General features: G+C 61.1%; 97 protein-coding genes and 11 pseudogenes (2 of these 108 only partly in view). 79 read left to right on the top strand and 29 right to left on the bottom strand.

The features are described from left to right. The 4 genes and pseudogenes from hydA to IG197_RS34095 all read left to right on the top strand — a co-directional run. Positions 1-1,292, top strand: partial view of a dihydropyrimidinase gene (hydA, locus tag IG197_RS34110; protein ID WP_192321827.1) — the 3' portion only. 166 nt of this gene lie to the left of the window's left edge; 1,292 of the gene's 1,458 nt are visible here — the last part of the coding sequence; its start codon lies off the left edge, out of view; it ends in the stop codon at positions 1,290-1,292. Between the two features lie 81 nt (positions 1,293-1,373). Continuing rightward, positions 1,374-2,810: an amidohydrolase family protein gene (locus IG197_RS34105; RefSeq protein ID WP_192321825.1), complete on the top strand. Its 1,437-nt coding sequence runs from the start codon at positions 1,374-1,376 to the stop codon at positions 2,808-2,810. 97 nt (positions 2,811-2,907) lie between these two features. After that, positions 2,908-3,242, top strand: a pseudogene (locus IG197_RS34100) (IS5 family transposase); the annotation flags it as partial. A 226-nt stretch (positions 3,243-3,468) separates the two neighbouring features. Continuing rightward, positions 3,469-4,491, top strand: coding sequence for an IS110 family transposase (locus tag IG197_RS34095; RefSeq protein WP_192321175.1), 1,023 nt, complete (start codon positions 3,469-3,471; stop codon positions 4,489-4,491). Positions 4,492-4,745: 254 nt separating this feature from the next. Here the strand turns inward: IG197_RS34095 and IG197_RS34090 are convergent. Beyond that, positions 4,746-5,024 (bottom strand): annotated as a pseudogene (locus IG197_RS34090) (Tn3 family transposase); the annotation flags it as partial. A 28-nt stretch (positions 5,025-5,052) separates the two neighbouring features. Continuing rightward, positions 5,053-5,844 (bottom strand): annotated as a pseudogene (locus IG197_RS34085) (IS66 family transposase); the annotation flags it as partial. Positions 5,845-6,076: 232 nt separating this feature from the next. On the opposite strand from IG197_RS34085, the gene IG197_RS34080 reads away from it, so the two are divergent. Then, entirely contained in the window at positions 6,077-7,099 is a 1,023-nt protein-coding gene (locus IG197_RS34080) for an IS110 family transposase (protein ID WP_192321175.1), read from the top strand. A gap of 227 nt (positions 7,100-7,326) precedes the next feature. Here IG197_RS34080 and IG197_RS34075 read toward each other — a convergent pair. Continuing rightward, positions 7,327-10,232 (bottom strand): annotated as a pseudogene (locus IG197_RS34075) (Tn3 family transposase). 303 nt (positions 10,233-10,535) lie between these two features. Here IG197_RS34075 and IG197_RS34070 point away from each other — a divergent pair. Then, complete coding sequence (locus IG197_RS34070; RefSeq protein ID WP_192321821.1) at positions 10,536-11,855, top strand: type II toxin-antitoxin system HipA family toxin; 1,320 nt, start codon at positions 10,536-10,538, stop codon at positions 11,853-11,855. A 2-nt stretch (positions 11,856-11,857) separates the two neighbouring features. Then, positions 11,858-12,172, top strand: coding sequence for a helix-turn-helix transcriptional regulator (locus IG197_RS34065; protein ID WP_192321819.1), 315 nt, complete (start codon positions 11,858-11,860; stop codon positions 12,170-12,172). Positions 12,173-12,221: 49 nt separating this feature from the next. Here IG197_RS34065 and IG197_RS34060 read toward each other — a convergent pair. Then, positions 12,222-12,566, bottom strand: a pseudogene (locus IG197_RS34060) (DDE-type integrase/transposase/recombinase); the annotation flags it as partial. Between the two features lie 428 nt (positions 12,567-12,994). Here IG197_RS34060 and metC point away from each other — a divergent pair. From metC to IG197_RS33955, 21 genes are all read left to right on the top strand, one after another. After that, a complete protein-coding gene (metC, locus tag IG197_RS34055; protein ID WP_192321817.1) occupies positions 12,995-14,203 on the top strand; it encodes a cystathionine beta-lyase in 1,209 nt (402 codons plus the stop codon). Further along, positions 14,193-14,768, top strand: a complete 576-nt coding sequence (locus IG197_RS34050) for a cysteine dioxygenase family protein (RefSeq protein ID WP_192321815.1) — start codon at positions 14,193-14,195, stop codon at positions 14,766-14,768. The genes metC and IG197_RS34050 overlap by 11 nt, the downstream gene beginning before the upstream one ends. A gap of 2 nt (positions 14,769-14,770) precedes the next feature. Then, positions 14,771-16,348 (top strand): rhodanese-like domain-containing protein, encoded by a 1,578-nt coding sequence (locus IG197_RS34045; RefSeq protein ID WP_246765546.1) that lies wholly within the window; start codon positions 14,771-14,773, stop codon positions 16,346-16,348. Then, entirely contained in the window at positions 16,345-17,580 is a 1,236-nt protein-coding gene (locus IG197_RS34040; protein ID WP_192321813.1) for an ABC transporter substrate-binding protein, read from the top strand. The genes IG197_RS34045 and IG197_RS34040 overlap by 4 nt, the downstream gene beginning before the upstream one ends. Positions 17,581-17,605: 25 nt before the next feature. Continuing rightward, positions 17,606-18,472, top strand: a complete 867-nt coding sequence (locus tag IG197_RS34035) for a branched-chain amino acid ABC transporter permease (protein WP_192321812.1) — start codon at positions 17,606-17,608, stop codon at positions 18,470-18,472. Further along, a complete protein-coding gene (locus IG197_RS34030; protein WP_192321810.1) occupies positions 18,469-19,467 on the top strand; it encodes a branched-chain amino acid ABC transporter permease in 999 nt (332 codons plus the stop codon). The genes IG197_RS34035 and IG197_RS34030 overlap by 4 nt, the downstream gene beginning before the upstream one ends. Next, positions 19,464-20,273, top strand: coding sequence for an ABC transporter ATP-binding protein (locus IG197_RS34025; protein ID WP_192321808.1), 810 nt, complete (start codon positions 19,464-19,466; stop codon positions 20,271-20,273). Before IG197_RS34030 ends, IG197_RS34025 begins: the two co-directional genes overlap by 4 nt. After that, positions 20,266-21,021, top strand: coding sequence for an ABC transporter ATP-binding protein (locus IG197_RS34020; protein ID WP_192321806.1), 756 nt, complete (start codon positions 20,266-20,268; stop codon positions 21,019-21,021). The genes IG197_RS34025 and IG197_RS34020 overlap by 8 nt, the downstream gene beginning before the upstream one ends. Beyond that, positions 21,018-21,644 carry a DUF1989 domain-containing protein gene (locus tag IG197_RS34015; protein WP_192321804.1) on the top strand — a complete coding sequence of 209 codons (627 nt, stop codon included), beginning with the start codon at positions 21,018-21,020 and terminating at the stop codon, positions 21,642-21,644. The genes IG197_RS34020 and IG197_RS34015 overlap by 4 nt, the downstream gene beginning before the upstream one ends. A 33-nt stretch (positions 21,645-21,677) precedes the next feature. Continuing rightward, positions 21,678-22,466: an IclR family transcriptional regulator gene (locus IG197_RS34010; protein WP_192321802.1), complete on the top strand. Its 789-nt coding sequence runs from the start codon at positions 21,678-21,680 to the stop codon at positions 22,464-22,466. 79 nt (positions 22,467-22,545) lie between these two features. Further along, positions 22,546-23,583, top strand: a complete 1,038-nt coding sequence (locus IG197_RS34005) for a M14 family metallopeptidase (protein ID WP_192321800.1) — start codon at positions 22,546-22,548, stop codon at positions 23,581-23,583. Then, on the top strand, positions 23,576-24,427 hold the full coding sequence (locus tag IG197_RS34000) for a nitrilase-related carbon-nitrogen hydrolase (RefSeq protein ID WP_192321798.1): 852 nt from the start codon (positions 23,576-23,578) through the stop codon (positions 24,425-24,427). The genes IG197_RS34005 and IG197_RS34000 overlap by 8 nt, the downstream gene beginning before the upstream one ends. Before the next feature lie 14 nt (positions 24,428-24,441). After that, positions 24,442-26,775: a molybdopterin-dependent oxidoreductase gene (locus IG197_RS33995; RefSeq protein WP_192321797.1), complete on the top strand. Its 2,334-nt coding sequence runs from the start codon at positions 24,442-24,444 to the stop codon at positions 26,773-26,775. A gap of 102 nt (positions 26,776-26,877) precedes the next feature. After that, positions 26,878-28,389: an ABC transporter ATP-binding protein gene (locus tag IG197_RS33990; RefSeq protein WP_192321795.1), complete on the top strand. Its 1,512-nt coding sequence runs from the start codon at positions 26,878-26,880 to the stop codon at positions 28,387-28,389. Further along, positions 28,389-29,495, top strand: a complete 1,107-nt coding sequence (locus IG197_RS33985) for an ABC transporter permease (RefSeq protein ID WP_192321793.1) — start codon at positions 28,389-28,391, stop codon at positions 29,493-29,495. Before IG197_RS33990 ends, IG197_RS33985 begins: the two co-directional genes overlap by 1 nt. Before the next feature lies 1 nt (position 29,496). Continuing rightward, positions 29,497-30,438 (top strand): ABC transporter permease, encoded by a 942-nt coding sequence (locus IG197_RS33980; protein WP_192321791.1) that lies wholly within the window; start codon positions 29,497-29,499, stop codon positions 30,436-30,438. A gap of 133 nt (positions 30,439-30,571) precedes the next feature. Then, positions 30,572-31,543: a BMP family protein gene (locus IG197_RS33975; RefSeq protein WP_192321790.1), complete on the top strand. Its 972-nt coding sequence runs from the start codon at positions 30,572-30,574 to the stop codon at positions 31,541-31,543. A 148-nt stretch (positions 31,544-31,691) separates the two neighbouring features. Continuing rightward, positions 31,692-32,381 (top strand): FMN-dependent NADH-azoreductase, encoded by a 690-nt coding sequence (locus tag IG197_RS33970; protein WP_192321788.1) that lies wholly within the window; start codon positions 31,692-31,694, stop codon positions 32,379-32,381. Further along, complete coding sequence (locus IG197_RS33965; RefSeq protein ID WP_192321786.1) at positions 32,374-33,753, top strand: amidase family protein; 1,380 nt, start codon at positions 32,374-32,376, stop codon at positions 33,751-33,753. The genes IG197_RS33970 and IG197_RS33965 overlap by 8 nt, the downstream gene beginning before the upstream one ends. A 51-nt stretch (positions 33,754-33,804) precedes the next feature. Next, the gene (locus tag IG197_RS33960; protein WP_192321785.1) at positions 33,805-34,512 is read left to right on the top strand and encodes a DUF1989 domain-containing protein; all 708 of its coding nucleotides are present in this window, start codon (positions 33,805-33,807) and stop codon (positions 34,510-34,512) included. Continuing rightward, positions 34,509-35,399 (top strand): polysaccharide deacetylase, encoded by an 891-nt coding sequence (locus tag IG197_RS33955; protein WP_192321783.1) that lies wholly within the window; start codon positions 34,509-34,511, stop codon positions 35,397-35,399. The genes IG197_RS33960 and IG197_RS33955 overlap by 4 nt, the downstream gene beginning before the upstream one ends. On the opposite strand, the gene IG197_RS33950 is transcribed toward IG197_RS33955, so the two are convergent. Together IG197_RS33950 and IG197_RS33945 are read right to left on the bottom strand one after the other, a co-directional pair. Further along, positions 35,388-36,314, bottom strand: coding sequence for a LysR family transcriptional regulator (locus IG197_RS33950; protein WP_192321781.1), 927 nt, complete (start codon positions 36,312-36,314; stop codon positions 35,388-35,390). The two genes, IG197_RS33955 and IG197_RS33950, sit on opposite strands and share 12 nt — an antisense overlap. A 17-nt stretch (positions 36,315-36,331) precedes the next feature. After that, positions 36,332-37,441, bottom strand: a complete 1,110-nt coding sequence (locus IG197_RS33945) for a GntR family transcriptional regulator (protein WP_192321779.1) — start codon at positions 37,439-37,441, stop codon at positions 36,332-36,334. Here IG197_RS33945 and IG197_RS33940 point away from each other — a divergent pair. The 6 genes and pseudogenes from IG197_RS33940 to IG197_RS33915 all read left to right on the top strand — a co-directional run bounded on the left by IG197_RS33940 (position 37,432) and on the right by IG197_RS33915 (position 46,417). After that, complete coding sequence (locus IG197_RS33940; protein ID WP_192321777.1) at positions 37,432-38,649, top strand: PotD/PotF family extracellular solute-binding protein; 1,218 nt, start codon at positions 37,432-37,434, stop codon at positions 38,647-38,649. The genes IG197_RS33945 and IG197_RS33940 overlap by 10 nt on opposite strands. A gap of 540 nt (positions 38,650-39,189) precedes the next feature. Continuing rightward, positions 39,190-39,610 (top strand): annotated as a pseudogene (locus tag IG197_RS37035) (mobile mystery protein B); the annotation flags it as partial. A gap of 274 nt (positions 39,611-39,884) precedes the next feature. Next, positions 39,885-40,139 (top strand): helix-turn-helix domain-containing protein, encoded by a 255-nt coding sequence (locus IG197_RS33930; RefSeq protein WP_192321776.1) that lies wholly within the window; start codon positions 39,885-39,887, stop codon positions 40,137-40,139. Beyond that, a complete protein-coding gene (locus IG197_RS33925; RefSeq protein ID WP_192321774.1) occupies positions 40,139-41,467 on the top strand; it encodes a type II toxin-antitoxin system HipA family toxin in 1,329 nt (442 codons plus the stop codon). Before IG197_RS33930 ends, IG197_RS33925 begins: the two co-directional genes overlap by 1 nt. 220 nt (positions 41,468-41,687) lie before the next feature. After that, positions 41,688-42,947, top strand: a complete 1,260-nt coding sequence (locus tag IG197_RS33920) for a DNA repair exonuclease (RefSeq protein ID WP_192321772.1) — start codon at positions 41,688-41,690, stop codon at positions 42,945-42,947. Continuing rightward, positions 42,944-46,417 carry an AAA family ATPase gene (locus tag IG197_RS33915; protein WP_192321770.1) on the top strand — a complete coding sequence of 1,158 codons (3,474 nt, stop codon included), beginning with the start codon at positions 42,944-42,946 and terminating at the stop codon, positions 46,415-46,417. The genes IG197_RS33920 and IG197_RS33915 overlap by 4 nt, the downstream gene beginning before the upstream one ends. A gap of 422 nt (positions 46,418-46,839) precedes the next feature. On the opposite strand, the gene IG197_RS33910 is transcribed toward IG197_RS33915, so the two are convergent. Continuing rightward, a complete protein-coding gene (locus IG197_RS33910) occupies positions 46,840-47,184 on the bottom strand; it encodes an NIPSNAP family protein (RefSeq protein ID WP_192321768.1) in 345 nt (114 codons plus the stop codon). Between the two features lie 28 nt (positions 47,185-47,212). Further along, on the bottom strand, positions 47,213-48,157 hold the full coding sequence (locus IG197_RS33905) for a LysR substrate-binding domain-containing protein (RefSeq protein WP_192321766.1): 945 nt from the start codon (positions 48,155-48,157) through the stop codon (positions 47,213-47,215). Positions 48,158-48,483: 326 nt separating this feature from the next. Between IG197_RS33905 and IG197_RS33900 the strand changes: the two genes are divergently transcribed. The 8 genes from IG197_RS33900 (at position 48,484) to IG197_RS33865 (ending at position 56,818) form a co-directional block, all read left to right on the top strand. Continuing rightward, positions 48,484-49,047 carry a hypothetical protein gene (locus IG197_RS33900; protein ID WP_131922388.1) on the top strand — a complete coding sequence of 188 codons (564 nt, stop codon included), beginning with the start codon at positions 48,484-48,486 and terminating at the stop codon, positions 49,045-49,047. Further along, positions 49,044-50,123 (top strand): fumarylacetoacetate hydrolase family protein, encoded by a 1,080-nt coding sequence (locus tag IG197_RS33895; RefSeq protein WP_115734050.1) that lies wholly within the window; start codon positions 49,044-49,046, stop codon positions 50,121-50,123. Before IG197_RS33900 ends, IG197_RS33895 begins: the two co-directional genes overlap by 4 nt. A gap of 19 nt (positions 50,124-50,142) precedes the next feature. Next, a complete protein-coding gene (locus IG197_RS33890; protein WP_109578780.1) occupies positions 50,143-50,568 on the top strand; it encodes a RidA family protein in 426 nt (141 codons plus the stop codon). Between the two features lie 65 nt (positions 50,569-50,633). Then, positions 50,634-52,181 carry a sugar ABC transporter ATP-binding protein gene (locus IG197_RS33885; RefSeq protein ID WP_192321764.1) on the top strand — a complete coding sequence of 516 codons (1,548 nt, stop codon included), beginning with the start codon at positions 50,634-50,636 and terminating at the stop codon, positions 52,179-52,181. A gap of 29 nt (positions 52,182-52,210) precedes the next feature. Then, positions 52,211-53,215: an ABC transporter permease gene (locus IG197_RS33880; RefSeq protein WP_192321762.1), complete on the top strand. Its 1,005-nt coding sequence runs from the start codon at positions 52,211-52,213 to the stop codon at positions 53,213-53,215. A gap of 49 nt (positions 53,216-53,264) precedes the next feature. Further along, positions 53,265-54,239, top strand: a complete 975-nt coding sequence (locus IG197_RS33875) for a substrate-binding domain-containing protein (protein WP_192321760.1) — start codon at positions 53,265-53,267, stop codon at positions 54,237-54,239. A gap of 155 nt (positions 54,240-54,394) precedes the next feature. Continuing rightward, positions 54,395-55,069 (top strand): cupin domain-containing protein, encoded by a 675-nt coding sequence (locus IG197_RS33870; RefSeq protein ID WP_246765552.1) that lies wholly within the window; start codon positions 54,395-54,397, stop codon positions 55,067-55,069. A 246-nt stretch (positions 55,070-55,315) separates the two neighbouring features. After that, positions 55,316-56,818, top strand: coding sequence for an amidohydrolase family protein (locus IG197_RS33865; RefSeq protein WP_246765544.1), 1,503 nt, complete (start codon positions 55,316-55,318; stop codon positions 56,816-56,818). A 236-nt stretch (positions 56,819-57,054) separates the two neighbouring features. Here the strand turns inward: IG197_RS33865 and IG197_RS33860 are convergent, their stop codons facing one another. Continuing rightward, positions 57,055-57,543 carry an Lrp/AsnC family transcriptional regulator gene (locus IG197_RS33860; protein ID WP_192321756.1) on the bottom strand — a complete coding sequence of 163 codons (489 nt, stop codon included), beginning with the start codon at positions 57,541-57,543 and terminating at the stop codon, positions 57,055-57,057. Between the two features lie 145 nt (positions 57,544-57,688). Here IG197_RS33860 and mdeB point away from each other — a divergent pair, with 145 nt between their 5' ends. From mdeB to IG197_RS33815, 9 genes and pseudogenes are all read left to right on the top strand, one after another. Then, on the top strand, positions 57,689-60,382 hold the full coding sequence (mdeB, locus tag IG197_RS33855) for an alpha-ketoglutarate dehydrogenase (protein ID WP_192321755.1): 2,694 nt from the start codon (positions 57,689-57,691) through the stop codon (positions 60,380-60,382). A 31-nt stretch (positions 60,383-60,413) separates the two neighbouring features. Next, complete coding sequence (locus tag IG197_RS33850) at positions 60,414-61,715, top strand: 2-oxo acid dehydrogenase subunit E2 (RefSeq protein WP_192321753.1); 1,302 nt, start codon at positions 60,414-60,416, stop codon at positions 61,713-61,715. A gap of 7 nt (positions 61,716-61,722) precedes the next feature. After that, positions 61,723-63,471, top strand: coding sequence for a dihydrolipoyl dehydrogenase (gene lpdA, locus IG197_RS33845; RefSeq protein ID WP_192321751.1), 1,749 nt, complete (start codon positions 61,723-61,725; stop codon positions 63,469-63,471). A gap of 204 nt (positions 63,472-63,675) precedes the next feature. Next, entirely contained in the window at positions 63,676-64,869 is a 1,194-nt protein-coding gene (locus IG197_RS33840) for a DUF932 domain-containing protein (protein ID WP_192321749.1), read from the top strand. A gap of 173 nt (positions 64,870-65,042) precedes the next feature. Beyond that, positions 65,043-67,190 carry a ParB/RepB/Spo0J family partition protein gene (locus IG197_RS33835; RefSeq protein WP_192321747.1) on the top strand — a complete coding sequence of 716 codons (2,148 nt, stop codon included), beginning with the start codon at positions 65,043-65,045 and terminating at the stop codon, positions 67,188-67,190. Between the two features lie 374 nt (positions 67,191-67,564). Continuing rightward, positions 67,565-71,914, top strand: coding sequence for a strawberry notch family protein (locus IG197_RS33830; protein WP_192321745.1), 4,350 nt, complete (start codon positions 67,565-67,567; stop codon positions 71,912-71,914). Beyond that, positions 71,914-72,952 (top strand): annotated as a pseudogene (locus tag IG197_RS33825) (toprim domain-containing protein). The gene IG197_RS33830 and the pseudogene IG197_RS33825 overlap by 1 nt, the downstream one beginning before the upstream one ends. A gap of 309 nt (positions 72,953-73,261) precedes the next feature. Next, positions 73,262-74,185 carry a DUF2493 domain-containing protein gene (locus IG197_RS33820; RefSeq protein ID WP_192321743.1) on the top strand — a complete coding sequence of 308 codons (924 nt, stop codon included), beginning with the start codon at positions 73,262-73,264 and terminating at the stop codon, positions 74,183-74,185. 852 nt (positions 74,186-75,037) lie between these two features. Then, entirely contained in the window at positions 75,038-75,364 is a 327-nt protein-coding gene (locus IG197_RS33815) for a DUF736 domain-containing protein (RefSeq protein ID WP_192321741.1), read from the top strand. A 100-nt stretch (positions 75,365-75,464) separates the two neighbouring features. Here the strand turns inward: IG197_RS33815 and IG197_RS33810 are convergent, their stop codons facing one another. The 4 genes from IG197_RS33810 to traC all read right to left on the bottom strand — a co-directional run bounded on the left by IG197_RS33810 (position 75,465) and on the right by traC (position 78,386). Further along, positions 75,465-75,686 carry a WGR domain-containing protein gene (locus tag IG197_RS33810; protein ID WP_312883710.1) on the bottom strand — a complete coding sequence of 74 codons (222 nt, stop codon included), beginning with the start codon at positions 75,684-75,686 and terminating at the stop codon, positions 75,465-75,467. 271 nt (positions 75,687-75,957) lie between these two features. Then, on the bottom strand, positions 75,958-77,883 hold the full coding sequence (gene traG / locus IG197_RS33805; protein WP_192321737.1) for a Ti-type conjugative transfer system protein TraG: 1,926 nt from the start codon (positions 77,881-77,883) through the stop codon (positions 75,958-75,960). Beyond that, positions 77,870-78,085 (bottom strand): type IV conjugative transfer system coupling protein TraD, encoded by a 216-nt coding sequence (traD, locus tag IG197_RS33800; RefSeq protein WP_067968880.1) that lies wholly within the window; start codon positions 78,083-78,085, stop codon positions 77,870-77,872. Before traD ends, traG begins: the two co-directional genes overlap by 14 nt. Positions 78,086-78,089: 4 nt before the next feature. Next, positions 78,090-78,386, bottom strand: coding sequence for a conjugal transfer protein TraC (gene traC, locus IG197_RS33795; RefSeq protein ID WP_067968883.1), 297 nt, complete (start codon positions 78,384-78,386; stop codon positions 78,090-78,092). Positions 78,387-78,640: 254 nt separating this feature from the next. Here traC and traA point away from each other — a divergent pair, with 254 nt between their 5' ends. The 3 genes from traA to IG197_RS33780 are packed head-to-tail and all read left to right on the top strand — an operon-like array spanning position 78,641 to position 83,626. Further along, entirely contained in the window at positions 78,641-81,943 is a 3,303-nt protein-coding gene (gene traA / locus IG197_RS33790; protein WP_192321735.1) for a Ti-type conjugative transfer relaxase TraA, read from the top strand. Continuing rightward, positions 81,940-82,470, top strand: coding sequence for a conjugative transfer signal peptidase TraF (gene traF / locus IG197_RS33785; RefSeq protein ID WP_192321734.1), 531 nt, complete (start codon positions 81,940-81,942; stop codon positions 82,468-82,470). The genes traA and traF overlap by 4 nt, the downstream gene beginning before the upstream one ends. Beyond that, the gene (locus tag IG197_RS33780) at positions 82,391-83,626 is read left to right on the top strand and encodes a conjugal transfer protein TraB (RefSeq protein ID WP_192321732.1); all 1,236 of its coding nucleotides are present in this window, start codon (positions 82,391-82,393) and stop codon (positions 83,624-83,626) included. Before traF ends, IG197_RS33780 begins: the two co-directional genes overlap by 80 nt. 198 nt (positions 83,627-83,824) lie before the next feature. Here IG197_RS33780 and IG197_RS33775 read toward each other — a convergent pair whose 3' ends face one another. Continuing rightward, the gene (locus IG197_RS33775) at positions 83,825-83,968 is read right to left on the bottom strand and encodes a type II toxin-antitoxin system prevent-host-death family antitoxin (protein ID WP_246765543.1); all 144 of its coding nucleotides are present in this window, start codon (positions 83,966-83,968) and stop codon (positions 83,825-83,827) included. Further along, entirely contained in the window at positions 83,969-84,061 is a 93-nt protein-coding gene (locus IG197_RS33770) for a hypothetical protein (protein ID WP_246765551.1), read from the bottom strand. 445 nt (positions 84,062-84,506) lie between these two features. Here IG197_RS33770 and IG197_RS33765 point away from each other — a divergent pair, with 445 nt between their 5' ends. After that, positions 84,507-84,926, top strand: coding sequence for a nuclear transport factor 2 family protein (locus IG197_RS33765; RefSeq protein WP_210346939.1), 420 nt, complete (start codon positions 84,507-84,509; stop codon positions 84,924-84,926). A 259-nt stretch (positions 84,927-85,185) separates the two neighbouring features. Here the strand turns inward: IG197_RS33765 and IG197_RS33760 are convergent. The 5 genes and pseudogenes from IG197_RS33760 to IG197_RS33740 form a co-directional block, all read right to left on the bottom strand. Next, positions 85,186-85,503, bottom strand: a pseudogene (locus tag IG197_RS33760) (M24 family metallopeptidase); the annotation flags it as partial. A 211-nt stretch (positions 85,504-85,714) separates the two neighbouring features. After that, entirely contained in the window at positions 85,715-87,088 is a 1,374-nt protein-coding gene (locus tag IG197_RS33755) for an ISNCY family transposase (protein ID WP_192321726.1), read from the bottom strand. Positions 87,089-87,208: 120 nt separating this feature from the next. Then, entirely contained in the window at positions 87,209-88,219 is a 1,011-nt protein-coding gene (locus IG197_RS33750) for an IS30 family transposase (protein ID WP_192320093.1), read from the bottom strand. Between the two features lie 779 nt (positions 88,220-88,998). Then, positions 88,999-89,430: an Rrf2 family transcriptional regulator gene (locus tag IG197_RS33745; RefSeq protein WP_192321724.1), complete on the bottom strand. Its 432-nt coding sequence runs from the start codon at positions 89,428-89,430 to the stop codon at positions 88,999-89,001. A 92-nt stretch (positions 89,431-89,522) separates the two neighbouring features. Beyond that, a complete protein-coding gene (locus IG197_RS33740; protein WP_371746627.1) occupies positions 89,523-89,951 on the bottom strand; it encodes a group III truncated hemoglobin in 429 nt (142 codons plus the stop codon). A gap of 141 nt (positions 89,952-90,092) precedes the next feature. Here IG197_RS33740 and IG197_RS37030 point away from each other — a divergent pair, with 141 nt between their 5' ends. From IG197_RS37030 to IG197_RS33695, 11 genes and pseudogenes are all read left to right on the top strand, one after another. Further along, positions 90,093-90,443 (top strand): DUF6522 family protein, encoded by a 351-nt coding sequence (locus tag IG197_RS37030; RefSeq protein ID WP_371746626.1) that lies wholly within the window; start codon positions 90,093-90,095, stop codon positions 90,441-90,443. A 1,984-nt stretch (positions 90,444-92,427) separates the two neighbouring features. Continuing rightward, positions 92,428-94,062: a cytochrome-c oxidase, cbb3-type subunit I gene (gene ccoN / locus IG197_RS33735; protein ID WP_192321861.1), complete on the top strand. Its 1,635-nt coding sequence runs from the start codon at positions 92,428-92,430 to the stop codon at positions 94,060-94,062. Between the two features lie 3 nt (positions 94,063-94,065). After that, entirely contained in the window at positions 94,066-94,818 is a 753-nt protein-coding gene (ccoO, locus tag IG197_RS33730; RefSeq protein WP_192321722.1) for a cytochrome-c oxidase, cbb3-type subunit II, read from the top strand. Between the two features lie 16 nt (positions 94,819-94,834). Beyond that, positions 94,835-95,005 carry a cbb3-type cytochrome c oxidase subunit 3 gene (locus IG197_RS33725; RefSeq protein WP_192321720.1) on the top strand — a complete coding sequence of 57 codons (171 nt, stop codon included), beginning with the start codon at positions 94,835-94,837 and terminating at the stop codon, positions 95,003-95,005. Continuing rightward, entirely contained in the window at positions 94,996-95,877 is an 882-nt protein-coding gene (ccoP, locus tag IG197_RS33720) for a cytochrome-c oxidase, cbb3-type subunit III (RefSeq protein WP_192321718.1), read from the top strand. Before IG197_RS33725 ends, ccoP begins: the two co-directional genes overlap by 10 nt. Further along, positions 95,874-96,062: a hypothetical protein gene (locus IG197_RS33715; protein ID WP_192321717.1), complete on the top strand. Its 189-nt coding sequence runs from the start codon at positions 95,874-95,876 to the stop codon at positions 96,060-96,062. Before ccoP ends, IG197_RS33715 begins: the two co-directional genes overlap by 4 nt. A 10-nt stretch (positions 96,063-96,072) precedes the next feature. Continuing rightward, entirely contained in the window at positions 96,073-96,891 is an 819-nt protein-coding gene (locus IG197_RS33710) for a DUF2189 domain-containing protein (protein WP_192321715.1), read from the top strand. After that, a complete protein-coding gene (locus IG197_RS33705; protein ID WP_192321713.1) occupies positions 96,845-99,139 on the top strand; it encodes a heavy metal translocating P-type ATPase in 2,295 nt (764 codons plus the stop codon). Before IG197_RS33710 ends, IG197_RS33705 begins: the two co-directional genes overlap by 47 nt. Then, positions 99,136-99,291 (top strand): annotated as a pseudogene (gene ccoS / locus IG197_RS36500) (cbb3-type cytochrome oxidase assembly protein CcoS); the annotation flags it as partial. The gene IG197_RS33705 and the pseudogene ccoS, both read left to right, overlap by 4 nt. Before the next feature lie 97 nt (positions 99,292-99,388). Continuing rightward, on the top strand, positions 99,389-99,520 hold the full coding sequence (locus tag IG197_RS36720) for a hypothetical protein (RefSeq protein ID WP_256441294.1): 132 nt from the start codon (positions 99,389-99,391) through the stop codon (positions 99,518-99,520). 31 nt (positions 99,521-99,551) lie between these two features. Beyond that, a complete protein-coding gene (locus tag IG197_RS33695; RefSeq protein ID WP_192321709.1) occupies positions 99,552-99,797 on the top strand; it encodes a hypothetical protein in 246 nt (81 codons plus the stop codon). 14 nt (positions 99,798-99,811) lie between these two features. Here IG197_RS33695 and IG197_RS33690 read toward each other — a convergent pair whose 3' ends face one another. Continuing rightward, entirely contained in the window at positions 99,812-100,081 is a 270-nt protein-coding gene (locus tag IG197_RS33690) for a DUF6522 family protein (protein ID WP_067964903.1), read from the bottom strand. A 173-nt stretch (positions 100,082-100,254) separates the two neighbouring features. Here IG197_RS33690 and IG197_RS33685 point away from each other — a divergent pair, with 173 nt between their 5' ends. Continuing rightward, positions 100,255-100,494 (top strand): DUF1858 domain-containing protein, encoded by a 240-nt coding sequence (locus IG197_RS33685; protein ID WP_371746624.1) that lies wholly within the window; start codon positions 100,255-100,257, stop codon positions 100,492-100,494. Here IG197_RS33685 and IG197_RS33680 read toward each other — a convergent pair. After that, positions 100,491-101,195 carry a Crp/Fnr family transcriptional regulator gene (locus IG197_RS33680; RefSeq protein ID WP_192321707.1) on the bottom strand — a complete coding sequence of 235 codons (705 nt, stop codon included), beginning with the start codon at positions 101,193-101,195 and terminating at the stop codon, positions 100,491-100,493. The genes IG197_RS33685 and IG197_RS33680 overlap by 4 nt on opposite strands. Before the next feature lie 252 nt (positions 101,196-101,447). On the opposite strand from IG197_RS33680, the gene IG197_RS33675 reads away from it, so the two are divergent. The 3 genes from IG197_RS33675 to IG197_RS33665 are packed head-to-tail and all read left to right on the top strand — an operon-like array spanning position 101,448 to position 102,694. Continuing rightward, the gene (locus IG197_RS33675) at positions 101,448-101,885 is read left to right on the top strand and encodes a DUF6746 family protein (protein WP_192321705.1); all 438 of its coding nucleotides are present in this window, start codon (positions 101,448-101,450) and stop codon (positions 101,883-101,885) included. 33 nt (positions 101,886-101,918) lie between these two features. Further along, positions 101,919-102,311 (top strand): hypothetical protein, encoded by a 393-nt coding sequence (locus IG197_RS33670; protein ID WP_192321703.1) that lies wholly within the window; start codon positions 101,919-101,921, stop codon positions 102,309-102,311. Then, on the top strand, positions 102,308-102,694 hold the full coding sequence (locus tag IG197_RS33665; protein ID WP_192321701.1) for a YbaN family protein: 387 nt from the start codon (positions 102,308-102,310) through the stop codon (positions 102,692-102,694). Before IG197_RS33670 ends, IG197_RS33665 begins: the two co-directional genes overlap by 4 nt. A 48-nt stretch (positions 102,695-102,742) precedes the next feature. On the opposite strand, the gene IG197_RS33660 is transcribed toward IG197_RS33665, so the two are convergent. After that, positions 102,743-103,348: a UbiX family flavin prenyltransferase gene (locus IG197_RS33660; RefSeq protein WP_192321699.1), complete on the bottom strand. Its 606-nt coding sequence runs from the start codon at positions 103,346-103,348 to the stop codon at positions 102,743-102,745. 4 nt (positions 103,349-103,352) lie between these two features. Then, positions 103,353-104,846, bottom strand: a complete 1,494-nt coding sequence (locus IG197_RS33655) for a UbiD family decarboxylase (RefSeq protein WP_192321698.1) — start codon at positions 104,844-104,846, stop codon at positions 103,353-103,355. A 613-nt stretch (positions 104,847-105,459) separates the two neighbouring features. On the opposite strand from IG197_RS33655, the gene IG197_RS33650 reads away from it, so the two are divergent. The 4 genes and pseudogenes from IG197_RS33650 to mog all read left to right on the top strand — a co-directional run. Continuing rightward, positions 105,460-106,002 (top strand): SCP2 sterol-binding domain-containing protein, encoded by a 543-nt coding sequence (locus IG197_RS33650; protein ID WP_192321696.1) that lies wholly within the window; start codon positions 105,460-105,462, stop codon positions 106,000-106,002. A 2-nt stretch (positions 106,003-106,004) separates the two neighbouring features. Beyond that, the gene (locus tag IG197_RS33645) at positions 106,005-107,003 is read left to right on the top strand and encodes a peptidase U32 family protein (protein WP_192321694.1); all 999 of its coding nucleotides are present in this window, start codon (positions 106,005-106,007) and stop codon (positions 107,001-107,003) included. A gap of 5 nt (positions 107,004-107,008) precedes the next feature. Continuing rightward, entirely contained in the window at positions 107,009-107,914 is a 906-nt protein-coding gene (locus IG197_RS33640) for a U32 family peptidase (RefSeq protein ID WP_192321857.1), read from the top strand. Next, positions 107,911-108,384, top strand: a pseudogene (gene mog, locus IG197_RS33635) (molybdopterin adenylyltransferase); the annotation flags it as partial. The gene IG197_RS33640 and the pseudogene mog, both read left to right, overlap by 4 nt. Here the strand turns inward: mog and IG197_RS37025 are convergent. Next, the gene (locus tag IG197_RS37025; protein WP_192321690.1) at positions 108,356-109,201 is read right to left on the bottom strand and encodes a BRCT domain-containing protein; all 846 of its coding nucleotides are present in this window, start codon (positions 109,199-109,201) and stop codon (positions 108,356-108,358) included. The pseudogene mog and the gene IG197_RS37025 overlap by 29 nt on opposite strands. 123 nt (positions 109,202-109,324) lie before the next feature. Beyond that, on the bottom strand, positions 109,325-110,167 hold the full coding sequence (locus tag IG197_RS33625; protein WP_192321688.1) for a GntR family transcriptional regulator: 843 nt from the start codon (positions 110,165-110,167) through the stop codon (positions 109,325-109,327). A 206-nt stretch (positions 110,168-110,373) separates the two neighbouring features. Between IG197_RS33625 and IG197_RS33620 the strand changes: the two genes are divergently transcribed. From IG197_RS33620 to IG197_RS33605, 5 genes and pseudogenes are all read left to right on the top strand, one after another. After that, positions 110,374-110,988 (top strand): YitT family protein, encoded by a 615-nt coding sequence (locus IG197_RS33620; RefSeq protein WP_192321686.1) that lies wholly within the window; start codon positions 110,374-110,376, stop codon positions 110,986-110,988. A 608-nt stretch (positions 110,989-111,596) separates the two neighbouring features. Next, positions 111,597-111,887 carry a hypothetical protein gene (locus IG197_RS33615; RefSeq protein WP_192321684.1) on the top strand — a complete coding sequence of 97 codons (291 nt, stop codon included), beginning with the start codon at positions 111,597-111,599 and terminating at the stop codon, positions 111,885-111,887. A gap of 159 nt (positions 111,888-112,046) precedes the next feature. Next, on the top strand, positions 112,047-112,577 hold the full coding sequence (locus IG197_RS33610) for a YcnI family protein (protein ID WP_192321682.1): 531 nt from the start codon (positions 112,047-112,049) through the stop codon (positions 112,575-112,577). Further along, positions 112,577-112,954, top strand: a pseudogene (locus IG197_RS37020) (copper resistance protein CopC); the annotation flags it as partial. The gene IG197_RS33610 and the pseudogene IG197_RS37020, both read left to right, overlap by 1 nt. Positions 112,955-113,035: 81 nt before the next feature. Next, positions 113,036-114,223: a copper resistance D family protein gene (locus IG197_RS33605; protein WP_246765548.1), complete on the top strand. Its 1,188-nt coding sequence runs from the start codon at positions 113,036-113,038 to the stop codon at positions 114,221-114,223. Between the two features lie 13 nt (positions 114,224-114,236). Here IG197_RS33605 and IG197_RS33600 read toward each other — a convergent pair whose 3' ends face one another. The 3 genes in view from IG197_RS33600 to IG197_RS33590 are tightly spaced (at most 16 nt apart) and all read right to left on the bottom strand, a layout consistent with a single transcriptional unit that may run on beyond the window. Further along, positions 114,237-114,560, bottom strand: a complete 324-nt coding sequence (locus IG197_RS33600) for a metal-sulfur cluster assembly factor (protein WP_192321679.1) — start codon at positions 114,558-114,560, stop codon at positions 114,237-114,239. After that, positions 114,557-115,078 carry a DUF2249 domain-containing protein gene (locus tag IG197_RS33595; RefSeq protein ID WP_192321677.1) on the bottom strand — a complete coding sequence of 174 codons (522 nt, stop codon included), beginning with the start codon at positions 115,076-115,078 and terminating at the stop codon, positions 114,557-114,559. The genes IG197_RS33600 and IG197_RS33595 overlap by 4 nt, the downstream gene beginning before the upstream one ends. 16 nt (positions 115,079-115,094) lie before the next feature. Further along, positions 115,095-115,343: the 3' end of a hypothetical protein gene (locus IG197_RS33590; protein ID WP_192321676.1), read on the bottom strand. 1,098 nt of this gene lie beyond the right edge of the window; 249 of the gene's 1,347 nt are visible here — the last part of the coding sequence; its start codon lies off the right edge, out of view; the stop codon is at positions 115,095-115,097.

Raw genomic sequence — 115,343 nt, 5'->3', positions numbered from 1 at the left:
ATACACATTTCGAAATGCCTTTCATGGGCACAACAGCGGCGGAGACGTGGGAAAGCGGTACGTTCGCGGCGCTCTCAGGCGGTACAACTCTCGCCGTCGATTTTGTGATCCCCGGCGAGGAAGGACTTCTCAACGCGATCGAGCGCTGGGAAGCGCGGGCGACCCGGCAGGCATGCACTGATTATTCCTACCATATGTGTATCACAGGTTGGTCGGAGGAAATTTTCAATGACATGGCCAAGGTAGTTGATCGCGGCATCAACACCTTTAAGCATTTCATGGCCTACAAGGGCGCGCTGATGGTGAATGACGACGAGATGTTCGCATCGTTTCAGCGCTGCGCACGGCTTGGCGCTTTGCCGCTCGTGCATGCGGAGAACGGTGACATCATCGCTTCTCTGCAACAAAAGTATTTGGCCGAGGGGATGAACGGTCCTGAGGGGCATGCATTTTCGCGCCCTCCCGAGGTCGAGGGCGAAGCTACGAACCGGGCCATCATGATCGCCGACGCTGCCGATGTTCCGGTTTATATCGTTCATGTCTCCAGCGAACAGGCGCATGAGGCCATCAGGCGGGCACGCCAGAAGGGTATGCGGGTCTATGGCGAGCCACTCATCCAGCACCTTACGCTGGACGAGTCGGAATATTTCAACCAGAGCTGGGACTATGCGGCACAGCGCGTAATGTCGCCGCCTTTCCGCGACAAGTCGCATCAGAACAGCCTCTGGGCCGGGCTGATGGCGGGTTCGCTACAGGTGGTGGCGACGGATCATTGCGCATTCACAACGGAGCAGAAACGTGTTGGGCTGGGCAACTTCGCAAAGATTCCAAACGGTACAGGTGGCGTCGAGGATCGACTTTCAATGCTGTGGACGCATGGCGTCGAAACCGGCAGGCTGACGCCGAACGAATTTGTGGCGGTCACATCCACCAACATTGCGCAAATTCTCAACATCTATCCGCGCAAGGGCGCAATATTGCCAGGTTCCGACGCCGACCTCGTCGTCTGGGATCCGAAGCTCGCAAAAACAATCTCCGCTTCCACACAGAAATCGATTGTCGACTACAATGTCTTCGAAGGTTTTGAAGTGCGTGGGCGCCCGCGATATACGCTTTCTCGAGGCGATATCGTGTGGGCTGATGGTTGCAACACCCCGGCCCGACCCGGTCGAGGGAAATTCATCCGACGTCCGCCCTTTCCGGTCGCCAATTGTGCCTTGTCGATTTGGAAAGAACTGACTGCACCGCGTGCCGTCACACGCTCAGCCGAGCATATGCCAATCGGCGTATAACCACCCTCTGTCGCATTTGATGGAATCTTGTCGGCCGAAGTCGACATATCAACTGACTCTGTTTTTCGAAGGATACGTCTCATGGAAGGCGACCATATGCCAAGCAATGATTGCGTAATCGAGGCCGGTTGGGCCCTTGTCACACGAGGCGAGACACAACAACTCGAGCGCGATGTTTCGATCGTTATTCGCGGCAACGAGATTATCGATATCAAGCCAGGACGTGTGCGCGGCTGGGAAGTCCGTGTCGATGCTAGTGATTGCATAGTGCTGCCCGGGTTCATTTCAGGACACACCCACACCGCAGTCAGCAGTCCGGCCCGTGGACTTATTGAGGGCGGGCGTTTCATGGATCGTCCCGTCGAGATGGCCATGAAACTTGAGGATGAAGAGCTAGACGCCCTGACCGCTTACAATATGGCCGAGATACTGAAGTCCGGCTGCACGACATTCGTCGAGATGAGCGCGTCGGTACGGCACGCCGAGTCGTTCGCGCGTGTGGCCCGCTCCTGGGGCATAAGAGCATATATCAGCGTCATCGCTCCGAACATGGAGCGGTTATACAAACTCTGGTACCGGGACAATGACCAGGAGCTCTTTGATTCAGTTCCAGAGACGTTGCGCGAAATCGAAGCAGCTAAACAGTTTGGATTGGCACTTAACAGGTCAGATGGTGATCTGCTGCGTGCGCAAATGGCCATCCATGCCGCCGATACGCAGACACCGGAGACGCTGAAGGCAGCGCAACTCGCCGCCGAGGAACTCGGCAATGGAATCCACATTCATCTCGCCCAGCGCATTCGAGAGGTGCAAATTTGCGAGCGTTTGTGGGGGATGCGACCTGTAGCTTGGCTCGAAAGCCTAGGCTTCTTCTCACAGCCTGTGATTGCTGCACATCTTTATCAAATGGATATGGTCAAAGACCCTGAAATCCTGAAACGGCACAGCGTGAATTTTGTCCATTGTGCATGCATGGCGAGCCTTCTCCACCAAGGAACACAACCCTTTCCCGAAGCGCTGGCGAGCGGGCTGAACATCTCGCTGGGCATAGATCAGCTTTCAAACGACTATCTCGAGAATATCAAGCTGGCGACACTCAATGGCCAGTTGCGCACGAACTTGCTGGAGAAATACTCCAATGCGAAGATGCAGCGCCCCCAGGTCATGGATGCCGTGCGCGCAGCGACCATTGGCGGTGCCAAGATGCTGCGACGCAACGATCTAGGCAGGCTGGCTCCGGGTGCGAAGGCTGACCTGTGCGCCGTCGATGTGACAAAGCCACTAAGTGGCGTTGGTGCTCTTCCCCCTGAACCATTACACCACCTGCTCTATTCGAGCGGCCGCAATGTTCGTCATGTGATGACCAATGGACGGTTCCAGGTTCTACGGGGGAGCGTGGTCGTCGCCGACGAGGAGCGGGTCGTTGCGGAAGGCGGGCGTGTTAGCGAAAAAATATGGCAACTCTTGGAAAGCCAGGACTGGTTCACGTCTCCACCCCCGTCCAATTCTCGAGGGTGATGCAACCCTCAGTCAGCATGCTAGGCTATAGTGACAATTTAAGGGGGATTCCCAAGGTCGCGCAAATCAGATTCAAAGCTGGCTTTTGGAGGCCGGTTTGGAAGGCGAAGTTTTACGCGACGATCGGTGGGAACAGATCAAGCCGTTCGTGCCGGGCGACCGCAAAGGCAAACGCGGTCCCCGCAGCGATGGCCGACGCTTTGTCGATGCGCTGTTGTGGATAGCGCGCTCCGGGCGCGCTGGCGTGATCTGCCAGAACGGTTCGGGCCCTATCAGACGGCCAAGCGGCGCTACTACCGATGGATCGAAATGGGGGTGTTCGACCGCCTGTTCGAGGCGGTTGCCAACAGCCCGGATCTCGAATGGCTGGCGCTCGACGCCACCATCATCCGGGCCAACGCCCAAGCCGCTGGAGCGCGGCGTAAAAGGGGTCGGAACAAGAGCAGTGCGAAATCGTACGTCAAGGGTGAACGAAGCGGGAACTCTAGGCAGCCCGCCGCAGCCCAGCTGGAAGGCGAAGCGACCGAAAACCTTCCGGCAGATGCTGCTCGCTATCCCAGGTGTAGATGCCTGTCAGATTGATGTGTTGAGATGGACGGCTCCTGCTCCAACCGCTGTGCCATAGTGGCGTGCGGGTAGAAAACTGGAGGAGCAGTTGATGAAAACGATCGCGACGATTGGCCTTGATCTGGCGAAGAATGTTTTTCAGGTGCATGGTGTCGATGATGCCGGAAACGTTTTGGTTCGGCGGCAACTTCGGCGAGCTGAGGTGCTACGGTTTTTCAGCAGCATCCAGCCTTGCCTTGTTGGCATCGAAGCGTGCGGCAGCTCACATTACTGGGCGCGGGAAATCGAAAAACTCGGCCATACTGTCAGGCTTATGCCGGCTGGCTACGTGAAGCCGTATGTCAAAAGGGGCAAAACCGATGCCGCCGATGCAGAGGCGATCTGCGAGGCCGTGACACGACCAACAATGCGTTTTGTTGCTGCCAAGTCTGCCGAGCAACAGTCTGTACTGATGATGCACAAGGTTCGCGAGCTTCTTGTCCGCCAGAGGACGATGCTGATCAATTCATTGCGTGGGCACTTAAGCGAATTCGGCATTATCGGAGCTGGCGGAGCAAAGAACGTGCCCAAGCTTGTCGAACATTTCCACGAGATGCAGAGCACATTGCCTGAAGTGGCTCGGACAATCCTATGGGCGATAATCGATCAGCTGCGGCGCTTAGGCGCCGAAGTCGTAAAGATCGAAAAGAAGATCGTCGACGCTGTGAGATCTGACGCCGCAGCAAGGCGCCTTCTCTCAATACCGGGCGTAGGGCCCATAACGGCGAGTGCGATCACCGCGGCCGTGGCGGACATCAAGAACTTTTCTTCCGGACGGCGCTTCGCTTCCTGGTTGGGATTGACACCAAGACCGCACAGCTCCGGCGGAAAGGAACGCACAAGCGGCATCAGTAAGCAGGGTGACGGATACATTCGAAAGCTATTGGTTGTCGGTGCAACCGCAATAATTCGTTTCGCCAAAAATGGGAGCAGCGCCAGTCACGATTGGGCTGTGAGCCTGATGGATCGAAAGCCGGCACGCGTCGTAACGGTCGCACTTGCAAACAAAACAGCGAGGATCATCTGGGCGCTGTTGATACGAGAACAGCGGTATATGAAAGCCGTCACGGCTTAAGTGAGATTTCGGGCGTATCATTACGTCCGAGATGGCGGAGAGGTGCTGAAATGTGATGATCGAGCCGGTCGAACCGGAGACGAGGAAAGCCCCTGGGAGCATTGAGCTTCAAAGCTCGATGATGTGTTTGGGACCTTGTCTGCGGACTTCATCATGGCCAGCGACCAGTGCGGTCGCGCGAGTAGGCCGGACACATGATTGCAATCGACCGCGAGATATCACATGAATCACCCCTGTGCCGCAGGAGCCGTCCACACATGCTCCCAGCTCAGCGGCGAAATGTGCTTGAGCAGATGATCCGGAATCTCGCGACGCACGTTGCCTAAGTGGGTCACGGCCCGTTCGATATAGACCGTGTTCCAGTGTACGATCGCACTGACGACGAGGTTGAGGCCGGAGGCGCGGAAGGCCTGACTTTCGAACGATCGGTCCCGGATCTCACCGCGCTCGTGGAAGAAGACGGCGCGCTTCAGCTTATGTGCCGCCTCTCCCTTATTCAGGCCGGCCTGGCAGCGCCGGCGTAACGCTGGACTTGAGGTAAGCATCCGGTGAAGGCCGCGGTCAGGCTGCTTTCGCGGTGACGGTGGATCGGCGCCAGTTCCAGGGCAGGAGATCGGCCAGTCGGTTCTGCGGCGTCTCGGCGATGCGGCCGAGCACGTCGGCGAGCCAGGCCTGCGGATCGACGTCATTGAGGCGGGCGGTTGCGATCAGCGTGTACATGACGGCGGCGCGATCGGCGCCGCGCTGGGAGCCGGCGAAGAGCCAGGACTTCTTGCCGAGAGCTAAGCCGCGCAGCGCCCGTTCGGCGGCATTGTTCGTCAGGCAGATGCGCCCGTCTTCGAGGAAGCGGGTGAAGCCTGCCCAGCGCTTGAGCATGTAGTCGATCGCCTGGGCGGCCGGTGCGTGACGCGATAGCCTGACCCGCTCGCCACGGATCCACTCTTCCAACTCAGCGACGAGCGGCGCGCATGTTTCTGACCTGACGGCGAGGCGCTGCTCGGCAGCCAGTCCATTGATATCGCGCTCGATGTCGAACAGGAGATCAATGCGTTTGACAGCCTCGAAGGCGATTGGCGAGATCGGCGGCGCGGTCTTTCCCCGGCGCGCATTGGCGGCGATGTCGGCCAGCACGAAGAACTTGCGCCTCGCATGACTCCAGCAGAGTGCTTCGGTCACCGGGCCTGGCTTCCGGTCGGGGAGGTAGAGCCGGTTGTAACCGGCATAGGCATCGGCCTGCAGAATGCCGGTGAACTCTCTCAGGTGTCGCTCGGGATGATCGCCCGACCGATCACGGGATGCATAGAACAGAGCCGCCGGTGGTGATGCCCCGCCGAAGGGCCGATCGTCGCGAACAGGGGTCGGAACAAGAACTGCTCAAAATCGTACGCTAAGACCGGACTGAGCAGGAACTTTATGCGGCACGTCGTAGTGCAACCGGGAGGCGGAGCGACCTGAAGCCTTCCGGAAGATGTTGCTCGCTGTCCCAAGTGTAGATGCCCGTCAGGTTGATATGTTGAGATGGACGGCTCCTGCTCCAACCGCTGTGCCATAGTGGCGTGCGGGTAGAAAACTGGAGGAGCAGTTGATGAAAACGATCGCGACGATTGGCCTTGATCTGGCGAAGAATGTTTTTCAGGTGCATGGTGTCGATGATGCCGGAAACGTTTTGGTTCGGCGGCAACTTCGGCGAGCTGAGGTGCTACGGTTTTTCAGCAGCATCCAGCCTTGCCTTGTTGGCATCGAAGCGTGCGGCAGCTCACATTACTGGGCGCGGGAAATCGAAAAACTCGGCCATACTGTCAGGCTTATGCCGGCTGGCTACGTGAAGCCGTATGTCAAAAGGGGCAAAACCGATGCCGCCGATGCAGAGGCGATCTGCGAGGCCGTGACACGACCAACAATGCGTTTTGTTGCTGCCAAGTCTGCCGAGCAACAGTCTGTACTGATGATGCACAAGGTTCGCGAGCTTCTTGTCCGCCAGAGGACGATGCTGATCAATTCATTGCGTGGGCACTTAAGCGAATTCGGCATTATCGGAGCTGGCGGAGCAAAGAACGTGCCCAAGCTTGTCGAACATTTCCACGAGATGCAGAGCACATTGCCTGAAGTGGCTCGGACAATCCTATGGGCGATAATCGATCAGCTGCGGCGCTTAGGCGCCGAAGTCGTAAAGATCGAAAAGAAGATCGTCGACGCTGTGAGATCTGACGCCGCAGCAAGGCGCCTTCTCTCAATACCGGGCGTAGGGCCCATAACGGCGAGTGCGATCACCGCGGCCGTGGCGGACATCAAGAACTTTTCTTCCGGACGGCGCTTCGCTTCCTGGTTGGGATTGACACCAAGACCGCACAGCTCCGGCGGAAAGGAACGCACAAGCGGCATCAGTAAGCAGGGTGACGGATACATTCGAAAGCTATTGGTTGTCGGTGCAACCGCAATAATTCGTTTCGCCAAAAATGGGAGCAGCGCCAGTCACGATTGGGCTGTGAGCCTGATGGATCGAAAGCCGGCACGCGTCGTAACGGTCGCACTTGCAAACAAAACAGCGAGGATCATCTGGGCGCTGTTGATACGAGAACAGCGGTATATGAAAGCCGTCACGGCTTAAGTGAGATTTCGGGCGTATCATTACGTCCGAGATGGCGGAGAGGTGCTGAAATGTGATGATCGAGCCGGTCGAACCGGAGACGAGGAAAGCCCCTGGGAGCATTGAGCTTCAAAGCTCGATGATGTGTTTGGGACCTTGTCTGCGGACTTCATCATGGCCAGCGACCAGTGCGGTCGCGCGAGTAGGCCGGACACATGATTGCAATCGACCGCGAGATATCACATGAATCACCCCTGTGCCGCAGGAGCCGTCCACACATGCTCCCAACTCAGCGGCGAGATATGCTTGAGCAGATGGTCCGGAATCTCACGACGCGCGTTGCGTAAATGGGTGACGGCCCGTTCGAGATAGACAGTGTTCCAGTGTACGATTGCACTGACGACGAGGTTGAGGCCGGAGGCGCGGAACGCTTGGCTTTCGAACGATCGGTCCCGGATTTCGCCACGCTCGTGGAAGAAGACGGCGCGCTTGAGCTTGTGCGCAGCCTCACCCTTGTTGAGGCCGGCCTGACAACGCCGGCGTAGCGCTGGGCTCGAGTACCATTCGATCATGAAGAGGGATCGCTCGATCCGGCCAGTTCCCGTAGCGCCCTGGCGAGCTGGCTTTCCTTCGGGGATGCTGACAGCTTCTTCAGGATCGTGGACGGCACCACGGCGCGCGTCGTGATCGACGCCGCCAGATGGAGCAGATCGTCCCAATGGTCGAGAATCAGAGTGGCGTTGATCGGTGCCCCGATGTGGTTCGACAGCGCCGGGTATGTATCGCCTTTCTCGAATGTGTGGAATTTCCGGTCCTTGAGGTTGCGCAGCCGAGGCGCAAAGCGTTTGCCGATCAGGGTGAACAGTCCGAAGACATGGTCGCTTGCACCGCCCGTATCGGTGAAGTGTTCCTGGATGTCGAGGATCGTGTCCTGATCGAACAGCCCATCGAGCACATAGGCGGCCTCGCTTTCGGTCGGGCTGATCGGCAGGATGCTGAAATAGCCGTACTGATCTGACAGATGGCTGTAGAACTTCGAGCCCGGCTCGCTGCCGTAGTGCAGATTGACGTCGCCGCGCTTCGCGGCTCGGTCGCTCGCGCGGAAGAATTGGCCATCAGATGATGCCGTCGTGCCATTGCCCCAAAGGCGAGAATGCGGATGGCGGCTGTGTGCGTCCGTCACGCAGGCCTGCGCCGCGCGGTAGGTCTCGGATCGCGCATGGAATGTGCGCATCCAGCCGATCTGGTGAGCGCTGATCCCCTTCGATGCGCTCGCCATCCGCTTCGGACCGAGGTTGGTCGCATCGGCCAGCACGCCGGCCAGCATTGCCGAGACATTTCTTGGGATATCACCGGTGCGGACGTGCGTGAAGTGGTCGGCAAAGCCGGTCCAATCGTGAACTTCCCTCAACAGGTCTGGCACCTCCACCATTGGATACATATCGCTGATTTCGGCATTGAGTTCCTCGGCTGCAGCGGGAACCTCGCCGGCGATTGGCGTGACGATCAACGTGCCGGCCTCAAGACGAACACCTTCGAGCTTTCCGGACCGTGCTCTGTGGGCGAGGCGCTTCAAGTTGAAGTCGAGTATCTGGCGCGCTTCGGCAAGCCACTGCGCGCCATCAGCTTGGACGCCCAGTCCAAGGCGATCCCCCTCTTTCATCGTGGTGAATGTCGACCGCGGCATAAGATGCTCGTCGATCGGTCGGAAGGATCGACTGCCGTTGACCCAAACCTCCGCGGATCTAAGCCGGTCCCGCAAAGCCGCGAGCGTCGCAATCTCGTAGAGACGGCGATTAGGCTTTCCCTGTTCGAGGATGAGCCGACGATCAGCTTGCCTCAAGTGGGTGACCGGGACGCGATCCGGGAGTGTCCGACGGCTCTCGGCATACAGGCGTTTCAGCAGCGAAACTGCCGCAAGAAGCGGATCGTGTCGCCGCGCCGATTGGAACGTGAACGCCTGCAGGAACGCACCGGCATACTTGTGGACGGTCGCATATTGCTCGGTCGCCAAGGTCAACGGCGACGCCTCGTTGTCCTCGATCATCGATTCGAGCTCTGGCTTCATGCGGAGCAGCCGATGCCAGCCGACCTTCTGGTCGAGAACCTCCAAAGCATTCCTTCCATAGTCGTTGGCGGACTGCAGGGCAGTGATCGTATCGAGGAACATGCGCAGAGCCTTGGCGGTATCCGGCCTGCAATCCATGTGCCGCTGCTTCTTCCGGTTATTGGCCTGAGAAAACAACCGACCCATCAGCTTGATGAACATCGAGACTGCATCGTCGGTGAGCTTCTGGCCGAGCTTGATAATCTGCGCCACGATCAAGGCGTGCCGGCGACTGGCGTTGAAGTCATTGGCCAGCCAGGCCGGCGTGGCGTTGCCCTCACGGATCATCTGGTCCCACCGTCCCGACGGGACACGAAGCTGCAAACTCGGGTCGATCTCCAGCGTCCGCAGGAATGCAACCCGTTCAATCAGCCCGACTAGGTTGGATGCACCCGGCGCTTCCGGTGCGGATCGCAGCCAATGAAAGCGCGTCTGGGCGATGGCCGGGTCAACCTCCAACAGCCTATCCAATAATGGAAGCTTATCGAGCGGAATTTCTTCGATCAGCACGCTCTCTGCCCGACGACGAGCAATCGAGCGGCCCGCGAGCCCTATTCGCTCGATCGTCTCGGTCACCGGAAGCAAGGAACCGCGTTCCCGAAAAGACGTGGCGATGGCTTTCGCAATCCCGACGCTGTCGTCGGATATCGTTGCCGTCTGAATCGCAGCCAGCAGCGCCGCTCGACGATCTTGTGCCGTCGCGCTTCTCCTATCGAGATACGCCATGAGGCGCGCCGCATGGTCGCGACGGGTCTCTTGACGGCGCGCATAGAGCGCGAACGTTCCGAGGTCGGCGCCGACCTGATCGGCAACATACTTTAGCATTGCGCGAGGCGGGGTCTCTCCAGCCGCGAGCACTCTACCCGGGTGGCGCATCAGGCAAAGCTGAACAGCAAAGCCGAGCCGATTGTGTTCTCGCCTGCGGAGGTCAATCTCAAGCCTGTCAGCCGACGACAGCGAATAGTGTCGGATCAGGCTGTCCTCGTCGGTCGGCACACTGAAAAGCTTTTGCCGATCTTGATCTTTGAGAAGCTTCCGTCTGCGCATCGCCCGACTCCATCACAACACTCGATGGAACGATGTCAAAATGGGCGGCGCATACGTCTTGCCTTGGCTACCTATCCACAGACATCAATTGCACTACCGCCAATATCTCACTCGGGTTCTCGCTCCGTTCGCCTTAGCGTACGATTTTAGGCAGTTCTTGTTCCGACCCCTCCTAGGACACAAAACGCTGTTTAGCCGAGTGAAAAGTGTGACCTCCGATTATGGGTTCTCCGATTATGAGCCTTTTGATGGGTTGTTAGTTGGTATTATCACGATTATATAACCCATCATGAGGGTTGTTTGATGATCATCACGCTTCAGACGTTTCTGGGTGACCGCTGGTTCGACGCTGCAGAGGTTTCTTTTGAGCAGCCCGACGCTGGTTTCCTCGCCGGAGCGACCGTCAGTTACGATGTCGATTACTTCGCTGAAAAAGGTGCGGTCGAATTCGCAGATGAACGCCCCGTCACGGACTTCCGGGCTGTCTCTTTCAAATATCCTTTAAGCTTGGCGGATAAGCGCACTCCGCGCTGGCCTCCATTCCTGCTTGACCTCCTCCCACAAGGCCATGCGCGTATCAGGCTCGCCAAGGCACTCGGACTTCCACCAGACAGCCGTGCCTCGGACCTACCGTTACTGATGCGATCCGGGGGCAGCACGATCGGCAATGTCAGGATCAAGGAAGCAGCCGAACAGGAAGCCAAACGCCTCCAAGGCGTTGTTCGCACGGGGCTAGCCCTTGACGACATCCTCGATCGCACGGATCTGTTCGTGGAAGTCGTCGACAAGCACGCCATGATCGCCTCCGGTTCTAGTGGCCTTCAAGGCGAGTGGCCAAAGGTTGCGCTGACGCTTGCTAAGGACGGACTGTACTATCCCGACCCTCTGGTGGCTGATGATGAGGCCGTCGAACACCTCATCGTCAAGCTTAAGCGCGGCGGCGACATTGACGGACTCATTCTTAAAACAGAGGCTGTTTACTCGCAGGTGGCCGCCCGCATTGGGCTGCATGTCCACGCACCATCGACAGCCGGAAACGGAACAATGATAATCCCCCGTTTCGACAGATACGTGGACGAACGTGGGCGCACAGCCAGGGTTGGTCAGGAGAGCATGACGTCCGCAGTCGGCGTGTCAGATTTCGGTCACATCGATGCTCACGAACGTTACGTGGAAATCGTGAAGGCCTATTCCGCGGATCCGCAGGCTGATGTGCTCGAGTATCTCAAACGAGATGCAACCAACCTAGCCATGGGAAATCCCGATAACCATGGCCGTAACACTGCAATGTCCAAATATTCCGACGGCGCAGCGAGGCTCTCTCCCCTTTACGACTTCGCGCCGATGAAGCTGGCGGATGACGTGATCGCACGCTCAACTAAATGGCGTTGCATGCAAGACAAAGGCTCCGATTACGCGCCTGATTGGTCGCGTGTATGCGACGCCGTCTCCGGTGACGGGGTTGACGGAACGGCGCTGGCCGAAGGGCTCGTGGCCTTTGCCGACGCTCTTGAAGCTGCGCCAGCCATCGCGATCGAGGAAGGTGCGCTTGCTGAGGCAGTAGAGCAAGCAACAGTGAGGTGCAGCGACGTGGTTGAGGCACTGCGCCGGGCGGTGAGGTAGATATGGCGAGATTCATCAGGCCAAGCAAAGAAGAGGTCAGGGCACGTCGAAAGGCCCTCGGCGAAAAAGCAGCGGCGGGCCGTTTGCGGTTTCCGGATGACCTTAAGGAGATCCGCATGACCTTTGGAAAGTCTCAAGAGGAGTTTGCTGCCTTGATCGGACTGACCCGCCGACAGGTCGCTGAGATGGAAAGCGGGAACGCTAACCCGACCTATGAGACGATTATGAGGGTTGGTCGCCTTTTCGGGTACGGGCTAGCCTTCGTGCCCGACCGCAGCGATGAAGCGGATGAAAACGTGCAAGGCTTTCGCTCCTAACTCTAAGTAGTGTCCCATTTAGTGACGCTCACATAGGGGTGCTGCCCTTCAGAAGGAAATCGATCGGGTTTCCGTGCTAGCGATGGCACGGTACAGGTAACGCCATTTGCCGCGGATCTTGACGCAGGGCTCGTCCCGAGCCGAAGTGCGGCCGCCGAAACGGGCGCAGCCGCTTATCGATCAGTGCTGCATAGGCGAGAACCCAGCGATTGATTGCACCGTGGTCTACCTTGAAACCGCGCCCGCCAAACATCTCCTCTAAGTTCGATAGCTGAGCGCATATCGCAGATATCAGGGTCACCGCCTGTACGATCAGCCATGCCTCGAAACGCCGCCCTTTGAAATCATCCTTCGACTGGCGCTTCAGTTTCTCGGCAATGACCTTCAGAAACATCGGTACGCTCCGCAACATCTGGAGCCGGAATTTCTCCGGCGTTTGTCGACATGCCGTTAACCAAGAAGATTTGCGACACGCCCCCCAAGCTTCTTCGATGAGAAGTCGAGCGCATTTGCTAGGACGGCCGGAGGGCCCGCTGCTTCCCAGGGCCTTCCTTCACGCCCGCAGATCCGTCATTTGGCCTCATCACCGCGCAGCGTTGACGATGTTTCAAATGTTGTGTAATATGCAATCAAGTTGCTAATAGTGCAACTAAACACAATCTGGCGGGGAGCGATAATGGCTAGGGCGACGGCGCCGGGCAGTTGCAGGTGGTCGATCGCCGGCGGGTGCTCCAGCCATCTCGTCTATCCCCTGTGCGATCTCGAGCCCGAGCACTGGGAGCCGCGACAAGCCAGTTCAGCCAAGGAGGTCCAGCGCGGTTCATGACGTCAGATCGTTCCCATCATCCCGACACGATCCTTGCCCATGCCGGGCGCAAGCCGGCCGAGTTCGGTGGGGTCGTCAACACGCCGGTCGTGCGCGCCTCGACAATTCTCTATCCCGATGTCGAGGCCTACAGAGCTTCTCGCTCGATCAAGTTCGGGTCGCTCCGCTATGGCCGCTACGGCACCCAGACCGCTATGGCGCTGGTAGAGGCGATGACGGAACTGGAGGGTGGTGACGGTGCCGTGCTCCATCCTTCCGGTCTCGCCGCAATTGCGATGACGCTACGCGCGCTGCTGTCACCCGGCGATCATCTGCTCGTGGTGGACTCGGTCTATGCGCCGACCCGCGCCTTCTGCGACGGGCAGCTCGCCATGCAGGGGATCGAGGTCTCCTATTATGATCCGGCACTCGGTGCTGATATTGCCGGTTTGTTCAAGCCGAACACCCGGGTCGTCTTTGCCGAATCGCCCGGCAGTCTGACCTTCGATATGCAGGACATGCCGGCTCTTTCCTCCGCCTGCAGGCCACGCGAGATCGCGCTGGTGGTCGATGGAACCTGGGCAACGCCGCTCTTCTGCAAGCCGCTGTCGCTCGGCGCCGACGTGGTCGTCCATTCGGCGACGAAATACATCGTCGGCCATTCCGACGCGATGCTGGGGGTGGCCGTCGCGCGCGACCCTTGGCGACTGAAGCTCGAAAAGTTCGCTGCCCTCAATGGCATCATCGCCGGACCGGACGATTGCTGGCTGGCACTGCGCGGGCTGCGGTCGATGGGCGCACGGCTGCGGCAGCATCAGGATTGCGCGATGGGCCTTTCGTCGTGGCTCGGGGTGCATCCTGCGGTCCGGCGCATCCTCTATCCCGCGCATCGTTCACATCCGGGCCACCCGATCTGGCGCCGTGACTTCACCGGTGCGAGCGGCCTGTTCGGCGTCGAGCTGGTGCCGTGCGATCCCGGCGCCGTCGACCGGTTCATCGATGCGCTTACGCTGTTCGGCATCGGGTCGAGCTGGGGCGGCTATGAGAGCCTCGTCTTGCCGGCGAGCCCGATGAGGACAGTTGGCGGGAAAACATTCGAAGGGCCGCTTGTGCGGCTCCACGCGGGGCTGGAGCACCCCGACGATCTCATTGCCGACCTCGAACAGGCATTGGCCCAGCTGGATTCAGCGACACGACAGGGACAGGAGAACCATCATGGCAAGTGACGATACGATCGAAGGCCTCGTTACCGAAGCCAAATCCATCCTGGTGGCGAAGGGCCTCAACCGCGAGAGCCTTGCCGAGGTCCAGGCGGTGATCGCGCGCGCGGCGGAGATCCCCGGTCACTGGTCGGCCGCGCGCTATCCCGATCCTGCGCCGGATGAGCGGCAGGCGCGCTATCTCATTCGGACCGAGCCCGAGGATGCCTTCACGCTCTATCTCAACGTCATGCGTCCGGGAAAGCTGATCGCGCCGCACAATCACACGACCTGGGCCTGCATCGCCGCCGTGGAGGGTACCGAACACAACACGCTTTACGAACGCATCGATGGCGGGACCGGGCCGGGCGCGGCGCAGCTTCGTGTCCTGCGCGCGGTGGACGTGGAACCCGGCAGCGGTGTCGCGCTTTTGCCCGACGATATTCACTCGGTTGAGATTCGCGGCGAACGCCCGATCCGGCATCTGCATTTCTATGGAAAAGCGCTCGAAGCGCTTACCGATCGCCTGGTCTTCGACCTGGAAAGGGGCGAGGCCAAGGTGATGACGATGACTGTCAAGACGAAGGGTTGATTATGCAGTCTTCCGACAAGCCGGCGATTATGAGTGCCGAAGATGTGGAGCGCGCGCTCGGAACGGGCGGGGAGATCGCCCTCATCGACGTGCGCGAGGCTGGCGAATTCGCGGCCGGGCACCTGTTCTTCTCGAGCTCGGTGCCGCTTAGTGTCTTTGAAGCACGTCTGCCGGATCTGGTGCCATCGACATCCTGCCGGCTGGTGGTCCTGGATGACGGCCATTCGGGTCGGGCGGAACGCGCAGCAAAGATTGCCCGGAGCTTCGGTCATGAGGATGTGCATGTGCTGGACGGCGGATGCGCGGCGTGGCGTGCCGGTGGCCGCGAATTGTTCGAAGGCGTGTTCGTGCCGAGCAAGGCGTTTGGGGAGGTCGCCGAACATGCGCTTCACGTCCCGTCTATCACTCCGGCTGAGCTCGCCGGATGGATCAGTGGCGGCAAAGACGTCGTTATCCTGGACGGCCGACCATTCGAAGAGCATCGCAAGATGAACATACCCGGCAGCATCTGCCTGCCGAATGGCGAACTTGCACTTCGCGCAACGAGCATCGTGCCCGATGACAAGACCCCGATCGTGGTTCATTGCGCCGGGCGCACCCGATCGATTGTCGGTGCGCAGATCCTGCGTGAAACCGGCATCCGCAATCCGGTCTATGCGCTCGAAAACGGGACGCAGGGCTGGGTGCTTGCCGGTCTTAATCTCGAGAAGGGCTCGACGCGAAGCGCCGAGGCATCGGTGCCGCTCGATGATTCCGAGACCTTAACGGCCACGGCGCGGCACCGCGCGGCGGAATGGAACGTACCGTTTATCGATGCGGTCACCTGCGGTCGCTGGCTTTCCGAGCCCGCGAGGACGACATATCTGCTCGACGTGCGCAGCCACCTCGAATACGCGGCCGGTCATCCGCAAGGCGCGATCCACGCGCCCGGCGGCCAGCTGCTGCAATCGACGGATAGCTGGCTGGCGGTTCGCGGCGCTCGCGTCGTGCTCGTCGACGACACCGGCTTGCGCGCGGTGACAGTCGGGCGTTGGCTCCGCTTGATGGGATGGGACGTTCATGTTCTCACCGGTGGGCTGGATATCTGGGGCAGCATCGCGGCGCCGCGCCGCCGGCAGCCCGATTTGCGCAGATTGCCGCTACAAGCGCCGGATCCGCGGGATCTCCCCGTTATACTCGACCTGCGTCCGAGCATGACCTATCGCGCCGGCCACATTCGCTCCGCGCGCTGGGTGCTGCGACCGATGCTGGCCGACGCGATCGCCGGTCTCGGCCAGGATTGGCGGATCGGTCTTTGCGGTAGAGATGAGGCTGCGACCTGGCTCGTGGCCGGGGACCTGAAACAGGCGGGCTTTCCCCGGGTAGAGTGGTATGGCGACGATCCCGCCGCCTGGGCAGCCGGCGGCTGCGAACTCGTCTCGACACCTGACATGCCCGACGATGCCGCCGCGATCGATTTCGTCTTCTTTACGCATGACAGACACAGCGGCAATCTCGATGCCGCACGCACGTATCTGGCCTGGGAAACCGGGCTGGTAGGCCGCCTCAATCCGCTCGAGCGACGCGCTTTCCGTCTTTGACAGCGGCAAAAGCATCCTTGACGGAAGGGCAATCGTCGCTCAATATTGCAACTATGTTGCAGTATAAGAAACTAAGAAAGGGGAATAAGATGTTTCCAAGAACTGCAGCAGCACTCCTCTCTTCCGTGCTCGTCCTTGCCGGCGCGCACTATACGCAGGCGCAGGAGGCCATTGTCATCGGAATGAGCAGCCCGCAATCCGGTGGTGCCGCCTATCTCGGACAGCACCAGAAATGGGGCGCCGAACTCGCCATCGAAGAGCTCAACGCGGGAGGCGGGGTGCTCGGGCGAAAGTTGGAACTTCTGGTTCAGGACAACCAGTGCAACCCGACCCAGGGTGCATCGAGCGCCGAGCAACTGATTGCCGTCGGCAAGGTTTCGGCGATTGTCGGCGCACTCTGCAGCTCGGCGACGCTCTCCATCATGCCGATCATCGAGAAGGCCGGGATACCGCTCGTCGTCGAAATCGCGACGTCGCCCAAGATCACCGAGCTTGCCGGTGCGGGCGGCAACAAGTGGACATTCCGCATTAATCCGTCGGACGCTGAACTGGCGATCGGGCTTGCCAATTATCTCACCCAGGCCGGACACATAAAGAAGATCGCCTTTGTCGGCGAGGACAGTGATTATGGTCGCGGCGGCCATGATGCGCTGGTCAAGATACTCAGTGCCAAGGGGCTTGAAATCGGCGCGGGCGATTTCTTCGCCCGCGACACGCAGGATTTTGCCGCCGTGCTGACACGGCTGGCCTCTGAGAAACCCGATGCCATCGCGCTCTATCTCAACGGTGCCGACGAACTCAACTTCCTGCGCCAGTATCGTGCTGCCGGTCTGGATATTCCGCTGACCGGTCGAGTCGAGTTCTCGGAGTTGCAGGAAGGCATCGTTGAGAGCGGTGCGATCGACGGGGCGACCAGCGTCTATCCCTATACCGACCAGATCAAGCAGGGGAAGAATGCGGATTTCGTCGCCAGTTTCATCAAGCGCTTCGGCGAAGTGCCCAACACCCAGAGCTATGAAGCTTATACGGCGACGCTGCTGGTGGCCGATGCCATCAGCCGGGCCGGTTCGAGCGAGCCTGCCAAGATCCGTGACGCGTTGCAGGCCAGCGACTTCAAGACCCCGCTCGGCGACACGATAAAGTTCGACGACCATCACCAGGCGCATCCGTCGGCGGTGATCCTCGAGATCGAGGGTGGCAAGGTGACCGTCAAGGGTCTCTTCAATACGTGAGCCTGAATAGGGAGAGGCCAATCCAATGCTGACTGCAACCTTGATCCTCAACGGGCTTGTCATGGGCGCCATCTATGCCCTGATCGGCGTCGGGCTTTCGCTGATCTTCGGTGTGCTCGAAATCGTGAACTTCGCGCATGGCCAGATTTTCGCGTTCGGCGCGCTGGCGCTCGCGGTTCTCGTCAATCACTTCGGATTGGCCTTCCTTCCCAGCGCGTTCGTGACCGTGCTGGTGGTCGCCGGCCTCGGCACCTTTCTCTACATCACGCTGCTCCAGTTCATCCGCAAGGGCGAATTCGAGCGCGGTATCATCCTGACGCTCGGTGTCGGCCTGATCCTCGAAAATGGCTTGCTCTACCTCTATGGCGCCACTCCGCAGATGGTCGACACAGCCTTCAACTTCAAGCATTTCGAGCTTCTCGGCTTCCGGGTGGAGCATATCAAGGCACTCGCCGTGCTCTTCTCGCTTATCTCCATAGGCGGCCTTCAGCTTCTCCTGACGCGGACGCGGTTCGGCATGGCGATCCGTGCGCTGTCCCAGAACCGCGAGGCGGCTATGGTGGTCGGCATGAAGCCCAAGGTGATCGCGGGCTATGCCGTCATCATCGGCTTCGCCCTGACCGGTCTTGCCGGTGCTGTGCTCGCGCCCGTCTTCACCGTCCATCCACTGATGGGCGCGCCGATGCTGTTCAAGGCATTCGCCATCGTCATCATCGGTGGCCTCGGCCATTTGCCCGGCGCGGTCGTGGCCGGCCTCATCGTCGGCGTGGTGGAAAGCCTGGCCGGCGGACTTGGCTCCGCCGCGCTGCAGAGCGCTGCAGTCTTCCTCATCATGATCGTCATGCTGCAGCTCCGTCCGCTCGGCCTCTTCGGAAAAGGAGCACGGATTTGACTCTTGCCGTAGCCACACCCGCGCACCGCCCGGCGCGCTCGACCTATCTCGTCGCGCTTGCCGTCCTGGCCGCGCTCTGCGCCCTGCCGCTCTTGGCGCCGGGAAACTATGTGCTGAGCATCGCGACGCTCGGCCTATTCTTCGCGGTCGCCAGCACCGGCCTCAACATCGTCTATGGCTATGCTGGGCTCCTGTCCTTCGCCCAGGTCGGGTTCTGGGGGCTCGGGGCCTATACGTCAGCGCTCGTCTCGATGGATCTCGGCCTTTCGCCCTGGCTGGGCATTGTGGCGGCCGGCCTCGTCTGCGGCGTCGCTGCCGTGATCGGCGGCTTTGCGGCGCTTAGGGTCTCTCGGGACGCATTCGTCATCGTGACGCTGTCCTTCAGCCTGCTGCTGCAGCTCCTGGCGCGCAACTGGATCAGCCTCACGCGCGGGCCTATGGGCATACCGGGACTGCCGAAGCCGGCGCTGACGATTCCCGGTATCGGCACGCTCGACGGCGCCGACCCGGCAGGCTTCTACTGGATCACGCTGATCTTCGCGGTGGTCATCATCGCGGTCGCCTATCGTCTCATCCATTCGCGCATCGGCCGCGCCTTCGTGGCGGTCAATATCGATGAAGCGCTGGCGAGCTCGCAGGGCATTCCCGTCTTTCGCACCCAGCTCGCCGCCTTCTGCGCTTCTGCGGTGATCGGCGGTCTGGCGGGCGGCCTCTATGTCTTCCATCTCGGCATCGTCGATCCCGGCATCTTCGACATGTACTATGCCCAGATGATGCTGATGATCGTCATCGTCGGCGGCGCCGGCTATTTCTGGCCGGTCCTGGCGATGACCGCCGTCTTCACCATACTGCCCGAGCTATTGCGGCTCGCGCCCGAACTTCGCCTCGTTCTCTTCGGCCTGATCCTGGTTGCGACCATTCAGTTCCTGCCGCAGGGGCTCGGCGGATATCTTCATGACATACGCGTCCGGCGCCTGAGGGGGATCGCGACATGAGCAGCAACCCGAAACCCGTCTTGCTCAAGGTCGACGGACTGTCGAAGAGTTTCGGCGCCGTCCGCGCCGTCGACGGCATAAACATGACGATCACGACCGGCGAGATCGTCGGGCTCATCGGGCCGAACGGATGCGGCAAGTCGACGACGATCGACTGTGTGACAGGCTTCGCCCGGCCGTCGGGAGGGAGGATCATGTTTGCGGGCAAAGATCTGACCGGCCTGAAGCCGGACCGGATTGCCGCGGCTGGCCTGTTGCGGACCTTCCAGAACGTTCGCGTCTACGATCGGCTGACATTGGTGGAAAATCTCGCCATCGCCCGCCAGTCGCATGACCGGCTCGCCTGGTGGCAGAGCTACCTCGGGACTTCGGCAACGCGTGCCTGCGAGGAGAAGGCACGCGAGCGCGGCCGCGAACTCGTCGATATCATCGGCCTGACCCGTCTTGCCGACATGCCGGCCGGCTTTCTCTCCTATGGGCAGAAGAAGCTCTTGGCGCTCGCCATGACGCTGATGGCGGATCCGGAGCTCGTCATTCTGGACGAACCGCTCGCTGGGGTGAACCCAACCGTGATCCGGCGCGTGGCCGAGCTGATCCTAAAGCTAAATCGCGAGGGTATTACGTTTTTGATCGTCGAGCACAATGTGCAGTTCATCATGCAGCAGTGTCATCGCGTGATCGTCATGGAGCAGGGCCGACAGCTCGCCAATGGCCCGCCCAATCTCATCTGGGAGGACGACCGCGTGCTTCAGGCCTATCTCGGCAGTGCCGACCGCGTTGCCAAGGAGCTTGCCTTCCATGCCTGAAACATCCGTGCTCACCATCAGCAACTGGTCCGTCGGTTATCTTGACCAGCCGATCGTCAAGGACTTCTCGGCCTCGTTCGAAGCCGGCACCGTGGCGAGCCTGATCGGCGGCAACGGCGCCGGCAAATCGACGCTGCTGAAATCGATCTTCGGCCTGAACAAGCTTTTCGCCGGCGAGATGAGTTTCGAGGGCCAGCCCGTTCACCGGCTTGCACCCGCCGACCGCCTGAAAGCCGGGATCGCCATCGTTCCGCAGGGCCGCTGCAATTTTCCGCAGATGAGCGTCCGGGAAAACCTGCTCATGGGCGGCTACGTGCTCTCGCCCGCTGCGGCGAAGATCGCCTTCGACAAGGTGGTGACGCTATTTCCGATGCTCGGGCGCAAGCTGCCGGAGATGGCGGGAAATCTGAGCGGCGGCGAGCAGCAGATTCTCGAGACCGCGATGGTCCTTCAGATCAATCCACGACTGCTGTTGCTCGACGAGCCCTCGCTCGGCCTTTCACCGCTTATGCAATCCGAGGTCTTCGAAACCGTGGACGATATCCGAAAGGAGGGCGTGACCGTCATCATGGCCGAGCAGAACGTGTTCGGCTCACTGATGATCTCCGACCGCGCCATCGTGCTCGAGCTCGGCCGAAAGTTCATGGACGGCCCGGCGCGGGAGGTCATGTACGATCCAAGAATTCGAACTGCATTTCTCGGCGGGGACCCTGCCCATGCCGACATCGAACAGGGAGTTCTGCAATGATTGCGACGCAAAGCCACCAGACCGATGCTCAGCCCGTAATCATCCCGGCACGCCAGGGTGTTGCCTTCCGGGTGGCCGCGGGACAGAAGCTGAAGATCATCAACACGCACGGCTCGCAGGTACTCGACACCTGGGCCTTCAATGCCGAAAACATGCTCGACTACATGTCGATGGAGCATACAAGGGCGATCAACAACCGGCTTTTCCCGGCGATCGGGCAGCGCTTCGTCAGCTGCGATTTTTTGCCGATGCTGACTGTTCTGGAGGATTCGTCCCCCGGCGTGCACGATACGCTGATGTGCTGCTGCAGCCTGAAGAGCTATCAGCGACTGAACTATCCCGGATATCACGACAATTGCCGGGACAATTTACATGCGGCGCTGGCATCGGCCGACCGGAAGCTTCCTTTCACGCCCGGTCCGCTCAATCTGTTCATGAACTTTCCGATTTCCAACAATGGCGACATCAGCCGCGATCCGCCGGTTACGAAACCCGGCGATTACATACTTTTTGGCGTGGAGATGGATCTTCTGATGGTGATTTCCGCCTGCCCGCAGGATATTCAGCCAGTGAACGGTGCCGGCAGGCAACCGACGGATGCCGCCTACCAGCGGCTGAATTGAACCCGATCGATCGCTTGTCAGGAAGTCAATCGAATGAAGACGCTAGATACGGCACTGCAGTTGCTGAGACTTTTCGAGACGGAGGAGCTGACACTGTCCGTCACGCAGATCGCCGACGCCACGGGGATGCCGAAGAGCAAGGTCTCACGCCTGCTCGCCGTGTTCCGGACGAACGGGTTTCTCGAGCAGGATCCGCAGACGCGGCGCTATCGGGTCGGGCTCGCGGCCTTTGAACTCGGAGCGAACTATGTTCGGGCGCAGCCGCTGGCGCGGGACGCGCTGCCGATCCTGCGCTCGATCGTCGAGCAGACCGGCCATTCCACGACCCTGAGCGTGATGCGCCAGAACCGGCTGCTTCACATCATGGCCGTCGAGGGTCCGCATTATATTGACGGACGCTGGCGTGTGGGCTCGCGGCTGCCGGTTCATGCGACCTCCGCGGGCAAGGTTATCCTCGCGGGCATGGAGCCCCGGGAGCTCGATGTCTTCCTGACGCACTATCCGCTGCGCGCGATCACGCCCGACACAGTGACCGATCCCGCCCGCCTGCGCGAGCAGGTGGCGGCGATCCGAGAGAGCGGTGTCGCGGTGACGCGAGGCGAAAGCAGCCCGGGGCTCGCGGCGATCGCCGTGCCGGTTATCGGACCGGATGGCGCGACGACGGCGGCGCTCGGGCTGATCATTCCCGACCAGTTTTTCTCCAAACCAGATATCAAGTCCTGGACCGCGTTGCTCCACCGCGAGGCGCGACGCCTGTCGATCAAGCAAGGTGCAGGTGACTATTCCTACGGTTCCTCGCTGGCGCTGTCGGCGGCGGGTTAAGTCCGGTCAAGGCTGTCGCGCGCTCAGTTGGCGCGTCACGTGAAGAAACTGAATTGCATATATAGCAACAGGTCCTGTCATGAACACTATTCTTGAAACACGGAGCGCTCCTGTACATGGAGGTGAGGACGCCGATAGCGGTGCGGAGCGCGGATGGCTCTCCGTCGGCACGCTCGCTTCCGGGCGAGAGATCTCCGTGCCTTATCTCATCAAGCAGGGCCGGGAAGACGGCCCCTGCCTCTGGATCAACGCGGCCGTCCATGGCGATGAGATCAACGGCGTTTTCGCGGCGCTCGATTTCCTCGACGCGATCGCAGCGGATACCGTCCGCGGCTCGGTGATCGTAACCCCTGTCTCGAACGTATTGGCGCTCGACGAGCGGCGGAAAGTGACCGCGATCGACGGGATCGACATGGATCAGTCCTTCCCCGGGCGCGTCAACGGCTTCGCATCCGAGCGAATGGCGCATGCGCTGTTCGAGGCCTTCGCGCGAAAGGCAGATGTTACGGTAAATCTTCATACGCTCGGCACGCCTTTCAATGCCGAACCCTATGCCGTCTACAAAGCGCATCAGGGGGTTGAGGAGGAAAGGCTTCTCGGCCTGATCGCCTGCTTCGAGCCGACGATTGCCTGCCGCATGCCGGTGTCAAATGCATCGGGCGAGCTGCCGGGCAATATTTCCGGCGCGCTCGACTACCAGTCGCTGGCGCTCGGCCGGGCCGCGTTCATGATTGAACTCGGTGGCGGCGGCAGGCTGGAGCCCGATGTGATCGCGCATGGCGTGAAAGGGTTCCTGCGGCTCGCGACGAAACTCGGAATGATCGCGGAGAGCGCTGCTGCCCTGGCCGGAAGCAGAACGGTCCGACGCGTGACGGCGAGGGCACACAAGCTCGCGACGAGAGGCGGCTTTTTCCGTGCAGAGGCGCAACCCGGTACAGTGCTTTCGGCCGGCGGGCGCCTTGGTTTCGTGCGTGATGTCTTCGGCGATGTCGTCGAAGAAATACGTGTCGATCACGATAGCTGGGTGATCGCCACGCGGCGTGACCCGGTGGTGCATACGGGCGACAGAGTGGCGTTCCTTGCCTCCGAATGGGATGAGGTGAACGTCCATGCGTGAACCTTCCGACCGCCCGCTGATCGCGGTTGCTCAATATGCGCCCGTCAAGGGATCGGTGGAGGCGAACCGGCTGCGGTCCGTCGAATGGATCGCCAAAGCGGCGCGCCAAGGGGCCGGGCTTGTCGTGCTGCCCGAATGCTGCATCACCGGCCTCGTCTTCGAAAGCCGGGCCGAACTCATGGCCATTGCCGAGTCGATCGAGGGCCCTACCGTCGAGGCTTGGACAAAGGCTGCTGCCGAGAATGACATCATCGTCATCGGCGGCATGGCCGAGCGCGACGGCGCGGAACTCTACAACGCCGCCGTGTTCGTAAAACCAGATGGTTCGGTCCATCGCTATCGCAAAACCCATGTCTTCGGTGCCGAACGATCACTTTTCGATCTCGGCGATCGTCTCGTTTGCGTCGATACCGCCTGGGGGCGCGTCGGTCTTGCCATCTGCTACGATCTCTGGTTCCCGGAAATCGCGCGCGAGCTCGCGCTCGCGGATGCCGGCCTGATCGCCGTGCCGGCCAACTGGTTCGTGCCGCCGCGCCAGAAGGATGAGACCGGTGGCCAGCTGCCGATGGGCTTTCACCATGCGGTGTCGGCCGCCTGCGCCAATGAGATCGCGATTGCCTGCGCCGATCGCACGGGCGTCGAGAATGAGCTGCCCTTTCTTGGCCAGAGCTTCATTCTCGGCCCCACCGGACGCCCCCTTGCCGGGCCGGCCTCGGCCGGAGACGATGCGCTGCTTCTCGCGCGCTGGGAGGAGCCCGGCGTTGGGCGCCGGCAGGTGCAGAGCCATCTCCAGACCCGGCGCGGCGACCTTTATGCGCGGCCGGTGGATATTCTCGGCCGTTAGGTCAGCGGCGACCAATGAACCCGCCGCTGTCGCATACGCATTGGGGCACATTCGAACCGGAGATCGCCGAGGGCCGGATCGAGGGCGTGCGAGCGTTTTCGCGTGACGCCGAACCCTCGGCGCTGATCCGGTCCGTTCCCGATGCCGTGCATTCGCCGCTCCGCATATCCCAGCCAATGGTGCGCGAGGGCTATCTGCTGCGAGGACCTGCGGACCTGGACAGGCGGCGTGGCGCCGAACCCTTCGTGCCGGTCGACTGGGACACTGCGCTCGACCTTGTCGCGAGGCGGCTAGGCGAAACGAAAAAGGTGCATGGAAACAGCGCGATCTTCGGCGGTTCCTACGGATGGTCGAGTGCCGGCCGCATCAACCATGCGCGCACTCTGGTACGCCGCTTCCTCTATCGCTTCGGCGGCTGCGTCGACCAGGTCACCAATTACAGCTGGGGTGCGGCGGCCATCCTGCTGCCGCATGTCGTCGGCGGCATCGAACCGGTGGCAGGGCCGGTGACCGACTGGACGGCGATCGTGCGCGAAACCCGGCTGATGGTCATGTTCGGCGGTGCGGCGGCAAAGAACATGCGGGTCACCACTGGCGGCGCCGGCTCACACGACACGGGCACATTCATGCGCGCCGCCAAGGCAGCCGGTGTGCGCTTCGTCAATATCAGCCCGTTGCGGGGCGACATGCCCGACGAGCTCGATGCCGAATGGTTGCCGATCCGTCCCGGCACCGACACGGCAATGATGTTGGCGCTGGCCCATACGCTGGTGGTGGAAGGGCTCGTCGATCATGCGTTCCTCGATCGCTACACCGTCGGCTACGACCGATTTCACGCCTATCTGACCGGCGCGATGGACGGCACACCGAAATCCGCGACATGGGCGGCCGCGATCACGGGTATCGAAGCCGACATCATCAGCGATCTCGCGCGGCGGATGGCCTCGGAACGCACCATGCTGAGCGCCGCCTGGTCGCTGCAGCGTGCCGATCGCGGCGAGCAGCCCTATTGGGCGCTGATCGCGCTGTCGGCGATGCTCGGCCAGATCGGTCTTCCCGGCGGCGGTTTCGGCTTCGGTTACGGCTCCATCAATGGCATGGGGACCCCGCGGCGGCAGATCTCCGCTCCGGCCATGACGACAGGCGAAAATCCGCTCGGCTTCGACATCCCGGTGGCGCGCATGGCCGACATGCTCCTGTCGCCGGGCCAGACCATAAAGTTCAACGGCGGCGAGCTGACATTTCCCGACATCAAGCTCGTCTATTGGTGCGGCGGCAATCCGTTTCATCATCACCAGGACATCAACAGGCTTCTTGCTGCTTGGCAGCGGCCCGAGACGATCATCGTCCATGAAATCTGGTGGACGGCGACGGCGCGCCAGGCCGATATCGTGCTTCCGGCGACGACCTCTTTCGAGCGCGAGGACATCGGCGCTTCGCCGCGTGATCGGTTCATGGTGGCTATGCCAAAGCTGATCGAGCCCGTTGGCCAGGCGCGGAACGATTACGATATCTTTGCAGATCTTGCCGCGCGCCTCGGCTTCGAGGACGCGTTCACCGAGGGTCGGACGATCACGGACTGGCTGCGCCACACCTATCAGGGCTGCCGCCAGCGTGCGGTGCGGCACGGGGTCGACCTGCCCGATTTCGAGACGTTCTGGGACGCGAGTTTCGTGGAGATTGCGCCGCCCGACGCGGAGTTCGTGCTGTTCGGCGACTTTCGTGCCGACCCGGTCGCACATCCGCTCAAGACACCATCCGGCAAGATCGAGATATCGAGCGAGCGTGTCGCGGCGATGGGCTATGCCGACTGCCCCGGCTATCCCGTCTGGATCGAGCCCGAGGAATGGGGCGGAGCCGCACTGGCCGAGCGCTATCCGCTTCACCTCCTGTCCAACCAGCCTTCGACCCGCCTGCATAGCCAGCTGGATCACGCCCTGTTGAGCCGGGAATCGAAAGTGGCCGGGCGCGAACCCGTACTGATCAATCGCGGCGATGCGATCAGGCGCGGTATCACGGATGGCGATGCGGTGCGCATCTTTAACGACCGTGGCGCCTGCATCACCGGCGCCGTGCTCTCCGACGGCATTCGCAGCGGCACGATCCAGCTCTCGACTGGCGCCTGGTACGCGCCCGAGACCTATGCCAGCGCCGGATCGCTCGACCTGCATGGCAATCCGAATATGCTGACGCGGGATGCCGGCACTTCGTCATTGGGGCAGGGACCATCGGCACTGTCGACCCTTGTCGAGATCGAGCGGGTGACCGGAGCGATCCCGTTGCCGCGCCTCATGCCAGAAATTTATCCCGTCCGAAACGCCGGTGGAGCCGACTCCGCCGAGAGTTGAGATCAGCTCATTGCGGGATGAGATCATCTCATTTGATGGGCCGGACAAACATCTGCAAACAGGCGGTCAATGCAGCCGATTGATTGTGGGAGGAGAATGCAGATGACCCATCTGCAAGTGCTGGGCGTCACCAAGACGTTCGCAACGTTCAAGGCTCTGGACGACGTGTCGTTGTCCGCCGCCAAGGGAGAGATCCGTGCCCTTCTCGGCGAGAACGGCGCCGGGAAGACCACCCTGATGAACGTGCTCTACGGTCTCTACAAGCCCGATGCCGGACAGATCTGCATCGACGGCGCGCCGATATTCATGTCGTCGCCCCGTGACGCCATCCGGCATCGCATCGGCATGATCCACCAGCATTTCCATCTCGCTAGCGCGCTGTCGGTGGTCGAGAATGTCGTGCTCGGTCTCGGCGGATTCCGCACCGATCTCGAGCTGCATGCGAAGAAGATCGCGGCACTGTCGGAGGAATATGGCTTCGACATCGATCCGCATGCACCGATCTGGAAACTGCCGATCGGCATGCGGCAGCGGGTCGAGATCCTCAAGGCGCTTTATCGAAATGCCGAAATCCTGGTGCTCGACGAGCCGACCAGCGTGCTCGCGCCCGACGAGATCGCGGGTTTCCTGCGCGGGCTGAAGAAGCTCCGGGCTGCCGGTCACACGATCCTGTTCGTCACCCACAAGCTCGAGGAGGTGATGGAGGTTTCGGACAGCGTGACCGTGATGCGGCGCGGCAGGGTCGTCGAGACGATCGCCGCCCGGGATACGTCGCCGGCGCATCTCTCCCGGGTGATGGTCGGCCGGGAGGTCGATGCTGTGCACCGGGGTGGCCGCCCCACACCCAAGACCGATATCCGCCTCCAACTGAAAAGCATCGTTGCGCACAACGATCGCGGCGCGCTGGCGCTCAAGTCCGTCGATCTTAGCCTGCATGCCGGCGAGGTTCTCGGCATTACCGGCGTGGACGGCAACGGCCAGCGGGAGCTTGCCGAAACCATTGTGGGGCTTCGTCCGGTTCTGTCGGGCGACATCGTCGTCGACGGAAAGAGCATTAAGGGGCTCACTGTCCGCGACCGCATCGTCGATACCCGCATCGGCTTCGTGCCCGAAGACCGTCATGAGACCGGGCTCGTTCTTGATTATCCTGTCGCGACCAACATGGCGCTGCGCGATTTCGACCGCAGTCCCGTCAGCCGCATGGGCATCATCGACGACCGGGTGATCCAGGAACGCGCCTCCGATCTCGTTGAGCGCTACGATATCCGGCTCGCACACCGGAACCAGCATGCGCGGATGCTCTCCGGCGGCAACCAGCAGAAGATCATCATCGCGCGCGAAGTCCACGCCGGGCCGCGAATCCTTGTGGTGATGCAAGCGACCAAAGGCCTTGATGTCGGCGCCATCGCCTTCATCCAGCGCAAGATCCTCGAAGAGCGCGATCGCGGCGTGGCGGTGCTCTACATCTCAACCGAACTAGAACATGTGATGGAGGTCGCCGACCGGATCGGCGTCCTCTGCGCTGGGCAACTGAGCCCGATCCTTCAACCCGAACAGGCGACGGACGAACGCATCGGCCTCTACATGGCCGGCGTTCAGGAAGAGGTGGCGTGATGACGGCGATTTTCGATTGGGCTTTCCGGATCAGAACCGTCATCGCCGTGTTCGTGGCACTTGTCATCGGGGCGATGCTGATGTTCGCTGTGGGCGCCGATCCCTGGAAAGCCTATGCGGTTCTTTTCGGCGAATCCTTCTTCGACTATTTCGGTCTGTCCAATACGCTGGTCAAAACCTCGCCGATCCTGCTTGCCGGGCTCGCTGTGGTGATCCCCCTGCGCGCCGGCGTCTACAATATCGGCGGCGAAGGCCAGATTTATCTAGGCGGCCTGTTCGCAACGATCGTGGCACTTGGCATGCCCAACATGAATTCGTGGATAGGTATTCCCCTCGTCATGATCGCCGCGGCTGCCGGCGGCGGCTTGTGGGCGGCGATCCCGGCCGTGCTGCGCGCCTATTACGGCGTCAACGAAGTCATCGTCACCCTGCTGATGAACTTCATCGGTATCCAGATCGTGTCCTATGCTGTGAGCGGACCGATGCTCGCGAAATCGGCACCCTATCCCTATTCGGAGGAGATTTCCGAAAGCCTGCATCTGCCGCATGTCATGCCGCGTACCGATGCTCATCTCGGCATTCTCATCGCCGTGGTCCTAGCCTTCGGCTTCTACTGGTTCTTCAAGCGCACCACGGCGGGTCGCGCGATCGACATTGTCGGCCGGAGCCCGTCGGCGGCCCAGTATGCCGGCATCGCCGTACCTAGGCAGATCCTGGTTGCTATGATGCTCGGCGGTGCGATGGCGGGGCTGGCGGGCGGCTTCGAGGTGATGGGGCATAAGTACCGTCTCTTCCACATGTTCAGCAGCGGTTATGGCTATGACGGCATCGTTGCGGCCTTCGTCGCCATGGGTTCGGCGCTTGCGCTGCCGCTCGTGGCCTTCTTCCTGGCGGGGCTAAAAGCCGGCGCGGGGGTCATGGAGCGCGGCGCCGGCATCGAACGCTCGGTCGTCGATGCCATCCAGGGCATCGTCGTGATTATGGTCGCCGCCAGCCTGGCGTTGAGGCCGGGCCTGCTCACGGGCATTCGGGTTTTTCTTGGTTCCCTGCGGTCATCGCCCCCCGGCAAGATGCCCGATGGCTCGCTCGCGACGAAAGGCGATTGACATGGACATTTTCACCGATCCCGCCCAGTTCACGGATTTCCTCGGCTCGTCGGTGCGGCTCGCGATACCCGTCGGCTTCGCCGCCCTGGGCGGCGTGCTTTCCGAGCGTAGCGGCGTCATCAATATCGGGCTCGAAGGCATGATGCTGGCAGGCGCATTCGGCGCGGCCGTCGGTTCGTTCTACACGGGATCATCCGGCGCAGGCCTGATCGCAGCGCTGGCCGGCGGGGCGCTGACCGGCCTCGTCCTCGGCATTCTCAATGTGTCGCTGCGCGTGAACCAGCTCGTCGCCGGCATCGCCGTCAACCTTTTATGCGCCGGCCTGACCGCCTTTCTCGCACGCCAGGTCTTCGGCGCCGATCTCGGCCGCGCTTTGGTCGCGGGCTTCGAGCCAGTCGCGATACCCGGACTGTCCTCGATCCCGGTGGCCGGTCCGGTGCTGTTCAATCAGGATACGCTCGTCTATCTGCTCTATCTGCTGGTGCCGGTCGTGCTCTGGGCGCTGTTCCGCTCGAACTGGGGTCTCAATCTTCGCGGCACAGGTGAGAATCCGAAGGCGGCGGACACCGCCGGCGTTCCGGTGTTTCGCGTCCGCTATGTCGCGATCATCCTGTCCGGCATGCTGGCAGCGCTGGGCGGCGCGCATCTCGTGCTCTCGCAGATCCATCTCTTCACCGAGGAGATGAGCGCCGGCAGGGGGTTCATCGCGCTTGCGGCAATCATCCTCGGACGATGGAATCCGTTGCTGGCGGTCTTGGCGGCGCTGTTCTTCGGTGTCTGCGATGCGGCGCAGCTGCGGCTGCAATTTGCCAACCCCTCCGTGCCCTACCAGGCCTTCATCATTCTTCCCTATGTCGCCTCCATCGTCGCGCTCGTCATCTTCATCGGCTCGACGCGCGCACCGGAGGCGCTGGGCCAGCCTTACGACCGGGAAAGCCGGTGAGACCAAACAAATCTCAACCCGATCTGAAAAATCGTCATTACCAACTAAGGTTCTGATTTGGCATGATAAATTATGGTCGATCAAGAATGTGTCGGCCGCTAATAAGTGAGCCCGAGGGCTCTGGGAGGATGATGTGACAATAACGCGAAGGACTATTCTTGCCGCTGCGATTTCTCTTGGCGCGGTGGTTGCCACGGCGCCGATGGCACTCGCGCAGGACCCCTACAAGGTGGCGATCGTGATGCCGGGAACCATCTCCGACAAGGGCTGGAGCGAGGCCGGGTATCATGCGCTGGAACGGTCGAAGGAGGAACTCGGGATCGAGTTCGCCTATTCGGAGCATGTCGAGCAGCCGGATCAGGTCGAGGTGCTCTCGGACTACGCCCGGCGCGGCTACAATCTGATCATCGGCCATGGCGGCGAATATCAGGATGCGATCCTGCGCGTGGCCAAGAACTATCCGGACACGATGTTCATGGTCAATAACGGCCTGGGGGTCGGCACCAATGTCGCCAATGCCGACTTCCATTTCAGCCAGCTCGGCTACCTGATGGGCTACACGGCCGCCAAGGTCTCGAAGACCGGCAAGATCGGCATGCTGGTGGCGCAAGAGTTCAAGTTCACGCTCGATTCCATTGCCGGCTACCGCGAGGGTGCCGAAGCGGCGGTGCCAGGGACACAGGTGCTCTACAATGTCATGGGTGACTGGAACGATGTCGCCAAGGGCAAGGAGGCGGCTCTCGGCCAGCTCAGCCAGGGTGCCGATGTCATCTGGCCGACGATGGATGCCGCCAATGTCGGCGCGCTTCAAGCGGTCCAGGAAAAGGGCGCGAAATCGATTGGTCTCTGTTATGACGGCATCAAGGATTGGCCCGATATCATGGTCCAGTCGGCGATCCTCGACGTGACCGAGAACATGCTGAGCTATCTGCGCATCGCCGCGAAGGGCAAGCTCGAAGGTAAACTCTACAAGGCCGACCTTACCAACACGGCCGCCATGCGCATCGGCACATTCGGCCCCACCGTGCCGAAGGATGCGCAGGATCAGGTTCTGGCGCTGGTCGAGAAGATGAAATCCGGCGAGCTTAAAGTCGAACCTTACTGAACTTCCCCAAGCCTGACCGCCTGGATACCGGGGCCCGTCCCCGGCATTTTTTGAGTTGAGCTGGATTAGACCCTCTCAGAGAAACTCTAATTTGTGAGCCTTTTCGGTGGGAGATATGTCGAGGTCACGATCATCACCGGAGGCCGAGATGGCAGTTATCCTTCACATAGATGCAAGCGCCCGCACCAGCCGTTCGCTGTCGCGAGACCTGTCGAAGACATTCGTCGATACGTGGCGCGCCTTCAGACCCGATGACGAAATAGTCCACCGCGATGTGGGCCGTCTGCCGCCGCCGCCGACCACGGAAGGCTGGATCGCATCGGCATTTACCAAGCCGGAAGAGCGCACCCCTGAACAGGCGCATATACTTGCCATGTCCGATGTGCTCATCGACGAGCTGACTCGGGCGGACGTTATCGCTCTGGGGACGCCGATGTACAATTACGGCATGCCCTCGGCGCTGAAGGCATGGGTCGACCAGGTTATCCGCATCGGCAAGACCTTCACTTTCGATCTCGGGCGCGGCGATTTCCCGTTGGAGCCGATCCTGTCGGGCAAGACGCTGGTCCTCCTGTCCGCCAGTGGGGAATTCGGCTTCGAGCCGGGCGGCGTTCGCGAGCATATGAACCATCTCGATACCCATATCCGCGCCATCAAGCACTATTTCGGTGTCGCCGAAATGCGGCATGTCGCAATCGAATATCAGGAATTCGGTGGTGAGCGTCACCAGGCCTCGGTTGCCGCCGGCCACGCTGCGGCCAAGGCTCTGGCCAGCGAACTCACTGCCGGAATGGCGGACGTGCTCGGCGAGCGGCCGGGTGCGGCGGCCTATGCCTGACGGTGGTGATCTCCCGGCGCTGGCGGCCGGACTTGCCTCGGGTGAGGTTAGCGCGGGCGATCTTGCGCGCGACTTCCTGGACCGGGTCAGGACGTCGCCCGCGACATTCATCTCGGTCGATGCGGAGCATCTTCTGCAGGAGGCCCGGGCGAGTGACGGGCGCCGCCGGTCGGGAGAGCCATTGAGCCCTTATGACGGTATCCCGTTCGCGGTCAAGGACAATATCGACGCCGCCGGATACCGCACCACCAATGGATCGCGGACGCGTGCCTGGCTCGGTCCGGCGCGCAGCGATGCCCCGATCGTCGCGACGCTGCGCGCGGCGGGGCTGCTCGTCGCTGGCAAGACTAATCTCAGCGAATTCGCCTTCTCGGGCCTTGGCCTGAACCCGCATTTCGGAACGCCGGGCCGGCATCGCCATGATCCGCCCCGCGCGCCGGGTGGGTCGTCGGCGGGCTCGGCCATCGCAGTCGCGGACAATCTGGTGGCGCTCGCGCTCGGCACTGACACGGCGGGTTCGCTGCGGGTGCCGCCGGCCTTTACCGGAACGGTCGGTTTCCGGGCGACATCCAACCGCTATCCGATGAGTGGCGTGGTGCCACTCGCGCCGAGCTTCGACACGCTCGGTGCAGTCACTCGAACCGTGGCGGATATGATTGCTTTCGATGGGTTGGCGAGGGGGAGGCCGAATGACGTGGCAACTGCCGACGATGAGATTGAGATCCTTGTCGACCGTCCATTTCTGCGGTTCTGCGGCGTGGCGCCTGATGTGGAACAGGTCATCGACAACGCTCTGCGTGACCTCCGTCACGGCGGTGCGCGCATCTTGTTTCGGCGTCTCGAGCCGTTGTGGCAGGTGTCGGACGCCATAGCGCGCCATGGCTGGCCCGGTGGTTTCGAGGCGTATCGCCAGCATGCCGCACTGCTAGCGCCGCCAGAGCGTGACCTTGTCGATCCACGTGTGCTTGCGCGGCTGGAACTCGGTGGTCGGACGGACCCCGACATCGTCGCCGAGCTCATGGCGCTCAGAGTAGCGGCTCGGGAGGATTTCGAACGCGAGGCGCAAGGCGCAGTCGTGTTCCTGCCGACGGTAAAACATGTGCCGCCGCTGCTCGCGCCACTGGAGGCCGATGACAGGCGTTTCGCCGAGATGAATCTTGAAACACTGCGGCTGACGATGATCGCGAGCTTCCTCGACGCACCGGCCGTGGCGCTGCCCGCCGGGCTCACTCCGGATGGGCTGCCGGTGTCTCTGTCGCTTCTCGCGCCACGTGGGCATGATGGGCGCGTCCTTGTGGCCGCATCGCACGTCGAGCGGCTTCTCGGCTCAGCCTTGAGTTTTTCTCGATTGCGCTCGGGCTTTCCTCATTAGGTGTTTGCATCAAGGACAACCTAAGCTCGGTTGCAATCAGGAGGACAAGCGATGAACGCCAATCAACGCAATTTCGATCCCGGCGAGCCGGATGGGCATAATCCTAGCCGCGACATGCCGATATCGGGCGACGGTATGCCCGCGCTTGACGAGATCTACCGCCTGCCGGCGCGGCAGGGGCGGGCGGCGAAGGTAAGCGCAGGGCAGTTCCTCACCGTCATCAACACCCATGGTACGCAGGTCTGCGACTTCTGGGCCTTCGATGCCGAGGATCTCAACGAATTCCTGTCGATGCCGCATCAGCATGGCGTGACGTCGAGTGTCTATCCGCGCACCGGCGACAAGCTTGTGTCGAACCGGCGCCGGCCGCTCATGACATTCCTGACTGACACGTCGCCGGGCGTCCATGATACCGTGGTCGCGGCCTGCGATGTCTATCGCTACCGGCAGCTCGGCGCGGAGCACTATCACGACAATTGCACGGACAATCTACGCATGGCGCTGCTGGCGATCGGGCTGCGCGCGCCGGAAATCCCGGCACCCTTCAATATCTGGATGAACACGCCCGTGGGCAAGGGCGGCGCGATCTCGTGGCTTCCGCCGGTCGGCAAGAGAGGCGACAGCGTAACCTTTCGTGCCGAGCGGGACGTAATCGCGGTCATGTCCGCGTGCCCGCAGGACATGATACCCATCAATGGCGCTGACAACACGCCGCGCGAGCTGGAATTCATGGTTTCCGCTCAGGAGCCGTCCCGATGATCCGCAATCCGATCGCCTGGCCGAACGGCGCCCAATGCGCCTGCGCTGTTACGTTCGACGTCGATGCCGACAGCCTTATCCACATCGCCCGGCCACGGGACAGTTTCAACCGACTCTACCCCATCTCCATGGGGCGCTACGGGCCAACGGTCGGCGTGCCGCGCATCCTCGAAACCTATCGCCGGCTCGGGATCAAGCAATCCTTCTTCATTCCAGGGTGGACGATGGAGCAATATCCCGACGCAGTCGAGGCGATCCAGGCGGGCGGCCACGAGATCGGTCACCACGGCTATCTGCACGAGGACCCCACCGTGATCACCGCCAGCGAGGAACGCATATGGTTCGAGCGGGCACTCGCCTGCCACACGCGGCTCACTGGGCTTCGCCCCCAAGGCTATCGCGCGCCGGTCTACAACGTGACGCTCCATACGCTCGACCTTCTTGTCGAACACGGGTTCCAGTACGATTCCTCGATGATGGCAGACGATATTCCCTATCGCATGACGACACCGAAGGGATCGCTCTACGAGGCGCCGCCGCATTGGGGCACCGACGACTGGCCGCCTTTCGCTCATTATGACGAGATCGGCTATATGATGCCGGTGCGGGCACCCTCGGTGGGGCTTGCGGCCTTCTACGAGGAATTCGAGGCGCATTATGCGGCCGGCGGCTTCTGGATGCCGGTACTGCATCCGTTTCTGACCGGGCGTCTCGCTCGCTGGACACAGTTCGAGGCCTTCCTGGAAAAGGTGATCTCAACGCGTAACGTCTGGTTCGCGCCGCTCACCGACATCATCGCGCATGTTGAGGCGGAGCGGCAGAAGGGCGCTCCGATCCGCGAGGAGCGGCTGCCCTATTACGAGGCGCCGGTGCTGCTACGCGGCTAGCGACGTTTGCGGCAGGCCAAGCGCGAATTGCTCGGTCTCCGCCACGATCCAGTCGACGAACAGCGTGATCGAGCGCTTGCGCTGCCGCGTCGGCACATGCGCGAGCTTGAAGCCGAAACCGTCGATGGCAGGCCCGTCGATGGCCCGGAGATTGCCAGCCGCGATCCCGTCGGCGGCAAGCACGTTGCAGCAGAGCAGCGGCCCCATTCCGCGCTCCATCGCATGCATGGCAAGGCTTTCGTCATTGAACCACGAAATCCGAAAATCTCCCGGCGTGCGATAGTCGGCGTCGCGCAGCCAGCGCGACCAATTGGGAATTTCGTCGGTGTGAAGGTGCCAGCGGTAGGCGAGCAGGTTGCGCCTGCGGTAGGCGGAGATATCTGCATCGGCAGGCAGTCCGTCGTTGGCGCTGGTTACCGCATGATAGCTGTCCTGGAGCAGCGGCATGGTCGCGAGCGACACATCGGCGGTGCGGCCATAGCGTATCGCAATGTCGGTTCCGGTATCGCGCAGATCGACAATGTCCTCCGATCCCTCGACATTGACGCTGATGTCGGGGAAGGCCGCGGTAAAGCGGGCGAGCCGGGGCATGAGCCAGCGCTCGGCGAAGGCGCGCGTCGTGGTCACCGTCAGCGAGTGGCCGGCATTCTGCGCCGTGATTTCCTCGAAGGCATCGCCGAAGCGATCGAACCCTTCTCGTAGGGCCGGGAAGAGCCGGGCTCCGATGCTGGTGAGGCGAACCTCGCGCGGCGTCCGTTCGAAGAGCTTGCATCCGATCTGGTCTTCGAGGTTCTTCACCTGGTGAGAGACTGCGGTGATGGTGACGCAAAGCTCGTTGGCGGCTGCGGTGAAACTCAGGTGGCGTGCGGCTGCTTCGAAGGCCCGGATGGCGTTGAGCGGGGGCAATTTTCTCATGTTTCGATACTCCGAACCTAGATTACGCGTTCGAGATAATCCGGAAGCGGAGGCTCCTGGATGACCGAAAGCACCTTCAGCCTTTGCAGCGTGCGGGTGCCTTTGCGATGAAGATGATCGGCATGAAGCCGTGATGCGGCATCCCAGTCGCGAGCGGCGATCGCTTCGATAATGGCGCGGTGCTCGGCGATGCCGGGTGAATCGGCTTCGATACCGATGAAGCGCGCGAACAGGCCCGTGACCATGAGCATCGTTCGCCCCTTGCGCAGGACTTCGTGGATCCTTGTATTGGTGAAATGTCTAAGGCAATTCTCGTGCAGATCGATTTCGATCCGGTCGATGATAGCGGGGTCGATGAGGCCGACGGTACGGATCGCGGTTTCAACGCGAGCCATCATGGCGCTGATCTCGTCCTGTGACAGCTGCGGCGCGGAGATCAGAAGAGCCGGGGGTTCGAGTAGCCGGCGCATTTCGCTGTCTTCCGAAATGGCGCGCGCCGTCAATGGTCCCGCGAGCCAGGACGAATACATGTCCTTCTCGACAAGCCCCAGCTCCCGGAGCCGCCACAGAACCTCGCGTATGATGGGTCGGCTCACGCCGTGGCGGCTGGCCAGGCGCTGCTCGTTGATGCGATAATGTCCGAAGGCGATTGCCGTGCGGATCGCCTCCTCGACCTCGGGAATGATACGGTCGGATGCCGGTATCACTTCGCTGACACCGATATCCTCTTTGGGAAAGTCGTCGGATGAGACGCGTCGGCGGATTGGCTCTCGGGATTGGGTCGGGCCGCCAACGATGAAGCCGCGCCCGGTGAACCGGTCGACCGTGCCGTCTTCTGCCAGCAGCGCAAGCGCATTGCGAACGGTCGCCCGGCTCGTGCCGAAAACATCGGATAGCGGTCCCTCCAGAAGGATGAGGCCGGATTCCAGTTTGCCCGCCTTGATGGCGGCCGTCAGCCTCGTCGCCAGGACCTGATAGAGCGGCAATGTTTCAGCTGAGGAGGGCATTTCGGTTCCGTTAAAATTAGCTCCAACATAGGTACTCATATAAAATGACTTTTGTAAACATATTGCATTAATAAGAGCGCCGTGGTTCTCTGAGAGCAGGAGGAAGGTCCTTGACGACAAACGGAACTCAATTTTTCCCGGCGCCAGCAGTCCACGAAGAGCGCGTATTACGCCTGCTTGGCACGAGCTCGACCCTTCTCGATCTCATACTCGAACGGGCTTCGAAGGATCTCGGCATCAAGTTGGAAGCCAGAATACTGGATGGCGGCGATGCGCATCGGCTCGGGGTCACCGCGCCGGAAACCTACGACCTCTACGATCAATGGTTTCACAATGTCGAGTTCGTCTGGACCGCACGTTCGATCCAGGCGATCGACACGAGTCGCATCCGCTATTGGGATGAGGTGGGCGACGTCGCGCGCTCGGGCCGGCTGAGCGGGGTGGCGAAGGTGGCGCCGGGGACAGCGCCCAATCGACTGCTCTATGTCGACGAGGAGGGCGAGCTTGGCCCGACGCCCTCGCGCTACATATCCATGCTGCCGCTAACCCACTATGCCGACACTTTCGGCTATATCGCGGACGAGCTGCCGCCCGGCTACGACCCGAAAAATGCCAGCTGGGCCTGGCTGCTCGATCCACATATCGGTGCCTGTGCGCTTCAAAACAACCCGTCGATCGGCGCCATCGATGCTATGCTGGCGGTGCAGGCCGCCGGGCTTGCAACATTTGCCGATCCTGGCAACCTCACGATCGAGGAAATCGACACTTTCGTCGATGAATTGATGAAGCTGCGCATGGCTGGGCACTTTTCAGGCTTCTGGGGCACGTCGGAAGACCTCGCCGGCCTGATCAAGCGGCGCCGCACCAAGGTCTTCAGTCTCTGGTCTCCGACACGGCTGTTGCCAGAGGTCGCGGCGAGGCGGGTACGGATGGCCGTTCCGAAAGAGGGATATCGAGGCTGGTGCGGAGGGATCGCGCTGTCGCGCCATTGCGCCGGACCGACCATGGACATGGCTTACGAATATCTGAACTGGTGGCTTGACGGTTGGGCGAGCATACCGATCACCAGGCAAGGCGACTATTTCTCGTCGCCGTCGCGCGCGAGCAGGCACATGAATCCCGGCGAATGGGACTATTGGTATGGCGGGAAGCCGGCCACGCAAGACATTCCTTCAAACCACGACACCCCGGCAGCCGCGGCGGGCGATATGGTTGAGGGCGGGTCTTACGAAGAGCGGATTTCACGTGTGACCGTATGGAATGCGGTCGGCGACGAACACAATTATCTCGCCCGCCGTTGGAATGATTTCCTGAACAGGCGGAGATAGGCGAGCCTTTCGGCGCCTCGCTGGTTCCGAATAAAGGGGTCTACCCGGCTTCTCGCAAGTTAGATTCGGCCTGCAGTTCAGCCCTTAAAGCGCTGCGCTTCATGCTCCCGCAGGCGCGAGTAGATAAACAGCATCGAGGCGGTGCTGTTCGCGGCGTCCGGAAGATCGTTGGCGATTTCGGCGCGGTTGCGGTGTTCAGCGCACCCACTATGGCGCGGTGTTCTTCCAGGGGAATATTCCGTACAGATAGCCCGCTGCGGACAAGGTCCGCCAACGCTGCTCAATGCCGCGAGGCCTGGGTCCCACTGAAACCGAGCATGCATTGTTCGTTTGCGACGTGACGTCGGACCCCGACAAAGAACGACCGTAGCATGTAACCCGTCGCGTCCCAGTTCACGTCCTTGCGCCCGCGCGCAAGCTTGGTCAGCGTCCTGACTATTTGATCGGCTGCGGCCCTGTCGCACTCGTGCTCTCGACACATCCGGCACAAGGTTTCACTCGATGCGTGTGGCTCCGCCAGTCCTGTGAGATCAGGATACCCTCAGCATCGACTTGGTACTCACGTTGCACAAGCGCATTGTTTGGCGAGGTCTGGAAATGGGCGGGTACTTGCCGCACGACGGCGAGGAATATTGGGATCGGCGCCTACCGCATCCAGACCGACATGGCGGCGCTGTTCGACGATGTGCGCTATTGAGCCGAGCACGAAACCTATCCGCCGGATGAAGTCGCCGTGCGACTTCATCACCGGCTGGTCGCTATCCAACGGTTTCCGAGCGGCAACGGGCGGCATGCGTGGCTGATGGCCGATCTCCTGATCGAGCGGCTCGGCAGCAAGCTGTTCAGTTCGGGCGGCGGCGGGCTTGCCGATACCGGTGATCTGCGCACGACGTATGTCAAGGCTTTGCGGGCGGCGGACCATCGCGACATTGGGCCGCTGCTGGCGTTCACGCGGTCGTGAACGTCCTCACAGGCACAACCCGAGTGGCAGCTCACGGCGAACCTTGTTGAAAGCCGGACTGGCAGCTTCCGTGAAGAGTTTTGGGTGCGGGCAGGCGTCGTCTAATCGCAGCCAATTATGCCAACTTGGCCTGCCCTTTGGGCGCGACCCGACTCGGCATGATTTATTCGCGTTTGCAGTTTTTATACGATCTCGCGTATAATATAGAATTAGGCGCATTCGCGTATAGTGACGATATATACGCTACCGCGTATACAGAGGCATGGAGGCTGCCTTGAACGAACAGATTGCCCGCACGGAAAAGCAACTCGGCGCCATCTTACGCCGCGTCCGCAAGCAGGCGCGACTGAGCCAGGGCGCACTGGGAGAACAAATCCATCTGCGGCAAGGCACGATTTCGCGACTCGAGGCTGGGGAACCCGCCGTCCAGTTGCACACTGTAATGGAAGTATTGTCGGCCCTGAACCTGGAGATCGTCGTCCGGCCACGCAGCCGGGGCAGCGCCAGCGACATCGAGAACCTATTCTGATGGCACGGAAGCGAGCTCACGTCCCTCTCAATGTTTTCCTGAACGGTCGCCATGTCGGCGTTTTGCGCCGCGAGGCGACAGGCGCGATCGACTTTCAATATGGAAGAGACTGGCTGGACTGGGGTGGCACATTTCCCGTCTCACTGTCCCTGCCGCTGCGCGAAGACCGATACATAGGCACCGCGGTCATCAATGTATTCGACAATCTGCTGCCGGATGGCGACCATATCCGCAGGCGTGTCGCCGAGCGCGTCGGCGCCGACGGTACCGACGCTTTTAGTCTGCTGACCGCCCTCGGCCATGACTGTGTGGGCGCCTTGCAATTTCTGCCCGATGGCCTCGACCCCGGCGCTGCCGGTGGCACCGATGGAAAGCCGGTCAGTGACGACGACATCGCCGACATCGTCAAGAACCTACACGCAGCACCGCTCGGCATGGGCGAGGATGAAGATTTCCGCATCTCGATTGCTGGGGCACAGGAAAAGACAGCGCTGCTGCGCAAGGATGGACGGTGGTTCAAACCCACCGGCACCACTGCTACCAGCCACATTCTCAAACCGCAGATCGGGCAGCTCCCCAACGGGATCGATCTATCCAACAGCGTCGAGAATGAATATCTTTGCCTGAAGCTGCTAGAAGCGCTCGGGGTCCCAGCCGCAAAAGTTGAGATCGCGGATTTTGGCGGACGTCGGACGCTCATCGTCGAACGCTTTGACCGTCTTTGGACAAAGGAAGGACGATTGCTCCGGCTGCCCCAAGAGGACACGTGCCAGGCTCTATCGATCCCGCCCACCAAAAAATACCAGTCCGACGGTGGGCCCGGGATGCGGGAGATCATCAATCTGCTGAAAGGCAGCGATACGCCAGAAACTGACATCGAGACTTTCATGCGCGCCAGTATCATATTCTGGCTACTAGGAGCGACCGATGGTCACGCGAAGAACTTCAGCATCTTCCTAGGGCCAGGCGGACGGTTCCGCATGACACCGCTTTACGACGTCCTGACCGCACAGCCGAGCCTTGACCAGGGCCAAGTCTCCCGCAAGAAATTCAAGCTCGCGATGTCGGTCGGAAAAAACCGTCACTACGCAATTCATGACATCGTGCCCCGTCATTTCATGCAGACGGCGGATATCGCGGGTGTCGGCACCCCGACGATGAAGGCAATCTTCGAAGACATTCAGGCGAACGCTGAGCGTCAGGCACAAGCTGTCGTCAATTCGCTGCCAGGCAATTTTCCTGATCAACTCATGACTTCAACCATGGCAGCGATCAGCCACCGGGTCCGGCTCATCGCCGGTGCGATGGCTACGGCCTCACACAGTTGAACAACGCAATCCGCGATCGGATAGCTTCAGCCAATTTGCAGGCTGGGCCAGCGTTTATGGCACCAGGTTGATATTCTTCCGCCCGGCCCTGCCTGAATTTTGACAAGCTGCTTTTCCAACGCAATAAGCAGTGTTGCGTCCACTCGCAGCGGAAGCTGTTCCGGTGCGCCACATCAATAGTCGCCGCAGACATGCTCGCCTTCTGTGGCTGGAGACCTGCATGGCGTTCCGATTTGTTCACACGGCCGATGTTCATCTCGACTCGCCGTTGCGTTCGCTGGCGCTGCGGAATGCCGAGCTTGCTGAGCTTGTTGGCGATGCGAGCCGGCAGGCCTTTGTCGCAATCGTCGACCTCTGCCTTTCGGAGCAGGTCGATGCACTCATTATCGCCGGCGATCTTTATGATGGCGATCAGACGTCGATGAAGACTGCACGCTTTCTGGCCACCCAGATGATGCGCCTTCATCAGGCCGGCGTCATGGTCTACAAGATCCGCGGCAATCATGACGCACTGTCGCGGATATCCAAGCAGCTCACCTTTCCTGAAACCGTGACCATATTTGGCGGCAGGGCTCAGACAGTGCTCCACACAGCTGGTGGGCTTGACGTCGCCTTCCATGGCTTGAGCTTTGTCAGCTCAAAGGCGCCCGAGAGCCTTCTTCCCAAATATGCGGCTGCCCGGGAAAGTGCAGTCAATATCGGCATCATGCACACCAGCCTTGCCGGTTCTCCCGGCCACGATGTCTACGCTCCGTGCAGCGTAGCCGACTTGCAGCGGCATGGTTTCGATTATTGGGCGCTCGGCCATATCCATGTCCGCAAGGTCTATCTTGGGACAGCTACGATAGTGATGCCGGGAATGCCGCAGGGCAGGGACATCAACGAGGCCGGAGAGAAGTCGGTTACGCTGGTGACCGTCCGAGATGACCGTTCGATCGAGATCGAGGAGAGGGCGGTAAGCATTGCGCAGTTCGAGCGTGTGGACGTCGACTTGACGGAAACACTGGAATGGGCGGAAGCCGTGAGGCGCATTCGGATTGCCTTGGAAAAGGTCAGAATGACTGCGAGGTCGCGCCATGCCGTGATCCGTCTCAGGCTTATGGGTTCATCGCCACTGTCATGGAGCATTATCCGCGACAGGGATCTGCTGCTGGCTGAGGCCGAACAGCTCGGTGACCACATTGGTGATATCTGGGTGGAAAAGCTCGAACTTGTGCTGTCGGACAACAGTTCTCAGACATCTGAAGGCGCTGCCGACCCGATATTCGAGCTTGCCCAAACCATGGGCGCCGACATCAGGTCCCAAGCCTTTCGCGAGGAAGCGAAGGCGCTTGTGATGAGGACGCTCGCAGACCTGCCACCCGACGCACGCGGTTTCGCGGGAAAGGATGAAACAGCGTTGGAGGAGTTTCTCGACCGGGTGCTTACTGGTGGCGCCGAGCTGGTGACAGCCCGTCTCAAGGCAGGTGGCGCGCAATGAGGCTCAGGCGCCTTGATCTGGTCCGTTACGGCAAGTTCACCGACAAGACGATCGATTTCGGGCGAAGGCCGGAACAAGGGCCCGACCTTCATATCGTCTTCGGGCTCAACGAGGCCGGCAAGTCGACAGCACTGTCAGGCTATCTCGATCTCCTGTTCGGGATCGAGGAGCGCAGCCGTTACAATTTCCTGCATGAGTATGGCGCCATGCGTGTTGGCGGGGTGATCGAACTTTCTGGCGAGGAGCAGGTTTTCGCCCGCACCAAACAGCGCAATAATTCGTTGTTCAATGAAGTCGGCCAACCGGTTAGCGAAGTTGCGCTTTCCGCTCATCTCGCAGGTCTTTCCCGCGATGCCTACACCACCATGTTCTCGCTCGATGACGAGACGCTGGAAGCCGGTGGGAGGGCGATACTGGAATCGCGCGGAGATCTGGGCAAGCTGCTGTTTACGGCCAGTGCCGGACTTGGTCATGCCAGTGACACCCTTGGCGCTCTCGAGACGGATGCGGACAAAATCCACCGCAGGCAGGCCCAGAATACCGAGATTGCGCTCCTCAAGAAGCGCCTTGCCGAACTGAAGGCTGCGCGCGAGGAGATAGACACACTCGCATCGACCTACGAGAGCCTGGAATCCGAGCGTCGTGACGCCAAGGAACAATATGATCGCAGTGTGTCTGAACGGGCTGCCCTGACCGGTCGGCTGGGGACCATTTCGAGGCTTCTGCACGCATTCCCGATACTGAGAGAGATAGAGCAGAAGAAAGCGCGTCTGACAGAACTGCCGGACCTTGTCGCGCCTGCCCTGAAGTGGACGGGCAGCGTCGCAGAGATGATCGACCACGATGCAAGCCTCAGGACGAGGCAGTCCGCGATTGCTGACGAGCTCGAAAGAGTTCATGGCAGGATACGATCAATCCAGCTGGACGAACAAATCCTTGCTGTGTCGGAACGGGTGCACGCCATGGCAGACGCCAAGGCGCGTTACATTTCGGCTGGCCTCGACTTGCCGGCACGGAAAACCGAATTGCAGATCCTCGACAATGCGGTGGCGAGCTGCCTATCAGCCCTTGGCCGGTCGTCTGAAACAGATCCCGAAAAGTTGCTTGTACCTGCGGCGATTGTCGGGGCGCTGCGCCACCTGCTCGAACAGCGATCGGGCGTCGCAACCAGTCTGCGTGTCGCACGCGATGAGGCAACGGCCTCATTCGACGCCCTACAGGCCGCACGGGAGCGTGTTGGCGAGGAGCCGGCCGTGCCAGCTCCAGCCAGAGCGCGGGTGATGGCGTCGCTTTCGAAGGCCAGGGAAAGCGGCCACCTTCGCGAAATCCGGGCGGCGCGCGAGATCGAGGATGAAAACGCCGCCTTGTGCGAGACCGCATTGCGCCGCCTGCATCCATGGGAGGGGGACGCTCGGTCACTGTCTGCGGTCTCCGTTCCGAGCACTTCACAAGTCAACGCGTGGAAAGGGCGTTTGGCCGAGCTTGCCACGGCGAAGGTCGTGCTTGCTACGCGTATTGCCGAGCATGAAGACCTGAAAGCATTGCTATTGGGTCGGCTTGACGCCTTTCGTTCCTCCGCAGACGTTCCGGATGACGAGACGGCCGCAGCGATCCGTCGCGATCGCGACGAGGCCTGGCAAAGGCACAGAAGCGTGTTGGTTGGTGAAACGGCCGATCAGTTTGCTTTGGCCCTTGCACGCGACGACGCTGCTGGGGTTGGCCGACTGACCAATGCGCAAGTGCTTGCTGAATTGCGCGCAGCGAGGCAAAGACTCGCTGAAACCGAGGCTGTCCTTACCCGAGCGAATGCTGCCATCGACGCGAACCGCCTTGATAGTGAAGCGTTGCTGGCAGAGGTGGTGGCTGCAGCAAGCGATCTGCTTGCCCACAAGCCGGACGTCCCAGCCGAGCGTCTGATAGAACAGGTCGAGGATCACACTGCAGCTCGCAAGGACGCTCTCGAGGCCTGGTCGAAGATCGACCTCGCCCGCAAGAGGGCCGAGCGTGCGAGTGATGACGGAGCGGTCACATTGCTTGCGCTGGCTGGGGCGCTGGAGGGCGTCGGCATCGCCCCGAACGCCGGAGACAGTCTGGAGACGGCAATGGCCGTAGCCGACCAGTTCTTGGCGCGCCAAACCAGGATCGATGCCGAGCGGGCCGAAGCGTTCCGGACAGTAGCTGCCAAGGAAGAGGAGCTCGCAAACCGACGGCGCGCAGTCGAACTGGCGGAACGGCACGAGCAGGAGTGGCTTCTTGCCGTTGCCGAGACGATCAGGGGGACATGGCTCGAGGGCAGCGTTTCGATACCGGGTCTTGGAAGCGTCCTCGACCAGTTGGCTCTTCTATCTAGATCTCTTCAGGATCGCGAGGCATTGCAACTGCGCATCGACAAGATGCAAGCAGACCGGGAGAGCTTCATCGTTGACGTCGCAGCTGCTGCAGTTGAAGTGAATCATGGTGTCGATGATGACGATCCGGCGCAGCTCGTGGTGGCCTTTCAACAGCGCCTGGAGCTCGCCGATCGTGCAAGGGAGAACAAGGCGAGCCTCCTCATCGAATTGGAGCGTTTGAACGATATCAAGGAAAGCCTTGAGCAAGAGGCAATGGCCCACGATCAAGAAAAGAGCGAGGTGCTTGAGATCTTCGCTGTAGATACGCTCGCAGAAGTTATCGAGCGTGACGAACAGCTGCGCGAGCGGGACCGCTTGGGTCGTCAGGTGATCGAACTCGAGGAGAAGCTCTGCATCGAGCTCGCAGTTGACAACACTGGTCAGGCAATGGCGGCCTTGTACGGCCTGGCCCTGGATTCCCTGGAAATCGAAAAGGCCGAAATCGAGCGGCGGCTTGCTGATTTCGACGAACGCATCCAGGCACAGCTCGTTAGGGTGACGCGGGCGGCCGACAGACTGGAGGCGATCGGTGGAGACAGTGCGGTTGCTCGTATCGATGCCGAACGCCGGACCATACTACTCGACATCGAAGAAAAGGCGGTAAGGTTCATCGAACTGAAACTGGGTGTCATGGCTGCAAAAAACGCGCTGCGCCTTTACCGTGAACGCCATCGTTCAAGCATGATGGCACGCGCCTCGGATGCTTTTGCGCTGATGACGAGGGGGCAGTACAGCGGCCTGACGACCCAACCCGTAAAGGGCGGAGAAATCCTCATAGCAATGCAACGTGACGGGCAATCCAAGGTGGCCGATGCACTCTCGAAGGGCGCTCGCTTTCAACTCTATCTCGCGTTGAGACTGGCTGGATATTACGAGTTCGCGCAAGTCCGCTCCTCAGTGCCGTTCATCGCTGACGACATCATGGAAACTTTCGATCATGTCAGGTCGGAGGAAGTATTCAGGCTTTTTGGCGAAATGGCGAGGACGGGCCAGGTAATCTACCTTACGCACCATCAGCACCTCTGCGAGATTGCCCGCGAGGTCGTTCCGGGTGTGAGAATCCATGAGCTGGCATCGTGACGTAGAGCTGCTCACAGCCGTCGTCACTAACCCAAAGCCGGCGCCAAGATCACACTGACAATTGACCGCTCGTCGGAGGTGATCTGTCCCGGTTCCCGCTCGCGCGGCGCTATGCTGAACCTCCTTAGGTCACCTTGTTGACCGATCGAGCGGGCGCGAATTTGCTTCGACACCGTCCCGGAGATGCCCGTCCTGGCGGGCGCGCCGATGTCTACGCCTTATGCGCTGCTCTTTCACAGGCCAGCCGAAGGTAATTCTCTCTTCGGCCCATTGCTCCAACGAGCAAGCAGGGCAGAAGTCGGACGCATCGAGGCCAAGCTGTTCGCTGCTCCAGCTTGTCTGCACGATAGCCGAGATGTGCAACGTCCCCGAGGTTTCTGCGGGCGATGCGCATAATCGTGAATGGCGCCTGCGCATGCCAGTCAGTCGGCTGCTAAAAAGGCTGTCGTTGTTCCATGCAGAGCCGGTTTTAAGATCGAGTTGGTGACTTTGGCGACAAGTGGACCAGCGGGCTCGCTAAGCTTCCTGGCCAACTGCCACCGCGGATCCGTAGCAAAGGCGGACCATTTCGCCTCTCGTTCGGCGAGGTCTTCCCAAGCTAGCATGTAGTGGAGAGATTGGTCGTTTTCGCCGATCGCGGTTGTCCAGAAACCGAGTGATCGGATACCCAACTCGTTCCAGATCGGCAACGCATGATCCTCGAAACGCTTGAGGACCTGAGGTAGCTTTCCCGGCACGCATTCGTAGTAGCGTAGCTCATATATCATTGGGTATGTCCACATCTGAGTGTCAGTTCTACTGGGCCGCCCTTGCCGCCTGCCTAGGCGGGTGCAGGGCGGCGACAATTGGCGGCAATTGTTCGGTAATGTGGTCAAGCAGTGCTCGAACAGCTGGCAACACACCTTGCTTAGATGGCAGCAAGGCGCTGACCATGGTCGCACCGGCAGTCCATTCGGGCAGTATATGTATGAGTTCGCCTGTCCTGATGTCATCGCCGCAGACAGATGCCGGCAACGCGGCGATGCCGGCGCCAGCGCGGGCAGCCGCGGCGACAGCAAAAATGTCGTTGCTGGCAAGGCGGGGCGTAAGGCATTGACATGATTGCCGATTGGTCGAGGTTTCGGTCAGGTCCCACCTAATCTGAGTAGACGTCTCGGACGTCGCCAACATTTGGTGTGACATAAGATCGTCGGGACCGGCCGGCGGTTTCGAATGTGCAATATATTCACGGCTGGCAACCAGATGCCGTGGCTCGATTAGCAGCCGCCGCTGGATCATGGTTGAGTCATCGAGTGCATCTTCATGAGACAGAATGAACAGGTCCGACATCCGGTTAGTCATATCCGCAGGCCGGTTCAGCACTTCCTGCTTGACGTGGGTGTTCGGAAAATTGCGCAGGAACGCTGGCATGATCTCCGCAAAGCAAAGGCGCGAAACTGTAGGGGAGCTCGACAGCCGGATCGTGCCCGTCTGGTCGACGAGCCTGCGCTTGACTGCCGTCTCAGCCGCTCGTGCTTCCAGCATCATTTTTCGAGCGTGCTCGTAGAATTCGCTGCCTAATTCGGTAACGAGGAAGCTGCGCGGTGTTCTCTGGATCAGCCTTGCCCCCAAACGCGCCTCTAGCTCGGCGATCCGCCTGCTGAGCTTCGACTTCGGCAGGCCTAGCACTTTGCTGGCGGCAGTGATGCCACTGTTTTCCACGACTTGGGCAAAGTAGTAGTAGTCATTGAAATTAATCAATGATTTCTCCCATTCGGATTATCGGCCGGCCAGTGGGGCCTCATTTTCATCGAGGTCCTTGGCGCCTTGCAACCTCAGCCGCTGTAGTGCGGTTCTTGTCGGTATGCAAAAAATGACAGAAAATTTCGTGATAGGCAATAAATACCGCCATACTTTTTCATTTGCAAAAATTATGGCGTGGTGATCAAAATCGAAACATAAAGTTCCGGATTTGCAGTCTGGTGGCTGGCATGGGCAGGTGCGACGGTAGCGATGAGAGACCCGGCGGCGGCAAGCAATACGATAGAGCCCCGCTGACGCAAGGTCGCTTCGTCTTGGCAAACGCAATGAAGGAAAAAATGTCCAGCCCTCATCCAGACCAGAATATTGACCATGTGCGCTTCTACCGCGCGCCGGACGACAACAGGACGATCGCTATCTACATCGGCGGCCACTTCAGCGCGTTCGACAGGTTCCCGCCATTCATGGAAACCGAGGATGAAATCCGTCATGTCCAGGAAGCCTACAAAGTGGCGGACCCGACACTTGAACGCACCACGAAAGCCCATGTGACGGACAATGGCTGGCCGTTGCAGATCATCATGCTCGAGCGCCAGAAGGGAGCGATCACCCTTCCTCACTATCACGTGCCGAATGAGCCACTCCCCCCGCTGCCTACCAGACACCAGATTCTCATGTGTCAGAGCGGACGCGCTCGGGTCGGCATCTTCACACGGCAAGGCGTGTCCTTGGGTGACGTCTTTCTCGAACCCAACGACCTTTTGTTGATGGCCGAAGGCCACGAGGTCGAGTTCCTCGAGCCAAGAACGCGTCTGATCGAGATTAAGCAGGGACCGTTCCCCGGCACCGACGCCGACGACAAGGTTGATATTGCGCAGGTGACACAATGAAGATTGCAACATTTCGAATTGATGGCCCGCTTGGCCCGGTCGACAGGTTCGGTATCGTCCGGATCGATGCTGCCAACAGCGATCCGGTCGCGGCCGCCAGGGATGGCAAGGGCTGGATCGTTGACGTCAACGCCGCCTACGCAGCGTTCTCGGCGGCCAGGGGCAAACCGTGCCCCTCTTTGCGGGCCGACGCTTTCGCACCAGCCGATCTCCATGCCGTGGCGCTCCTATATGGGCCGTCCCTCGATCCGGTTCGTGAAATCGAGGACTGGCTTGTGGCTGAGTGGGATGACATCGCCGCAACCAAATTGCGCGGACCGAAGGGCGAAGCGCTTGCGCATCGGCTTGCGGATGTAAAGCTCATGCCGCCGATCAAGGTGCCGGTGTTGCGCGACTTCGCCGCCTTCGAAGACCATCTCTTGTCGACTTTCGGCAAGATGGGCCTGAAGCTGCCGCCGGAATGGTATGAACGTCCGTTCGCCTTCAAGGCCAATCCAACCTCGATCATTGGCCACGATCACGACGTGCAGTGGCCCGAATATACCAAGAAGCTGGATTTCGAACTCGAGATCGCTGCTGTCGTAGGGCTCTCGGCGCGTAACGTCGATGCGGCCGAGGCCGGTAAGCATATCCTTGGGTACACGCTGCTCAACGACTTTTCGGCGCGAGACACTCAACGCGGCGAGATGGCCAATAATACCGGTCCGTTCAAGGGCAAGGATTTTGCCTGGGGACTGGGGCCTTGGATCGTAACGCCTGATGAAATGCCAGACGTTCTCAACACGCCGATGCGCGTGCTGGTCAATGGCGAGGTCTGGGCTGAATCGACGCCCGGCGAAATGCAGTGGAGTTTCGAGGAGATGATCTCCTACACCTCGCAGGACGAGACGGTGAATGTTGGCGACGTAATCGGTTCCGGCACGGTCAACCATGGCTGCGGTTTCGAACTCGAGCGGTGGATTTCGACCGGTGATGTCGTCGAACTCGAAGCTGCCGGCCTGGGTGTCCTGCGCAACCGCATCACGCCACCCCGCTCGCAGAAGGTCAACTGGCGCAACATCCGCGCCGCAGCCTGACAACGATACGGAGGAGGCCATGATGGCGATACAACCAGTGCATCCGCGACCGGAAGAGGCCGCGAATATGCCTTACGCTCCTGCAGTGGAGGTGACCGGCTTTGGCGGGTTGCTGTTTATCGCCGGCGCCACGGCCTCCCCCCTCTACCATCAGCATCCGCATGTCGCGGAGGAGCATGTGCTGCCCCATGACATGCGCGAGCAGACGCGCCTGGCATTGGCAAACATCAAACTTGTCCTGGATGCCAAGGGACTGACGTGGCGCAACGTGGTGAAGCTTACGAAGTACGTTACCGATATGCGCGACATGGATGACATGTACGCCGTGCTCAACGAGCATTTCGGAGACTGGCGACCGGCTGGAACGCTGGTGGCAATCAACAATCTGAGTGCTCCGGGCGCACGGGTCGAACTTGACATGATCGCTGCTATTCCGGCGGCCTAGTTTAGGATGCGTGGCCTGGCGGTCGTATTTCCACGCTGCATCGACATGGTCTGGGAGGGCAAGAGATGGCGCAGTCTGACAATCTTGAAGGCGAAGTGCCGGTCCTCGCCGTCGACGCTGTCGGCAAAGACTATCCGGGTGTGCGCGCGTTGCATCAGGTCAGCCTCGACCTGCGCCGTGGCGAGGTCCATGCGCTGGTTGGTGAGAATGGCGCGGGCAAATCAACGCTGATCCGTATCCTGTCGGGGGACGCCCAGCCGAGTGAAGGCAGTGTGATGCTCGATGGACGGGCTGTCAGCTTTGCTTCGCCGGGAGAGGCAAGGCGGGGCGGCGTGGTCACGATCTTTCAGGAGTTGATGATCGTTCCCGGCATGACGGTGGCCGAAAATGTCGTGCTCGGCAACGAGCCAGGATCGGGTATCGATCGCCAACTTTTCAACCGTCGCGCCGCCGAAAGCATTGCCCGCGACATGTTCCGGGCGCTCGACTGCGAAGAGGAGATCGACCCGCGCGCATTGGCGGGCTCCCTCTCTACCGGGCAGAAACAGATTGTCGAAATTGCCCGGGCCCTGGTGCTCAGGGCCCCGGTCATTATCCTCGACGAGCCCACGGCTTCTCTTTCGGACAAGGAAGCGGGCGCTTTGTTGAGAATACTGCGGCGGCTGAGAGCCGAGGGCACGGCGATTCTCTATGTTTCGCACCGTCTGAACGAAGTGCTCGACCTTGCCGACCGCATCACCGTGTTGCGCGGTGGCCAGCACGTGAAAACACTCCCGACGGCATCGCTAAACGGTGCCCATGACCTGATCGAGCTGATGGTCGGGCGCCCGTTGACAGAACTTTTTCCCGAGCGAAACCGTCGTATCGGAGAGCCGGTGCTTACGGTGCGTAATCTCGGCCGCGACGGCGTATTCAACAATGTCAGCTTTGATGTGAAGGCCGGTGAGGTGATCGGTTTTGCCGGCCTGGTAGGTGCCGGACGCACGGAGATCATGCGCAGCATTTTTGGAGCCGATCCGCGAGACCGGGGGGAGATTGCCAAGCGCGGGGTGGCAATAACAATCCGTGCTCCGACCGATGCCATCCGCAACGGCATGGCCTACATCCCCGAGGACCGAAAGGATCAGGGTCTGGTTACCACCCTTTCCGGCCATGAGAACCTGCTGATGGCTTCGATGGCCGATTACTGTCGCGGTGGGTTCATTTCATGGACCCGTGCCAAGACGGCCGCGCGTGACATGGCCAGGAAGCTGCAGTTTCGTGGCCAGCTGGCCAAGTCGGCGCGTACCAACTCCGGCGGCAACCAGCAGAAGCTGGTGATCGGCAAATGGATGTTGTCGCGCCCTGAGATTTTCATTTTCGACGAACCGACGCGCGGCATCGATGTTGGCGCAAAGGCCGAGATTTATCGGCTGATCCAGGACCTTGCCGGTCAAGGTGCTGCCATTGTCGTCGTTTCGTCCGAGATCTCGGAACTGCTTCATCTGTGTCACCGAATTCTCGTGGTGGCGGCGGGGGAGATTCAAGACGAACTGCTCGAAGACGAGTTCGACGAGCGGCGTATTCTGGCGGCAGCCTTCAAGGGGCATGCCATGTCCGCTTCGGCAGCGTAACGCCGCAAGAACGCAGGGGAATTGGTGATATGCAGGCTTACGGTGAAAAGACACAACCGCTTGATGGAGCACGCTACTGGCGCGAGACGCTGGCGCGTGTCGTGCGTGAACGCGGCATGGAAATTGCCTTGCCGGCTGCGACGATCGGCATGGTCATTTTGTTTTCTGTTTTCTCCGAGGTCTTTCTCACTGCCCAAAACTTCAGGAACATCGGCGTCGCTGCAGCTGCGCTTGCCGCGGTGGCGTTTGGTCAGACATTTGTGATTCTGACGGCCGGACTCGACCTTTCCGTCGGCTCGACGGTGGCGCTCGTCAGTGTCGTATTGGCTTTCGTCATGCGCGAATATGGCATTGCGCCGGGGATTGTGGCCGCGCTGATATGTGGTGCGTCCGTCGGATTGGTGAATGGGCTGATCATAACGCGGCTGCGTGTATCGCCCTTCATAGCGACGCTTGCCATGCTGTCCGTAACCGCAGGCCTGGCACTCAATCTGGCTGGCGGGGTTCCGATTCCCGGATTGCCCTCAAGCTTTGGACAGCTCGCCTATCGATCCATTTTGGGCATTCCGATGCCGGTACTAATCGCGGCTGTGACGCTGGTATTGGCCGAGCTTGCCCTTCGCTACACGCGCTTCGGGCGCCACGTCTGCGCCGTGGGCGGCAATGAGGAGGCGGCCCGTCTGTCCGGTATCCGCGTCGAGCGCATCAGGATTGCGGCCTACGCTTTCTGCGGCCTGACCGCAGCTGTTGGAGCGATCATACTTACGGCGCGCGTTTCGTCAGGTCAGCCGACACTTGGCGCCACATTGCCGCTTGAATCGATCGCTGCGGTCGTGCTCGGCGGTGTGTCACTCGCTGGCGGTCGAGGATCGGCAATCAATGTCGCCTTTGGCGTCGCCTTCATCAGTATCCTCGCCAACGGGCTCAACCTGCTCAACGTCTCTTCCTATACGCAAATGATGATCATCGGCATGTCGCTGATCGCGGCAGTGGCGCTGGACCAAGCGGGCATGCGCCGCAAAGCGGGACACTGACCGGGCCGCAGGGAGAGCGGCCACAACCAACAACAAAGGGGAAGGAAAAATGAAATACAAAGGGATCTTTAGCGGCTTGACTTGGGCAGTTGCACTCGGTGCGCTGCTCGCAGTTCCAGCCACCGCGCAGGATGTGAAGCCGATAATTGGGCTGTCAAAGCCTAATCTCAAGGGCCCCTATCCCACCGCTGAGCTGTACGGGATTCTCGACGAGGCCAGCAAGCTAGGGTTCGAGGTGGTGGTGCAGGACGCGGGCGGCTACGCCAATATCGACAAGCAGCTCGACCAGGTTTCGAACCTGGTCATCAAGGGGGTCAAAGCGGTTCTGATCGATCCGGGCGATCCAGCAGCTCTGAATGGCGTCGCGATGCAGGCGCGCGGGGCAGGGATATTCCTTGTCGGCGCTGGCGTGAATGTGGTCGCCAGCGACGTCGAGCCTGACGCTGCGGTGTCCTCCAGCCATTGCAACATCGGTCGCGAACTGGCCGCAGGCGCCAAGAAGCTGATGCCGGCAGGCGGTACAATCGGATTGCTCGCGGGCCCTGCAGGTTCGTTCTGGGCGGTCGAACGGCTCAGATGCTTCAAGAAGGACATTGCCGGCACCAACATCGTAGTGGTTGCAGAGATGACAAGCGAGCAAGACGCGGCGATATCGCTTACTCGCGCGAGCGAGATGCTTCAGCGCAATCCTGATCTGGACATGCTGTACGGTGCGGATGACGTTTTCGGTGTCGGGGCAGCGCGCGCGGTGAAAGCTGCGGACCGCTGCGGCAAGACCAAGGTGATCTTCTCGGTTCTTGGTGAGGAAGCGGAGGAAATGATGCGGGCCGGTTGTGCGGATTATGTCGTAGCCCAGCAGCCGGTGCTGATTGGACGCACCGAGGTCCGCGTGGTCGCGGATCTGATGAAAGGCATCAAGCTTAATCCGAAAATCATCGACGTACCGTTGATCGCCGTGACGATGGATAATCTGGAAACCGTGGATCGGGCCAACATGCATCCTCCCAAAGGATGGCGCCCGTAGGAGGCGCACGAGCCGGCGCTGCGAAATCCGATGGACGGCGCGGCGCCGGGGTCTCTTTTGACTCGAAGGCACGAGGATCTGACCCTGATGACTTCTACGGCTGATCTGATAATCGGTTTCTTATGAAGAACGGTTCAAGCTCCAAGTTGAAGACTGTGGCCGACAGCATTGCCGACAAGGCGAAGTCGGAACGAAAGAGGCGCGCCGAAGCGCTGCCCAGTAACGCGAGGGCTGCTGCTATCGACACCACCGAACCTGCGGCACTTGAGGCCGTGCGCATAGGTCGCCGGTTGCAGACAATGCGGCGGGCACAGGGCCTTACACTGGTCGATCTCGCCAGCAAAGCGAATTGTTCGGCGAGTTTGGTGTCGCGCGTGGAGAACGGCCGGCTTCTGCCTTCGCTGTCGGTGCTGCACAAGCTGGTTGCCGGTCTCGGCACCAGCATGGCTTCCTTCCTTTCCGGATCGGAAAACGAGAGTTGCATGCTGGTCCGTGCGAGTGAACGGAAAGAGGTCGCGCTCGACTATCTCGGAGATCCTCATCAAGGGGTCAGGATCGAGCAGATCATTCCTCATTCCCCCGAACGCACGCTGCAGGGAAATCTGATCACTATTACCGCTGGCCATGGTTCAGCCGGCGACTATTCGCACGTGGGAGAAGAGGCCGGTTTCGTGATGGATGGCTTTATCGAGCTAACCATCGACAAGCAGACCCATGTTCTCGGCAAGGGTGACTCGTTCTGCTTCCGCTCGGAGGCGCCCCACTCGTTTTACAATCCTGGTCCGGGCGAGGCAGTGGTCCTCTGGATAAACACGCCGCCGACATTCTAACGACGGATCCGACAAGAGCTTCGCCCGCACGCGTTGGTGGGCAATGCCCTCCTGTGTGAATGCTGCGCCGGTTCTCCGGCTTGGCGATGCGTCGCGTTGTCCATCGAAACGGCCTGGCGGAATTGGAACTTTAAGTTCCAGAACTGATGCCTGTTGCTGACCAGGATGCAGTGCGACCATCTCCGATGACAGCCGAATAGCTGCTGCGCCCGCATTTTCCACTTTGTATCGATGGAGGAGAACCAGATGACCGACATCACACGTAAGGAGTTCCTTAAATTGGGCGCAACAGGGGCCGCGGCCATCGCTGTAGCCTCGACCAATCGCCCTGCGCCTGCTGTTGCGGCGGTCGGGGGAGCAAAGCGCGCAATACTAATCCAAGGCGCCGACGTCTTGACGATGGACCACAAGCTGGGCGAGCTAGCTGGTGCGGATGTGCTGATCCGGGACGGAAAGATCGCCGACATCGGAATAGGCATCGATGCCGGCGACGCCGAACGGGTCGATGCGGCCGGTATGATCCTGATGCCGGGCATGAACGATGGTCACAGGCATCTTTGGCTGGGCCTCCACGCCGGCAGGCTCGTCAAGACCCATCCGCAGAAATACTCCGGCTACCAAAGATGGAAAATGCGCACCATGGTGTGCATGACGCCGGAAGATTTCCATCTCGCCGGATATGTCGGCGGACTCCAGGCGATCAACTCGGGCGTGACGAGCGTGCTGGACTACGCCCATGCCCACCATACCAAGGAAAAGGCGCTCGCTGGGGCACGCGGTTTCGTCGCATCCGGCGTCTCCGGGGTGTTCTGCTACCAGGCATCTCACAATCCGACTTATGGACCCGGGGACACAGTACCAGAAGCGCAGGCAACGGCCGAAAGGAACGGGGCGCCACAAGAGTCCAACTATGAGACGGCAGCACTGCTTCGCGAGATGTTCTCCGAGGAGAGCGATGGGCCGGTGAAGTTTGGCATCGCAATCAGCGAGGGGTTGGGCCAGCGCAGTATGAAAGACATGAAGGTGGAGTTTGAACGCGCTCGTTCGTTCAATCCGCATTTGATATGCTGCCATCTCCACAAACCGAAACCAATGCCCCCCTCTGGTGTCTATCGCGGCATTGCCGACCTTCATGCCGCGGGTCTGCTCGGCCCGGATTTTCAGGTTTCTCACGGCGTTGAGATGTCGAATGCCGAACTCGAAATGCTCCGAGATTCCGGTGGGATGATCTGCTCGTGTGCGATGGGGGAATTTCCTTATCCTGCAGCCTCCATTCACGGTAAGGCACGGCAGATGGGAGTCCCCGCAGGGCTCGGGCTCGACGTGAACATGGCGTTGACCGATGACTATTTCGAGCACGTCAGGGCAGGCTTTTGGAGTCTATATCGTTCAGCGGAATACTCCGAAATTGCCAAGGGGTATAAATCTGCGGACGTGCTGGACTTTGTGACTAGATGGGGCGCCAAGGCCATGCGCCTGGGCGACGCCACGGGGTCGATCACTATTGGAAAGCATGCCGACCTAGTACTTCTCAGGACATCGCGCATCGGCTTTGCCACCTTGGGCAGCCTGGCGGATCGCGTTGTGAATTTTGCCGGCTTGTCCGACATTGACAGCGTTTGGGTGCGCGGCGTCGCACGCAAACGACACGGCGAGATGATCGGCATCGATTGGGCAAGCCTTCGAGCACAAGTTGTCGATGCTCAGCAGCGGATCGAGCGCGACGCCGCATCCGTCACCCTGACCTGATTATTCAGCTGACATCACGCCCAGTGGCTGATCGCCCTCCTCGCGTGCAGGGGAAACTCAAGGAGTTGGAGAGCCATCATGCTCACTGAAAACCCTCCGCCAAGATCGCCGCAAACAAGGGCGACCCAAACAAGACGACCGGATGCTCGGTCCTGCCCCGGTCGCGTTTCCGCATCTGACCGCGGCGATTTAACATGATAGCGAAGCCGCACGACATAGACACGGGTCCACGCGGGCTATCGACGCGCGCGCGGGCTGGCAAGCTGCTCCAGTGGGAGGGCCGTCTTGTACTTGACCTGCTTGAGGGCAAAGCTCGAGCGGATGTTGGCGACGCCGCGCGTCTTGGACAGTTGGTCAACGATGAAATGCTGAAGCGCAACCGTGTCCCGCACCACGACGCGCAGCAGATAGTCGGAATCGCCGGTCATCAGATAGCACTCCATGACCTCGGGAAAGCCCGCCATCGCCGCCTCGAAAACATCGAGCAACGCCTCGGTCTGCTTCTCCAGTGTCACCTGGATGAAGACGCTGACGTCAGCGCCCAGCAGCATCGGATCGAGCAGGGCGACGCGGCGGGTGATGATGCCCGCCGCGTCAAGTGCGCGCACGCGGGCAAGGCAGGGGGAGGCCGACAGCCCGACACGTGCGGCAAGCTCGGCGTTTGTCAGGCTGGCGTCCTCCTGGATTTCCGAGAGGATACGCATGTCTATCGTATCAAGATGCATGTGAAGCAGATCCTGCTGAATGAAAAATGTAATGCAGCAGTATCTGCTGCATTTTCTGAAATTTGCAACACCTTCGGCAGGAAATGCCGGAGCCTTGCCGCTATCCTCGCGCGCAAGTGGAAACTCAAGGAGCTGGAGCGCCATCATGCTCACCAAGACCCCGTCCGCCCCCATCGGTGATGCCAGCGCCGGATTTGACGGCGACCCGCAGGAGACAGCCGACTGGCTGGTCTCGCTTGAGTCCTTGTTCGTCAGTTCGGGCGGCACGCGGGCCGAATTCATCCTCGGAGAACTCGACCGCAAGGCCAAGGAACTCGGCATCGTGCATGAGCCGCTGCCGTATTCACCCTATCGCAACAGCATTTCGCTCGAAAAGCAGCCGCCGTTCCCAGGCGATCTTGGCATGGAGGAACGCATCACCGCGATCATCCGCTGGAACGCGCTGGCGATGGTGGTGAAGGCCAACAAGGCCTATGGCGAACTCGGCGGCCACATCGGCAGCTATGCCTCTGCAGCAGAGATCTTCGAGGTCGGCTTCAACCACTTCTTCAGAGCCGATAGCGGTGCGGGCGATGGTGACGTCGTGTTCTTCCAGCCGCATTCTGCGCCGGGTGTCTATGCCCGCGCCTATCTCGAAGGGCGGCTTTCGGAAGAGCATCTTCAGCACTACCGCCAGGAGATCGGCGGCACCGGCCTGTGCTCATACCCGCATCCCTGGCTTATGCCCGACTTCTGGCAGGTGCCGACGGGGTCGATGGGCATCGGTCCGATCACCGCGGTCTACCAGGCCCGCTTCATGCGCTACCTCAACGACCGGAGCCTCGCCGATACCGAGGGCCGTCATGTGTGGGGGGTGTTCGGCGACGGTGAGATGGACGAGCCGGAATCGATCGCTGGCCTGTCGATCGCGGCACGTGAAAAGCTCGACAACCTGACCTTCATCATCAATTGCAACTTGCAGCGGCTCGACGGCCCGGTGCGCGGCAATGGCCAGATCATCCAGGAACTGGAGAGCACCTTCCGCGGTGCGGGCTGGAACGTCATCAAAGTGCTTTGGGGATCGGAATGGGACGCGCTGTTTGCACGTGACACCCAGCACGCACTGCTCCGTCGATTTGCCGCCACCGTCGACGGCAAGTACCAGACGCTCGGCGCCAAGGACGGAGCCTACAACCTGGCCCATTTCTTTGAGGAGGATCCCGAGGTCAAGGCGCTGGTCGCCCATATGTCGGACAGCGACATCGACGCCCTGAAGCGCGGTGGCCACGATTTCCGCAAGCTGTTTGCAGCCTTCGAAGCGGCCAGGGCGACCAAGGGCCGGCCGACTGTCATCTTGGCCAAGACCAAGAAGGGTTTTGGCATGGGCGCTGCCGGCGAGTCGCGCATGACGGTACACCAGTCAAAGAAACTCGACGTCGAGGCTCTGCTGGCTTTCCGCGACCGCTTCGCCCTGCCGATCAGCAACGAGCAGGCAGAGCAGGTCACGTTCTACAAGCCGGCTGAAGACAGCGCCGAGCTCACCTATCTCAGATCGCGCCGTGAGGCGCTTGGTGGCTACCTGCCGGCGCGGCGCCGCATGACCGATCCGGTGGCGATACCACCGCTGGCAAGCTACGCCGATTTCGCCCTCAATGCCGAGGGTAAGGAGATGTCGACGACCATGGCCGCGGTCAGGTTGCTTGGCAACATGATCAAGGACAAGGAGGTCGGGCCACGCATCGTGCCGATCGTTGCCGACGAAGCGCGTACCTTCGGCATGGCCAATCTGTTCCGCCAGGTCGGCATCTATTCGCCGGTCGGCCAGCTCTACGAGCCCGAGGATGCCGGCTCGATGCTGTATTACAAGGAAGCCAAGAACGGGCAACTGCTCGAAGAGGGTATCACCGAGGCGGGCGCAGTCTCATCCTGGGTGGCTGCCGCCACGTCCTACAGCGTGCACAACCTCGCCATGCTGCCGGTCTACATCTACTATTCGATGTTCGGCTTCCAGCGTGTCGGGGATCTGATCTGGGCAGCGGCCGACCAGCGCTCGCGCGGCTTCCTGATCGGGGCGACCGCAGGCCGGACCACGCTGGCCGGCGAAGGCTTGCAGCACCAGGATGGATCGAGCCTTCTCGTTGCGTCGACCGTTCCAAACTGCCGCGCCTATGACCCGACCTTCGCCTATGAGCTGGCAGTCATTCTCGACCATGGCGCCCGCGCCATGATGGAAGAGGGCAGGGACGAGTTCTATTACGTCACTGCGATGAACGAGAACTACGCCCAGCCGTCGATGCCGGCAGGCGTCGAGGCCGACATCATCAAGGGGCTCTACAGGATCGCCGGCCACAAGCCCAAGAAGAGCGCCGGGCACGTTCGCCTGCTCGGTTCCGGCACCATCCTCCCGCAGGTGATCGAGGCTGCACAGATGCTCGCCAACGATTGGAACGTCGCCTCAGAGGTGTGGAGTGCCACCAGCTTCTCCGAACTGTCGCGCGACGCAAGGGAGGCGGAGCGACACAACCGTTACAACCCGCTCGCTGAGCCAGTGGTCAGTCATCTCGCCGGGTGCCTGCCGGGCAAGGCCCCTATCATCGCTGCCACCGACTATGTCCGCGCCTACCCGCAACTGATTGCGTCATATGTCGAGGCGCCGTTCACCGCGCTCGGCACTGACGGCTTCGGTCGTAGCGACACGCGTGCCGCGTTGCGCGACTTCTTCGAGGTCGATCATCGCCACATCGCGGTGGCTGCCCTTGCAGCGCTCGCCACCGAAGGTTCGGTGATGCGTCAGACGGTTGCTGATGCCATTGCCCGCTACGGGCTCGATACCACGATCGATGCGCCTTGGCAGCACTGACCCGTCGATTTCCAGTTCTGAAAGAGTTGATATGAGCCAACAATTGGAAGTCAGGTTGCCTGACATAGGCGACTACAAGAATGTGCCGGTCGTCGAACTCCTGGTGAAGCCGGGCGACGTGGTGGCGGTCGAAGACCCGCTGATGACGGTCGAATCCGACAAGGCGACGATGGAGATTCCGGCGCCTTTTGCCGGAACCGTCAGAGAGTTCGCAGTGGCGATCGGCAGCCGCGTGTCGCAGGGCGCGCTGCTGCTGACGATCGATGCCGACGAGCCTGCCATGGCGCCCTCGGCAGCCACGCCAGAAACCAAAAAGACCGAAGCCGCTCCCGCGGCTCCACCCGTTAGGGCAGGACCGCCGGCGACAGCGAAGGTGGCACCGGCAGCAGCAATGGCGAGCACGTTGCCAGCGGTCACGACGGAGACCGCTGTCGGAGCCCATGCGACGCCGTCGGTGCGCGCCTTCGCCCGTGAGCTTGGCGTCGAACTTGGCATGGTCAAGCCTTCCGGCGCAAAGGGCAGGATACTGCGCAACGACATCACCGCGCATATCAAGGAGCGCCTCGCTGGAGGCTCCCCGGTGCAGGTGCCCGGTTCCGGCATTGGCGCCGGCCTGCCGGCCTGGCCTGCGGTCGACTTCGAGAAGTTTGGCCTCGTCGAACGCCAGCCGCTGTCCCGCATCCAGAAGATCTCGGGCGGCAATCTCACCCGCAACTGGTTGACCATTCCGCATGTCACCAACTTCGACAAGGCCGATGTGACCGGGCTCGAGGAGTTCCGCAAGGAGCTTAATGCAGCCAGCAAGGACGCCAAGGTGACCATGGTCGCCTTCCTGATCAAGGCGTCGGCGCTGGCGCTCAAGGCTTACCCACGCTTCAACGCCTCGCTCGACGGCGAGGAGCTGGTGCTCAAGAACTACGTCCATATCGGCTTTGCCGCCGACACGCCCAAGGGGTTGATGGTGCCGGTGATCCGCGATTGCGACCGCAAGGGCGTTCTTGAGATCGCAACGGAAATGCGCGCGCTCGCCGACAAGGCGCGCGGTACCGGGCTGTCGGCCGTCGATATGCAGGGCGGCTGTTTCTCGGTGTCGTCGCTTGGCGGCATTGGCGGGGCAGGCTTCACACCGATCATCAATGCGCCCGAAGTGGCGATCCTCGGCGCCGGTCGCTCAGCGATGGAAGCCATCTGGAACGGCGAGGGCTTCCAGCCGAAGCTGATCATGCCGGTCTCCCTGTCGTGGGATCACCGCGTCGTCGATGGCGTTGCCGCGGCCAGGTTCCTTGGTCACATCGCCGCCCTTCTGGGCGATTTCCGCCGCGCGATCGTTTGAGGCGAAAATGAGCATCACCGAAATCAGGGTGCCCGAAATGGGTGACTTCAAGGATGTCGCCGTCATCGAGGTGCACATCAAGCCGGGCGACGACGTCGCGCTCGACCAGACACTGATCGTGCTCGAATCCGACAAGGCCTCGATCGACGTGCCGTCGCCCTCCGCCGGGCGCATCGTTTCAGTCGAACTGGCCATCGGCCAGCGCGTTTCCAAGGGCGCGCTGATCGCCATCGTGGAAGCGGCAGCGGGCGGAGGCGAAGCCAAGCCTGCGGCTATTCATGAAGCGCCGGCCGCAGTTGCGAAGCCGATCGTAGCAGCCACGCCATCACCTGCCGTGGGTGCCGCGCCCGATTGCGACGTGCTGGTGATCGGCGGCGGACCGGGCGGCTATTCCGCTGCCTTCCGCGCCGCCGATCTCGGACAACGCGTGATCCTGGTGGAGCGCGACGCCACGCTCGGTGGTGTCTGCCTCAATGTCGGCTGCATTCCCTCCAAGGCGCTGTTGCATGTCGCCGCGGTCAAGGAGGAGGCCGAGCGCCTCGCCGACCATGGCGTCGCCTTCGACACGCCGACCCTCGATCTCGACAGGCTGCGCAGCTTCAAGGCCGGCGTCGTCACCAAGCTCACCGATGGGCTGAAGGGCATGGCCCGTCTGCGCAAGGTCGAGGTTGTCAGAGGCACGGCGAAGTTCGCCGATAGCGGCTCGGTCGACGTCGAGCTGTTCGACGGCGGCAACCGCAGGATCGTCTTCGCCAAGGCAATCGTTGCCGCAGGCTCGGTGCCGGTCAAGCTGCCGTTCCTGCCTGTCGATCCGCGCATCGTCGATTCCACGGGCGCGCTCGAACTGCCGTTCATTCCCGAACGCATGCTGGTCATCGGCGGCGGCATCATCGGGCTCGAGATGGCCACCGTCTACAGCGGGCTTGGCGCGCGTGTCGACGTGGTGGAACAGCTCGACAGGCTGCTGCCCGACGTCGACCGCGACGTGGTCGATGTCTGGCGCAAGCGCAATGCCCACCGCTTCGATGCGATCCTTCTGGGTGCGCGTGTCGAGAGCGTCATCGCCGAGGCCGATGCCCTTGTCGTGACGACGAGCGGCGAGGGGGCGGGCGTGCGACGCTACGACCTGATCCTGCAATCGGCAGGCCGGCGACCAGCGGCCGAGGCACTGCAACTTGTCATGGCGGGCATCACCCTCGACGCCAGGGGGTTCATCGAAGTCGATGCGCAGATGCGCACGCAGAACCAGAACGTCTTTGCTGTCGGCGATGTCACCGGCAATCCCATGCTGGCGCACAAGGCGGTGCATCAGGGCCATGTCGCCGCGGAGGCGGCAACCGGGCTCAAGAGCTTCATGGACGCCAAGGTCGTGCCGTCAGTCGCCTATACCGACCCGGAGATTGCCTGGGTCGGCGTAACCGAAGACGCGGCCAAGGTAGCGGGCCGCGCTGTCGAGATCGGCAAGTTTCCGTGGGCAGCGTCAGGCCGGGCCATTGCCAATGGCGCGGACTACGGCCTTACCAAGCTGGTGTTCGACAAGGAGACGCACCGCATTATCGGCGGCGCCATCGTCGGCCCGGCAGCCGGCGACATGATCGGCGAGATCTGCCTGGCGATCGAGATGGGAGCGGATGCCGTCGATATCGGCAAGACCATCCACCCGCATCCGACGTTCGGCGAGACCATCGGCATGGCTGCCGAAGTTGCCGAAGGCGTTTGCACCGACCTGCCGCCAATACGGAGAAAGCCCGCCTAGGAGGCTGAGCTGGCCCTTGGCACTTGTCATCGGCGACGGTTATGTCTGGTGCAGAGGGGGGGCGCGAAATTGTCAGGCGTCGGGTCTCGTCTGTGGGTGGAGATCCCTCGACGCCCGCTTGGAGAGTGAGAGCGCGGACCGGGTTCCGTGACGGGTTGAGTGTCGAGAGAGAGGCTCTCGACGCCCGTCATGGAGTTTGGTCTCATGGACATGCAGGTTCTCGACGTCGGCCGCGAAATCAGCGGCGGCTACAAGGTGGATGTCAGCCGCGGTGAGCGAATCGGTCGCGTTTCCTCGGAGTGGTTCTCGCGCCCGGATGACGAGCGCTACCTCTCTCTCTCGGAGTTGGCGGATTCGGTGCGCCGCCGGTCGGAACGCAGCCGGTCGCGCGTCGTGGAAACCGCACTCATCCATGTCGAGGCGAGCAGGATCGATCCGGAGCGGTTGTCTCTCATCCTGCCGGGCTCGGATACCCCCGTCGCGCCGACGCACTGGAGCTTCGGTCAACTCGCCAGCCATGTCGGCGCTCCCGCCGCCTATCTGCGCCACCTCCCGGCTGCACTGGCCGGCATCAATCTGCAATACGGTCTGACCTCGCATCGGGCCGAGCAGATCAAGACGCTCGAAACCGACAACGGCCGGGTCGAGCTGCGCGCCGTCACCGGCCCCGACTATGGCCGGATCTATGACCACGAGCTGGTCGAAGCCGTGCAGCGCATCGCGGGCAACGGCACGGGCGATACGCGGTGGAAGGTCCCTGGTGTGCTCGATTGGTCGACCGGCGTCTACAATCCCCGCGTCGACATCACCAAGGACACGACGACGCTCTATGCCTCCGATCGCGATGTGTTCCTCTTCCTCGTCGACGATCTCAATCCCATTGAGGCTGGCCGGCTCCCCGACGGTTCGCCCGACCTCTATTTCCGCGGCTTCTACTGCTGGAATTCCGAAGTCGGCGCGAAGACGCTCGGAATGGCGAGCTTCTATCTCCGCGCGGTCTGCCAGAATCGCAATTTGTGGGGCGTGGAAGATTTCGAGGAAATCACGATCCGCCACAGCAAATATGCGGCCTCGCGTTTCGCCCATGAGGCCGCCCCGGCGTTGCTGAACTTCGCCAACTCCTCGCCCATGCCTTTCATCAACGGCATCAAGGCCGCGCGCGAGCGGATCGTGGCCAAGTCCGACGAGGACCGCACCGAATTCCTGCGCAAGCGTGGTTTCTCGAAAGCCGAGACCGGCAAGATCATCGAGACCGTCCTGGTCGAGGAAGGTCGCCCGCCGGAGTCGATCTTCGACTTCGTCGCAGGCATCACCGCTGTCGCCCGAGAAAAGACCAACCAGGATGCGCGGCTCGAACTGGAGGGCAAGGCCAAGAAGCTGCTCGACCGCGCCGCCTGATCTCCGTGAAGCCGGAGGTGCAGTTTTCCGTGTCTCCGGCTTTGCGCTTTCGTGCCTTTCCGTTCTTCGGTTCACGTTGCGCTGCCCTCCAGGAGTGAGAGGGCGGCGCTTCGCTTCGTGACGGGTTTGGGTTCGAGAGAGAGGCTCTCGGCGCCCGTCGCGGAGTAAGGAACATGGCAACTGCCGTTCAGAAGATCACTCTGTCGTCCTCGCGCGACATTCCCTTCAACAAGCTGGTGCTCAGCCAGTCGAACGTCCGCCGCGTGAAGGCCGGCGTCTCGATCGACCAGCTGGCCGAGTCGATCGCCCGTCGCGGCCTGATCCAGAGCCTTCATGTGCGTCCCGTTCTCGATGGTGAAGGTCAGGAAACCGGCATGTTCGAGGTGCCCGCCGGCGGCCGCCGCTATCGCGCGCTGGAAATGCTCGCCAAGCAGAAGCGGCTCAACAAGACCACCCCGGTCCCCTGCGTCGTGTCGGCCGCGAACGCCGGCATTCTCATCGACGAGATGTCGCTCGCCGAGAACATTGAGCGCGCACCACTTCATCCGCTCGACCAGTTCCGCGCCTTCCAGGCCATGCGCGACAAGGGCATGACCGAAGAGGCCATCGCCGCGGCCTTCTTCGTCGGCGTCAACGTGGTGAAGCAGCGCCTGCGCCTGGCGTCGGTCTCGCCGACCCTGCTGGACGTCTATGCCGATGACGGCATGACGCTCGAACAGCTCATGGCCTTCTGCGTGTCGCACGACCATGCTCGTCAGGAGCAAGTCTGGGAGACCGTCCGCAATAGCTGGCAGAAAGAGCCGTTTCAGATCCGGCGCATGCTGACCGAAACCACGGTCCGCGCCTCGGACAAGCGCGCGGTCTTCGTCGGCGTCGACGCTTATGAGGCGGCGGGCGGGACGGTTCTGCGCGACCTGTTCGAGTCCGACGATGGCGGCTGGCTCCAGGACGTCGGTCTTCTCGATCGCCTCGTCTCCGAAAAGCTGACGGCGATCGCCGACGAGATCGCGAGCCAGGGCTGGAAATGGGTCGAAGTCGCCGTCAGCATTCCCTACGGCGTCACCCATGGCCTCCGCGCGATCGAAGGCGTTCCGATTGACATCACCGCGGAAGAGCAGGCGACGCGCGACGCGCTGCAGGACGAGCTCGACCGCCTGGTGGCCGAACATGAGGACGCGGATGAGCTTCCGGCCGAAGTCGATGCCCGTCTTGGCGAGATCGAAGCGGCCATCGAAGCCCTAGACGATCGTCCCGTTCGCTACGACCCGGACGAGGTTGCCATCGCCGGCGTATTCGTCAGCATCGATGCCGACGGTTCGCTTTCCATCGATCGCGGCTACGTCCGCCTCGAAGACGAGCGACCGGTCGAGACCGTGGATGGCAACACGCAGGACGAAGAGGTCGATCCTGATACCGGCGAAATCCGCACGCCTGCCATCCAGCGCGCGGTCATCACGATCGGCGGCCAGCCCGTCCAGACCGAAGAGGAGGACGAGGATGACAGCATCAAGCCGCTGCCCGAACGCCTCGTCATCGAGCTGACCGCCCATCGCACACTCGCCCTGCGCAATGCCTTGGCGGAAAATCCCCACGTCGCGATGACGATGTTGCTGCACAAGCTGGTCAGCGACACCTTCCGCCACACCGCGCCGACCGGCTGCCTTGAGGCCCATGTCCGCCATATCTACTTCTCGGCCCAATCCGATGAGTTGAAGGACAGCCCCTCGGCGCAGGCGGTCAACGAACGCCATGAACGCTGGGGGGATCAAGTCCCCGCCGACGATCAAGCGCTGTGGGACTGGCTCATCCACCTGGATGATGGCACGCGCATGGACCTGCTGGCCCTCTGCGTCAGCTATGGCGTGAACGCGCTCTTCGAGCGTCCGAACCCGTATTCCGGCTCGGGCGTCAGCCAGCATGGCCTCGACGTGCGCCTGGCGCAGGCCGATCGGCTCGCACGCGCGACCGGGCTCGACATGGTGGCGACTGGCTGGAAGCCGACGGTCGGCAACTATCTCGGCCGCGTCACCAAGCCCCGCATCCTGGAAGCCGTCGGCCAAGGCGCCGGCGAGCGGGCAGCGCAGCTCATCGACCACCTGAAGAAGGGCGATATGGCCAAGGAAGCCGAACGCCTTCTGGCCGACACCGGCTGGCTGCCGGAGCCACTGCGGCTCGCGCCGCTCCATGGCGAGCAGCAGGTCGCGCCTGACCAGGGCGATGCGGGCGAAGACGTTGCCTTGCCGGACTTCCTTACTGCGGACGGTGACGGAGACGACGCAGCCGATGCCGAGGATGAGGACGTCCTCGCCGCCGCAGAATGACACGCATTCGCAGAGCGGTTTCGGCCGCTCTCCGCACCTTCTTACGGATATCCTCATGCCCATCCACCCTCGCGCCGTCGGTCGGCCCATCGTCTTCCAATTCCTTGTTCCCGTTCACGCCTAGATCGAAGACGATCAGTGACCTGCGTCGCCGTCGCCGTCATCGACCCCGACGCCCGTGCACGATCCGACTCCACGGTGTTGTCGGGAGGCGATCCAGCTATCTGAAGAAAAGCGCCAACCTCGTGGTCGGGCGCTTTTTTCATGTGCGATGCCTGAGAGCGAGAGGGCCGCCGGAATGAGATGAGTCCGGGCGGTTCGAGAGAGAGCGCTGGTTGGGCTTATCCGTTCCCGCTCTCTTCGAGGTTTCCACCATGAACATCATCTCTTCCGTGTCTGGTTCGCCGTCCACGCCGCTGCCACACGCCCCGGTGTCCACCAATCCTGCCGCGGCCATCCTATCGGCCGCCAATCTCCTTCTCCCGCATATCGAGCGTGGCGGCCGGATCGACGCCAAGGTTCTGCGCGGCGCCATGGAGAACGCCTTCGGCGCATCCGATGCCTCCGGTCTCTGGAACTGGAAAACCGCCTACGAGGCGTGCGAGGTCGCGACCGCCCTGTTTCTGCGCAAATACGGAAAGGCGCTGTTCCGCAAAGCCGCTTCTCCGGCTGCGCGCCTTTCCGTCCTGACCAGGGTCGTTGAGCTGCTGCCGACGCACACGCGCCGCTCCGAGGAATCGCAGGCCCTCCAGCAATTCTCGACGCCGCTGCCGCTCGGATTGGCCGCGGTGACGGCCGCTGCCATTTCCTCGACCGATCGCGTGCTCGAACCATCGGCCGGCACTGGCCTTCTCGCGATTCTCGCCCAGACAGCAGGCGGTTCGCTTATCCTGAACGAACTCGCGGAGACCCGCGCCGATCTGCTCGCCTCTTCCTTTCCGGGCCTTCCCATCGCCCGCTTCGACGCCGCCCAGATCGATGATCATCTCGATCGCGCCGCGATCCCGTCTGTCGTGCTGATGAACCCGCCATTTTCGGCGTTGGCGCATGTCGCCGGCCGCGTCGCCGACGCCGGGTTTCGCCATATCACGTCGGCGTTGAACCGGCTGGCGCCAGGCGGCCGTATGGTGGCTATCACCGGTGCCAATGTCGGGCCGGACCTGCCTGATTGGCGCGACGCCTTCGTCCGCCTGCAGGAGCGCGGCACGATCGTCTTCTCCGCCGCCATCGCCGGGGCTGTCTATGCCAGGCACGGCACAAGCTTCCCGACGCGGCTCACCGTCATCGACAAGCGGCCCGCCGACGACCCCGCTGTGTTCGCGGCTTCACCAGGCATGGCGCCGGACGTCGCCACGCTGCTCGCCTGGATCGAGACCCATGTCCCTCCGCGCCTGCCGGTCGAGTTGCCGGCGGCGATCGCCGCTCCGCTCGCCGCCGTGGCACCGACGACGGTGCGCGACTATCGCGCTCGCGCGGCCACCTCGCGCTCCATTGCCGCGGTCGCAGATCCCGAGGGGATCGAGCTTGCCTATGAGACCGCCGACTGGACGCCGCCCTGCGGCACGCGCCTGACCGACGCCATCTATGAGGAATTCGGATTGCAGTCGATCCGCATTCCCGGCGCTCAGGCCCACCCGACCAAGCTGGTGCAGTCCGCCGCCATGGCGAGCGTCGCGCCGCCCAAGCCGAACTATCGCCCGATGCTGCCGGCGAACATCCACGACCTCTTGTCCGACGCCCAGCTCGAAACCGTCATCTATGCTGGTCAAGCCCATGGCGAATATCTCGCCGGATCATGGACGATCGACGAAACCTTCGATCTCGTTCAGGCCGCGCCGGCTGACGCCACAAACGCCGTCCGCTTCCGCCGCGGCTTCATGCTCGGCGACGGCACCGGCGCCGGCAAAGGCCGCCAGTCGGCCGCGATCATCCTCGACAACTGGCTGCGCGGTCGCCGCAAGGCGGTGTGGATCTCCAAATCCGACAAGCTGATCGAGGACGCGCAGCGCGACTGGTCGGCGCTCGGCATGGAGCGCCTGCTGGTCACGCCGCTGTCGCGCTTCCCGCAGGGCAAGGCCATCACCCTGTCGGAAGGCGTCCTATTTGCAACCTACGCCACGCTGCGCTCCGACCACCGCGGCGAGAAGGTTTCGCGCGTGCGGCAGATCATCGAATGGTTGGGCTCCGACTTCGACGGAGTGATCATTTTCGACGAGAGCCACGCGATGCAGAATGCCGGCGGCGGCAAGGGAGAACGGGGCGATGTCGCTCCATCGCAGCAAGGCCGCGCCGGCCTGCGACTTCAGCACGCCTTGGCGAATGCCCGCGTCGTCTATGTCTCCGCCACCGGTGCCACGACCGTCCACAATCTCGCCTATGCCCAGCGGCTCGGCCTCTGGGGCGGCGAGGATTTTCCCTTCGCCACGCGGGCCGAGTTCGTCGAGGCGATCGAGGATGGCGGTGTCGCCGCGATGGAGGTGCTGGCCCGCGATTTGCGCGCGCTCGGCCTCTACACCGCCCGGTCGCTCTCCTACGACGGTGTCGAATATGAGCTGGTCGAGCACGCGCTGACCGATGAGCAGCGTCGCATCTATGACGCCTATGCCGGCGCGTTCGCCATCATCCACAATCATCTCGACGCAGCGATGGAGGCCGCCAACATCACCGGCTCGACGGGGGCGTTGAATCGGCAGGCGAAGTCGGCTGCCCGCTCGGCCTTCGAATCCGCGAAGCAACGCTTCTTCGGCCATCTGCTGACCTCGATGAAGACGCCGACCCTGATCCGCTCGATCGAGCGCGATCTGGAGGCCGGACACGCGGCTGTGGTGCAGATCGTTTCGACCGGTGAGGCTCTCATGGAACGTCGCCTGGCCGAGATCCCGACCGAGGAATGGAACGACGTTCGCGTCGATATCACGCCGCGCGAATATGTGCTCGATTATCTCGCCCATTCCTTTCCGTTGCAGCTCTACGAGCCCTTCACCGACGGCGAGGGCAATCTGTCGTCGCGTCCGGTCTATCGCGATGGCCAGCCCGTCGAGAGCCGCGAAGCCGTCGCGCGCCGCGACGAACTGGTCGAACGCCTCGCATCGATGCCGCCCGTGCCGGGGGCGCTCGACCAGATCGTACAGCGCTTCGGCACAGACATGGTGGCCGAGGTGACGGGCCGCTCGCGGCGCATCGTTCGCAAGTCGGGTGCCGACTCCAAGGGCAGCCGCCTCGCAGTCGAGACCCGCGCGCCGTCGGCGAACCTCGCCGAGGTCGCCGCCTTCATGGACGACCTGAAACGCATCCTCGTCTTCAGCGATGCCGGTGGAACCGGCCGCAGCTATCATGCTGAGCTGTCCGCTAAAAATCAGCGGCTGCGCGTGCACTATCTGCTCGAGCCGGGCTGGAAGGCCGACGCCGCCATCCAGGGCCTCGGCCGCACCAACCGGACCAATCAGGCGCAGCCGCCGCTCTTCCGCCCGATCGCGACCGACGTGAAGGCGGAAAAACGCTTCCTCAGCACGATCGCGCGGCGGCTCGATACGCTCGGCGCCATCACGCGTGGACAGCGCCAGACCGGCGGTCAGGGCCTGTTCCGACCGGAGGACAATCTCGAATCCTGCTACGCCCGCGACGCGCTGCGCCAGCTCTACCTGCTGATCGTGCGCGGTAAGATCGAAGGCTGCTCGCTCGAGCGCTTCGAGTCCGCCACCGTCCTGAAGCTGATGGACGACAATGGCATCAAGGACGAGCTGCCGCCGATCACCACCTTCCTGAACCGGCTGCTCGCGCTCACCATCGAGCTTCAGGGCATTTTGTTCACGGCCTTCGAGCAGCTTCTTGATGCGAAAGTAACCGGCGCCATCGCCAGCGGCGTCTATGACATCGGGCTGGAGACGCTGACGGCGGAAAGCTTCATCGTCACCGACCGGACCTCCATCTACACCCATCCGGCGACCGGCGCGCAAACTCGGCTGCTCACCATCACGGAGCGGCGGCGCAACCGGCCGATGACGCTGGACGATGCGCTTCGCTACGCCGAAAGCGATGGCGGCACGCTGCTCGTCAACGGCAAGTCCGGCCGCGCGGCCGTGCAAGTTCCGGCTCAATCACTGATGCTGGACGATGGCGAGATCGAACGCCGCGTGCGGCTGATACGCCCCATGGAGCATCATCATGCTTCGCTGAAGATGATGGCCGACAGCCATTGGGAGAACGTTGACCGCGCCACCTTCGTCGCTGAGTGGAATCGCGAGGTCACCGAGGTGCCCACCTACTCGGAAAGCACCATCCACATCGTCGCCGGACTTCTCCTGCCGGTCTGGAAGCGCCTGCCGAACGAGTCGACGCGGGTCTATCGCCTTCAGACCGATGACGGCGAGCGCATCATCGGTCGCGTCGTCTCTCCGGCCTGGGCCGCAAACGCTGCGCCCACGGGTTCAGCTAGCCTTTCGCCCGACGCTGCCTATGCCGCGCTGATTGATGGGCGGACGATCCTCGATCTGGCTGAAGGGCTCCAGCTCCGCCGCGTCCGCGTGATGGGCGCCAACCGCATCGAACTCTCCGGCTTCACCGAGGCCATGCGGGATCGCTTGCGGGCCTATGGCCTGTTCACGGAAATCATTACCTGGAAGCTGCGATTCTTCGTGCCGATCCATGCCTCCGGACCATCGGTCATCGGCAAACTGTTCGACACCTATCCGGTCGAGCGCATCGGCGAACGGGAGGCGGCATAATGGCTCGCCGCGACGCTTCCGATCTTGCATCCCGTCTCGGCCGGCAGGCCGAGGCGGTGTGTCGGCATTATCTCAGTGCGGGCCGCCGACAGGGCAACTATTGGCAGGTTGGCGATGTCCGCAACACGCCGGGCCGTTCCATGTTCGTGCGCCTCAAGGACACCGTCAAAGGCCCTGCCGGCAAATGGACCGACGCCGCGACGGGCGAGCATGGCGATCTGCTCGATGTGATCCGTGAATCGCTGGGTCTTGTCGATTTCGCCGACGTCGCCGAAGAGGCCCGTCAGTTTCTCAGCCTGCCGCCTGCCGATCCCGAGCCGCAGCCGAAGCAGCACGATCGAACGTGCCCGTCGGGCTCAGCGGAGGCAGCACGCCGGCTGGTCGCCATGTGTCGGCCGATTGGCGGCACGCTCGTAGAAGCGTATTTACGCGGTCGCGGAATTACGGCTTTGCAAGGAACTGGAAACCTGCGTTTCCATGCGCGTTGCTACTATCGACCCGACGAGTACAGTCCGACCGAGACCTGGCCGGCAATGATCGGCATTGTCACCGATATCTCCGACAGGATCACTGGCGCGCATCGGACCTGGCTCACCCCCGATGGCTCCGGCAAGGCGCCGATCGACATCCAGCGTAAGGCAATGGGCGACCTTCTTGGGCACGCGGTCCGCTTCGGGCTCTCCGGCGAGGTGATGGCGGCAGGCGAAGGCATCGAAAGCGTCCTCTCCGCCCGCCAGGTCATGCCCGGCATGTCAGCCGCCGCCGCCCTTTCCGCAGCACATCTCGCCGCCTTTCAGTTCCACGACACCTTGCGTCGGCTCTATGTCGTCCGCGATAACGATCATGCTGGTGACGGAGCGCGAAACACCCTGATCGAACGGGCGAAGGCGGTCGGGATCGACGCAATTGCCCTGTCGCCTATGCTTGAGGATTTTCAACGAGGATCTCCGTGCATTCGGCCGGGGGGCATTGATGGCGCACATCCGGGTGCAGCTCGCACCGCAGGACGTCGCGCGCTTCATGCTGCTGGCGGCGTAGATCGGGGGCTTAAGCGGCGGCGCGCCGCTGCCATCATGCTCGCATGGATGCGCGACCCTTTGGAGAGGACCGCGCCTCGGCCTTCGAGAGGGCGATCGGCCCACAGGCGGCCCGGACAGGCAATGCCTGCGGCCGACTATTTTCCGGCGGCCCTGCGGGCCTTTCCATCGCGAGCCAAAATAGCCGGCCTCCGGCATCCTCCGCTGTCGCTCCGTCCCGGCGCTCGGCGCCCGGTGCAAGTCCGCTCCGTCCGTGGGCTCTGTCGCCATGAAGGCCGCGACGGTCGCGGTCCAGCCAAAGGAGCATTCCATGCGCGAGCGCGACGACTACGAACCCCATCACGAATCCTCGCCCACCGACCACGTCCTCCATGAATTGCAGCTTAATGGCTACCGCCCCTTCGCCGACGAGCCCGACCAGCGTCTTCTGCCCGACGGCAATCAGGTCGCAGGCGCGATTGCCGACATCTTCGACGCCCTGATCTCCAGCCTGGAGGACACCCGTCTCGAACCCGACCTCGACGATCTCCTCTGGTCTACCGTCAATGTCTTCCACCGCGCCACCGAACGGATCGCCCGCGAACTCGACGACAACGAGCAGGCACAGAAGCGCTCGCAGCGGCAACAGGACGGCAGCGAGGTGAAATCGGTCGAACTCGAGCGCCAGATCGCAGAGGGCAAGACGCTCATCGAACGGCAGAGCGCTTTCGAGCTGATGCGCGACCAGGCAGCCGAACACTATGAACGCCAGATCGGCAAGACTTGGCTCCCTCGAACAGGTTCAAAGGTCAACCATCGCACTCTTACCTCCTCGATGATAGATAGCCGCGACTTCCTCATGGCCAGGCAAAGGGCAGAGCAGGCAATCCTCCTTCCTCCCGGCCCGAAGATCGTCGTGACTGGCGGACTCGAATTCAACGATCATAGGCTGATCTGGGCCAAGCTTGATCAGGTCCACGCAAAGCACCCCGACATGGTGTTGGTTCACGGCAAATCCCCGAAGGGAGCCGAAAAGATTGCCGCGCTCTGGGCCAATAATCGCAATGTGCCCCAGATCGGCTTTGCGCCCGACTGGACGAAGCATGGCCGCGCTGCGCCTTTCAAGCGAAACGACGAGATGTTGGACATCATGCCTAAGGGCGTGATGCACTTCCCCGGCACCGGCATCAACGACAACCTTGCCGACAAGGCGAAGAAGCTCGGCATCCCCGTCTGGAAATTCGGCGGCGCGTAAGCGTCGCTATCTTCCACTCTCACTTATGCGTAAGGCCGACCGTGTCCTCGACTTGTTCCCAGGTGAATGTAGCCTGTTCTGTAAGTCCGCGGATGGCTTGGCCGCGCTCGGCTGCTGCGTCACCCACTGGCATTGCGAAACACCCTAGTTGCCTCGCGTTCTCGATCAACGGCGTGGTTGCGGTCGCTATTGCTGCTTTCCTGAGGCTCGGTGGAATGGCAGGCGACGACCAATCCGACCGGTGTCTGGGCTTGATGTCGCGGCACGACGCGGCGGACCTTGCATAGCGATTGGACCGTCCTGTCCTGAGAGGCACGGGTGAGGTGCGGCAGGTAGCTTCATCGTTGAATGGGCCAGCGACTGCAGCCGCGCGGTGTTCGTAGGCACCGGCACGTCGTCTCAGGCCGCCCGAGCAAAACGGGAGCGGGGCGGCGCTTTCCGTGGGGGCGGCGCAGGTACGTAAGGCAGACGGCAGAGCCAGGAGTAAATTGAGATTTGCGGAAAGGTCATTTTCGCTGGTTTCAGGTGTAAATGGTCGCCAGCCTCGGTCATCCGTTCAGCGAGCGCTCCAAACGGCCTCTCCATGGGCTGATCTGGCCGAAGGACGGCTAACGCCTCGACCGCCTATGCCGCAACTGCGCGTCTCGACTTTCTTCCCCTGCCGGCACCCACCCCATGCAGCGAGCTGCATCGGGACCCCGGGATGGCCGTCATTCCTCGCGAAACAAGAAACTCGATCCTGCGCCGTCCTCCGCTTTGCTGCGGTCGCAAGCGATGCGTCGTCAGTCGCCTCCGGCCTATCGATCGCCATCGAGGCCGCATGGTGCGGTCTCGGGAAAACGGAGAAATACCATGGCGACCATTGGCACCTTCAAAAAGACCGCCGACAACGAGCTCACCGGCGAAATCTTCACTCTCAGCCTCCAGGTCAAAGGCGTGCGCATCGTCCCCGATCAGCGCGCCACCGGCGAGAACGCCCCCAGCCACCGCGTTCTGGTCGGTCGCGCCGAGATCGGCGCCGCCTGGTCCAAGACCTCCAATGAGGGCCGCGACTATCTGGGCCTCAAGCTCGACGATCCGAGCTTCAACGCCCCGATCTACGCGAACCTCTTCAACGACGAGGAAGGCGAAGCCTTCTCCCTCATCTGGTCCCGCCCGAACGGCCGGCGGGGCGACTGAGCCCAACCAGGGTCCCGGCCGCATCGGTCGGGACCTCCCCTCCACTGGCGGCGTCCCGCTAGCCGGCTCCGGGCAACGGAATGCGAAGCCGCAGACTGTTTCACCTTGTGCAACTGCTGCTCTTTCTCCCGGCACTTGGATTTCCGTATCCCCGTCGCCTCTTCATGTGCTCCAGACACCTCATGGCTCGATTTGCCTGGTCGGGCTCATCGAAGGTTTCGATCATGGCTTGTCCGTTGGTTCCAATCCGCCCCCAGGTCCGAATGACCGATACGCCGCCAAAAAGATTGGGCTGGAGGGTTAGACTGTAGAACCGGCGCATGTTCAGGGCCGGGTCGATGCGGTGCAGATGAACGTTGTCTGGGGGGGGGCGCATAGCCGAGAGTCTCTGTGTGAACGCGCGGCGTGTCCAACAACATGTTTGAATCGATCCATCTTGATCGATTCATTACGGTGATACGTTTTCAATGCGAAATGCTGGCCACTCTGTTCCCGTGCACCACCACGACAGCGAGACATGAGGACGGTGTTCTATCCACGAAAGACGCAGCTGAGACGGACAGGTACAGGCAAGTGCCGGTCAGACGTACTAATCACGCTTCGTCCTCGTTCAAGTGAAATCTGTTTTGGCGGACACAACCTGTCATGTCATCGCGCCGGAACCAGACTGCGCGTCCGCATCGGAGCGGGGGATTGCCGGCGGTAAATACAATCTGCTCATCCGAGCGCATGCGCATGACCTCGTCGGGCAGGATTAGTGGTCGCCGGTATAATTGCTTGGATCGTGACCGCGACGATCCTGACGTCTGGCTGGTGCGGCTGACCTGGTCGACCTCGACAGTGGTGTCGCCGCAGCGCCTTGAGATGTAGTCGGCGGTGTCAGGATCGTTGATCGCCGCAAAGCTTATCCAGGACGCGCTCTCGAACCATTTGCTCGTCGCGTCCCGGCCGCCATAGGCCTCGCGCATCTGTCCGATCGACTGAAAGATCATGATGAGCGTCAGGCCGTATTTGCGCCCCGCATCGCGCGCTGTTTCGAGTATGCTGAGATAACCGAGCCGGGCGACCTCATCGAGCACGAATAGTGTCTTTGCTGCGACAGCACCTTTTCGATTGTAGATTGCGTTCATAAGAGCACCGATGATGACACGGGCAAGGCCGGGATGTGCTCCCAGAACCTTGAGGTCGAGCGCGATGAAGAGGTCGGTGCCACCGTTCGCCAGGTCATCGGTTGTGAATGCCTCGCCCGACACCAGCGCCGCATAATTCGGATAGGAGAGCCAGTGGGTCTCCTTTACGGCGTTAGCGTAGACGCCGGAAAATGTCTCCGGGGTCATGTTCACGAACACCGCGACGTTCTCTTTCACAAACGCGGATGCCGACTGCTGATGTATTTGCGTGAGACGTTCTCGCAGTTTCGGCTCGGGCTCGGAAAGGTTTGAGCGCACTTGCCTGAGGGTCTGGTCTTTGGGGCCTGTATGTCCTGACAGACAGACATCGGCGATGAGCGCAGTCAGAAGCTGCAGCGCGGAGGCGCGGAAAAAATCATCTCGCGCGGAGGTTTGTCGTGCGTTGTCGGTCATGACCCAGGTCGCGACCGCGACAATGTCCTCTTCCTTCGTGCTGCCAAAGCGACCGATCCAGTCAAGGGCGTTGAAGCCAATCGTGGCTTCGGCGGGATCGAGAACCACAACATTGCGGCCCGCTCTGCGGCGATGTGCGATCACCATCGGCGCAACCTCCGACGACGGATCAAGCACCACCAAGCTGCCTGCCCATTTGAGGGCCGTGGGGATCGTTACCGACGTTGTCTTGAAGCCGCCTGAGCCGGCAAAAACCATGCCATGACACGAACCGAAAGATCCGTCGAAGCAGAGCAGCGGTGAGCGCCCACCTGCGCCCCAGCTCTCCTTGCTGTAGGCGCGAAATGCCATTGCAGAGACGCTGTCGCGATCGACGCGATATCGCTCTCCAACTACGATCCCGCCAGTGTCGGGAAAGAGCCGTTGGGCTACCTGCATGCTCATCCACTCGGCTTCGCCATGCACCGCTCGCTTGCCGCGAATACGGCGCGGCGCTCCTCTCGCGAATGCTGCATTGCCTATCACTGCGACGCGAAACCCAAAGAGGCCGCTGAAAAGAGCAACAAGCACGCCGAGTATGGAGGCCGGATCGGCATAGAAGAGCGCCGACTGTCCGACCGGCAGGTGACCCGTGAGCATGGAAAGCCTCATCGTTTCACGAACCATTGCGATGAGAATCGCCACAGTGCTTCCCGTCACCACGCCCCAGCCCGCGGCCTTGATGTTTGCTGCACCTGCTGCTGCGAACAGGAAAATGATGCCAACTGTTGCCGACAGAATGCAAGGCAAGGCGAGGACGCCATGGCCGAGTATCAGGCGAGCGCCATCGTTCATTCCGAACGCTGCCAGCCAATCACCAGCGCCCGTTGAGCCGAACAGACTTGCGATCATCAGTGTTGCGGGCGTGACGGCAAGCAAAAGCTTACTGGCCGTCATGACCGAATGCCTCCGCACCAATCTGTGCCAGCCTGGATCGTTCGGTTTCGTCTTCTTGCAGCCGTCGGCGCCCATCTAGCAGCAAGCCAAGCAACAGCGCCCGCTTCTCGTAGCGGAGCCCTGCCTTCACGATCAGGCCACCCAGCTCGATGTTCTCGCGCGTGTCCTTCTTGCGGGCTTCCGATGTGGCAAACCGCGACATGCGTTCAAGCCTCGCCGCCGCCGCCCGCAGCCGGGACAGCCGTGACCTTGGCGGCTGATGGGCGATCTGACCTGCCAGCTCCATCTTCCGGTTTCTTGGACGGCTTTTCGTTGCCGTGGCGAAACCGGCCGGCCAATTCCTCGAACCTCGCAAGCAACTCGCCATCTTCGATGTCGATCTCACCGAGCCCGGCCTTAAGTGCTATCCTCCCGATGCGCTCAGCCTCGCGCGTTTCAGCTTGCCGTAGTTGCTCCTGCAGGCGGGCGATCTCGTCCCTGATCTTCGATGATGGCCTTTTCATTCCGGTAGCCTCTTCCCTTGTCTGGATTGAGCGAAACGCCAGGTCAGGATCAACGGGGAGGATGCGAAGCACATCCCCGTTTATTGCGCAGTCGGCGATGCCGACACATTGGATGATGATCCCGCCGTTCCGAAGGAGCGGTCCAAGGGCGCAATTATACGTCGCTGACGCGACGCCTTGCTCAACGGCCTGCCCAGCAGCCGCTCCTGACGAACGCATGAGTGTCCGTTCGCTGTCCAGGAGCAATCTCTGCCGTGGCTGTCCCGCATTTCTCCGTCAGCATTGTCAGCCGCGGTGACGGCCGCAGCGTGGTGCTGTCGGCCGCCTATCGCCATTGCGCCAAGATGGAGTACGAACGCGAAGCGCGCTCGGTTGACTACACACGCAAGCAGGGGCTGCTCCATGAGGCGTTTTCCGTGCCACCCGATGCGCCGCAATGGCTGCGCAGCCTGATTGCCGACTGTTCGGTGGCAGGGGCTTCGGAAGCCTTCTGGAACAAGGTCGAGGCCTTCGAGAAACGCTCGGATGCCCAGCTTGCCAAGGACATCACCATTGCCTTGCCGCTGGAGCTTTCTGCCGAGCAGAACATCGCGCTGGTGCGGGATTTCGTCGAACGACGCATTCTCGCCAGGGGCATGGTTGCGGACTGGGTCTATCATGATGCGCCTGGCAATCCGCATGTCCATCTGATGATGACCCTGCGACCACTGACCGAGGACGGGTTTGGGTCCAAGAAGGTTGCTGTCATGGGTGAGAATGGCGAGGTGCTGCGCACCAAGACCGGCAAGATCGTCTATGAGCTTTGGGCCGGCGGGATCGACGACTTCACGGCCCTGCGCGATGCCTGGTTCGAGATCCAGAACCAGCATCTGGCACTTGGCGGGATCGATCTCCGTGTCGATGGTCGCTCTTATGCCGAGCGTGGCATCGACCTCGTGCCAACCACCCATATCGGTGTTGGCGCCAAGGCGATCCAGCGCAAGTCAGCGCGGGAAGGCCATGAGATGTCGCTCGAGCGGATCGAACTGCTCGAGGCGAGGCGCAAGGAGAATGCGAGCCGGATCCTGAAGCGACCCGAGATTGTGCTCGATATCGTCTCTTCGGAGAAAAGCGTCTTCGATGAACGCGACATCGCAAAGATCCTGCATCGCTATGTCGACGATGCCGTCACGTTCCAGCAGTTGATGGTGCGCATTCTGCAGAGCCCGGAGGCGTTGCGCATCGAGCGCGACGGCATCGACCTTGCGACGGGAGCGAAGATCCGTTCCCGCTACACGACGCGTGAACTGATCCGCATCGAAGCGAAGATGGCGAAGCAATCGCTGTGGCTGTCACAACGCACATCACATGGCGTCCGGCAGAAGGTGCTGGACAGTGTGCTGGCGCGTCATGCGCAGCTGTCGCAGGAGCAGCGTGTCGCCATCGAACATGTGGTGGACGAGGCACGCATCGCTGCTGTCGTCGGTCGTGCAGGCGCGGGCAAGACCACGATGATGAAGGCAGCACGCGAGGTCTGGGAACTGGCGGGTTATCGTGTTGTCGGTGCTGCCCTTGCCGGCAAGGCAGCGGAGGGTCTCGAGAAGGAAGCAGGCATTGTCAGCCGCACGCTGGCATCCTGGGAGCTGCGCTGGAAGCAGGGCAGGGACCTGCTCGACAAAAGCACGGTGTTTGTTGTCGACGAGGCGGGCATGGTTGCCTCGAAGCAGATGGCACTTGTCGTCGAAGCAGCAACCTTGGCCGGTGCAAAGCTGGCGCTGGTCGGTGATCCCGAGCAACTCCAGCCGATTGAAGCAGGAGCTGCGTTTCGGGCCATCGTCGACCGCATCGGTTACGCCGAACTCGAGACCATCTACCGCCAGCGCGAAGAATGGATGCGGGCCGCTTCTCTTGATCTGGCGCGTGGCCACGTCGCACAGGCGATCCATGCTTATGGCGAGCACGGCAGAGTGCGTGGGTCAGAGCTCAAGGCGCAGGCGATCGACAGTCTGATCGGCGACTGGAACAGTGACTACGATCCGACCAAGACTACACTCATCCTGGCCCATCTTCGGCGTGACGTGCGCGCACTCAACAGCCTGGCGCGCGCAAGGCTCGTCGAGCGGGGGATCGTCGGCGTGGGACATGACTTCCGCACTGATGACGGTCTTCGTCAGTTCGACGCTGGTGACCAGATCGTCTTCCTCAAGAACGAGACGTCGCTCGGGGTGAAGAACGGCATGATCGGGCGTGTCGTCGAGGCGGCACCAAACCGGATCGTTGCGGCCATCGGCGAGGGTGAGCATCGCCGGCTGGTCACAGTCGAGCAGCGCTTCTATCCCAACATCGATCATGGCTATGCGACCACGATCCACAAGTCCCAGGGCGCGACCGTCGACCGGGTCAAGGTGCTGGCTTCGCTCTCGCTGGATCGGCATCTGACCTATGTCGCAATGACCCGCCACCGGGAGGACATGGCACTCTATTACGGGCGTCGTTCCTTCGCCAAAGTGGGCGGGCTTGAGACAATCCTATCTCGAACGAACGCCAAGGAAACCACGCTCGATTACGAGCGTGGCACCCTCTACCGGCAGGCCCTGCGCTTTGCCGAGAACCGTGGGCTGCACATATCGCGTGTTGCGCGCACGCTCGTTCGCGACCGGCTCGACTGGATGCTGCGCCAGAAGGAGCGGCTTACCGACCTGGTGCAACGGTTCCGTGTCCACGGCGAGCGACTTGGCCTGTTGCAAAGCCCGACAACGCAAATCCGCAACAGGGCCGAACCGATGGTCGCCGGTGTCACGGTGTTTGCCAGGTCGCTGGCTGATGTCGTCGAGGAAAGGCTTCTCGCCGATCCGGCCCTTGCCAAGCAGTGGGAGGAGATGTCCACACGCTTCCGCTATGTCTTTGCCGATCCGGAGGCCGCTTTCCGGGCGATGGACTTCAATGCGCTTCTGACGAACCACAAGGCTGCGCAACGCACACTTGCTCAGCTCGTCAGCGAGCCGGCATCGCTCGGAGCATTCAAAGGGCGAACGGGCCTTCTCGCGTCAAAAGCTGACAAGGAGGCGCGCCGTGTTGCCGAGGTCAATGTGCCGGCACTGAAGCGCGACATCGAGCGCTATCTGCAGATGCGCACGGTTGCTGCCGAAAGGATCGAAAAGGAGGAGCAGGCACATCGTCACCGACTGTCGATCGAAATCCCGGCGCTGTCGCCGGCCGCCAGGTCAGTGCTGGAAACGATCCGCGAGGCGATCGACCGCAACGATCTGCCAGCTGCTCTCGCCCATATCCGCGACAATCGCGAGGTGAGGCTGGAGATCGATGGCTTCAACCGTGCCATTGCTGAACGACTCGGCGAGCGGACGTTGCTCGGTAACGCCGCGCGTGTGGCATCGGGTGCTCACTTTGACAAGGCCGCGGAGGGCCTTCGAGCTGGCGAGCGAGAGAAGCTACGTGACGCATGGCCTTTGATGCGTGTCGCCCAGCAGATCGCTGCTCATGAGCGGACAACGCAGGCATTGACGCAGGTCGCGCAGTTAAGAATGGCGCAGCGCCAGGGATTGGCGTGGAAGCTATGAAACGCAGGCGCATCGCAAACGTTCTCGGCATGGCTGCCGTCAGCGCCACAATCCTTGCCATGATCGGCTGGGTCGGCGGCTACAGGCTCAACCTGACATCAAGCGCGGCAATCGGCCTTTGGCGCATCGAGGCGACGGAACGCTCCGTGGCCGTTGGCGATACGGTCTTCATTTGCCCTCCTACGACCTCCATGTTCATGCAGGCGTTCGGTCGGGGCTATCTCCGTGGCGGACTTTGTCCGGGTGGGCTGGCCCCGCTACTCAAGACCATCGTGGCCGTTGCCGGCCAGCGCGTCTGGATCGGCGACGATGTCATCATCGATGGCAGGCCGCTTGCTGCCTCGCGCATCCGTCACAGGGACGGTCAGGGCAGGGCGCTTGCCCCCTTTTCCGGAGGCACCGTGCCGCCTGGCTACCTGTTCCTGCACTCATCCTCAGAGAGCTCATATGACTCCCGATATTTCGGGCCGATCCCCGCCACCGGCCTTCTCGGTCGGGCTCGCCCGGTCTTCACCTTTCGTCCCTGATTATGTCCGCGGCATCACGCTGACAGCGACTGCCGCTTTAGTCGGCTGCGTTGCCTGGAGCGGCGATCCGTTGAGCTTGCCACTTGCTTTCGCCTTTCCAGCTCTATGGACCTGGTCGCCATCCCGCCTGATCGCGGCTCTGGTATCGCTAGGATATTTCCTCGCAGCCTCCCGTGGCTTGCCGCAGGGCGTTGCCACCTATTACGCATCCGATCTTTGGCCTGGTCTGTTGCTTTGGATCGTCGCATCGCTCTCTTTCGTCGGCGTGCATACGGCGATGTGGACTGGGCAGCGGGGGAATGCGAGGTCGCTGCGCTATCTGGCGGCGGCGGTGCTTTTGGGGCTGCCGCCCTTCGGTATCATTGGCTGGGCACATCCGTTGACCGCGGCGGGCGTTCTGTTTCCGGGGTGGGGATGGTGGGGCCTCACCGGGGCCGCCGCCAGCTTGGCGATGATGACATCGCGATTCTGGCCAGCTGCGGCCATCGTCCTGGGGGCTTTCTGGTTATCGTCCGCCGCAACATGGACGCCTCCCGCCCCACCGAATGGGTGGAAGGGCGTCGATCTCGAACTGGGACAAAGCTTGGGGCGAGACGGCTCGCTCGAACGTCACCGTGACCTGATCAATATGGTTCGGCGGGAAGCGGGTGAGGAAGGGCGCGTCGTTGTTCTTCCCGAAAGCGCGCTCGGCTTCTGGACCCCTACCTTGGAGAAGCTTTGGCGCGCGGGGCTGGAAGGAAGCGAAGTCTCTGTCATCGCCGGAGCGACAATTGTCGATGCGCAAGCATACGACAATGTCATGGTTGCGATTTCGGCCGACGGGGCGCGCGTCCTCTATCGCCAGCGCATGCCGCTTCCGGTCTCCATGTGGCAGCCCTGGCTTGCATGGACCGACCAAGGCGGCGGAGCGCGGGGGAACTTCTTCGCCAATCCTGCGGTCGAGCTGGGCGGTTATCGGATTGCGTCGCTTATCTGCTACGAGCAGCTCATCCTCTGGCCCGTCCTACAGTCCATGATTTATGCGCCCGAGATTGTCGTCGCCACCGGCAATGGCTGGTGGACGGGTGGCACGTCAATCGTCGCCATTCAGAGGGCCAGCGCCGCTTCATGGGCCCGGCTATTCGACGTTCCCCTTATCACCGCCTTTAATCTTTGATCGCTGCAGCAACCCTCTTGATCTTCCGGTGACATTTCACTGAAAGTACATTGGTCGAAATACAATAGTAAGATCATTGCTACTAACGGCAGATATAGGGCCGCGATGCACGGCGGATTGATCGGGGCGGCTATGACATTGGTGTCAAGCAGCCAACCCTTCAAAGCTCTACACCGGGGCCATGATCGGCCTTTCGTGTCAGATTAAGCGCTCCGAGACGAAAGGTGCCCGACGCTTCTCCGGAGCGCCGGCTCCAAATTCTTCGACGCTGATTATCACAACTGCATCTTCACCGCGACCAGTCACGCGCTGCGGTCCGTCTTCGTATGCATGCCGCACCATTCACTGCAATGTCTGGCCGCCGTCGGCGAGCAGCGTCTGGCCGGTGATCCAGCTGCTGAGTGGCGAGGCGAGGAGCCAGATGACCCGTGTGATGTCCTCCGGCGCGCCGAAGCGACCAAAAGGGAAACTCGCCTCTGCGTCCTGACGTAAAGTTCCGGGTTTTCAACCTGGCATTTGTCTCGCCAACTGCCAGGAAGTTCCAGGGAGCTAGGCGCAAAGGCGTAGTCGGAACTGCCAATAGCTTGCCACCCGACCTACAATCCGACGGTTCCACAGATGAGCGCGGTCGGGGGCGACGCTGCAAGCCGGAACGGCCTCGATGCAAGCTTTCGTCGGATCAAATGTAGCTTGACGCTCCAGGAGCAGGTGGTCCGCCTCATCCGCGGCTTCGTATGACCACATGAAGTTGTCCCCGTTTCTCCGACGGCGTTTACCCGCCAGTATGCGGCGGACCTCGAGCCCGTTGGTCGCGTCTCGGGGGGCTGGAACTTTCTCCTCCTCTTTGCGTAGTTCCTGCATCCATCGCAGGAGATGAATGATGACCCATTCCGAAAAACAAGAGATCATTGATCTGGAGCAGAAATTCTGGCGCACGATAGTGGACAAGGATGTCGAGGGCTCCGTGGCTATGCTCGCTGAGGAATCTATTGTCGCCGGCGCTCAAGGGACTGCATTGCTCAGGCATGACGACTATCGTGGCATGGCTAGGCAGGGCGAAAGCCTCTGGCAGCTGAAGTCCTTCCAGTTCGACGATGTGAAGGTCATGTTTCCTTCCAAGGACGTTGCCGTCATTGCTTACACGGTGACTGAAGAGATGGAGGTTGAGGGTAAAGCTCTGACCTTGAAGGCAGCCGATGCTACCACCTGGATCCGTGATGATGGTTCGTGGCTTGCCGCATTGCATACTGAATCGGTGCTTGGTGATCCATTCGGCCGGGATCGCATCAGGGCTTCGTGAACTGGCGTGGGGCTAGAGCCAGCGGACAGCTTGGTAAGTACTCATCGGCACCACGCACGCTGGTTATGTCCTTGGAAAGTGACGAGGTGAGGAATACGCAGGCTACAGCGGGTGTCGTCGGTTGGGCTAGGAGCGTCATCGCCTGGGCGCTAAGTCATTGACGGCATGCTCCGTTAGGGCTGCTTTCCCCTCGACCACCTGTCTACGTCCTATCGACTGGCATTGGTTTTGCGTCGCAGCGATGCGTTGGCCGAAAAGATCAAATATCGAGCATGCACAATTGCCGGTCGAGCGACGTCAAAAGCCTGGTGCCATTGTCGCCGAGGACAACCGTGTCTTCCACCATCATGCCCTGTCCGTTCAACTGGTAGAACGGGGTCTCCACGCAAAGCACCATTCCGCTCTCCAGACGCGTGGTGCTTTCGGGGCTAAGGGTAGGAAACTCATGGGGTTCAAGGCCAATGCCATGACCGCAATGATGTCGCCTGTAGGTGGGAAGACCGGATGCCCGAACGGCCTCAAGCGCTATTGTGTATGCCTGTCCGGCCGTCATGCCGACTGTCGCATCTCTAACCGGCTCATGTGTCGCATCTCTAAAATGGCGCTACACCAATTGTGGCGGCCAGGTTGAAATGTCCGCATTGGCGCAAAGTAGAAATGTCACTTCAGGCTGCCACACGGCACGACAATCAGCCCCGCTCTGACCGGCTGGTCCGGGTTGCAAGGGCAGAGCGGGGCGCGTGAGGGCTACCTCTTCGGCTTTAGCTTTGAGACTTTGCGATGACGGATCATTCCGCAGCATCAAGTCGGGAAAGAGCCTTCTCGCGTCGCGCGATCACCACTGGATCTTTCATGAAATCCCTCCGCTTGCCCGGCTTGCGACCCCGCGGTTTGTAGCCATTCTTCTCGCTGTTGGTCTTCACCTTCGGCGCCGGCCGCTCGTCCTGGCGCTCCTTGATGTAGGCCAGCACATCGGAAAGCCGCTTGTTCTCGGTGATCGCCGCATGCGTCACCCGCTGATCCTTGTCGAACACCCGGTAGGGCAGGGAATGCCCCTTCCAGCGCACATCCAGCTGGCCGTCGGCATAGGCGTAGGTCTCGACATAGCGCCCGACCAGTCCGCGCGTCACCTCGTTCTCGTCCAGCATGATCCGCTGGCGCTCGTAGGAGAAGGTCAGTTGCGTGCCGACATAGCGCTGCTCACGTTTGCACAGGACGTCGCGCAGCCGATCCGGCGCGAGGCTCAGCGACCGATGCAGATCATCAGGTCGGGCAGGAGTAATGGCAAACTGCCGGTTATAGCCCTCCATGAACCGAGGCAGGAAAGCGTTGCCGTCGTCCATCCCGCAGATGCCCTCCAGGCGCAGATCCTTAATCAAACGGTCCTGTAGCGTCCGGTTCATCCGTTCGACCCGTCCCTTGGCCTGACTGGAATTTGCGCAAAGATTCTCGATGTTTAGCTCGCAAAGTGCCCGCCCGAACTGGGTCATGCCCTGGCCGCCCTTGGCATCCTTCTTCGCCACCCGGAACACCGAATGCTTGTCGGAATAGAAGGCGACCGGAGCACCATGCGCCTTCAGATAGACCGCGAGCGCCTCGAAATAGCTGAACGCACTTTCCGAGCGTACAAAGCGCAACTGCATCAGCTTGCCGGTCGCATCATCGATGAACACCAGCAATGAACATGGGGCACCGCGATCCTCGAACCAACGATGCTCGGATCCATCGATTTGCACCAGTTCACCGTAGGCCTCGCGCCGCAACCGCGGCTGATGAAACGTCCGGCGCTGCTTGCGCGACAGCCACAGACCGGCCTCCGACATCCATTGGCGCAAGGTCTCGCGTGACACCGTCAGCCCGTCGCGCTCGGCCAGCTTCTCGGCGGCCAGCGTCGGACCGAAATCGACATAGCGCTCGCGCACGATCGCCACGGCATAGTCGCGCACGCCGTCACAAATCCGGTTGTTCGAGGGCCGGCCGATCGCCTTGTGCCGGATCGATGCCGCACCATCCGTCCGGATCCGCTCCAACAGCCGGCGAACCTGACGCGTGCTCAAGCCCAGGACATGCGAAGCCGAAACCATCGTCATGCGGCCGTCGACCACCTTCGACAAAACCTCGATCCGCTGCAGATCGCGTTCGCTCATCGCAATCAATCCCATCCGCAATCTCCTTGGCGTCAGTCAGACGCAAGGAGTGTGACATTCCAACTTTGCGGAAACAGGACATTCTAACTTTGCGGTGTGAGTTCTCGTCGAAGCGCGACTTCGCAGCGGCTCAGGTTAGCCTGACGTTCTCGGCGCCGTCATCATCTTTTGCCGGAACACTTCAGCGGGCGTCTTGAAGCCGAGGCATTTGCGCGGCGTCGTGTTGAGTTGGTGGCAGATGCCCTTCAGGTCGCTGTCGTTGACCGACAGTGGATCGAGATCTCGCGGCAGCCATTTTCGGGCCCTGCGATTGGTGTTTTCGACCGACCCTTTCTGCCACGGTGACTGTGGGTCGCAGAACCAGGTTTGCACGCCGAGCCCGGCCTGGAGATACGGCCAGTCGGTGAATTCGGTGCCGCGATCAAAGGTGATCGAACGCCGCGCGCCATGGGGAAGGGCGCTCAACGTATCGATCAGCCCGTCCATGATTGGCTTCGACTGCCGGTCGTTGTTGCGCAGGAACACCGTAAATCGGCTGACCCGTTCAACCAATGATGTGATGTTGGCCTTGCCGAACTTCTTGCGGAACTGCAGCAGGTCGCACTCCCAGTGGCCAAGCTGCTTGCGCTCCCGGACGATGTCCGGGCGGTGCAGAATGCTGAGTTCTGGGCTGAATCTTCGGCCGTGACGTCGCCGCACATGGCGTGGCCGGCGCCGCGCCCGACGCTCGGGCAGATAATGCCAAAGCTTCATCTCCTGGCCGTCGCTCGAATAGGCAAAGCGGTAGATCGTCTCGTGGCAGACCCGCGTCGGGCTTCTCTCGAGGTGCAGCCGGCCGGCGATCTGCTCTGGCGACCAGCCATGCTTGATCCGCTCGATGATCGCCGATCGCAGGCGCGGGAAACGCACCAGCTTGCGATATCGGCTACGGCGCTCCTTGGCCTTGCTGTCGGCAGCGACACAGAAGTAGCCGGTCAGATCCGGCATCTCCGCGTCCTCGAAGACATTCCTGCGCAGCTCACGGAAAATCGTCGAACGATGTCGGCCGAGTTTCTCGGCGATCACATCGACACTGACCCCGGCTTGACGCCAGCGGGCGATCTTGCGCCGCTCATCGAGATCAATCTGCGAGTAGGTGCGTTTCATCTGCGGTTCCTTGCGTGCGATAACCCATTGGTATCGCTGCAAAGTCGCACTTCAAGGTAGAACCCACCCGGCTACACCAATTTGCCGCGTAACAGGAATTATGGAACAAGCATGCCTTTCAGAAGCGCTGATTAGCAGCGTTTCTGTTGTTCCTAGTCGTCTCGGCAAGTTGGCTGCCAGATCGGCGTGTCCGCATCCGCCGTCAATTGACGCGCGTCAGTGGCCGCCTGCTATGTCCATTCAGACGCGTCAAGCAGTTTGCTTATCCCGCTGACGGATAAGGCATTTCGATCGTCATACCGTCATAGGCCTGCTCGGCATGCGCCGGCGTGGCAGCCTCCCGCGCGGTTCGTGAGGCAATCCACATGCTGACCGGCCGCTGGCACCGTCGTCGCGCGTGACAAAACCCACTCGATTGCTTCAAACCCAGTTAGGCCATTGATCTAGCTGGTTTTTTTCTTGTCCGCAGCGTCGAAAGCCGACCTGTGGGCCGTCAAAAATGCTACGGTGTTGTTTTTAAAGGGACATTCACGCACAAATATTTTTGTGTTGTTTCGGTAGCTATCGAGGTCAATTGCCTCGCAGGACCTATTTTTCGGCGGCTGGTTGCCGCTCCGCTTCCACCGGAGGCTTTCGCCGGCTGAGCGAGGCCCGTCCAGTGGCCCAGAGCCAGCATGCGCTGGGCACCAGAGGGGGCGACACGCACTTCACTGACCTAAATGAGCGGCACCGATACGTTGTCGTCATAGCTGAAAATCAACGGCTTCCCCATGTGCTCTCTAGGCGCCGGAAGCGCCAACGAAGAAATCCTGACGCGCCAGGGCGATGTCGGCCAGCGTGTAGCGATCCAGCGTGCACTGGAACGATGAGAGTGCGTCACGCAGCATGCCGGAAAGCTTGCAGCACCCTGTGATCGTGCATTGGTTGCCCGTAGCAAAGCACTCGACTAGTGCAAAGTCCGGCTCGGTCAACCGGATCACGTCACCGATGCGGATTTCTTCTGGTCGGCGACCGAGTGTCAGCCCCCCCGACCTGCCGCGGACCGCAACAAGATACCCGGCCCGGGTGAGCGTATTAGCCACCTTGTTGAGGAGCGTCTTCGACACACCGAAGGCGCGCGCCGTCTCTTCGATCGTGAACAACCGATCCCCGGCGGACGCCGCGAACATCAGCATGCGCAGCGTATAGTCGGAAAAATTTGTCAGCCACATTTCGCTCCAACCTTTGCCACATGCCCGCCCTGCCGACCGCCTCGGCACGTCACAGGCTGTCGGGTGTGATCGGTTCCACCGTCAACGTGTTTTCACCGCGGTTGTAGGCGAGCGCAAGCCGAAAGGAATGCGCGATACGCAATGCCCGATCCATGAATAGCGCCGCAATCTCCGGCGGGCACAGCTTGTCGACGATGGAGCGAAACAAACCCAGCCATCGCCGGAAATGCTGCTCGCCCAAGATCCGGAAGCGCCAGATGCGGCGGCAGCGGGCGACCCTCATAGCTCGCGGTTCGCAGCATGAGCGACGACCAGAAGTCGCACATTTTCGCAAGATGCCGTGGCCAGTCATGCGGAGCAATGGCGCCGTTGAACACTGGTCCGAGTAGGGCATCCTTGCGGATCTCGTCGTAGAACCCATGAACCACGGCGTGGATCATCTGCTCGTCCAATTGCCCGGGCAGCACTCGGCCGTCGATGACGATGGTCGGCTTTTCCTTTGTGCCTGCACTCATATCCATGTGTCACCCCGGCCCGGCTGAATCTGCCCTTGTCGTCCGAATTTGATGTGATGCGAACATGCTTCAACATGCGAAATAAAACATATATCGGCAATATATCTTTATGCTAGACACTGGCGGTGCGGCGATGAGGAAGACCACATGAGGCTCGAGCTTAACCAGACCGGATCCTACGTCTTGGAACCCCAGAGGCTTTCGGTGGAAGCGAACGAACTGCGCCGCCGCATGCGCCTCGCCCTCGTGAACGGCATAGTCGAGCGCGGCGTCGACGGCGACGAAGGTCGCATTCGCCTGACTGTGCGCAGTGCGACTCGGTTTGGTGCGGCATTGTCGACGCAGACAACTGCCTTGTCAGCGAAGAGTCCCTCGACCTCAGGCATTCTTCAATCCGGCAGGCTAGCCAGACTCGGAAATTGCGGCAGTGCGCAGTTGGCAGTGCCAGATCAAAGTCAGTTCACGAAGAACCCCCGCCAACAGGGAATAGCACCATGAACGATAATCACTCGGGAAGTACCCTTGTGCCGATGCTAGTCGGTGGCTTAGTGCTTGTGACCGTAGGCTACATGGTGATCATGATGTTCGTGTGAGCAGAGTCACTCGACAATGCGGAATTCCGCATAGCTCGAGCAATGAGCATAGCACCTCGCCTGGAAGCAGACTCAGCCGCCTGCCGCCGGACCCATGTTCCTCGGGCGTAATGAATCAATCGACGGGGCTAACCGCAGCGCTGCTCGCCTACGCGACTAAACAACCTCGATGAACATTGAATATCTCGTAGGCCTCCGCGGTACGAATCCTGTGCTCGACCAAAGCTCCTTGGCCCGGCACGCCAAATTGAGCGGGTCATCCAACTGCAGCAATACACCGTCTCCCATTGCTCTGTGGGGTTGGCTTCGGAAGCCACGTCTTTCCAACGTCTGTAACGTGCCATGTTGCCTGGGAAGTTGATCTAGAAAGCTAGCTAAAGCGCGCCAGGGAGGAATTCAACAAGAAGATGTTACCGAGTTCTTCGACCCTTCTGAGACACCTGACCCGCTGGTATTCGGTGAGCCGGCAGGCATGACGGCTAGAGATTGCCTAGATGACTCCGCGTCAGGCTGAGTCGTGCGCGAAAGCGCTGTAAGATGCCGGATCGCCACGGCGCACGATCGTCGCGCGTCGCGCGGGTCAGAACACTACGCACCCCGACCTACCCGACCGAATCAACATGTGCGGTCCACTGAGCGAAGTGGGGAACTCTACAACCTGGACTATTAGTCGCCGAATTCTCAACCTATCAACGATCACTGCTTTTCTAGCCGAAGCGCGACGGCTTTACGGGATAGTATGAATTTCACAACCAATGATGTTGGCGTCGCACGCGCTGCTATAAGTGCCGCGTGACCCCAACTGGGACATGCCAAACTCGGTAATCGAGAAGCAAGCACTCTTCCCTCTAGCTGATCGGACAACCAGTCTGGCCGTCAATGCCAAGGTTAGAACGCGGGCAAGGTTGGCCTGTTCAAGTCGCAATCTAGATCCGATAGATTTCCTGTCCAAACGTCCACCGTGCACGCTCCCTAGAACCTGGAGCAGCTCCTTGACGTGCTTCTTGTTCAGCACGTTTGATACCGGGAATGGCGTTGCAACCGCGATAGACTCGTCAACAAGGTCCCGAAGAACCCCTAGCTTCTCGGAAGTGGCCGTCCCACGGAAATGAGAAATGAGCTGCCGAAGCAGGTTGTGCCACTGCTTCAATTCGTCATCGCGCCGTCTCGCATCCAAGGCTTTCCAAGCCCAAGATCTGAACACATCAACGACGTTACCACAATCCGCCTCGGACCAATTGGGAGCGCACCTTTCTACTATCGCACAAGCCTCAGCGGCACTCAGGAGGCCCGTCGCAATGTCCTCGAACTGGCTGATCTCCGCAGTCACTGCAGTACTCCGAACGTTCACATTGTTTTCTGGCGTGTGACCTAGGCACGGGACTGTCTTTGATGGCGCGTTTTTGACGGCGCTATCAAAGACCAATCGCTACTTTGCCCACGGCCTTCACAGCGAAGACATCAGCGCATGCGACTGGGTAGATCGTCAGCGGCAGAAATATCCGGATATTCATTGTGCGCCTCCTTGAGACATCACGCGGCAGTGCCACGACTGATCCATCTCTATCGCGGCGACCCAGAATTACCTTGATCTGGAACAAATCCCTCATGCGTGCTCGCAATCTTCGCGTGATGGCTCCGTGCAAATCCCCAATGATTGGGGACTTCGGCGCAGCAGCTGAGCGGTTGCCACGATTCAGCAGCCTCGTCCGCAACTCCTTCGAGTTCTTTTGAGCACTGTCCGGGGGACCCAACTTCGGAGGTCATCCTGAACCGTCGGCCAGTGCGCTCCATCGGAACAAACATCGGTCGTTGGCGGAACTGCTTGATATCTGACAGAAATACCTGAAACTGGGTCACGGCGAATCCGCGGAGGAGGAAAGACGATGATCCGGCAACTTACGTCTTCGGAACGTCAGAACGCCGCCGTGATAGCGATTGCGGTGGCGATCGTTGGATTGGCGATGGCTGCCGGGGGGCGCACGGATGTACTTGGCGTCCACGGCGTCATGGTCATGCTGTTCGCAGGCGCCGTCCTGTTTTATGTGCTGTCTGGCCTCTACCAGCCCGAACCGACGGAAGACCGAGAAACATCCTATTACGACGACCCAATCAAGGTCGGCATTGTCCTATCGATGGCTTGGGCAGTGTTCGGGATGTTCATGGGCGTCTGGGTGGCTGCCCAACTGGCATGGCCCGACCTTGCCTTCGACGCTGGCTGGTCGAGTTTCGGCCGCCTTCGTCCGACCCACACCACAGGAGTGATCTTTGGTTTTGGCGGCAATGCCTTGATCGCGACTTCGTTTCATGTGGTGCAGCGGACTTCGCGCGCGCGCCTCGCAGGCCAACTCAGCCCCTGGTTTGTGCTCCTCGGCTACAACCTATTCTGCGTGCTTGCGGTCTCGGGTTATCTGATTGGGGTGACGCAATCCAAGGAATATGCCGAGGCTGAGTGGTACGCCGATATCTGGCTGGTCGTTGTCTGGGTGACCTACTTCATCCTCTATCTGAGGACGATAGCCCGACGGAAGGAGCCGCACATCTACGTGGCCAACTGGTACTTCATGGCGTTCATACTCGTCGTCGCGATGCTCCACATCGTCAACAACCTGGCACTCCCTATTTCGTGGGGGCACGCCAAGAGCTACACGGTTTGGCCTGGCGTACAGGATGCCATGGTGCAGTGGTGGTACGGGCACAACGCGGTCGCCTTCTTCCTTACGGCCGGCTTCCTTGGAATGCTGTATTACTATCTCCCCGTACGGGCTCAACGGCCGATCTTCTCCTACCGCCTTTCGATCCTGAGTTTTTGGGGCATCACCTTCTTTTACATGTGGGCGGGTTCGCACCACCTCCATTATACCGCGCTCCCGCATTGGGTTCAGACGCTGGGCATGACTTTCTCGGTGATGTTGCTGGTTCCGTCCTGGGCCTCCGCAGGAAATGCGTTGCTTACCCTGAACGGCGCGTGGCACCGTGTGCGGGACGATGCGACGTTGCGGTTCATGATGGCTGCCGCAGTGTTCTACGGCATATCGACCTTCGAAGGCTCGTTCCTTGCTATCCGGCCTGTGAATTCGCTGTCCCACTATACAGATTGGACCGTCGGGCATGTCCACGCCGGGGCGCTGGGCTGGGTGGCGCTGATCACGTTCGGATCGCTCTACACTCTGGTGCCAAGCCTCTGGAAACGCGAGCGAATGTACTCGGCAGCCCTCGTGGAAGTGCATTTCTGGCTCGCGATTGCCGGGACGCTGATCTACGTCTTCGCGATGTGGAATTCGGGCATCATCCAGGGACTGATGTGGCGGACCTATACGGAAGAAGGCGCCCTTGCCTATTCGTTCGTCGATTCACTTGTGGCGATGTACCCGTATTACATCGCGCGCGCCTTTGGAGGGCTGCTTTTCTTGATTGGTGCAGTAGTCGGCTGCATCAACATCTGGATGACGGTTCGGTCTGCGCCGTTGGCGGCCCCGCGCGATGCGGACGTCCCGATCGCTCCTGCCGTGGCGGGAGAATGATGGATGCCTGAGATTTTTCACCGCAAACTCGAGCGTTCGGCGATAGGTTTCGTGATCGCAATCATCGCGGCCGCAAGCGTGGGCGGCATCGTCGAGATCGCCCCGCTCTTTACTATTGACGAGACTGTCGAAGAAGCCCCGGATATGCGGATGTACACTCCGCTCGAGCTTGCCGGGCGCAATATCTACGTGCGAGAGGGCTGTTATGCCTGCCACAGCCAGATGATCCGTACGCTGCGCGACGAGGTGGAGCGCTACGGCCCGTATTCGCTTGCAGTCGAGTCGAAGTACGACCGCCCGATGCTCTGGGGGTCCAAACGGACTGGGCCTGACCTTGCTCGCGTCGGTGGCAAGTATTCCGACTTCTGGCACGTCGCGCACCTGACCAACCCTCGCGATGTCGTTCCAGAATCCAACATGCCTGCCTACCGATGGCTCGCGCGCACGCCCCTCAAGATGGAGGACCTGCCGCTTCACCTCGCGGCGCAGAAGGCGCTGGGCGTTCCCTATACTGACGAGATGGTGGAGAACGCGGCGCGCGACGCTTACGGCCAAGCAACACCGGATACCGACTTCGCTGCCGGGGTTGCCACACGATATGGCGACGAAACTCAAGTCAGTGCTTTTGACGGCGTGACGACCGACGTCACCGAGATGGATGCGCTCGTGGCGTATCTGCAAATCCTCGGCAGACTGACCGGAGCTGCATACGAAAACACTGCGGCTCCCGAGGGAAAACCTGACCCGGAAGGGTAAAGCGGAGGGTTTCAGAATGGACCTGGATCACAACTCGGTTGTCGCCTTTTCCAAGAGCTGGGGTCTTTTTTACCTGATTGCGCTGGCCGTCGGCGTGCTGGTCTATACATTCTGGCCGTCAAACCGGAAGCGTTTCAGTCAGGCCAAGAACAGCATCCTGAGCGGGGACGACAAGCCATGGAAGTGAACGAACGCGATCCCGTCAGCGGCCGCGAGACCACAGGCCATGAATGGAACGGCATCAAGGAACTGGACACCCCGGTCCCGCGGGGCGTGCTCCTGTTCTGGATCGTGACGCACCTGTGGGCGATCGCCTGGTGGTTCCTTGTGCCTGCCTGGCCGCTCGGGACGACCTATACACGAGGCCTCCTAGGAGTGGACCAGAGACAGACTGTCGAAGCGCGCGTCGTCGATGGCCAACGCGAACGGGCCAACTGGATGGAACGCCTCGAAAAGGAACCTTACGATGCCATCCTGGCGGACGAGGCCCTGATGCAGACGGTCCGAGACACCGGGCGGCAGCTATTCGGTGACAACTGCGCTGCGTGTCATGGTCGGGACGGCAAAGGCCGGGCAAACTACCCAGATCTGACCGATGACGACTGGCTATGGGGCGGTGGACCCCAGCTTATCGAGCAGACAATGCGTGTCGGCATCAATACCCGGCATCCGGAGAGCCGCATCGGGCAAATGCCGGCCTTTGGGCGGGACGAGGTGCTCGACCGAGATCAAGTGCGGAGCGTGGCCGCATACGTCTATTCGCTTTCCCATCCGGACTACTCGACCGCAGACAATGTCAAACGGATACAGGCGGGACGAGAAGTCTTCCTTACGACGTGCGCTGCCTGCCACGGGGAAGACGGGAAGGGAAACAGGGATGTCGGCGCGCCAAACCTGACAGATGCGCACTGGATCTACGGAGGCGACCTCGACACCATCATTGCGTCGGTGCACGGTGGACGCCAAGGCCATATGCCCACCTGGGATGAGAGGCTGACCAAGGCGGAGATCCGCACGGTTGCCCTCTACGTGCATGACCTTGGGACGCAACAGCCATGACCATACAGTCGAAAAGACGGTACCTCAGTATCATGCTCTGGATGCTGATTCCGGCGGGACTGCTGCTTTTCGCCGGAGCCAATGCCCACCTGATCTACGTGGCAGTCGTTTCTCAGCCGGACTGCGTCAAGCATTCTAAGGCCGCAGGCGAAGGCGGCTACCGCGCTGCCAAGTCGGCATGTTGAGGAGGCGAAGATGAGCGACACCGAAAAGTCGTACTGGCTACTCAGCGAGACCTCTGGCATCGGCGAGACGCGCGATCCGCTGCTCAACCGCGGGCTGTCGCCCTTCGTCGGCCTCAGATGGCTATCGGCGGGCTGGCAGGATTTCTGGAGACGCCCGGCGTCTAGCCTGGGATACGGAATTAGTGTTTTCGTCCTGTCGGTCTGCTTCGTTTGGACCCTCGTGGCTTTCGGCCGGGACTATATTCTCTTCCCGGCGCTGGCAGGCTTCATGATCGTGGCTCCTTTTCTAGCGGTCGGCCTATATGAGAAAAGTCGGGCCATCGAGGAAGGCCGTGAGATCAGCTTCGGGTCCATGCTCCTCGTGCGTCCAAGGGCAGGCGCGCAGGTCTTCTTTGCCGGGCTGCTGCTGTGTTGCCTCCTGTTGCTCTGGATGCGAGCCGCGGTTCTGCTCTATGCGCTTTTCTTTGGAGTTACGGCATTTCCCGGGCTTGACCACATCGTAGGCATGCTTTTTGGGACTGCGTACGGTTGGGTAATGATCGTGGTGGGGACAGCCGTCGGTGGCCTTTTTGCTGCCTTTGCCTATGCCATCAGCGTCTTTGCGGTGCCCCTGCTCCTTGATCGGCGCGTCGATGCGCTGACCGCGATGGGCACAAGCATGAAACTGGTCTGGAACAATCTACCCGCAATGCTGGGCTGGGCTGCAATACTGCTCGTCCTTTTCGCCGTCTGTGTTGCCACTGGGCTCGCCGGGATGATCGTGATTTTCCCCCTGCTCGGCCATGCCACCTGGCACGCCTATAGAGCCGTGGCGCTCCCGGAGACCTGAAGTGAGCTGCTGCGCCCAGGGAGCGGAGGAAGCGCTGCAACTGGCGCGTTGCGGCAGCGCGACTGCTGGCGAAATCTTGCTGGCACGACGCCATCTGGGAGATGGCATCTTTCAGACTAACCTTTCGGTACCCCAAGCCAGGTGCGGCACCTGCATCACGTCAATCGAAGGGGCCCTGCAAGGCCTAGAAGGAGTTCTCGCGGCTCGCGTGAACCTTACGTCCCGCCGCGTAACCGTGAGGTGGCGTGGCGACCATGCCCCTCCTGTAACGGAGGCCCTGGCTGCCATCGGATACGACTGCCGCCTCGCGGAAGCGGGAGATGACCTTCATGACCCCAAGATGTCGCGACTGCTGCGCGCCACCGCAGTGGCGGGCTTTGCCGCAATGAACATCATGCTGTTGTCAGTGTCGGTGTGGTCGGGTGCAGACACGCAGACTCGAAATGCATTTCATCTGGTTTCTGCCCTGCTGGCAGTGCCTGCGGTCGCCTACTCCGGAAGAATATTCTTCATTTCGGCATGGAAGTCGGTACAGCGCCGCACAAGCAGCATGGATCTTCCTATCTCTGTGGGGATCCTGCTGACGTTGGCGTTGAGCCTCTACGACACATTCGCCGGAGGGCCGCACGCATATTTCGACGCCGTGACTTCCCTTATCTTTTTCCTGCTCGCCGGACGCACGCTTGATTATGCAATGAGGAGCAAAGCACGGAAGGCAGTTTCCGGCCTCAGCCGCTTGATACCGCGAGGCGTGACGGTGATACGCGTTGACGGGAGCCGCGAGTTCTGCGGTCTCATGGAAGTTGAGCCGGGCGACATGATTCCAGTCGGCCCCGGCGACCGGGTTCCGGTAGACGGCACGATAGTGGCCGGGCGCGGCAGCCTTGACCTTTCGGTAGTCAGCGGAGAAGCGACGCCAACACGTGTCCAGCCTGGAACCGCCGTTTTGTCTGGCGCGCTCAGCCTCGATGGCGCGTTGACGGTTCGTGCCGATAAGCGTGCCAAGGATTCCTTCCTCGCCGACATGGCGAAGTTGATGGATGCGGCGGAGGACGGGCGGGCACAGTATCGCCGCATCGCGGATCGAGCCGCGGCCTTGTATTCCCCCGTCGTCCATTTGTTGGCCCTTGCCACCTGCGCGGCCTGGATCGCAATCACGGGCGATTGGCATGCATCGGTTACGGCCGCCGTTTCGGTGCTCATTATCACCTGCCCATGTGCATTGGGTTTGGCTGTGCCAATGGTCCAGGTTGTGGCCGCACGCAGGCTGTTTGACCTCGGCGTCACGCTCAAGGACGGCGGCGCGCTGGAACGGCTCGCCGAAGTTGACACGGTCGTGTTCGACAAGACCGGAACTCTGACAACGGGCGTCACGCGCGTCGAACGTCACACGGCTGCCCTGCACGACGTGCCGGCCGCTGCCGCACTCGCAGCCCTGTCCAGACACCCGGCCTCATGCGCGGTCGCCGCTCTCGCGTCGACAGGGCCCGAAGTCGCAGATTTTCGTGAGGTGTCCGGGTACGGAATTGAAGGTCGGATCGACGGGAGTGTCTTTCGCCTCGGCAGGCGGGAATGGGTTTCGGGCCTGCCAGGCAATGCCAGCAATGAATCCATGATCTGGCTGTCGAAGAACGGCACGCTCGCAGGCTCGTTCACGATCGCCCACAATCTTCGTCCCGGTGCGGTGGAAGCTGTCAGAAAGCTGGAAAGCTGGGGATTGGCGACGGAGGTCCTATCGGGGGACTCTGCGACCGCTGTCCGGAAGGTCGCGGATGCGCTTGGAATTTCCGAGGTCCGCCACGGCGTTTTGCCTGAGGGCAAGGTCAACCGACTCAAAGATCTGGCCGCCTCCGGCCGCCGCGTTCTGATGGTTGGCGACGGCCTGAATGACGCTCCGGCACTGGCAGCAGCACATGTTTCCATGGCGCCCTCTTCGGCGGCGGACATCGGTCGTACCTCTGCCGATCTCGTCTTTCTGCGGAACAGCCTTGAAGGTGTCCCTCACGCGACGGGCATCGCCCGCAATGCCGCCCGGCTCGTGCGGCAGAACTTCGCGCTCGCTGTGGCCTACAACGTATTGGCCCTGCCCCTAGCGATGTCGGGGCAAATAACTCCGCTGATAGCAGCTGTTGCCATGTCGACGTCGTCAATCTTAGTCGTCGCCAATGCCTTGCGGCTCCCGCACGAAACGGCTTCATCCTCCCGCTTTGCGGGCTTTCGCCGCCTAGTCCCAGCGGAGGCTGCATGAGTTATCTCTCTTTTTTGATTCCAATTGCCCTAGGCATGGGCTTGGTGGGCTTGGCAGCCTTCCTATGGTCGCTACGGAGTGGCCAGTACGAGGATCTGGATGGGGCTGCGGTGCGGGTCTTGCTTTCAGGTGCTGACGCTCCTCTTAGTCAGCAAGCATGCAAAAACCACGACGGTGTTCCTGCCAGGCAAGGGAACGCCACGGCTGCCAACGGCGTTTGTTCAGCAACGGAAACGAAAGGCTTCGACGATGTCTCAAGCAAGTGACAGGCCGTTCGGTTGGGTGGCGGCGCTGGCCGTGGCTTCAGGAGCCGCAGTACTGGTTCCCAGCCTCGCCGTGCTGGCTATCAGCCTTCTTGCGGTTGCTGCGGTGGTGTTCTGATACGAACTGGAGGCGGGCGACGGAGGAAGCGATGACCATGACACGCAAAGATGTCGTCTCGGTCCTCGGCCGCGTGGACGACGCAATGATCGCGGAGCTTATTTTGACGGAAGCTTCGCTGGCAGAGTTGAAGGAGGCCTGGGCCTGGGTCTTCGGAGACGACGCATTCATGGGTGAAGGCCGGCCGCTGCCAGGAAGCCAAGTGGCAGCCTTGATCGATCTGATTGCGCCTGATGAGGATGACGACGGCGACGGTCCAGCTCAGGGAAGATCCTAGCCAAATCGGCTTGCTTATTTCCAGACGAACTTGCGAGGCGCCATGGTCAGCTCCTCGCTGAGGACTTGACCGTCATCGGCAACGATTAGCAGCAGCTCGCGATCGCGATATTTGAAGGACAGGCGATGCCGTCCTTCATCGTCGCCAACTCCCCGTTCGACCAAACACCTGATGTTTCCTTGCTGGATCTGCCTTAGGAAGTACTCGACAGCCAGTTTCATTCCGCGAGCAGCGACGGTCGCATCGATCTCGGGGCCGTCTGGGGCCCAGCGAACCATCGCCATAGTCGTTCTCCGTCTCGTTCAGCGAATGGCAGCCTAGTCACGCGTCAGCCGATGTCGTTGCGAAGGCGCAAAGATGCACGAATCGTTACCCGCTTTTCCGACGCCGAACTTCCGCGTTGATTGACGGAGCGCAACGAAAGGATGGCCGGATCGGCGATGCTAAGACGAAATGCATGGAAAAAAATGAGATGGCTTCAAGCAAGCGCTTTGACCCGGACCTTTCGGTCGACGACGTGATGAAACTCTGGCCCAACACAATCCGGGTGTTTCTCGCAAATCGGATGCTGTGTGTAGGTTGCCCTATCGGGTCGTTTCATACCGTATCCGACGCTTGTCGAGAACACGAGTTGGATGAAACTTCTTTTCTGAATCAGCTGGCGGCTGCAATTGATCGACAGGGAAACGCAGGCTAGCTCCGTTCGCTCCGACCATTGGCAACCAACATCAGCTTATGCGGGTCGACCACTGTCACCTTCTGACGTCCGCTCCGGATCATGCCCTTGTCTTCCCACGCGCTCAGCAGCCGGCTCACGGTATGCAGCGTCGTGCCCGTCATCTCTGCTATGTCCTGGCGGGAGATCGGAAAGTCGATAAGGATTCCTTCGTCTGTCTTCTTACCTGTTTGCTCCAGGAGCCTCAGCAGGGCATGAGCCACGCGCTGTTCGACTTGTTCCGTGGCCATTTCCACGACGCGCGTGTGCGTGTCCTGAAGTCGGGTGCCGACCGTCTTGTACGTATTTGCGCCAAAGCTCGGAAACTGAGCGGACAGCTCTGACCACATAGAGGTGGGCCACGAAAGCGCGACACAGTCCACTACGGCGAAGGCAGTGGCCGGGTAAGTCGTGCGTCCAAGCGCCGACGCTATTCCGAATATTTCGCCAGCACTGATGTACCGGACGATGACCTGCTGTCCCTCAGGCGTGCTTCGCACAACCCGAATATGACCGTCCAGCAAGAGAAAGAACGCGTGGGCCTCTTCTTCCTGTTCGAAGATGGCAGAATCCTTCGGATACCGCGTGGATCGCGCTCCCGCCAATATTCTGTCGAGTCCCTCTGGCGCAATTCCTGCGAACAGCGGGAGCCCGGCAATCAGCGAACGGTCGACTCGGCCCAAGACATTCCCTCGATTTCTCGGCAGATTTTTTCACAGTCGGCGTCGTGTCGCAACCGCGCTGCAGTGAGCGATATTGCCGCGTGAGAGTGCGAGCCCCGGCGCAACGGCTGAGCGGCCCCCGACACAATCTCCAGCATCGTGTTTGCGCCAGCGCAAACGGAAAAGTGCAGCGTAGGTGTAGACATTTTTCGTTCGGGCACAATTCGTCGCTCGGTTGCTGATTTACGACGCATAGCGTTCGAAGGAGCAGAGATGACCGCCTGGGTTCGGAAGCTCAGCTTGGGAAGCGGCATCTGCGCCGCTCTATTCTTGACGGGAGCCGTTGGCTTGCCGACCGCCGCGACGGCGGAACAGGCCGCGAAACACTATGAAGTGAAAATGCCCCGCACCGTGGGGGAAGCAAGCGCCATGATGCGGAGGGCACTGTCCACGGTCGAACAAGCGCTGGCGACGGAAGACTACGTGAGCATCCACAAAGCGAGCTACGAGCTGGAGGCCGCGGCCAGCCGAATTGCAGATCGCCCCAACGATAAATCCGAAATGCTGGTTCGTACGGTCGAGCTCCTCCATCGCGCTTCAGAGGCCGGCGACCGCGTCGCGCTTCAGGCGATTTACCCAAGCTTGAAGGAAGCGGTGGATCAGGCTGCAGTGCTGCCTCGCCCCGCTCCGATAGGCAAAGGCGGCAGGTAAATACTCGGACAATTTCGGGAAGGCGGCTGACAAATGGGTTCCAAACCAGCTAGTAGCTTTGATCGCCGCGCCCATGGCTCTGGTTCCGTGGTGCGGCGGATCAAGACTGTCATCGCTGGAGTTGACTTGGATTGCGAATGTCGCGCCCGGCTTGATGAGGCCTTGACACGCTTCACAGCGCTCGAGCAAAGGCGCGTGCAGCGCGAACATCTCGTACGGGCGAGGCAGCACCGCGAGCGGATCGAGGCAATCGTAGATCTGCTTCGCGAAGTGGATGAACTGGCTGCGGCCGAGCCCGACCGCAGCGTCTATACTGAGCTAGCGCTGCTCTTCGATGAAGTGGCCGCCACAGCGGGAGAAGGCGCCCTGTGCATGCGCAGTCTGGCGATCCTGCCTGCTGACGGCGCAGAGTTTTCGCCTTCGTGACACCCAATCGCATCCGCCAACTGATTTGGCTGGCGGCTGGCACGGCCACCCTGCTCGCAGGGTTGATAGGCATCATTCTTCCGCTGATGCCGACTACCCCGTTCCTGGTTCTCGCCGCATTCTGCTACTCAAGGAGCTCGAAGCGGCTCCACTCGCGGCTTTTGGAACATCCGCGGGTGGGCCGCGCCATCAGCGACTGGAACGCTTATGGCGCGATCTCACACCGCTCGAAGCGTCTCGCACTGTTGTCCATGGTTTTGGCGCTGGCTCTATCGATGCTATTTGGCGCGCCACTGGTGGCGATCACCATGCAGGCCACGGCTATGTTGGCCGCGGCTGCGTTCATCTTGACGAGGCCAGTTGCCCCCCGCACGGCAGGCTGAAGAACGGGTACGCTAAGGCCAGCGCGTATCAACAGGCCCCTCGCAGTTTCAAATGTCCAGTTCGCGTGAAGGCGGCCGACCTTGCGGCAGGCCGCTCCATCGCGTCATCTCGCTACCTGGATCAACGCCCACCCAATTCAGAAGCCGCGCCGCGATCTCCCTGAGCATTTCGTCTATGCTGTGCATTCTCACGTAAAACGGTGGCATTGGAGGCGCAATCGTCGCGCCCAGCCTTGCCAGCGTCAGCATCGACCGCAAGTGACCTTCATGCAGGGGAGCCTCACGCGGAACGACCACCAGTCGGCGTTTTTCCTTGAGGGCGACGTCGGCTGCCCTGGTCAGCAGGTTATCGCCTAATCCATGCGCTATCGCGGACAACGTGCGCATGGAGCAGGGAACGACGATCATGCCGTCGTTTGGGAAAGACCCGCTGGCGATCGGAGCTGTCATGTCGTGAGGCGAGTGAACTCGGCTTGCCAGTTCGGTGATGCGGGCAAGGCCCTCATCGCCGAGTTCATGCTGGATGGTTGCTCTGGCGCCCATTGAAACCACGACATGCGTTTCGGCGTCAGCATTGGCTAACTGCCGGAGGGTTTCGAGGGCCAGGCCAGAACCCGAGGCCCCCGCTATTCCCACGATGATGCGTTTGGTCATGGCGTTATCCGAACTCCGGGAAGATTTCATTCCATCGCTGCGACACTTGCCGATCGATCTCGGGACACATGCGCAATTCGCTTCCCCAGTCCCGTACGGTTTCTGATCCGACCTTTCGCGTCGCGTCGATACCGAGTTTCCCTCCCAGCCCTTCAAGTGGAGACGCGAAGTCGAGGTGATCGATCGGAGTGCGGTCCACGGTCATCAGGTCACGGGAGGGGTCCATGCGCGTCCCGATTGCCCACATGACGTCCGGCCACGAACGTATGTCGATGTCGTCATCGACCACGATGAGCATCTTTGTCATGGAAAACTGCGGCAGCAGCGACCAGAAGCCCATCATTACGCGACGCGCCTGCCCCGGGTACTTCTTGGCGATGGACAGCACGGCGATCCTGTAGGAGCTGGCTTCCGGCGGAAGCCAGACGTCACGGATTTCTGGGATCTGTTGCCGAAGGAGGGGCTTGAAGACGTCGGTAAGCGCTTCGCCCAACACCGACGGCTCGTCAGGAGCCCTCCCGGTATAGGTGGTCAGGTAGCAGGCCTGGTCACGGACCCGGATTCTGTTGAGGCGAAATACCGGATATTGCTCAGCGGCATTGTAGTATCCAGTATGGTCGCCAAACGGGCCCTCCAGAGCGGTTTCCTTGGCGGATACGGTACCTTCCAGCACAATCTCGGCTGTTGCGGGAACGTGTAGCGGGATGCTGCCGCACGCGGTCAGCCGTGGTCGCTTGTTTCCGATCATGCCGGACAACGCAAGTTCGGTCACGCCCTCGGGTACTGGCATTACGGCAGCGAGCAGCGTTGCTGGATCGGCGCCGATAACCACTGCGACAGGCATGTCGATGCCGCGGGCCGCCCACATACGATGGTGCACCGCACCGCCGCGCATCGGCAACCAACGGACTATTGCGCGATCCCGATCGATTACCTGCATTCGGTAAATGCCCAGGTTGTACGTTCCTGGATCGTCAGCTCCAGGTGCACGGGTCACGACTACGGGCCAGGTAATCAGGGGGCCCGCGTCTCCTGGCCAGCAAGTCTGGACTGGAAGGAGGGACAAGTCGGGCGCGATCTCGCTCCAGCTGGAAGGCTCTCTCACGATTCTTGGCCGTGCCAGGAGTGCGCTGCGCGCCGCAGGGAGCATGTCGCGCGCTTCGCCCAGTGTCCTCGGCGCCTGCGGAGACCTCATCCAGGCGAGAAGCTTCCCGAACGAGTCAAGGCCATTGAGGTCGGTGCCCAATCCAGCGGCGACCCGCGCTCGCGTCCCAAACAAGTTCGTCACGACAGGAAAGGTCGATACTCTTCCCTGCGCATCGATCGGCTTGTCCAACCTCAGCACTGGCCCGTCCTTGGCGATCGTGCGCCGATGCACCTCGGTTGCTTCAAGGTGCATTGAAACAGGTGCCTGGACATGCCGTACGTCCCCTCGCTCGTCCAGGTGCGACAGGAACGAAGAAAGGTCATTGAAAAGCGGCAGCGATCTATGGTGCATAAATACATTTCCCGTCGCGCGACGCGGCCGACGGCGGACGTTTGCCACGGTGACTGGCTCCCGTCTTTGACCTTCCACAAACATCCAGCGACGCTCTTTGCGTTGGAACAAAGCGCGCCAAGTCGAGGGACGGTATCCATGCCTTCCCGAAATGGAGCATGGTTGCAAATTATGCACATAGGAGCGCACTGCACACGACTGTTGGGAGCGGCAATTGCCACGCTGCGGTCGACCAGCTGTCGAGGAGACCTTCAGGGGGAGCGACTGCGTCTTGCGAATGCACGGCTCGATCGGACAGGCGTTAGGGACTTCGATCGCGCCGAACTGCTCCTCGCCTTGCAGAACCCTATGGCCGCCTCCGACCTCATTTCGGCTGCCGTCGCGGGAATTGGCCTCGAACCCCCCTTCATGCCGAGGGACGAGCCGAATGTCCGCGGATTAGCTCCAGACTGCATCGAAGACGGATTCCTTGCGCGTCCTCGCTTCGGTGATTTCTAAGCTCGCTCGAACTCGTAAGAGAGAAATCTGCTTGTTCTTTGAGCTTGCACAAACTGCGCCATCGCTTTCGACCTTAAGACCGCCAGCCAAGCAGAGTCACTGAGGGAGAACAGCATTGGCCGACGAACTAAGGGACGGCTCCTTGCCGCTCGCGCGGATACTGTTCCCCAAAGCCGGCGCTATGCCGCTCGGGATCCTACTTACGCGGGCCCTCCGCGACCTTGCCAGAAGGCAGCCGAACCTCTTCGACCGCCTAGGCGAGCATAAGTCCGCGTGCTTCTTCGTCGACCCGACCGATCTCTCTTTTGCCTTCCTCGTTGTGCCGGACGGTGTGAGTTCGGTTGTCCGTGTCGTCAGCAAGTCGGAGACGTCGTCCGCAGCCGTTTCTATCAGTGGCCCCATCTTGGTGCTGTTGGGTCTGCTCGATGGCAGCCTTGATGGCGACGCTCTCTTCTTCAGGCGAATCGTCTCGATCGGGGGCCGTACTGAAGCTGTTCTGGCGCTTCGAAATGCCATCGACGATGCCGAATTGCGGCCAGCGGACCTGCTGGGTCTGCAAGGCGCGCTGGGGCGCCTGGCGGACAATGCCATACTCGGCAGCCTTCGCGCCGCCAGGCGCCTTGCGTGTCGGGGATTGGACCAAAGGGAGGGTTCCTGACTATGAGCAATCAGCCAATGGAGTTGATCTGTCCAGCGGGCACGCCAGCCACCTTGCGTGCCGCAGTCGTCGCAGGCGCCGATGCCGTGTACTGCGGGTTCCGCAACGAGACCAATGCACGGAATTTTCCCGGCCTGAACTTCTCGACAGCCGAGTTGGCGGAAGGCGTGCGGTTTGCCAAGGGTCACGGGAAAAAGGTACTCGTCGCGATAAACACATTCGCTCAGCCTGGCCGCGTGGACCAATGGCGCAAGGCCGTGGACGAGGCTGCCCAATGCGGAGCGGACGCAGTGATCGCGGCGGATTTGGCTGTCCTCGACCATGCCGCGAATAACCACCCGGGGCTACGCCTTCACCTCTCCGTGCAGGCTTCCGCGTCGACGCCGGAGGCCGTGAAATTCTATGTCGACGCGTTCCGTGTCCGGCGCGTTGTCCTTCCGCGAGTGCTTTCAGTCCAAGAGATAGCCGCGCTCAATCGCATGATCGACGTGGAAACCGAGGCGTTCGTGTTCGGAGGCCTTTGCGTCATGATCGAAGGCCGTTGCTACCTGTCTTCCTACGCCACCGGAAAGTCCCCCAATCTGAGCGGCGTCTGTTCGCCGCCAGAAGACGTCACCTACGAGGATGACACCGAGGGAACCGTGGCACGGCTCGCCGGCTTCACCATTGATCGCTATGCGCAGAGCCAGCCGACCGGATATCCAACCCTGTGCAAGGGCCGCTTCACAGCCGGCGGCAAAACATCCTACCTGTTCGAAGACCCGGTCAGCCTGAACGCCGGCGGAGTGCTCGCGGGGCTGAAAGCGGCCGGAGTCACAGCCCTTAAGATCGAGGGGCGCCAGCGCGGCAAAGCATACGTCACCGAAGTGGTCCGCGCTTTCCGGAGGGCCGTCGACGCGGTCGAAGCAGGCGGCGATGCGGCCGAGATCGACCGGATTCTGGCGGGCATGTCCGAGGGAGGACGCCAGACCGAAGGCGCCTACAAGAAGACTTGGAGATGAGCGCTATGCCAAGAATTGCATTGACCCTTGGCCCGGTCTTCTTCCACTGGCCGGCTGATCGGTTGGCTGATTTCTACAGGCGCATCGCGGATCAGGCCGCCATCGACAGGGTGCACATCGGTGAAGTCGTCTGCGGAAAGAGAATGCCGTTCTCCGACTCGATATGGCCCGAAATAATTGAACGGCTCGAACGTGGCGGCAAGGAGGTCGTGCTCTCCACGCTTGCCGCACCTGCCACGGTCCGGGAGCGCAGGGCCGTAAATGAGTGGTGCAACGAGGGGCGGCTTGTCGAAATCAACGACGTGACGGCCATCCCAGCCCGCTCCGGACAGGCGTTCGTGATTGGGCCGTTCGTGAATGTGTACAACGAATCCACGGCCCGGTTTTTCGCCGCGCGCGGGGCACGCACCATTTGTCCCCCGGTCGAGCTTTCTTTGGAAGCCATTGGCAGCATTGCCCGCGACTGCTCCGACGTCGATCTTGAGATTTTCGCATTCGGCAGACTGCCACTGGCCCTTTCTGGTCGCTGCTACCACGCAAGGCTGAACAATCTTCACAAGGACTCCTGCCAGTTTACGTGCGAGCAAGACCCTGACGGCCTTGCGGTCGACACGATCGACGGACAGGAATTTCTCGCCGTCAACGGCGTGCAGACGCTCTCCAATCAGGTGCAGGCTTTCTGTCCTGAACCGGAGGACTTGAGGGCGCATGGTATCCGGCGCTTGCGCCTGTCTCCCCACACTGCCGACATGGTTGCTGTCGCCGAAGCCTATCGCGGCCTGCTCGACGGCGCCCAAACGCCGACCTCAACGAGATTTGCCTTGTCGTGCCTCGATCTGCCGGGAGGGATGGTAGACGGCTACCTCAGTGGGAAACCGGGCTTCCACTTGGGAGACCGGAGCACCCAATGACGGTGAATCCAGGACATGGCTTTGCGCGGATCGCGGTTTTAACAGTCTCCGACCGGGCGAGCGGCGGCCAGTATGAAGACTTGAGCGGACCCGCCGTAGAGCAGTGGCTGCGGCGTGCCGTGGCACAACCATGTGATTTCGTCCGGCGTATCGTTCCGGACGGGGTGGAAAGCGTCAGGAACGCGCTTCTCCAATTGTGCGACAAGGACGATGTTGACCTGATCCTGACAACTGGTGGCACGGGCCCTGCACCGCGCGACCTGACAGTGGAGGCTACCCACCAGGTCTTGACGAAAGAGCTGCCCGGCTTCGGTGAATTGATGCGACGGGTAAGTCTGGAACAAGTGCCAACCGCCATCTTGTCGCGTCAAACGGCGGGAGTTCGCGGGCGTTCCCTGATCATTAACCTGCCGGGCAAGCCTGCCTCGATCGGAATCTGCCTTACCGCCGTGTTTCCGGCCGTCCCCTACTCGCCTCAATGATTTTCGTTCCTTGGTGGCTGTGCAGCCAGTCTCGCGAGGCGATAGCGGCGACGATCAGGTAATCCGTGCTCCGGGACACGCTCTTGGAGACGAACCCTCCCCTGCTGGCGATCCAGCTCTCGATGACCTTGCGCGGCGCCATGCTGAATGCCCCGGTCACCACGAATCCTGCGTTCTCGAACACAAGCGTGGCCGGGTCCCTGAGTACTCCGTCAATTGATGGAGTGTTTCCATAAGTTGGCAACCCGGTGTCGGCGCAACTGTCGCCGACCAGCCGGGCAATCCACTCGCTGATGTCCTCTTCTTCCTCGGCCGAAAGGTGCCTGTCGGAGATCGCTTCGGCGGCGACTTTCCTCAAGCCCGATATCCTGGGGTCGTCCACGAGCTCGGTATCCTGGTCGATCATGCCAATCAGCTTCTCGACCTCTTTGACCTTGAGACGGCCGTCGCAGGCTATGCCCGCGCAGAAGCCGAAGAAGCGGTTGCAGCGGTCCTTCGCTTCAGGCTCGTGGTTGAAAGACCTCGAGCGGTAGTCGACGATCCCGGAGATCACAGCGTAGATTTCGCCGTGATAATCGGCGTAAGCCGTATCCAGATCCTGGATGAGATCAGCGGCATCGTCGTCTCCGAAAAGGCAGAGCAGTTGCGCGGCTTCGGCTCGAATGGATTCGATTTCCAGGTTCTCGATCGACTCGCTGGCCAAAACACCTTCAAGGAACCCGAGCCAATAGGCTTCGGCCTTGCGCCGATTGCGTCTAGCATTGATATGTCCCAGCGAAAAGCCGCCGTACTTTAGTTCCGCCATTTGTGCGCTCCCCCAACAGCCGTATCTGAGTATTAGTTGCGCTTCTCTCGGCGCGCAACTTCTGATGAACTTGAATCGAGGTATCGGGGGGAAGATGCCTGATGAATACTAAGCAGTCACAAGTCACGGACTGGGCCGAAGTGATCCGACACGCTCAGTCAGGACCGTCGGTACCAACAGGCTCCCGGTCTGCCATTCCGCAAGGCACGTCCGTGCATTGCTTGCGCGCAGCTCATGCGGACGTTCGACATATCCGCCCCGGATAGACGCCATGCGATGCCGCTCTATCATCATGGCAGCCTGGCGGAACTGGCCCTTTGCCAGACGGTCCACCAGCTTCCCGTTTCGCTCCGCCAGCACCCGATGATCGGCATCGGGACCAGCCAAGGATCTGACAAGCTCCATTCTGCGAAGAAGCCGCGCGTGAATGGATTTCGCAACCGGATTTCCGGTCAAGTCGATGAGCAGAGACTGAAAATCCTGGTCGCATGACGACTGGCCATTGGCCGATTGCGCCGAGCGCTGCCCTTCGGCAATTCGGAGCTTGATCTCGGACCATTCGGTGTCGCCCAGATGCCTGATAAGATGAGCAGCCGCCGCTTGTTCGATCATGACCAAGGATTCGCAGATTTCCAACGCCTCATCGAAGTCGGGTTGAGAAACGAAGGCGCCGCGGTGACGTTCAACCACAACGAGCCCTTCGCTTCCGAGCAGGATAATGGCCTGGCGAACGACCGTTCGGCTGATACCAAAAATGTCCGCCAGCGCCTGTTCGCAGAGCTTCGTGCCCGGCTTCAGCGAATGGTCCAGGATGGCATTAGTGATGGCCGAGGCAACTTTGCGTGCCCTACTTGCTGGCTTCTGACCGGGGGTATCGGCCGATGTTTCTCGTACGGATCGTCTCGACCCTGCTCGTGTCGCTGTTCCGTACTGGCATGTCTGCATGGGCGCCACGGTTGTTTCCATGGCGACACGAGGCCACAGAAAATAGCCAAGTACTTTGCGCTATGGCAAAGAGCCCCCTAGCGGAGATCATGCCTCTCACTTCCAGTGCTGTTTGCGCCAGCACAACGAACCGTTCCCGCCAACATGATTTGCCTACTTCGATGGGCGGTTACCGTGCCTCCGGTTCTGGGAAACGGTGAAATCGACAGAGCCGGGGTACGAAGCCAATGGACGAAGGAGCCGAACCGCACAAACTTTACGAAGATGCGCTGGCGATGATCCTGGGCACGCTGTTTGTCGCATTGGGCATGCTGATCTACGGCAAGACCATGCTGCTAGTCGGCGGAATGGCAGGCATGGCGCTGCTTCTCCAGTACGTCACCCACACGGGCTTCTGGCTCATCTTTTTCGTCATCAACGTACCCTTCTATGCGCTGTCGCTCAGGCGCATGGGCTGGCGATTTACGCTGCGAACTTTCGTGGCCGTGCTGCTTGTGTCCATGTTCTCACGCCTTACGACATCATGGGTCGACTTCTCCCTCCTCGATCCGGTGTACGCCACGGTTATCGGAAGCGCGCTGTCCGGAACCGGACTTCTCATGCTGTTCCGCCACAGAACCGGACTGGGCGGGGTCAACATCCTGGCGCTCTTTCTTCAGGAGACATGGGGTGTGAGGGCTGGCTATGTGCAATTGGCCATCGATCTGGCGATTCTAGCGGCAGCATGTTTTGTGCTCACGACGGCCCATCTTGCGCTCTCGGTCCTCGGCGCCACGATCGTCAATATGATCTTGGCTATCAATCACAAACCTGGCCGATACCGCGGCGTGTCAGCTGCGTGATGTGCGGCCCAATTCCACTGCCACTTTGACCGGGGACAAATTCCGGGACCGGGAGAGCGGCTATATCAGCGGCATGTTCGATCGATGGCCAGGTGCCACTCGAAGATCCGGAAGGAAAACGGCTGTGAAGCATCGGGGCAGAAATACGAGCTGGAGGGTCGCTATAGCCGCGGCCTGCATGCTCGTTCTGCAGTCGATAGGCAGCGCGTTCGCGATCGGCTCCGCTGGGGCGCATCCTCAGTTCGACACGTTCGGCAACCCCATTTGCGTCACAACCGATGGCGGAATTCACTCGGGCGGCCCAAACGGAAAGAACTCGCGGCAGCCGGATTGCTGTACCATCGGCTGCAGCATGTCGGCACAGCCGACGGGTATGCCAATGGACAGTGGTTGGGCTTTAGTTACGCCCTATGCCTGCGCTCCCATGGTTGTCCGGCCGTGGCAGTCGGGTCCAGCGTCGCTGTCGACCGACGGTGCCGTTCATCCGCGCGCGCCCCCGTTGCGGGCCTGATTGCCGCGATCAATCCTCTCCGATTTGCGATGTCGCCTCCACGCCTGACACCTTGGCGTGGCCATGGATCTGCGTGTTCGTGTCCGAGGAGACGCCCATGAACAAGCCATTCCGTTCCATCAAGATGGTCAACCCTCGAACTTCGCTGTTCCGTAGCTTGGAAGAGCGGATCGGCATTGTCGGCTTTGCCGCCGCGTTGATTTTCGCGATGGCGCAATCGCTTTGCGTGTCCGAGGGCCGAGGGATCGGCTCCAATCGTTGGGAAGCGGCAATCATTACCGCAAAGAGCGTCGACAACGACGACGCCACCCCGTCGCTGACAAGTCTGCGAAACACGCAATCTTTCGTAGAGGCGATGGCCAAAGGGGCTGGCGGGCACCGCAACTGAGGCGCGGCAATCGAGCCGGCCTCCCTCAGTACTTCGTGCGACCAACCCATGCGGACCGAGGCGGATGCTCCTCTGACGTCTGCCGCCCGCACGACACCCAAACGTCACAACACGTCTATTGAAACCCGGCCGGAAAAGCCGGCAATCTGGAGAAAACCCATGTTGAAGCAAATACTGGTCGCAGCTGCAATGGCAGCAATTGGCGCAAGCAATGCCCTTGCTCACGTGAGCCTTGAAACCAAGGAGGCCGCTGTGGGATCGACGTACAAAGCCGTGCTGCGCGTGCCACACGGTTGCGAAGGAAAGCCAACGAATGTCGTGCGCGTTAAGATCCCGGAGGGGGTCATTGCGGTCAAGCCGATGCCGAAGGCCGGCTGGACGCTGGAGAAGGTGAAGGGTTCCTACGCAAAGTCCTATGACCTTCACGGGACAGCGACCAGCGAAGGAATCAAGGAAGTCGTCTGGACAGGCGGTAGCCTGGCCGACGACGAGTACGATGAATTCACCCTGAGGGCGTTCCTCACAACGGACCTCGCGGCTGGCGAGCAGCTCTATCTCCCTGTCGTCCAGGAGTGCCCTGAGGGCGCCGCTGAACGCTGGATCGAGATTCCTGCGGTAGGGCAGAAAGCCGACGACCTTGAGCGTCCGGCTCCCGCCATTAAGCTGCTGCACGAAGTCGGCGGGCATTGATGACGCTAGCGAGGCGCGCCCCGCGCGCCTCGCTTCGTCGGGAAACCGATCATGACCCGATATGCTCACTCAGCGCTTGGAATGCCATATCACGCGGCCAGCTTCGCTCCCTGATGCTGGCCGTCTTAATCGGGTTCATGTCCGCAGTTCCTGCATTCGCTCACGCGACCCTAGTCGGGACGAGCCCATCCGACGGCGCGCTGATCGAGCGGCCGCCCGAGCACCTGACATTGAGGTTCAGCGAACCAGTCTCGCCGCTCTTGCTGAACCTCATCAAGCCAGATCGCACTTCGCTCGCGCTCGCAGACTTAGAGGTTACTGACCGAAGCTTGAAAATCTTCCTTCCGTCATCGCTCCTTGACGGCACCTACGTCTTGTCGTGGCGTGTCGTCTCGTCCGACGGGCACCCGATAGGCGGCTCCGTTGTCTTTTCGGTAGGCATTCCAAGCACTGGCTCAATGCCCAATTTCGAAGGCAGTGGCCGTTCCGTCCGTATATCAATCTGGATCGGGAAGGTGGCGATGTACCTTGGTCTGTTTCTCGGTGCTGGAGGTGCATTCGCATTGTCGTGGATCACGAGAGGCGATCCGTCGGGCCGCATCCCTGTCGTTCTGCTGGTAGCCTTCGGCATTGCGGGTTGCGGGCTATCCGTTGGCTCACAGGGCCTCGATGTCCTCGGCGTCCCGATGTTCCGCTTGCTGGAGGCGGATACGTGGCATGCGGCGATGAACACGTCATTTGGGCCGACAATCATCGTCGCGGTCATTGTTTTGGCCCTGGCCCTAGGCAGCGTCCTATCAATCGCACTGCAGGCACGGCTGCTATCACTCGCTGCGTTAGTTGGCGTAGGAATTGCACTTGCTCAAAGCGGCCACGCCGCATCGGCGGAGCCCCGATGGCTCATGCGATCGATGGTGTTCACGCATGGTGCCGGCATCGCGTACTGGACGGGCGCGCTCATGCCGCTCGGGCTTGTGCTGGCCCGTCGTCGCCCGGACGCAGCCAACTCGCTCCTGCGGTTCTCAAGGACAATCCCATACCTTGTTGCAGCCATTCTCGTGTCCGGCATCGTCCTGGCAAGCGTGCAGCTTGAGCAACTTGGAGCACTGGTCACCACCGCCTATGGGCGCGTGCTCCTGCTCAAGATGTCGTTGCTTACTGCCCTCTTTGGCTTGGCCATCCTAAATCGCTGGAAACTGACTGTACCGCCAGCCACGAGCCAACTGGTACGGTCCATTGCGGCAGAAACGCTCCTTGTCGTCCTGGTCTTTGCCGTGGCTGCCTTCTGGCGCTTTACGCCGCCACCACGAACACTATCGATGGCCGCCGCGGAAATTGCGACGGTGCACGTCCATACAGCGACGGCCATGGCCGATGTCACGGTATCGCCCGGCCATGCGGGTCCAGTCAGCGCGTCGATCGCTCTTTCGGCCGGCTTGGTCGAACCGAAGCAAGTCGAGTTCGTTGCCACACTTGCCGACGCTGGCATCGAACCGATGCGCCGCCGGGCGCGAAGGTGCGAGGATAGGTGGTGCGTAGACGGGCTGGTCTTGCCCGTTCCGGGAACGTGGGTCGTGCGGGTCGAAGTGCTGATCTCGGAGTTCGAGCTCGAAAAGCTCGAAGGGAGCATCGAGATAAAGCCTTAGGCCGCCGCGGTCGTTAGCCTGCAATGCCGAGTCGGCTCATTGTGCCGGCGCTCATCATGGACGGGCTCCACTCCGGATCGTAGGTCAGAGACACTTCGACAGATCCAATGCCGGAGACGCTTTTCGCGCTGTCTCGAGCACCGTCCTTGAGGTAGGCGGCGGCCGGACAACCGCGCGTGGTGGTCGTCATCACGATGTAAGCCGCCCCTCCTTCGTGGACCGCCACGTAATAGACGAGGCCCAGATCGACGATATTGTCACCGAGCTCCGGATCTATCACCATACGAAGCGCCTGCTTCACCCGGTCGGCAAGCGCGTCGGTCGCTTCCACCGTCATCCGACCTGCTCCTTCGCGTTGATTCTAACGAGCAGACGATAGGTCGTGCCGCCGGAATCGATGCCTCCCTTCCAACGGTGCCCCCTCTTCTCCAACTCGGGAAACAGAAAGACTGGTTCGCGCCCGAGCAGGGCCAACAGGACCTCTCCTGTCGCCATTTGTTCAACCTCGGCCAGGATGCGTACCATCGGCTCTGGCGGCTCCAGGTCCCGATTGTCCAAGTGACGAACTGGCTCCGGCCACGTCTCCGACGACACCTCTTCGGCTGAACCTGCCGGCCCGAGTTCGCCAGACGGCCGGAAAAGGACCTCCCAGTCCCCGTGGCCAATCTCTGTTGCTTCATAGTCGAACCCTCTTGAAGCAAGCACCTGCAACAGCGGAATGGGCTTGAAGGGCGCGAATAGCCTAAGACCAACACCGGGTCCAAGCGAGGCAACAGTCTCCATTATCTTGCCGAACGGTTCATCGCCTGCCGCGAGCAGCGGCCGTACATCGAGCTCTACGAATGTCGTGTTCATGAATGTCAACCTTCTCTCATTGTGCCGCCGACCAGAGCATTGGCGGCCTGGGAACGCCTGCTGGCAATCCGGCTTCGGGCACATCAGCCAAAAGCCTGACGCGCACGAGCTCGCCTACAATGCCAACGGTCGCGACGAGCATGACCGCCGCAGCCGCTTGAAATGCCCCAGGGTACCCAAATACAAGCGCCGCAGCGCCCAACCATACCGCAATAAAGTACAGCAGAAACCACTTCCCGGCTCGTGGCTCAACGACCAGATCCTG

This window comes from Aminobacter sp. SR38 (assembly GCF_014843375.1).
Classification (GTDB): Bacteria; Pseudomonadota; Alphaproteobacteria; order Rhizobiales; family Rhizobiaceae; genus Aminobacter; species Aminobacter ciceronei.
The sequence above is the reverse complement of the archived record's forward strand: the minus strand, read 5'-3'. Positions and strand labels throughout refer to the sequence as shown.

Excerpts from the sequence above, each read along its gene's own strand:
- IG197_RS33955 (WP_192321783.1), top strand. The coding sequence starts at position 34,509 with ATGATCCGCAATCCGATCGCCTGGCCGAACGGCGCCCAATGCGCCTGC.
- IG197_RS33605 (WP_246765548.1), top strand. The coding sequence starts at position 113,036 with ATGCCCAATTTCGAAGGCAGTGGCCGTTCCGTCCGTATATCAATCTGG.
- IG197_RS34045 (WP_246765546.1), top strand. The coding sequence starts at position 14,771 with ATGCAGTCTTCCGACAAGCCGGCGATTATGAGTGCCGAAGATGTGGAG.
- IG197_RS33970 (WP_192321788.1), top strand. The coding sequence starts at position 31,692 with ATGGCAGTTATCCTTCACATAGATGCAAGCGCCCGCACCAGCCGTTCG.
- IG197_RS33990 (WP_192321795.1), top strand. The coding sequence starts at position 26,878 with ATGACCCATCTGCAAGTGCTGGGCGTCACCAAGACGTTCGCAACGTTC.
- IG197_RS34010 (WP_192321802.1), top strand. The coding sequence starts at position 21,678 with ATGAAGACGCTAGATACGGCACTGCAGTTGCTGAGACTTTTCGAGACG.
- IG197_RS33835 (WP_192321747.1), top strand. The coding sequence starts at position 65,043 with ATGGCAACTGCCGTTCAGAAGATCACTCTGTCGTCCTCGCGCGACATT.
- IG197_RS34005 (WP_192321800.1), top strand. The coding sequence starts at position 22,546 with ATGAACACTATTCTTGAAACACGGAGCGCTCCTGTACATGGAGGTGAG.
- IG197_RS33685 (WP_371746624.1), top strand. The coding sequence starts at position 100,255 with ATGGAAAAAAATGAGATGGCTTCAAGCAAGCGCTTTGACCCGGACCTT.
- IG197_RS33890 (WP_109578780.1), top strand. The coding sequence starts at position 50,143 with ATGATGGCGATACAACCAGTGCATCCGCGACCGGAAGAGGCCGCGAAT.
- IG197_RS33640 (WP_192321857.1), top strand. The coding sequence starts at position 107,009 with ATGCCAAGAATTGCATTGACCCTTGGCCCGGTCTTCTTCCACTGGCCG.
- IG197_RS34070 (WP_192321821.1), top strand. The coding sequence starts at position 10,536 with ATGATCATCACGCTTCAGACGTTTCTGGGTGACCGCTGGTTCGACGCT.
- IG197_RS33850 (WP_192321753.1), top strand. The coding sequence starts at position 60,414 with ATGAGCCAACAATTGGAAGTCAGGTTGCCTGACATAGGCGACTACAAG.
- IG197_RS36720 (WP_256441294.1), top strand. The coding sequence starts at position 99,389 with ATGTCTCAAGCAAGTGACAGGCCGTTCGGTTGGGTGGCGGCGCTGGCC.
- IG197_RS33865 (WP_246765544.1), top strand. The coding sequence starts at position 55,316 with ATGACCGACATCACACGTAAGGAGTTCCTTAAATTGGGCGCAACAGGG.
- IG197_RS33860 (WP_192321756.1), bottom strand. The coding sequence starts at position 57,543 with ATGCATCTTGATACGATAGACATGCGTATCCTCTCGGAAATCCAGGAG.
- IG197_RS33750 (WP_192320093.1), bottom strand. The coding sequence starts at position 88,219 with ATGAAACGCACCTACTCGCAGATTGATCTCGATGAGCGGCGCAAGATC.
- IG197_RS33615 (WP_192321684.1), top strand. The coding sequence starts at position 111,597 with ATGAACAAGCCATTCCGTTCCATCAAGATGGTCAACCCTCGAACTTCG.
- IG197_RS34020 (WP_192321806.1), top strand. The coding sequence starts at position 20,266 with ATGCCTGAAACATCCGTGCTCACCATCAGCAACTGGTCCGTCGGTTAT.
- IG197_RS33675 (WP_192321705.1), top strand. The coding sequence starts at position 101,448 with ATGACCGCCTGGGTTCGGAAGCTCAGCTTGGGAAGCGGCATCTGCGCC.
- IG197_RS33655 (WP_192321698.1), bottom strand. The coding sequence starts at position 104,846 with ATGCACCATAGATCGCTGCCGCTTTTCAATGACCTTTCTTCGTTCCTG.
- IG197_RS33920 (WP_192321772.1), top strand. The coding sequence starts at position 41,688 with ATGGCGTTCCGATTTGTTCACACGGCCGATGTTCATCTCGACTCGCCG.
- IG197_RS33765 (WP_210346939.1), top strand. The coding sequence starts at position 84,507 with ATGACCCATTCCGAAAAACAAGAGATCATTGATCTGGAGCAGAAATTC.
- IG197_RS33900 (WP_131922388.1), top strand. The coding sequence starts at position 48,484 with ATGAAGGAAAAAATGTCCAGCCCTCATCCAGACCAGAATATTGACCAT.
- IG197_RS33815 (WP_192321741.1), top strand. The coding sequence starts at position 75,038 with ATGGCGACCATTGGCACCTTCAAAAAGACCGCCGACAACGAGCTCACC.
- ccoP (WP_192321718.1), top strand. The coding sequence starts at position 94,996 with ATGGAAGTGAACGAACGCGATCCCGTCAGCGGCCGCGAGACCACAGGC.
- IG197_RS34050 (WP_192321815.1), top strand. The coding sequence starts at position 14,193 with ATGGCAAGTGACGATACGATCGAAGGCCTCGTTACCGAAGCCAAATCC.
- IG197_RS33950 (WP_192321781.1), bottom strand. The coding sequence starts at position 36,314 with ATGAGAAAATTGCCCCCGCTCAACGCCATCCGGGCCTTCGAAGCAGCC.
- IG197_RS33715 (WP_192321717.1), top strand. The coding sequence starts at position 95,874 with ATGACCATACAGTCGAAAAGACGGTACCTCAGTATCATGCTCTGGATG.
- IG197_RS33960 (WP_192321785.1), top strand. The coding sequence starts at position 33,805 with ATGAACGCCAATCAACGCAATTTCGATCCCGGCGAGCCGGATGGGCAT.
- IG197_RS33880 (WP_192321762.1), top strand. The coding sequence starts at position 52,211 with ATGCAGGCTTACGGTGAAAAGACACAACCGCTTGATGGAGCACGCTAC.
- IG197_RS33595 (WP_192321677.1), bottom strand. The coding sequence starts at position 115,078 with ATGAACACGACATTCGTAGAGCTCGATGTACGGCCGCTGCTCGCGGCA.
- IG197_RS34025 (WP_192321808.1), top strand. The coding sequence starts at position 19,464 with ATGAGCAGCAACCCGAAACCCGTCTTGCTCAAGGTCGACGGACTGTCG.
- IG197_RS33915 (WP_192321770.1), top strand. The coding sequence starts at position 42,944 with ATGAGGCTCAGGCGCCTTGATCTGGTCCGTTACGGCAAGTTCACCGAC.
- IG197_RS33670 (WP_192321703.1), top strand. The coding sequence starts at position 101,919 with ATGGGTTCCAAACCAGCTAGTAGCTTTGATCGCCGCGCCCATGGCTCT.
- IG197_RS33895 (WP_115734050.1), top strand. The coding sequence starts at position 49,044 with ATGAAGATTGCAACATTTCGAATTGATGGCCCGCTTGGCCCGGTCGAC.
- IG197_RS37025 (WP_192321690.1), bottom strand. The coding sequence starts at position 109,201 with ATGGCGGAACTAAAGTACGGCGGCTTTTCGCTGGGACATATCAATGCT.
- IG197_RS33725 (WP_192321720.1), top strand. The coding sequence starts at position 94,835 with ATGGACCTGGATCACAACTCGGTTGTCGCCTTTTCCAAGAGCTGGGGT.
- IG197_RS34105 (WP_192321825.1), top strand. The coding sequence starts at position 1,374 with ATGGAAGGCGACCATATGCCAAGCAATGATTGCGTAATCGAGGCCGGT.
- IG197_RS33740 (WP_371746627.1), bottom strand. The coding sequence starts at position 89,951 with ATGGATATGAGTGCAGGCACAAAGGAAAAGCCGACCATCGTCATCGAC.
- IG197_RS33875 (WP_192321760.1), top strand. The coding sequence starts at position 53,265 with ATGAAATACAAAGGGATCTTTAGCGGCTTGACTTGGGCAGTTGCACTC.
- IG197_RS33625 (WP_192321688.1), bottom strand. The coding sequence starts at position 110,167 with ATGGAAACAACCGTGGCGCCCATGCAGACATGCCAGTACGGAACAGCG.
- traG (WP_192321737.1), bottom strand. The coding sequence starts at position 77,883 with ATGACGGCCAGTAAGCTTTTGCTTGCCGTCACGCCCGCAACACTGATG.
- IG197_RS34000 (WP_192321798.1), top strand. The coding sequence starts at position 23,576 with ATGCGTGAACCTTCCGACCGCCCGCTGATCGCGGTTGCTCAATATGCG.
- IG197_RS33810 (WP_312883710.1), bottom strand. The coding sequence starts at position 75,686 with ATGCGCCGGTTCTACAGTCTAACCCTCCAGCCCAATCTTTTTGGCGGC.
- IG197_RS33885 (WP_192321764.1), top strand. The coding sequence starts at position 50,634 with ATGGCGCAGTCTGACAATCTTGAAGGCGAAGTGCCGGTCCTCGCCGTC.
- traD (WP_067968880.1), bottom strand. The coding sequence starts at position 78,085 with ATGTCGCGGTTTGCCACATCGGAAGCCCGCAAGAAGGACACGCGCGAG.
- IG197_RS33985 (WP_192321793.1), top strand. The coding sequence starts at position 28,389 with ATGACGGCGATTTTCGATTGGGCTTTCCGGATCAGAACCGTCATCGCC.
- traF (WP_192321734.1), top strand. The coding sequence starts at position 81,940 with ATGAAACGCAGGCGCATCGCAAACGTTCTCGGCATGGCTGCCGTCAGC.
- IG197_RS33910 (WP_192321768.1), bottom strand. The coding sequence starts at position 47,184 with ATGATATATGAGCTACGCTACTACGAATGCGTGCCGGGAAAGCTACCT.
- IG197_RS34035 (WP_192321812.1), top strand. The coding sequence starts at position 17,606 with ATGCTGACTGCAACCTTGATCCTCAACGGGCTTGTCATGGGCGCCATC.
- IG197_RS33745 (WP_192321724.1), bottom strand. The coding sequence starts at position 89,430 with ATGTGGCTGACAAATTTTTCCGACTATACGCTGCGCATGCTGATGTTC.
- IG197_RS33995 (WP_192321797.1), top strand. The coding sequence starts at position 24,442 with ATGAACCCGCCGCTGTCGCATACGCATTGGGGCACATTCGAACCGGAG.
- IG197_RS33660 (WP_192321699.1), bottom strand. The coding sequence starts at position 103,348 with ATGACCAAACGCATCATCGTGGGAATAGCGGGGGCCTCGGGTTCTGGC.
- IG197_RS33645 (WP_192321694.1), top strand. The coding sequence starts at position 106,005 with ATGAGCAATCAGCCAATGGAGTTGATCTGTCCAGCGGGCACGCCAGCC.
- IG197_RS33690 (WP_067964903.1), bottom strand. The coding sequence starts at position 100,081 with ATGGCGATGGTTCGCTGGGCCCCAGACGGCCCCGAGATCGATGCGACC.
- IG197_RS34015 (WP_192321804.1), top strand. The coding sequence starts at position 21,018 with ATGATTGCGACGCAAAGCCACCAGACCGATGCTCAGCCCGTAATCATC.
- IG197_RS34065 (WP_192321819.1), top strand. The coding sequence starts at position 11,858 with ATGGCGAGATTCATCAGGCCAAGCAAAGAAGAGGTCAGGGCACGTCGA.
- IG197_RS33710 (WP_192321715.1), top strand. The coding sequence starts at position 96,073 with ATGAGCGACACCGAAAAGTCGTACTGGCTACTCAGCGAGACCTCTGGC.
- ccoO (WP_192321722.1), top strand. The coding sequence starts at position 94,066 with ATGCCTGAGATTTTTCACCGCAAACTCGAGCGTTCGGCGATAGGTTTC.
- IG197_RS33610 (WP_192321682.1), top strand. The coding sequence starts at position 112,047 with ATGTTGAAGCAAATACTGGTCGCAGCTGCAATGGCAGCAATTGGCGCA.
- IG197_RS34095 (WP_192321175.1), top strand. The coding sequence starts at position 3,469 with ATGAAAACGATCGCGACGATTGGCCTTGATCTGGCGAAGAATGTTTTT.
- IG197_RS33755 (WP_192321726.1), bottom strand. The coding sequence starts at position 87,088 with ATGGGATTGATTGCGATGAGCGAACGCGATCTGCAGCGGATCGAGGTT.
- IG197_RS33620 (WP_192321686.1), top strand. The coding sequence starts at position 110,374 with ATGGACGAAGGAGCCGAACCGCACAAACTTTACGAAGATGCGCTGGCG.
- IG197_RS33780 (WP_192321732.1), top strand. The coding sequence starts at position 82,391 with ATGACTCCCGATATTTCGGGCCGATCCCCGCCACCGGCCTTCTCGGTC.
- IG197_RS33600 (WP_192321679.1), bottom strand. The coding sequence starts at position 114,560 with ATGACGGTGGAAGCGACCGACGCGCTTGCCGACCGGGTGAAGCAGGCG.
- lpdA (WP_192321751.1), top strand. The coding sequence starts at position 61,723 with ATGAGCATCACCGAAATCAGGGTGCCCGAAATGGGTGACTTCAAGGAT.
- IG197_RS34080 (WP_192321175.1), top strand. The coding sequence starts at position 6,077 with ATGAAAACGATCGCGACGATTGGCCTTGATCTGGCGAAGAATGTTTTT.
- IG197_RS33695 (WP_192321709.1), top strand. The coding sequence starts at position 99,552 with ATGACCATGACACGCAAAGATGTCGTCTCGGTCCTCGGCCGCGTGGAC.
- IG197_RS33980 (WP_192321791.1), top strand. The coding sequence starts at position 29,497 with ATGGACATTTTCACCGATCCCGCCCAGTTCACGGATTTCCTCGGCTCG.
- metC (WP_192321817.1), top strand. The coding sequence starts at position 12,995 with ATGACGTCAGATCGTTCCCATCATCCCGACACGATCCTTGCCCATGCC.
- IG197_RS33775 (WP_246765543.1), bottom strand. The coding sequence starts at position 83,968 with ATGGTGCGGCATGCATACGAAGACGGACCGCAGCGCGTGACTGGTCGC.
- IG197_RS33705 (WP_192321713.1), top strand. The coding sequence starts at position 96,845 with ATGCCACCTGGCACGCCTATAGAGCCGTGGCGCTCCCGGAGACCTGAA.
- IG197_RS37030 (WP_371746626.1), top strand. The coding sequence starts at position 90,093 with ATGAGGCTCGAGCTTAACCAGACCGGATCCTACGTCTTGGAACCCCAG.
- IG197_RS33965 (WP_192321786.1), top strand. The coding sequence starts at position 32,374 with ATGCCTGACGGTGGTGATCTCCCGGCGCTGGCGGCCGGACTTGCCTCG.
- IG197_RS33840 (WP_192321749.1), top strand. The coding sequence starts at position 63,676 with ATGGACATGCAGGTTCTCGACGTCGGCCGCGAAATCAGCGGCGGCTAC.
- IG197_RS33925 (WP_192321774.1), top strand. The coding sequence starts at position 40,139 with ATGGCACGGAAGCGAGCTCACGTCCCTCTCAATGTTTTCCTGAACGGT.
- IG197_RS33830 (WP_192321745.1), top strand. The coding sequence starts at position 67,565 with ATGAACATCATCTCTTCCGTGTCTGGTTCGCCGTCCACGCCGCTGCCA.
- IG197_RS33820 (WP_192321743.1), top strand. The coding sequence starts at position 73,262 with ATGCGCGAGCGCGACGACTACGAACCCCATCACGAATCCTCGCCCACC.
- mdeB (WP_192321755.1), top strand. The coding sequence starts at position 57,689 with ATGCTCACCAAGACCCCGTCCGCCCCCATCGGTGATGCCAGCGCCGGA.
- traC (WP_067968883.1), bottom strand. The coding sequence starts at position 78,386 with ATGAAAAGGCCATCATCGAAGATCAGGGACGAGATCGCCCGCCTGCAG.